The sequence below is a fragment of the Microbacterium sp. T3-8 genome (assembly GCF_055398145.1).
In genome coordinates, this window is the sequence record NZ_AP027918.1 from 3,367,652 (window position 1) to 3,478,017 (window position 110,366).

A 110,366-nucleotide genomic window follows, 5' to 3' on the forward strand; every position below is an offset into this window, starting at 1 on the left:
GCGACGATCGACAGCTCGCCGACCTCGGCCGCGGTCAGCTCGGGCAGGCGCTGCACGAGTTCGAGGAAGCGCTCGATCTCGGCGGACTCGAGCACGGGCTCGGCCAGCAGCCGGAACTTGGCGATGTAGTTCTCGCGGGCGAAGGGGCGGGCGCCGAGCGGGTGCGCGTCGGCCACGGCGATCTCATCGACGACGGTCGAGCCGTCGGTCAGACGGAACTCGACACGACCGCCGAACGCCTTCACGTCCGGGTCCTCGGAGTGGTAGCGACGGGTCCACTCGGCATCCTCGGCCGTGGTGATCTTGTGCCACAGCGCGACGGTGTCTTCCCGACCCGCGCGCGACGGAGCGTAGGAGTCGACGTGGTGCCAGCCGCCGTCCTGCAGCGCGACCGCGAAGATGTACGGGATGGAGTGGTCGAGCGTCTCGCGCGACGCCGTCGGGTCGTACTTCTGCGGGTCGTTCGCTCCCGAGCCGATCACGTAGTGCGTGTGGTGGCTGGTGTGCAGCACGATCGCCTCGATGTTCGCCGGGTCGCGGAGGGCCGGGTTCTCGGTGCCGAGCTTGCGGGCCAGATCGATCCACGCCTGTGCCTGGTACTCGGCCGAGTGCTCCTTCGTGTACGAGTCGAGGACCGCGCGCTTCGCCTCACCGGCGGCGGGCAGAGGCACCTCGTACGCGGCATCCTTGCCGTCGAGCATCCATGCGATCACGCCGTCCTCCCCCTCGTAGATCGGGGCGGGGCTGGTCTGACCGCGCATCGCCCGGTCGACCGCCTCGACGGCCATCTTGCCGGCGAAGGCCGGGGCGTGCGCCTTCCACGTCGAGATCTCGCCCTTGCGGCTCTGGCGGGTGGCGGTGGTGGTGTGCAGCCCCTGGCCGACGGCCTGGTAGATCGTCTCGACGTCGAGCCCGAGGAGCGTGCCGATGCCGGCGGCGGCCGACGGGCCGAGGTGGGCGACGTGGTCGATCTTGTGCTTGTGCAGGCAGATCGCGCGCACGAGGTCCATCTGGATCTCGTAACCGGTCGCGATGCCGCGCACGAGCGCCCGACCATCGGCGCCGGTGTGCTGCGCGACCGCGAGGATCGGCGGGATGTTGTCGCCGGGGTGCGAGTACTCGGCGGCGAGGAAGGTGTCGTGGTAGTCGAGCTCGCGCACGGCCACGCCGTTCGCCCAGGCCGCCCACTCGGGGCTGGTGCGGTGGTCGAGGGCCGGGCCGAAGAGGTTGGCGCCGACGCCGCCGGTCGAGACCGGGTGGCTGAACGCCTGCGCACGGGCGGCGTTGATCGGGGCGCGGGTGAGGGAGGCCGCCGCCACCGAAGCGTTGTCGATGATGCGGTTGATGATCATGTCGACGACCGGCTGCTCGACCTCGACCGGGTCGGCGGCGACCTCGGCGATCTTCCAGGCGAGCTGGTCTTCGCGGGCGAGGTTCTCGTCGCTGCGGTGGACGCGGACGTGGTGGGTGACGGTCATGGTCTTCCTTCGGTCGCGGGGGCTGTCGCCGGATCGGCGGGGAGGGAGTCGAGGATGCCGGTGAGCGCGTTGTGCAGGTGCACGTGCGTGGCGTGGGCGGCGAGGTCGCCGTCGCGGGCGGCAAGCGCCCGGGCGATCGTGCGGTGCTCCGAGGCGGATGCCGCGAGCCGGTCGGGCTTGTCGCGGGCCATGCGCCGCACGCGCACGAGGTGCGTGCGCACGGTGCGCAGCGCGGCGGCGATGTAGTCGTTGGAGACGGCCGCATCGAGGGCCGCGTCGAAGCGGCCGATCAGGGCGTAGTAGGCGTCGCGGCCTTCGCTCGCTACGAGATCGACGTGCGCGAACTCCTCGGCGAGTGCGGCGAAGACGGCGGCGTCTCCGCGGGTGGCGGCGAGGCGGGCCGAGGTCTCTTCGAGCGCGCGGCGGATCTCGAAGAGCTCGCGGATGTCATCCGCATCGAGGTCGGCCACGACCGTGACGCGCGGCGACTGCTGCACGACGAGTCCGTCGGCGGCCAGACGACGCAGGGCTTCGCGGAGCGGTGTGCGGCTGACGCCGAGCCGCGCGGCCTGCTCGACCTCTCCGAGGACCGAGCCCGCGGGGAGAGCCCCGGACTGGATGCCGTCGAGCAGCGCCGCGTAGGCGCGATCGCCGGCGGTGGTGCGCTCGGCGGAGAGTGTCATGACTTTAGTGTATACACAAAGGCGTCCGTGCGGCGCTCTTCGACTGCGAGCAAGCACCTGACGTATACACTCCGCGGCTGCTCACGCCTTCTGGCGCGAGTAAGGATGCCAGTGGGCCGTGAGCGCTGCGATCATCGCGCCGCCGGCCGGCGTCTGCTCGGGCACGGGCTCGAGCACGATCCCCTCGGCTGCGAGATCGGCGAGCACTGCTGTGCGGAGCGCGACGATGCGCGCGCTGTCTTCGACGCCCAGCTCTTCGGATGCGTTGGCCTGGATCTCCGCTGCGCGTGCATCGAGTTCGGGTTGCATGCGCTCGACGGCGACGTTGATCACCGTGTCGATCTCGAGCCTCTCCTCGGGGCGCAGCATCCGCACGAGCAGCACGAGCAGCATTCCGCCCACGCCGATCACTCCCCCGGCGATCACCAGCGGCAGCACCCACATCTCCGGACGGGAGAGCTGGAAGGCGACGGCGGCGCCGAGGGCGATCGCGAGGCCGATCTGCATCCGCACGGCGGCCCAGTTCCACGGACGCCAGCCGGTGGCGGCGAGGACCATGAGGTCCGCCAGCGCGGAGAATCCGACGAGCACCGCGAGCAGTACCTCCGTCTGCGCGGGGTCGCTGCGGAACCCGCTGGCAACGGCGGCGGACACCGCTCCCGCGAGGAGGGCGGCGAACAGCACGAAGATCGCCCATCCACCATGCGGACTCCGGGCGCCGTACTCCCGTCGCATCCGCCGTCGGCACTCGCGCCAGGCCTCGACGGCCGCCGCGTGCGCCTCTTCCCAGACCCGCAAAGCGAGGTCGGGGTGTCCGACCACGCCGAACGCCGTGCGCTCGACCTCTTTCGCATCGATATGCGCACGGTTCGTCGGCAGGTTCGAACAGGTGCGGGCGACCTGCTCGGCGAGGCCCTCAGGCATCGGATGCGCGGAGAACTTCAGGTATCCACGTATCCAAGAGGACTGCGATGATCACACCACCTGCCGGCGCGCTCGCATCTACCGGCCCCCCGGCAGGAACCGGTCCTCGGGACCCGACGATGCTCGCCTGTTCCGACGCAGTCAGTTGCGCGGCGAGGTCGGCCCGCATCCGCTGTTCAGTAGCCGCCACTTCGGGGCGCATGCGATCAAGCGCCACATTGATGGCCGTGTCGATCTCTTCCGCGCCCTCCGGGTCGGCGGCGCGTACCACGAAGTAGGTGATGAGTGCACCGATGCCGATCACCGCGGCGCCGATCACGACGGGCGCGGTCGGCAGGCCGCGCGACACCTGGAACGCAGCAGCGAGGACGAGGGCAATCGTGACGATCACCTGAGATCGAAGCGTGCCCTGACTCATCGGACGGAAGCGACTCGAAAGGACCACGAGAAGATCGCCGATCGCAGCTATCGCCGCAAGTGCGGCGGCGATCGTCCCTGTTTCCGCAGGGTTGAATCGGAATCCGCTGGTGAGCACCGCTGCGACGGCCGCGCAGAGCGCGGCCCCGAGCAGGGTGAAGGAAGCCCAACCCCATCGCGGGTACCGTGCACCATATCGAGCCCGCAACCCTGCCCAACAGTCGCGCCGCGCCTTGTCTGCAGCCTCCCGGGCTGCGTGCCAGGTCTCGAGAGCGAGGTCCTTGCGACCCACCCGCTCGAAAGCGTTCACCTCCGCCGTCGCAGCATCCAAGAGTTCGCGCTGTGCGGGCCGTGTCGATGTGCGCTCAGTCGACATTCTCATCTCCTTCTACGTCGAACGTCGCCACCACCTGCTCGGCGAGCCCCTGAACCGCGGCTGCCGCGAGAGGCGTCAAAGACGACAGCGCGGCCACGACGCAGCGCCCGCGAACGTCCGCCACGTAGACGGTCGACACGGTCTGCGGCAGTGCGACCTCTGTGTCGCCGACAGCGCCCTGCTCATCGAAGAGGGTGACTCGCCACCCCGCGACGCCGCCGAAGTCGAGCGGCAGCGCCTCGCCCGGCCAGGGACTGGGCACGAGCGCCTCGGCGATGCCGACCGCACCCTGGCCCGTCGCGGGCGCGGGCACGCCGTCGAGCGCCGCGATCCCGAGCATCGCGTACAGCTCTGCGGACGGATCGCACAGCAAAAGCACGGCGCTCAGCGCCGTGTCCACGCGCGCTCCCATCGCCAGAGCGGATGCCGTGGCCACAGCTTCGCGCGCGTTCTCCGGCGCGGACGCGACCTGCCGCTCGTACCAGGCGGCGGCCTCGTCGACTCCGGGAACGGTCTGCCAGATCTCGGGATCGGCCTGCATCGTCAGCTCAGCCACGTCGCCACCGCACGCTGGCCACGATGCTGTCGCAGAGGAGCGAAATCGCGTTCATCGCTTCATCGGGCAGCTGCGCGCCGTCGGCGCCACGCAGGATCTGCGAGCGGAACATCAGCCCGACCGTCGGGTGTCCGGGAACCGGGATCAGATATCCCGAACCGGCGATATCGACCTCACCTCCCTCGACCTCACTGCGCTGATCCGCATCCCACCGGAGGATCGTACCCGCGGGATCGAGCGGGGCCGCACCTCGGTTCGCGATCAGGCCGCTCCCGACGTCCTGCAGCGAACCCCCGCCGGGTGCGCGCAGCCACGACGCGACGAGACTCACCGGCACGAAATTCTTCGGGTCGGCGCCTGCCGGCGCGAAGACGCGCACGATCTCGGCGCGAGAGGCATCCGCACGCGCCGTCGCCATCATCTCCTCGACCCGCGCACGCATGACCGCCCGGTTCGCGACCGGGAACTGATCGAGAACCGCGTCGAGCCGGGGGCGCATCGAAGTGAAAGAAGCATCAGTGGCCTCCCACCCTGGGGGCAGCAGGACGGCGAACGCGGGCATGCCCGCGGATCCACCGACGAGTTCGGCGCGCAACGACATCGGGAGCCTCCCTGGTATCGACCGGCGTCGAATGCCGGTATCGAGCCTACTGGCTCTAGCTCAGCGCACTGTTGAGGCCGGTGAGGGTACCGAGGATTCTCACATACACATCCGTCGCCCCGCCGATCGCCTGCGCGGCGTTGGTCGGGTTGCCGGCAAGCGCCTGCCAACCCGCACGCCACCCTCCGACCAGTTCGTTGCCCTGAGTGAGGAACCTCGGGGTGTAGAGCATTCGCATGAGGTTCTGCGAGTTGAGCCCGTGAGCCCCCTCGAAGAGGTCGGGAATCCGCGTCTTCAGGAAGTCGTCGAGTTTGCCGGCGTACTGCGCGAAATCATCGCCACCGATACGGAAGATGGCGGCGATCGTCGGGAACTTACCGGGATTGATGAAGGTCGCGAACTTCGCGAGCTTGCCGAACGGGATGATGCCGATCGCCGCGAGAGCCACACTCTGCCAATCGCCACGGCCGGCGTTGAGCTTGGCGATCTCGCCCAGCAGGCTGAGCACGCCAGCCACGGCGGCGAGCACGCCCGCCAGGAGGGCGAGAGGACCCGTGACGACGAACGCGACGATGATGAGAAGGATGCCGACGACGAGCAGCACCGCGAGCATGGCCTCGACGAACGGCATCGAGTTGTCCCAGAAGCTGTCGGAGACACCGTCCTCGTTGACCTGCTCGAGACTCGAGCAGGAGGTCTCGTAGGCGTTCTCCCACGTCTCGGTCGGGGCGTCGAAGCCCGACCAGTAGTACTCCCAATCCTCGACGGCGGAGTCGAAGGCGGCCTGCTCCGAAGCATCCGTGGGCGCCGTGCCAGTCTGCTCGACGTCGTTGCGCTCGTTGCGCTCCCACTCGAGTCGGTCGGCGGTGGCGCCGCCGAGCGCAGTCGACGCGGCCCTGACCTCCTGCCAGGTGCGCTCCGCTCCACTCACCCGCCAGCCGGTCTCGCCCTGCGCGGTCGAGAGGCTGCGCCCGTAGGCGGCGAGCGCCTCTCCGCTCGGCCGGTACCGCGACGCCGCGGTCGACAGGTCGGCGTGGACCTTCTTCGCCTGCTCGCGGATCGCCTCGAACGACTCCCCCTTGCCGACCGTCCCGTCGGCGAAGAGTTCGAGGGTGCGTGCGGCGCGGGCCATCTTCTCGCCGAGGGCCTCGATGTCGGCGGCGTGCGCGGCGATCGCGCCGGGGTCACCGTCGATCGTGCGCACCTCGCGTCGGCCGGGGGTGTGCGGCATCTCGGCCTGCGAGTAGATGTAGGAGTTCTCGGTCATTCCTGCGTCTCCATGCTCCGGGCGAGTTCGTTGTCGGCTTCGATCCACCCGTCGCGGGCATCGTCGATGCGGGTCTTCATCTCTTCGAGCTCCCGGCGCAGCGTCTCGCGCTTGTCGTCCCAGGCGGACTCGAACTCGTCGGCGGCACGGGAGAGCCGCGTGTCGCCCATCGGCTCGTCGATCGCCTCGAGCAACCGTCCGGTCCGGGCACCAGCGCCCGCTTCGCCGAACTCCGCCATGATCGCCCCGAGAGCCGTGCTCAGCTCCCGCATCGACTCCAGCGGGATCTCCACCCCATCAGCCATATCGCCCCTCCGATTCCGAGCACCAGCATAAAGGCGAGGGTCGCGGGGTCGCGATGGGGAGAAGGACCCATCCCCTTCCGATCGATGAGGTTTCAGCGCCCCTCCGGCACCGGCTCGACGAATTCCGCGGGCGGCGCGGGCTCGCCGAGCTTCACCACGACGACGCCCGCGAGCACGAGCGCTCCGCCCAGTGCCTGCAGCAGATCGGGCAGTTGCCCCAGCAGCAGCCAGCCGAACAGCAGCGCGGCGACGACCTCGGCGAGCGCGACGAACGAGGCCAGCCTCGATCCGAGCATCCGCGTCGAGGCGATCCCCAAGAGATAGGCGAGGGCCGTCGCGAGCACGCCCATCGCGAGCACGGGCACGAACCACGGCACGGTGCCGAAGCGGTAGGCGATGTCGTCGGTGCTCCAGGCGATCGGGAGGATGCCGACGGCCCCGGCGATCGTGAGCCCGACCGCGCCGAGCAGCAGTCCGCTGCCGGCGAGCGCGAGCGGCGGGAGTCCGGTGTCGGCCTTGGCCGACAGCACGAAGTAGGTGGCCGCGCCGACCATCGCGCCGAGCGCCCAGAGGATGCCGGCGACGTTGACGTCGGCACCGGCGACGATGTCGAGCATGAGCACGAGGCCGACGAAGGCGATCGCGGCGCCCAGGATGCTGCGGCGGCTGGGCTTCTCGCCCCGGCGGATCCAGAGCCAGAGGATGACGGCGACCGGCGCCGTGTACTCGATGAGCAGGGCGAGCCCGACGTCCATGACGGCGACGGCCTGGAAGTAGAACAGCTGCGTCGCGGTGACGGCGAGCAGTCCGTAGGCGGCGATGATCCCGGCGTTGCGGCGCAGCAGGTGCCAGCGCCCGCGCAGGGTGAGGATCGTCGGGATGAGGAGCGCGAGGGCGGCGACCCAGATGCGCGCGGTGACGGCGGCGCCGGGCGTCCACCCGGCGTCGATCAGACCGCGCGCCCACCCACCCGACATGCCGAACGCGAAGGCGGCGCCGATCGCCAGCGGGAGACCCAGCTTGACGCCGCGCGCCGTCCGCACGTCATCGGTCACAGTGCTCATGGCAGGTGACGCTACTCGCGGCGAATGTAAGATGTCAATATGATCTTCACCGATGACACGACGGATGCCCTGCAGGCATCCGTCTGGCTCGTGAACTCCGCCGAGCACCCCGACACGCTCGAGACCCTCGCCGACGAGGAGACGTTCCTCGAGGAGTTCCCCTACACCGGCCGACTCGACCGGGACGAGGCCGAACTCGCCGATCTGCGCAGCATCCGTCCGCGCCTGCGCACCCTGCTGCTCGCGCCGCGCGACGAGATGGCCGAACGCGTGAACGACGTGCTCACCGACACCCCCGTCGCGCCGCAGCTCGTGCGCCACGGCGACACCGACTGGCACCTGCACGCCGTCGGCGACGAACGGCCTCTCGCCGAACGCGTGCTGATCGAGACCGCGATGGCCCTGGTCGACGTGATCCGGCAGGACGAGGGCTCCCGCCTCTCGATCTGCGACGACGAGACCTGCGAGGCGATCGCCCTCGACCTCAGCCGCAACCGGTCCAAGCGCTACTGCTCCCCCACCTGCGCGAACCGCAACGCGGTGGCCGCGTACCGCGCCCGGCAGGCGGAGGGATAGCTGCGCACCTGCGCAGCAGACCACGCGCAGATGGATGTAGACGCCAACCTGTAGTAACAGGTATGCTCACCTGTAATGACAGGTTGTGGCGCGATGCCCGACCAGCAATGACGCTGCGCGACGAGGAGCACCGATGCCCACCTTCCACACCCCGCCGATCCAGCCGATGGCGATCGCCTTCGACGCCGAGAAGCTGACCCTCTCGCCCGAGGGCCCCACTCTCACCCGGCGGATGTCGGACCTCGAGGGACTCTTCCTCGACCACGACGCCTGGAAGGCCGCAGCCGAGGGCGACAACCCGGTCGTCTACACCGTCGTCAGCTCGCCCGTGCCCGAGACCGATCGCGAGCTGCCCCAGTCGATCACCACGATCATGCCCGGCGACACCTCCGGCGAGCTCTGGATGACCAAGGGCCACCAGCACCCGAACCACCAGGGCGAGATCTACCTCGCGCTCAAGGGTCGCGGCGGGCTGCTCATGTTCGACGGCGAGCGCACCGAATGGCTCGACATGCTGCCCGGCACCATCGGGTACATCCCGCCGGGTTGGGCCCACCGCTCGATCAACACCGGCGACGAGCCCTACGCGTTCCTCGCGGTGTACCCCGGCGGCGCCGGTCACGACTACGGCTGGGTGCTCGAACACGGCATGGGATCCCGCGCCTACCGCGGCACCGACGGCTCGGCCGACCTGCGCCCGTACACGACCGCGAGCTGAGCCGGCCATGCTGATCGCCCACGACCTCGGCACCACGGGGAACAAGGCTTCGCTGCACCACGACGACGGGCGCCTGGTCTCATCGGTCACGGTGCCCTACCCCGCGCACTTCGCCGCGGGCGGTGTCGCCGAGCAGAACCCGCTCGACTGGTGGAACGCGGTCGTCGAGGCGACCCGCACCCTGCTCGCGAAGACCGGCACCCTCCCCACCGAGGTCGCGGGTCTCGTCGTGGGCGGTCAGATGATGGGCGCCGTGCTGCTCGACGCCGACGGCGAGCCCGCCCGCCCGGCGATCATCTGGGCCGACACCCGCTCGGGCGCGCAGCAGCGCGAGCTCGAGCAGGCGCTCGGCGCCGAGCACGCCTACGGCATCCTGGGCCACCGGCTGAACCCCACCTACTCGGTCGAGAAGATCATGTGGGTGCGCGACAACGAGCCCGACGTCTGGGCGCGTGTGCGCCGGTTCTGCATCGCGAAGGACTTCATCGTGCTGCGCCTCACCGGTCGCCTCGCGACCGACCGCTCCGACGCCTCGGGCACCAACGCCTACGACCAGCGCACCGGCACGTGGTCGAGCGAGGTGCTGCAGGCGGCACGTCTCGACCCCGCGCTGTTCCCCGAGATCCTCGACTCCACCGCGATCGCGGGCCCGCTGACGGATGCCGCGGCCGAGGCCCTCGGCCTGCACACGGGCGTGCGCGTGGTGATGGGTGGCGGCGACGGCCCGCTCGCCGCGGTCGGCTCGGGCGTGGTCGCGCCGGAGGACGGCGCCTACGTGTGCCTGGGCACCTCGTCGTGGATCTCGTTCGCCGCGGATGCGCCGCTGCACGACCCGGCGATGCGCACCTTCACGTTCGACAACGTCGTGCCGGGGTCTTTCGTGCCCACCGCCACGATGCAGGCGGGCGGAGCATCCGTCCAGTGGATCGCCGAGGCGCTCTCGGCCGACCCGGCGCACCCCGACACGGGGCGGCTCACCGCCGAGGCATCCGCCGACGTCGACACCGACGAGCTCTATTTCCTGCCCTACCTGCTCGGCGAGCGCTCCCCCCTGTGGGATCCGGACGCCCGCGGCGCCTTCGTGGGTCTCGCCCGTCACCACACCCGTGCGCACCTCGTGCGCTCGGTGCTCGAGGGCACCGCGTTCAACCTGCTCACCTGCATCCAGGCGTTCCGCGCCTCGGGCGCCACGATCGACCGCATCGACGCGGTCGGCGGCGGCGCGCAGAGCGATGTGTACCTCTCGGTGCTCGCCGATGTGTGGGGCGTGCCGGTGCGCCGTCGCACCATCGTCGAAGAGGCGAACAGCCTCGGCGCCGCGGTCACGGGCGCCGTCGGCCTCGGCCTCGCCGACTTCTCGGCCGCCCGCGCGCTCAGCGAGGTCACCGCCGAGTTCACGCCCGACCCTGCCCGCCACGCGGTCTACGCCCAGCGCCACGCGCGCTTCACCGAGGCGTACACGGCCCTCGCCCCCTGGTTCGCCGGGCGACCGAGCGTCGAAACGACGAACTGATGGGCGTCATCCTCGTCACCAGCCGTTCGTTCTCCGACGGCGACCTCGACCTGGTCGAGCGGGCGGCGGTCGCCGGGCACCGCATCCTCCGCGGCCCCGCGCACCACGACCTCGACGAGCTGCGCGTGCTGCTGCACGGGGCGGATGCCTGGATCGCCGGCACCGGCCCCGTCACCGGCGCGCATCTCGCCGCGGCGCCGAAGCTCAAGATCATCGCGCGCTACGGCGTCGGCACCGAGGCGGTCGATCTGGCCGCGGCCCGGAGCCGCGGCATCCCGGTGTCGAACACTCCCGGCGCGAATGCGGATGCCGTCGCCGATCACGCGGTCGGCCTGATGCTCGCCGCCCTGCGGTTCGTGCCCGACGGCGATCGCCGGGTGCGGGCGGGCGACTGGGGAGTGCGCCGCGGCCGTGAGCTGGGAGCGGCGACCGTGGGGATCGTGGGCTTCGGCCGCATCGGCCAGGGGGTCGCGAAGCGGTTGAGCGGATTCGGATGCCGCATCCTCGCCGCCGACCCGTTCCTCCCCGCCGAGGTCGTGCGCGCCGCGGGCGCCGCGCCCACGGCGCTCGACGAGCTGTTCGAGACGGCCGATCTGATCTCGCTGCATGCGCCGGGCGGCCAGCTGCTCGTCGATGCCGGCCGACTCGCCCGCATGCGTCGCGGCAGCGTCATCGTCAACACCGCCCGCGGCGACCTGATCGACGAGGCCGCGGTCGCCGACGCCCTGCACGACGGCATCCTCGCCGGCTACGCGGCCGACACCCTCGACGGCGACACGGCTGCGAAGAACAGCCCCCTGCTCGCCGATGCCCTCGCCGATCGGGTGATCGTCACCCCGCACCTCGGCGCCCAGACGACCCAGGCCGTCGACAACATGGGCTCCCTCTCGCTCGACGACGTGATCGCCGTGCTGAAGGGCTCCGACCCCCGCTTCCCCGTGACCGCCCCGTAGGAGAACCCGATGACCACCTCCCTTCCCGCTTCCCTCCCCGTCGACGCGGATACCGGCGCCGGGTACATGGGCTTCGTCGGCGTGAGCACCGGATCGTCGTCGATCATGCAGGTGTTCCCCCGCTGGGCCGATGTGCTGGGCCTCCCGACCCGCGAGCTGGTCGGGCACGACCTCCCGATGGACGCCACGCCCGCGCAGTACGTCGCGATGGTCGAGCAGATCCGCGACGACCCGAACCACCGGGGAGCGCTCGTCACGACCCACAAGATGAACGTGTACGCCGCGGCATCCGATCTCTTCGACGAACTCGACCCGTTCGCGGTCTCGTGCAGCGAGATCTCGAGCATCTCGAAGCGCGGCGACCGCCTCATCGGCCGCGCGAAGGACCCGATCACCGTCGACCTCGCCCTGAACGACTTCCTGCCCGCCGACCACTTCGCCCGCACGGGAGCCGAGGTCGTCATCCTCGGTGCGGGCGGATCGGGCACGGCGCTCAGCTGGGCCCTCGCCGAACGAGCGGATGCCCCGACCCGGGTGACCGTGACGGCGCGCAGCGACGAGGCGCTGGAGCACCTGCGCGCCGTCCACGCGCAGCACGGCACGGCGGAGGGACTGATCCGTTACGTGCGCACCGACTCGCCCGCGGAGGCCGCGGCCCTGGTGGCGGCGGCACCGGCGGGCTCCGTGATCGTGAACGCCACCGGCCTCGGCAAGGACCGCCCCGGCTCTCCCCTGCCCGACGACGTCGTCTTCCCCGAGAACGCGTACGTGTGGGAGTTCAACTACCGCGGATCGCTCGAGTTCCTGCACCAGGCCCGCGCTCAGGAGCAGGCGCGGTCGCTCGTCGTCGTCGACGGGTGGCGCTACTTCATCCACGGCTGGTCGCAGGTGGTCGCCGACGTGTTCGAACTCGATCTGACTCCCGAGATCGTCAAGCAGCTCGCCGAGGCGGCGGAGTTCGCGCGCCGATGATCCGCACGGTCCTCGGCGACATCGACCCGGCGCTGCTCGGGGCGACGAACTATCACGAGCACCTGTTCCAGGTGAGTCCGCTGCTGCCCGGCGACGAGCTCGACGACGAGGCGCTCTCGGGCGCCGAGGCCGAGGGTCTGCGCGACAGCGGGTTCGCCGCGATGGTCGACGCGACCCCGTTCGGGATCGGACGCGACCCCGAGGCCGTCGCACGCATCAGCGCCGCGACCGGACTGCACATCGTCGCCACGACCGGGCGTCACCGAGAGGCGCACTACGCGACGGAGCATCCCACCCGCACCTGGGGCGTCGACGCCCTGACCGCGCTGTTCGTGCGCGACATCGTGGAGGGGATGCCGGTCGACGACGCCGAGGTTCTCACCTCGCCGACCCCGCGCACCGCGCACGCTCCCGACGGAGCCCCGGTGCGCGCCGGAATCCTCAAGGGCGGGATCGACTACTGGCGCATCAGCGACTTCGAGCGCACGACCCTCGACGCCCTCGCGGCCGCGCATCGCGAGACCGGGGCGCCGATCATGGTGCACCTCGAGTTCTGCACGGCGGCCCACGAGGTGCTCGATCTGCTCGCGGCGGCGGGCGCGGCATCCGATCGGATCGTCCTCGCGCACGCCGACCGCGACCCCGACCCGGGCCTGCACGCCTCGCTCGCCGAGCGTGGCGCCTACCTCGGTTACGACGGCATGGCCCGGCCGCGCACCCGATCGGATGCCGAGCTGCTCGCCCTCACCGCCGCGGTCGTCGAACGCGGCGCCGGCGACCGGGTGCTGCTCGGCGGCGACGTCGCGCGCCGCACCCGCTACCTCGCCTACGGCGGGATGCCCGGGCTCGCCTACCTCGGCGAACGCTACGTGCCGCGCCTGCGCGCCCTCATCGGAGACGAGGCCGTGGATCGGATGCTCGTCGCCAACCCCGCCCGCCTGCTCGCACTCTCGCGCTGAACCGACCGACCTCTGGAGACACCGTTGTCCGACGCATCCGCATCTGAATCCGAACCCACCATCCTGCACGCCACCTTCACCGCCCGCCCCGGCGAGGGCGATCGCGTCGCCGAACTTCTGCGCGAGTTTTCCGTGGAAGTACAAGCAGAAACAGGTAACGTGGTCTTCGATGCCACGCGACTCGTCGACGATCCCGATCGCTTCTTCGTGTACGAGGTCTATCGCGATCACGCAGCGTTCCAGGCGCACATCTCGGCCCCGGCCGGTGTGCCGTTCAATGCGGCGCTGCAGGAACTGATCGTGGAACCCTCTTCGCAGCTCACATTCCTCCGCCGTCTCTGACGGCGGATGCAACCGGAGGATCCCCCCCTCTCTCCGGTTGGGAAAGGCCCGGTGTGTCCCCCTCGGATACCGGGCCTTTCCGGCGTCCGGGGCCCTCTCGTGGCGGGGCCCTTCGACAGGCGCAGGGACCCAGAATCTCCGTGCATCGCTCCGAAACTGGGTCGCTGAGCCTGTCGAAGCGTCCCGTACGCGCAACAACGGAGGAGAACTCGCCTTCCGCAGGAAGCATCCGCTCCTCCGGTCCTCCCGAACGCGAGATCTCCTCCCGAACGGATGCCGCAGACATCACCCGGGACGCGAAGAGGCCCCCCACCCGAAGGCGAGGGGCCTCTCGATCCGGAGATCAGATCACTGGTAGAGAACCGCAGCGATCTTGTCGTCCTCGAGGTTCGTCTTGTCGTACCAGTACGAACCCGTGTCGTAGAACTCGTCGACCGTCTCGCCGTTGGCGGCGTCGTACGCGGCCTGCACGACCTGCGCACCGATGCCGATCGGGTCCTGCGTGATGGCGCCGGCCATCGTGCCGTCCTTGATCGCGTTGATCTGGGCCGCACCGGAGTCGAATCCGACGATGGTGAGCTTGCCCTTCTCGAGGCCGAGCTCGTTGACCGCGTTCACGACGCCGATGGCGGAGCCCTCGTTGGTGCCGTAGATGCCCTTGAGGTCGGGGTGCGCGGCGATCATTGCCTTGGCGATGTCGGCCGACTTCAGGTGGTCGCCGTCGCCGTACTGGATGTCGACGATCTCGATGTCGGGGTAGTCCGACTCGATCTTCTCGACGAAGCCGTCACGACGCTCGACACCGGTCGAGTTGATCTGCGAGTGGCCGACGATGGCGACCTCGCCCTCACCGCCGATGAGCTCGGCCATGTGCTCGGCAGCCAGGGCTCCGGCGACCTTGCTGTCGGTCGCGGCGAGGCTCAGGCCCACGTCGCCGTCGCACGGTGCGTCGAAGTACACGACGGGGATGTCGGCGGCCTTGGCCTTGTCGAGGTAGGGCACGCAGGCCTCGGGGTCGAGCGCGGCGTACGCGATCGCCGCCGGCTTCTTGTCGATGGCGGTCTGCAGCATCTGCAGCTGCGCGTCGACCTCGGTCTCGGCGGCGGGGCCCTCGAAGGTGATGGTGACGCCGAGCTCGGCGGCCTTCTCCTCCGCGCCCTTCTTGACGGCCTGCCAGAACTGGTGCTGGAAGCCCTTCGAGACGAGGGCGATGTACATCTCGTCACCACTGCCGGCGTCGCCACCGGCGTCGCCGCCGCCCGCGTTGCTCGAGCAGCCTGCCACGACGATCGCCGCCGAGGCGATCAGAGCCGCGAACGCGGCCTTCTTTCCGAACTTCATGGAAACTCCGTTGTTTGTGTGTGTGCCGGCCCGGGAGCCGGAGTGGGACATTCGTGGTGCGGTGTGCCGGTGCGGATCGCTCCGCGGTGTCGGCCGGGTCGCCGATCGGAGGCGGCGGGCACAGCGCCGCCTCCGGGGTCAGGTGCGTGCGCGGTTGCGCAGGGAGTCGAAGAACACCGCGATCAGGATCACGACGCCGACGACGATGTTCTGCCACTCGGACTGGATCGACATGATCCGGAGGCCGTTGACGAGCACGCTCATGATGAGCGCACCGATCACGGTGCCGAGGATCGAGCCGCGTCCGCCGAGCAGCGAGGTGCCGCCGATGATGACGGCCGCGATCGCCTGCAGCTCGTAGCCCGTACCGATCTGCGGCTGGGCCGAGTCGAGGCGCGAGGCGATGATGACGCCGGCGATGCCGGTGAACGCTCCGGCGAACATGTAGACGAAGATCGTCCAGCGGCGCGTGTTGACGCCCGAGAGGCGGGTGGCCTCTTCGTTCGACCCGATCGCGAAGGTGTAGCGGCCGAGCAGCGTCTTCGACAGCACGAGGTACGCGATGACCGCGAGCACGAGCGTGATGAGCACGGCGTTCGGGAGGCCCGGGATGAGGGTGCCCAGGGCGATCTGCTTGAAGTCCGGAGCGGACGACGAGAAGTAGATCGGCGCGACGCCCGAGATCACGAGGGCGAGGCCACCGGCGATCATCATCATCGCGAGGGTCGCGATGAACGGGGGCAGCCGCAGGAACGTGATGTTCACGCCGTTGACGAGGCCCATCAGCACACCGGTGGCGATACCGCCGATGACGCCGACGAACACCGGCAGCCCCATGTTGGTGATGAAGACACCGGTCATGACCGAGCAGAGCGCCATGCCGGTGCCGAGCGACAGGTCGATGCCGCCGGTGATGATCACGAACGTGGTGCCGAGGGCGAGGATGCCGATGACCGCGGTCGAGAGCAGGATGCCGGAGACGTTGCTCCACGTGAGGAAGTTCGGGCTGGCGACCGAGAAGAAGATGAACAGCACGACGAGCGTGCCGAACGCCAGCGACTGCTGAACCTGGCGTCGGAGGAAGCCGCCGATGTCGCGCTTGTCGGTGTTCTCGTTGACGGCGGTCTGGATGATCGTCGTCGTCGACGACCCGTTCTGCGGGGTGCTCATCAGTCTTCCTCCCCATGGGCTGCGAGTTGCATGATCTTCTCCTGGCTGGCTTCCTCGTTGCGGAGCGTCCCGGTGATCCGGCCGTTCGCGAACACGGCGATGCGGTTCGCGACGCGGAGGATCTCGGGCAGTTCCGACGAGATGACGATGATGGACTTTCCCTGGTCAGCGAGCTGCTGCATCAGGCGGTAGATCTCTTCCTTCGCTCCGACGTCGATGCCGCGGGTCGGCTCGTCGAAGATGAGGATGTCGCAGTCGCGCATCAGCCACCGGGCGATGACGACCTTCTGCTGGTTGCCGCCCGAGAGCAGCTTGACGACCTGGTTGACGGAGGGCGTCTTGACCCGCAGTTGCTGGACGTACTCCTTGGTGCGGTTCTTCGCCTTGCCGTCGCCCATCCAGCCGATCCCGTTGGCGTAGGAGCCGAGCGAGGCGAGCACGGTGTTGAAGGTGACGTCCTGTTCGAGCATGAGCCCGAGGAGCTTGCGGTCCTCCGAGAGGTAGCCGACGCCGTGCTTGACGGCATCCGCGGGCTGCCCGATCTTCGCCGGCCGACCCGAGATGGTCACCGTGCCGCCGTCGCTGGGGTCGGCACCGATGATCGCGCGAGCGGTCTCGGTGCGCCCCGCGCCCATGAGACCGGCGAACCCGAGGATCTCGCCCTTGTGCAGCTGGAACGAGATGTCCTTGAGCAGGCTCTTGGTCGACAGGTCCTGCACCTCGAGCACGACCGGGTCGTTGATGTGATCGCGGGCGGTGGGGCGGGTGCCCTCGTCGATCGCACGTCCGACCATCATCTCGATGATCTTCGGGATGCTGACCTCGGCCTTGTCGAGTGATCCGATGTATGCACCGTCGCGCAGCACGCTGACGCGGTCGGCGAGGCGGCGCAGCTCGTCCATGCGGTGCGAGATGTAGACAATGCCGGTGCCGGATGCCTTGAGCTGCTCGATCAGCACGAACAGCGTCTCGACCTCGGAGTCGGTGAGCGCCGAGGTGGGCTCGTCCATGATGAGCACCTTGGCGTTGAACGAGAGGGCCTTGGCGATCTCGACCATCTGCTGCTCGGCCACGGTCAGGTCGCCGACGCGGGCCTTGGGGTCGAGGTGGATGTTGAGCCGCTGGAGCAGCTCGGCCGTCTGCTGGTTGAGCTTGCGCTCCGACAGGAACGGACCGGTGCGCGGCTCGCGCCCGACGAAGATGTTCTGCGCGACCGTGAGGTCGGGCATCATGTTGAGCTCCTGGTGGATGATCGTGATGCCGAGCTCCTGCGCCTGGAGCGGGCTCGTGAGCTCGACCTCCCTGCCCTCGAACACGATCGTTCCCTCGTCCTTGGCGTAGATCCCGGAGAGGATCTTCATGAGGGTCGACTTGCCGGCGCCGTTCTCTCCGACGAGGACGAGAACCTCCCCGGCGCGCACCTCGAGATGCACGTCCTTGAGCGCCTGGACACCGGGGAATCCCTTGCTGATGCCCTCCACTTTGAGGATGGGATCACTCACGTGCCTCACCTGCTTCCTTGAAGGTTCTTGTTCACTGCTGCTTCGTTGCTGCGTTCACCCGATGGGGTTAAACATCGGATCAATTCTGACGCTCCGCGGTCTCCCGCGCAAGTTGTACCTAAATGTATCTAATGAAGTCCGGGAGGGGAAGACCTGTAATAACAACTTGGTCACAGCTTTCCCCGCCCGACCGATCCGGCTAGTGCAGACGGATCGAGTCGACCGCGATGAGCTTGTCGCGGATGAACGCGTTCGCGTGCGCGCCCAGCTCGACGTTGTCGGTCCACAGATTGCGCCAGATCCCCAGCATCCGGCTCAGATCGGGCGCGACGACCGCCGACGAGAACGACTCGAACACGATCGGGCCGTCGTAACCGATGCGCCCCAGCGCTTTGAAGAACGTGTCGAAGTCGACCGATCCGGTGCCGAGGTAGCCGCGATGGCTCTCGCCGATGTGCACGTACTGCAGCTGCGGAGCCGCGTCGAGCACCGGCGCGAACATATCGGATTCCTCGATGTTCATGTGGTACGTGTCGAGGTGGATGCCGAGGTTCGGTCGGTCGATCCGGCCGACGAAGTCGATCGCCTGACGCGCGGTGTTCAGTACGTTCGTCTCGTAGCGGTTGACGACCTCGAGGGCGACCGAGACGCCCCGCTCGGCGGCGTGGTCGGAAACCTTCGCGATCGCGCGGCGGCTGCTCTCGAGCCCCTCGGGGGCGACCGGCTCCATGTACTTCTTCATGGCGCTGTAGATGACGCCGCAGAAGTGGGTGCCGCCGAGGTCGGCGAGCACGTCGACGGCGCGGAGCAGCAGGGCCTCGCCCGCGGCGACGATCGCCGGGTCGGAGCTCGTCACATCGGTCGCCTCCGACAGGCCGAGCGAAGCGCTGACGGCGAGATCGTGCTCTTCCAGAGCGTCTTTCGCGGCGGCGACGTCGAACGAGAACGGATCCATGAGGGGGAACTCGATCAGGTCGAAGCCGGCCTCCTTGGTCTTCTCGACCGACAGACGGATGCCGTCGGCATCGAAGTTCCCGGTCCAGACGAGCCCGTGACAGCCGATGTTCATGCGATCCCTCGGAGGCGGGTGTGCGGCACCGTCGCCTCCATCGATTGGCACGTGCCAAAGCGATGTGCAGGTCACGCTATGCGCCGCGCCCGATCGATGTCAAGAACTTTCTTGTAACGTGCCAATAACGTCGGTTACGCTGATGCCACCCATCGGCGCACGGTGCGCCGCACGGTGATCACGGAGGATCGATGCCCGCGAGCGTCAAAGACGTCGCCGCCCTCGCCGGCGTCTCGTCGTCGACGGTGTCGAACTACCTCAACCACCCGCACGTGCTCCGCGCCTCCAGCCGCGAGAAGGTGCGGGCGGCCATCGAGGAGCTCGGCTACGTGCCCAACGAGTCGGCCCGCCAACTGCGTGCGGGGTCGAGCACCGCGCTCGCCCTGATCCTGCTCGACGCGTGGCTCCCCTACTTCCACGAGCTGTCCCGCGGCGTCGAAGACATCACCCGCGAGGCCGGCTGGTCGCTGTTCTTCAGCAACAGCAACCGCGACGGCGCGCAGGAGAGCCGCAACCTCGACATGTTCGAGGCGCACCGCGTGCAGGGCATCATCATCTACCCCTTCGGCGATGTCGTGCCGCGCCTCGAGACACTCGCCGATCGCGGCATCCGCTCGGTCGTCGTCGGCCCCATCCCGCCCTCCACGAAGGTCGCCTCGGTGCTCTTCGACGATGTCGGCGGCGGCCGCCTCGCGGGCGAGCACCTGCTCTCGATCGGACGCCGACGGGTGATGTTCCTCGGCAGCCCGACCGTCAGCCAGTCGAACGACCGCCTCGCCGGACTCCGCCAGGCGGTCGAGGCGACGGATGCTGCGATCGAGGTGATCGACGTCGATCACCTCACCACCGATGACGGCATGACCGCGGGGGCGCGCATCGCGGCCCTCCCCTCCGCCGAGCTGCCCGACGCGATCTTCGCCGCGAACGACATGGTCGCGCTCGGGGTGCTCACGCAGCTCGTGCGCCACGGCATCCGCGTGCCCGACGACGTCGCGATCATCGGCTTCGACGATGTCGCCCAGGCGCATCAGGGCGTGGTGCCGCTCACGAGCGTGCGGCAGCCCGGCTACGACATCGGTCGCGCTGCGGGGGCGGTGCTGCTGCAGCAGCTCGCCGACCCCGCCGCTCCGCCACCCGCTATGACACCGTTCGCCGCCGAGCTCGTGGTGCGCGAGTCGACCGTCGGGCGCTTGTCAGCTGCCGGGCGTACCTAACTCAGGAAAAACTGCCCGGAACCCCCGCTTGCGGGGCGATTCGGCCCGCTTCGGCCCGTTCGTCCTGAGTTGGGTACGCCTTGCCGCGCGCAGAGATCCGGAGAAGTGCGTCCGGGTGCCACCGGATCGACCCATTCCGGGCTCCCCCTCCCCGAATCTCCGGAGTTATGAACCGCGAGCGCCCGAGGTCTCAGGCCGACGCGTGCCCGACGACGCCCTTGCGCAGCAGCGCGTTGCCGTATTTGCGCATCTCGCCCGTGCGCACCATCAGATACGCGGATGCCGCGACCTCGTAGTACGCGAAGCGCTCGACGAACCGCGTGGTCTCGCGCTCGGTACCCGCGGCGACCATCAGCTCGCGCTGTACCTCGAGCACCTCACCATCGGCCGACGTCATCAGGTCGAGGCCGGGGGCGTCGTCGAGCGGCAGCACGGTGCGGATCGCCGCGACGACCTCGGGCGTGGTCGTTCCGGGCAGGTCGATCACCCGTGCGCCGAGCCCCCAGGCGGGGAAGTGCGCGTCGGCGATCACGACCGAATCGGAGTGCCCCATCCGATCGAGGTGCAGCAACAGTTCACCGGTGAGCAGGGGATGGATGCCTTCGAGCACGGGGTTCCTTCGATCGGGGTGGTGCGTGACCGCGCGGTTCGGGTCCGCGCGGCCACGGGTCTTTACGGCCACGGGGCAGCGGCGGTCAGCGCGCCGGGATGAGCCCCTCGGCGGCCAGGTTCTGCCAGAGCTCGGCGGGGATCGCCAGCGCGGCGTACTCGGCGTTCTGCTCGAGCTGCGCGGGGCGGCTGCCGCCGACGACGACCGAGCGCACCTCGGCCGCCTGCAGCGGGAACTGGATCGCGGCGGCCGGCAGCGGCACACCGTGGTCGGCGCAGACCGCGGCGATGCGCACGAGGCGATCCCACAGGTCGTCGGGCAGCTGACCGTACTCGTACCGACCGTCGCGGCGCGGTTCGCTCGCCGCGAGCAGTCCGGAGTTGAAGACGGATGCCGCGACGATCCCCGTTCCGGTCTCCTGGCACGCCGGCAGCACGTCGGCGGCGGCGGGCTGCTCGAGCAGCGTGTAGCGCCCCGCGACCATGATGAGGTCGAGGTCGGCGGAGCGCACGGCGGCCGCCAGGGCATCCGACACCATCGATCCGATGCCGATCGCCGCCACCTCTCCGTCGGCGCGCAGCTTCTCCATGGCGGGCAGGGCCTCGGCGAGCGCGAGGTCGAGGTCGTGCCGCTCGGGGTCGTGCAGATAGAGCAGGTCGATGCGCTCGATGCCGAGGCGCTCGCGCGACTCGTCGAGGCTCCGACGGATGCCGTCGGCCGAGAAGTCCCACACCCGCTGCAGGTCGTCGGGCACGTGGAAGTCGTTGGCGGTGTCGAGGCCGCCCGTGTGCTCGGGGTTCGGGCGCAGGAGTCGTCCGACCTTGGTCGACAGTACGAACTCGTCGCGGCGCTTCGTCTGCAGGAAGGCGCCGAGGCGCCGCTCCGACAGGCCGAGGCCGTAGTGCGGGGCGGTGTCGTAGTAGCGGATGCCGCTCTCCCACGCGGCATCCAGCACCGCCCAGGCGTCGTCGTCGCTCAGCGCGCGGAAGAGGTTGCCGACGTTCGCCGCACCGTAGCCGAGGGCGGGGATGTCGAGCACGCGATCAGGCGACGACATGCGCGCCGGTCCACGTGTAGGTGCGGATGCTGTCGGCCTTCATCTCCATGCCCGACCCGGGTGCGGTGGGGGCCATGTACGACCCGCCCTGGATGTCGGTGGGCACGACGAAGTGCTCGTGCAGATGGTCGACGAACTCGATCATCCGGCCTTCGCGGGTGCCGGTGACGGCGACGAAGTCGAACATCGACAGGTGCTGCACGGCCTCGCAGAGCCCCACTCCGCCGGCGTGCGGGCAGACGGGGACCCCGAACTTGGCGGCGAGCAGCAGGTTGGCGATGTTCTCGTTGACGCCGGCGACGCGTACGGCGTCGATCTGCATCACCGAGATCGCGTCGGCCTGCAGCAGCTGCTTGAAGATCATACGGTTCTGCGCGTGCTCGCCGGTGGCGACCCGGATCGGGGCGACGCCGCGGGCGATCTCGGCGTGGCCGAGGATGTCGTCGGGGCTGGTGGGCTCCTCGATCCAGGCGGGGTGGAACTCGGCGAGCGCGTTCACCCACTCGATCGCCTCCGACACCTCCCAGCGCTGGTTCGCGTCGATCGCGATGGGGAAGTCGGGGCCGCACACCTCGCGGGCCTTGCGGAAGCGGCGGATGTCGTCGTCGAGGTCGGCGCCGACCTTGAGCTTGATCTGGGTGAAGCCGTCGGCCATGGCCTCGCGGGCGAGACGCTCGAGCTTCTCGTCCGAGTAGCCGAGCCAGCCGGGGCTGGTCGTGTATCCCGGGTAGCCGGTGGCGAGCAGCTCGCGCTCGCGCTCGATGCGGCCCGGCTCGGCGGCACGGAGGATCTCGAGGGCCTCGTCGCGGGTCAGGGCGTTGGTGAGGTAGCGGAAGTCGACGAGGTCGACGAGCTCCTCGGGCGTCATCCGCGCGAGCAGCTGCCAGAGGGGCATCCCCGCACGCTTGGCCTTGATGTCCCACAGCGCGTTGATCGCGGCGCCGATGGCCATGTGCATGACGCCCTTCTCGGGGCCGAGCCAGCGCAGCTGCGAGTCGCCGATGATCTCGCGGAAGGTTCCGCCCATGTCGTCGAGCAGCGGTTCGATCTCGCGTCCGACGAGATGCCCCGCGAGCGCGTCGATCGCCGCGACCTGCACGTCGTTGCCGCGGCCGATGGTGAACACGAACGCGTGGCCCTCGATGCCGTCCTCGGCATCGGTGCGCACGACCACGTACGCGGCCGAGTAGTCGGGGTCGGGGTTCATCGCGTCGGAGCCGTCGAGGCTGAGCGATGTGGGGAAGCGGATGTCGGTGGTGTCGAGTGCGACGATACGGCTCACGGGTACGGTTCCTCTCGGGGCATGGAGAAATCCCATGCAATCCCTTGGAGTGTAAACATCCGATGTCTATACTGTCAACGACGACGGCCGTCACTGGGCGGCCACCCGAAGGATCAGGAGAATCATGAAGTTCGCGCGGCTCGGCACCCCAGGTACAGAGATCCCCGTCCTCGTCGAGGGTGATCGCTACCTCGACCTCCGCTCGGTGACATCCGATGTGAACGGCGATTTCCTCGAGAGCGACTTCGTCTCCCGCGTCGCCGCCGCCCGCGACGCCGGTGAGCTCCCCGAGCTCGAGGATGCCGCGGCCCTCCGCATCGGAGCGCCCATCGCGCGTCCGAGCGCGGTGATCTGCATCGGCATGAACTACGCCGCGCACGCCGCCGAATCCGGCTCCGAACCGCCGACCATCCCGATCCTGTTCCTGAAGACCCCGAACACCGTGGTCGGCCCGAACGACACCGTCACGATCCCCCGCGGCAGCAGCAAGACCGACTGGGAGGTCGAGCTCGGCATCGTCATCGGCACCCGCGCCGCGTACCTCGACTCCCCGGAGGAGTCGATGGCCCACGTCGCCGGCTTCGTACTCGCGAACGACGTCTCGGAGCGCGACTTCCAGATGGCCGTCTCGGGCGGCCAGTGGTCGAAGGGCAAGATCGCGGCGGGCTTCAACCCGACCGGCCCGTGGCTCGTCACCCCCGACGAGGTCGACCACCACGCGCTCGGCCTGCGCAGCTTCGTCAACGGCGAGCCGCGTCAAGACTCGAACACGAGCGACATGATCTTCTCGGTCGAGCACATCGTGCACCACCTGTCGCAGTACGTGACCCTCGAGCCGGGCGACCTCATCCTCACCGGCACCCCGCAGGGCGTCGCGCTCTCGGGCAACTTCCCCTACATCGCCCCGGGCGACGTGGTCGAGGTCGAGATCGACGGCCTGGGCCACCAGCGCCAGGAGTTCGTGGCCTGGGAGGCGACGAAGTGAGCGGCGCGCTCGACGGCCTGGTCGCGATCGTCACCGGCGGCGCCTCGGGCATCGGCGCGGCGATCGCCGCGCGGCTGCACGAGGACGGCGCGCAGGTCGCGATCCTGGACCGCGACACCTCGGGAGCGGACGCCCGTTTCGCCGCGTTCACGGCCGACATCTCCGACCGAGCGAGCGTCGATGCGGCGATCGCCGCCGTCGGCGAGAAGTTCGGCCGCCTCGACATCGTCGTCAACAACGCCGGGATCGGCGCGACCGGCGACATCACCGCCAATGACGACGACGAGTGGGCCCGCGTGCTCTCGATCAACGTCACCGGCATCGCCCGCGTGACCTCGGCCGCTCTGCCCTGGCTGCGCGAGTCGCCGGCCGCGGCGGTCTGCAACACGGCATCCATCGCCTCCACCACCGGACTCCCCCAGCGCGCGCTGTACACCGCATCGAAGGGCGCCGTCTCGGCCCTCACCCGCGCGATGGCGGCGGATCACCTGCGTGAAGGCATCCGCGTGAACGCCGTCAACCCGGGCACCGCCGACACCCCTTGGGTCGGGCGACTGCTGGGCGCGGCATCCGATCCCGACGCCGAGCGCGCGGCCCTCGAGGCCCGCCAGCCGCACGGCCGACTCGTGAGCCCGGCCGAGGTCGCGGCAGCCGTCGCCTACCTCGTCTCGCCGGCGGCCGGTTCGACGACCGGCACGTTCATCGAGGTCGACGGCGGCATGGCCCAGCTGCGCCTGCGGTCGGAGTAGACGCGGGGCGCACGTCGCCCGTCGCACGTCACGGAGGAGATCTCGCGTTGCGCAGGAGCAGATGGTTCGGATGCTCCTGCGGAAGGCGAGATCTCCTTCGTTGTGTGTGCGGTGTCAGGGCCCGGAGTCGTCCGGTTCGTCGCTCGGCCACTCCTCCAGGGGAAGCAGTCGCTTCCGACCAAGAGATATATCGGCTCGCCCTCGATCGGGTACGAGAATGCGAGCCCGAACCCATCGCCGGTCCTCAGTCGGTCCGTCCGCGACTCCCGAGTGGATCACCCGTACGCCGCCTTGATCAGCCCCCGAACAACCGCCCGAAGAACCCCCGACGGTGAGCATCCGCCGACTCCACCCGCGGGTCGTCCAATCGATAGAACCGCCGCCCGTTCGCCCACAGGATCGCGTCGACGTCGTGTCCGCGCGTCTCGGCCCACTCGACCACGGTGTCGAGCCAGCGCTGCCGCGCGTGCGGCTGGTACGTCGCCGAGCCGTCGGCCGGCGCGTGCGGGTCGCCCTCCTCGGCCGGGCCGATCGACGACACCGGCCAGTCGCTCCCCCACATCAGGCGCTCGACGCCGAAGGCATCCGCGGCGGCGTCGAGGAACGGCACGAGCTGCTCGGCGCTCCACACGCCCCCGGATTCGGCGGGCAGACCCGAGAGCTTGCAGAACGCCTCCGGATGCTTCGCCACCTCCTCGATGTCGCGCACCCATTCCGCCGACGGGGCGAGCGGGGCATCCGCCGTGCCGACGGCCGGCTTGCCGAGGTGGTCGAGCACCATCCGCAGCTCCGGCACGGCGCCGGCGAGGCGGGCGATGTCGGGCAGCTGCGCGGCCCGCACGCACACGTCGAACGTCCACCCGCGGGCGGCGACCTCGCGCGCTCCGGTCACGAAGGCGCTCGACACGGCGAGGCCGTCGGGATCGTTCTGCAGGTTGTGGCGCACACCGACGACGAGCGGATGCGTCGCCAACTCCTCGAGATGCGTCACCGTGTCGATGCCGCGATGCAGCTGAGCTCCGGCGACGATCCCGGCGATCCCGAGGCGCCCGGCGAGGGACTGCACCCACCGCACCTCTCCGATGTAATCGCCCTCGGTCGTCTCGGCCTGGACGAACACCGCCTCCTCGCGCTCGACGTCGAGGCGATCGTGCTCGACCTCCGTCTCGGCGAAGCGGTAGGCGTAGGGACCCTCCAGCCAGGTGTAGGTGAGGACTTCTTCGTCCCACATGTGCAGGTGCGTATCGAGGACTCGCATACGCCCATCCTGCCTCAGACATCGGATCACTGGCTAGGATGACGGCCATGGCAGTCACCGATGAGGCGATCGAGAAGATCAAAGCGATGATCGTGTCGGGCGAGCTGTCGCCCGGCGATCGGCTCCCCCCCGAGAAGGAACTGTCGGAGCGTCTCGGCCTGTCGCGCAACTCGATGCGCGAGGCGGTGAAGGCCCTTGAGGTCATCCGGGTGCTCGACGTGCGCCGCGGTGACGGCACCTACGTGACGAGCCTCGAACCGCACCTGCTGCTCGAGGCGATCTCGTTCGTGGTCGACATGCACGACGACGACTCGATGCTCGAGATCTTCGCCGTACGGCGGATGCTGGAGTCGCAGGCCACCGGCCTCGCCGCGACCCTCGGCGACGACGAGCAGGTCGCAGCCCTCGCCGACGAGGTCGAGCGCGTCGACGCCTCGGTGACGATCGAGGAACTCGTCGAGCACGACATCCGCTTCCACCGCGAGATCGTCGGCATGGCCGGCAACGCGTACCTCGCGAGCCTGATCGAGCACCTCAGCAGTCAGACCGTGCGCGCCCGCGTGTGGCGCGGGCTCACCGAGGGCGGCGCGGTCGAGCGCACCCTGTCGGAGCACCGAGCGATCGCCGATGCCATCGCCCGCCACGACCCGGCGCTCGCGACCTCGCTCGCCACGGCCCACATCGCGGGCGTGGAGCGGTGGCTGCGCCAGGCCGCCTCGGCCTAGGCATCCGCCCCTCCCGCTCACCGCAGCGCCGAGAACCGCTACGCGCCGAGGCGCACCATCGCGGCGTCGAACTCGGCCGCCGAGCTGTCGCTGACCTCGTGGAACAGCGCCTGTTCGATCACGTCGGGCGCGGCGGTGAAGTAGGGCACACCCGCAAGGCGCAGCCCGACGATGTCGTCGGCCGTGCGCAGCGACGCCGCGAGCACGTTCGATCCGCTGCCCTCGCAGACCTCCTGCATGCGGGCGATCACGGTGTCGCCGTCGATACCGGCGTCGCGCATGCGCCCGAGGTAGGGCGCGATGTACTGGGCACCGATGCTCGCACACGCGAGCGCCTGGGCGACGGAGTAGACGGCCGTCACGAGCACAGTGGCGCCGTCGGCGACGAGGGCGGATGCCGAGGCGAACCCGGCGGCGGTCGCCGGCACCTTCACGGCGACGCGCGGTCCGAGTTCGCGGATGCGCTCGGCGTTGCGCAGGAGCGACGCGGTGTCGCCGCCCCACGTCTGGAAGAAGATCTCGGCGGCGCCCTCGGACTCCCACCGGGCATAGAGCTCCGGGATCTCGCCGGCGGTGCGCCCGCCGCGTTCGAGGATCGTGGGGTTCGTGGTGACACCGTGCACGACGCCCGCGGCGAGGAGCCGGGACACCCGGTCGACGTCGGCGCTGTCGACGTACAGGCGGGGGGCGATCACGGTCATCGGGACTCCTCGGGGACAACCTGTCGTTACAGGTTCGCTTTCGGCTAATGTAATGACAGGCGCGGGGCGATGTCAAAGCTCCGGCCGACGTACATCGCCGTCGAAGACGACCAGGAGCGACATGGCCCCCGCACACCCCGAAGACCGTTCCGGCGTCGTGATCGTCGGCAGCGTCACCGCCGATGTGACCACCTTCTCGCAGCGCCTCCCCGCGCGCGGCGAGACGATCCTGGGCGATCAGTTCACCCTGATGCTGGGCGGCAAGGGCGCCAACCAGGCCGTCGCCGCCGGCCGTTCCGGCGCCCGCACGAGCTTCGTCGGATGTGTGGGCGACGACCTCTTCCACGACCTCGTCGTCGACGGCCTGAGCGAGGCCGGGGTCGACCTGGCGCATCTGCGCACCGTGCCCGGCCCGACCGGCATCGCGCACATCCGTGTCGACGCCTCGGCGCAGAACGACATCGTGATGGTCCCGCTCGCCAACGCCTCCCTCAACACCGACCAGATCGACGAGGCGCTCGCCGCCCTCGCCCCGACCACCTCGGTGCTGCTCACCCAGCTCGAGACGCCCTCGGCCCTCACGGCGCACATCACCGGCCGCGGCCGCGAACACGGCATGACCGTGATCCTCGACCCCGCACCGGCCGCGACGCTGCCCGTCGAGGTGTGGGCGAACATCGACATCGTCACGCCGAACGAGACCGAGGCGACGCTCATCAGCGGCATCGAGGTGACGGACGCCGAATCCGCCGAGCGCGCCGGACGCTGGTTCCTCGACCAGGGCGTCGGCGCCGCGGTCATCACCCTCGCCGGACAGGGGTCGTGCGTGGTCACGTCGGACGGGGCATCCGTCATCCCGCCGTTCCCCGTCACCGCCGTCGACACCACCGCCGCCGGCGACGCCTACGCCGGGTATCTCGGCGCCGCGCTCGCGAACGGCAGCAGCCTCGCCGACGCCGTGCGTCTGGCGACGGCCGCGGGCGCCCTGACCGTCACGAAGCAGGGCGCGTCGCCGAGCCTGCCCCTGCGCGCCGACGTCGACGCGTTCCTCGCGGAGCGCGAAGCGGCGCCCGTGAACTGACCCCACCGCCACCCGACCACAGAGACCGGAGCCGCCATGCGCAAGACCGCGACCACGATCAACCCCGCGCTGTCGCGGGTCATCAGCGAGACCGGGCACACCGACCTGCTCGTCGTGACCGACGCGGGTCTGCCGATCCCCCCGGGGTCCGAGCGCATCGATCTCGCCTATCGCCCGGGGGCGCCCGCCTTCTTCGACGTGCTCGACACCGTGCTCGCCGAGCTCGTCGTCGAGGGCGCCACGGTCTCGGCCGAGGTCGCCGAGAAGAGCCCCGAAGTGCTCGAGGCGCTGCGCGAGCGATTCGCCGGCATGGACTTCGAGATCGAGCTCGTGCCGCACGTCGACTTCAAGAAGCTCACCCACGGGGCGCGGGCGTTCGTGCGCTCCGGCGAGTTCACCCCGTACGCGAATGTGATCCTGCACGCGGGCGTGGCGTACTAACATGTCCGCCGTGCTTCCCGACGCGATCGACCGCCACTCCGCCGCACCCATGTACGACCAGTTGCGGCAGCTGATCGTCGACGGCATCGCGCGCGACGGGTTGCAGCCGGGCGATCCCCTCCCGGGTGAGCACGGACTCTGCGAGCGCTACGGCGTCTCGCGCACCGTCGTGCGCCAGGCGCTCGCTCAGCTCGAGCACGAGGGTCTCGTCGAGCGCGTCAAGGGCAAGGGCACCTTCGTCTCGCGCCCGCGCACGGCGGAGAGCCTGGTGCACACGCTCGTGGGTCTGTACGACGACGTCGAGCGTCGCGGCGGCCACGTGCACAGCGACGTGCTGCGCCACGAATTCGCCGTCGCCGACGACGAGATCGCGGCGGCTCTCGAGATCCCGGTCGGGTCGCGGGTCGTGGTGCTCGAGCGGCTGCGCCACGTCGACGACGAGCCCTGGTCGCTGTCGACCACGTGGATGCCGGATGCCGTCGGCGCGGCCACCCTGGGCGTCGACCTGTCGGACTCCTCTCTGTACCGGGTGCTCGCCGAGCACGGCATCGTCGCCACCCGCGGTGTGCGATCGGCCGAGGCGACGGTCGCGACGCACGAGCAGGCCGGTCACCTCGGTGTCAGCGCCGGATCCGCCCTGCTGCGTCTGCGCAGCGTGAGCCGCACCGATGACGACACCCCGATCGAGTACTTCATCGCCTACCACCGCGGCGACCGCTCGCGCTTCGAGTTCCAGCTGCAGCAGGAGCAGTCGCAGGCCTCCCTCCTGCATGTCGACGGCCGCGGCGGTATGACACTCGCCGGCAGCACGCGGGTCCAGCCATGACGGGCGACGAGCGGACGCCCGACCCCGCAGCGGGAGCGGATGCCGACGCGGTCGTCCCGCCGGAGGCGCCCACGCCCGCCTCTCCCCCGCCGCCCGCGCAACCGCCGTTGGCTCCGCCGGTGGGATCGGATGCCGCAGCCCCCACTCTCCCGGCCGGCGCCCCGCTGCCGCCCGGTCGCCGCCCCGCGTACCAGCCGCCCGCGTACCAGCCACCCGTGTCCCAGCCACCCGCGAGCTACCGGCCGACTCCGGCGTACCGTCCGGCGCCCGCGTATGAGGCGCCGCCCGCGCATCCCGGGGCTCCGACGTATCAGCCGGCCGCCGCCGCCGCTCCGCCCGCAGCTCCGACTGCGGCTCCGACCTCGGCATCCGCTCAGTCTCCCGAATCCGTTTCGACTCCGACTCCGGCATCCGCCCCGGCCCATCCGCCGCAGACGTATCCGCCGCAGCAGACGTACCCGGCCCAGCCTCCCGCGGGGGCCTCACCACCGGTGGGCGGCTACCCGCCGGCGAACGGTTACCCGGTCGGCCCTGCCTACGGAGCGGCCGCGGCCGCTCCGTCGACTCCCCGGCGCGGCACGCTCGTCGTGGTCCTCATCGCGATCGCGGTCATCGGCGCCCTGGTGGCCCTGGCCATCGGTATCATCCCCCGGGGCCTGGGCGACCGCGGCGAATCGGCACCGGCATCCGATTCCGACGACTCCGGTCAGACCGCCCCCGATCCCGGCGACACCGAGGCCGAACCCGCAGAGCCCGACGACGCGCCCTCTCTGCCCGACACCGGAAGCTCGGCCGAGGCCACCCTGCAGAACAAGATCGATGAGTACAAGGCCGCGCGCACCGACGGGTCGCTGTGGGAGAGGATCCCCGACACCGAGTTCAACCGCACGGCCGTCAGCGCCTACCTCTACCTCATGACCGACATGAAGCTCGCCGCGTCGTTCGGGGCCGACACCTCGGAGTACCTGCAGCGTGCCGCGAAGCTCGAGGAGCTGCTGCTCTCGGAGCAACCTCTCGGCTCCGACATCGAGATCGTCCTGTCGGACCGCACGTTCACCTACGACGGCGACACCGGCGAAGGCGGCTACACCGACAACTGAGCCCGGGTACGCTCGAACGGTGGATTCCTGGACCAGCAACGCGATCGCTCTGCTGGAGGCCGACGCCAACCGCAGTGCCGACACCCACTTGCACGTCTTCCCGCTGCCCGCCGAGTGGGGCATCGACCTGTACCTGAAGGACGAGTCGGTGCATCCGACCGGGTCGCTCAAGCACCGCCTGGCGCGGTCGCTGATCCTCTACGGCCTCGTCAACGGACTCATCCGGGGCGACACGACCCTCGTCGAATCGTCGAGCGGTTCGACTGCCGTCTCCGAGGCGTACTTCGCCCGGATGCTCGGGCTCCCGTTCGTGACCGTCGTGCCGCGCTCGACCGTGCAGGAGAAGATCGACCTCATCGAGTTCTACGGCGGCACCTGCCACTTCGTCGACCGCGCCGAGGACATGTCGCCCGAGGCCCGCCGCCTCGCCGCCGACTGCCACGGCCACTACCTCGACCAGTTCACCTACGCCGAGCGCGCGACCGACTGGCGCGGCAACAACAACATCGCCGAGAGCGTGTTCAGCCAGCTGTCGCAGGAGCGGCACCCGATCCCCCGCTGGATCGTGGTCGGCGCCGGGACCGGCGGCACGAGCGCCACGTTCGGCCGGTACGTGCGCTACCGGCGGCACACGACCGAGATCGCGGTCGTCGATCCCGAGGGTTCGGCGTTCTACGACGGCTGGGCGGGAACTCCGGATGCTCCGGCCGGGCACCCGAGCCGCATCGAGGGCATCGGTCGACCGCGCGTGGAGCCGTCGTTCGTTCCGAGCGTGATCGACGAGATGATCCGCGTGCCCGACGCCGGCTCGATCGCGGCGATCCGTCTGCTGCGCGAGCGCACCCTGCACTGGGCGGGCGGGTCGACCGGCACGAACCTGTACGGCGCCTTCCAGCTGATCGCGCGCATGCGTGCCGCGGGTGAGACCGGGAGCGTCGTGACCCTGATCTGCGACAGCGGAGTCCGCTACGCCGGCACCTACTACTCCGACGAGTGGGTCGCGGCGCAGGGTTGGGACCTCGCCCCGCACCGCGCCCGCCTCGACGGCTTCCTCGACACCGGCCTCTGGGCCGAGCTCGCCGACTGAGCGCCCTTCGTCTCGTCGCTGCGCTCCTCGCTCAGGGGCCGTTGCCCAGACCCGGTTCCTGAGCGAGCGCAGCGCGACGAAGGGCCCCAGAGACTGGGTCCCTGAGCCTGTCGAAGGGTCCCACCCCGAGACGCCCCGTACCCAACTCAGGAACATCGTGTCGAAATCGGCTGATTCGGGCCGTTTCACGCGCCCCGGCATCCGTTCTTCCTGAGTTAGGCCCGGGCCGCTCGCGCCCCACGGACTACGCTGACCCCATGACTACTCTGATCCTCACCGTCGCGGGTGCAGACCGTCCGGGCCTCGTCGCCGCCGTCGCCGATGCCGTCGATGCCCACGGGGGCAACTGGGAGAACAGCCGCCTCGCTGAGCTCGCGGGCACCTTCGCCGGGGTGATCGAGGTCTCGGTGGCCGCCGATCGGGTCGCCGAACTGCAGGCCGCGCTGCGCGCCCTGACCGGACTGCTCACGGTGACGATCCACACCGGATCGGATGCCGCGGTCCACCGCGACGCGAGTTCGATCTCGCTCTCGGTGCTGGGCAACGACCGCGCGGGGATCGTCCACGAGATCTCCGGCGTTCTGACCTCCCACGCCCTCAGCATCACGAGCATGGACACCGAGACGCGCGACGCCGCGATGGCCGGTGGGCGCCTGTTCGAGTCGACGGTCACGGCGACGGTTCCGGCATCCGCAGATCTCGATGCGCTCCGCACCGACCTCGAGAAGCTGGCGGCGGAGATCCAGGTCGACATCACACTCGCCTGACGGGTTCGCGCGCCGCGCGCCTCTCGCCCGCGCCGCCCGGATGACCGGCAGGAGCAGACAACAGAATGTGGAAAGCCCCGCGATGACAGCCTTCCCCGCTCCCGTGGCGCTGCGGTCGTTCGCGCGGGCACGCGACGCGTGGCCCCTCGATCCCGCGATCGTGCACCTCAATCACGGATCGTTCGGCGCTCCGCCGACCGCCGTGATCGAGCATCAGGATGCTCTGCGCCGCCAGGGCGACCTCAATCCCGTCGCGTGGTTTCCGACTCTTGGCGAGCGCACGCGCGAGGCCCGCGTGCGCACGGCACCCTTCGTGGGTGCGCGCGCCGATGACGTCGCCTTCGTGCCGAACGCCTCGGCCGCGGCGACCGTGGTCTACAACGCGATGCACCTCGAACCGGGAGACGAGATCATCGTCACCGATCACGGATACGGCGCGGTGACGATGGGCGCGGAGCGGTTGGCGCGCCGCACGGGTGCGACCGTCCGCACGGTGGCGATCCCGCTGCTCGCCTCCGACGACGAGGTCGTCGACCGATTCGCCGCCGAAATCGGGGATCGTGCGCGTCTCGTCGTGGTCGATCAGATCACGTCGCCGACGGCACGACTGATGCCGACGCGACGCATTGCCGACATCGCCGCGCACCACGGCGCGCGCACGCTGATCGATGGTGCGCACGCGCCGGGGCTCCTCCCGGATGCCGCGTCGGCGGCGGGCGGCACGTGGTGGTTCGGCAATCTGCACAAGTGGGCGTGCGCGCCGCGCGGATCTGCGCTGCTGGTGACGACCGCCGCGGATCGCGACGACCTCTGGCCGCTGATCGACTCGTGGAACGCGCACGATCCCTTCCCCTCGCGCTTCGACTACCAGGGCACGATCGACGCGACCGGGTATCTCGCGACGCCGACCGCGATCGAGTTCGTCGAGCGCGAGATCGGGTGGGAGCGCACGCGCACGGTCATGACCGAGATGGCGGATGCCGGGGCCGAGGCGATCGCGGCGACGTTCCGTCGCTTCGCCGATGCGGAACCGCTCACGCCGGTCCCCTCGCCGGTCCCGTCGATGCGACTGATCCGCCTGCCGCCCGGGCTGGGGGCGACCCGGGAAGAGGCGGATGCGCTGCGCGCCGAGATCCTCCCCGCGACCGGCATCGAGACCGCATTCACGAGCTTCGGAGGCGCCGGGTACGTGCGGCTCTCGGTGCACCTCTACACCGAGGCATCCGACATCGAGCGGTTCGTCGATGTCGCAGTGCCGTGGCTCGTGGCGCGCGCCGGCATCCGCTGACCGTCCGCAACACCGTCGCCGCGCCGGCGGGCGCCGAGACCCATCGCCCCCGGCTTCAATCCCCGACGCCCCTCCCACACGACGAGGCCCCCTGCCGCGGTGTGCGACAGGGGGCCTCGTACGTGTGCGTCAGACGCGGATGCTCAGACCAGGCGGGTCTTCGGCGAGGTCGAGTAGGTGTGCTCGGCGTCGCGGTTGACGGTGTCGCCGAGGGCGGTGTCGATCGCCGCCATCGTGTCGGCGTCGAGCTTCACTCCCGATGCCTTGACGGTGTCGGCGAGCTGCTCGGGGCGCGATGCTCCGACCAGGGCTGCCGCGATGTTCGGATTCTGCAGCACCCAGGCGATCGCGAGCTGCGGCATCGTGAGACCCGCCTGCTCGGCGATCGGCTTGAGGCGCTGGACCGCGGTGAGGATGTCGTCCTGCAGGAAGTTCTTGATGAAGTCGGCACCGCTGTGCGGGTCGGTCGCGCGCGAACCCTCGGGCACGGGCTGACCGGGCAGGTACTTGCCGCTGAGCACGCCCTGCGCCATCGGCGACCAGACGATCTGCGAGATGCCGAGCTCTTCGGAGGCCGGAACGACCTTGCCCTCGATGACGCGCCACAGCATCGAGTACTGGGGCTGGTTCGAGATGAGCTGGATGCCGAGCTGCTGGGCGAGCGCGTGGCCCTCGCGCAGCTGCTCGGCCGTCCACTCCGAGACACCGATGTAGAGCGCCTTGCCCTGGCGGACGACATCGGCGAAAGCCTGGAACGTCTCCTCGAGCGGGGTCTCGTAGTCGAAGCGGTGCGCCTGGTAGAGATCGACGTAGTCGGTGCCGAGACGGGTCAGCGAGCCGTTGATCGACTCCGTGATGTGCTTGCGGCTGAGGCCGGTATCGTTCGGGCCCTTTGGACCGGTCGGGAAGTAGACCTTGGTGAAGATCTCGAGGCCTTCGCGCCGCTGCCCCTCGAGGGCCTTGCCGAGCACGACCTCGGCCGCGGTGTTGGCGTAGGTGTCGGCGGTGTCGAACGTGGTGATGCCGGCGTCGAGCGCCGCGTGCACCGTCTTGACGGCGGCGTCGTCGCCGACCTGAGAGGCGTGGGTGACCCAGTTGCCGTAGGTGATCTCAGAGACCTTGAGACCACTGTTGCCGAGATAGCGATAGTTGACCATGTTCTAACGCTAGCGCCGGTCGCCGACACTGCGGGTCGGTTTCCGTGACCGGTCTCAGAAGTTCATGTCCGGCGCGCGCGGTGACGCATCTCGCGAACCGCGAGGACGAGCAGGGCGCCGAGTGCCACCAGACTCGCGGCGTAGAGCGGACGCGCCCACGGCGAGTAGTCGGCACCGCCGATCCCGTAGGTGTCGGCGAGTCCCATGCCCGCCCCGAACGATGCGGCGAAGTACCCGAGGGTCCCGAGAACCACGAGGCCCAGGAAGACCATCGCGGTGATCGCCGCCGGCATCCGCCCGACGATCGCGACGATCGCGACGACGACGGACACCACGACTCCGATACCGAGGATGCCGAGCACCGACATCGGACTCAGGCTCTCGCCCGCTTCTCCCATGTCGACCCGGATCTGATCGAGCGTACGGCCCGGAGCCGCGGCGAGCGGGTTGAGCACCATGATCTGCAGCGCGGCGACGGCGGCGTAGACGGCGACCGCGACGACGCCGACCAGCGACACCCACACGGTCGCACGACGAGATGAAGCCATGGCCATCACCGTAGAGACCGAGTCTGAGAACCCGCCGCCATCGCGAGGAGTCAAGACACGCCGCTCACTCGGCATCCGTTGCGGCGCGTCTTGACCCCTCACCGAGGGATGAAACCCCTCAGCTCGTGCGCGCCGTCGTCTCGGTCACCGCGGCCGACTGCGTCTGCACGATCGAGGCGCGATCGGCGAAGCCCTCGGCAGTGACCTTGTCGAGCGCGACCTGCTTGCGGATCGCCGCAGCCTTCTCGTAGAGGCTCGGGTCGCCGTACGAGGTGAGCACCTTCACCAGCACGGGCAGCAGCTCGATCATGAAGAACAGCGCGGCGATGAGGATGTGCGCCCAGAGGATCGTGGGCTCCTTCTCGCTCAGGCGGTTCAGCCCGCTGATCTGGCTGAGGAGTCCGGTCGCTCCGGCGTTGCCCTGCGCCACGGCATCCGCTCGGGCGTTGTAGGCCGCGAGCGCCTGGTCGTAGGTGTCGCGTGCGGCGGGCAGCTGGTCCTGCGCGGTCTGGCGGTTCGTCGCCTCGGAGGTCGAGGTGTTCTCCTTCGCGGCGGTGCCGGCCGTGGCGAGCTCCTCGTTCGCGACGCGCAGCTGCTCGGCGAGGCCGTCGTAGGTCTGCTGGGCCTGGGCGAGCTGGGCCTGGGCGGCGTCGGAACTCGCGCCCTCGCCGTTCACCCCGGTGCAGCCCGGAACGGTGCCCGCGCCCTCGCCGGTGAGCTCGCACTGGTAGAGCGCGCGGGCCTGGTCGATGACGGTCTGCTGATCCGCGAGCTTGGTCGTGAGGTCGTCGACGGTCGCCTGGGCGGCGGATTCGGATGCCGACGACGAATCGGTTCCCGCCACGATGCCCGTCGCCGCCTGATTCTCGAGCTCGGCGACCTTGGCGGTCGCGGCGTCGAGGGCGATCTTCTCGGGGCCGGACTCGAGGGCCTCCTGGTCGGTCTGCGACTGCGTGATGTTGGTCGAGGCGACCTCGCGGGCGATGTCGTTGTGGAACACCTGCAGCACGAGCGGCTCGGCGACCACGAATCCGATGATCGCGGCCATGATCACTCGGGGGATCGCGAGGCCGATGAGGCGCCACACGTTGCGCGTCGACGCCATGGTCGAGGTGAGGAACCGATCGAGGTTGAAGATGATGAGCGCCCAGACGAGCGCGAGCGGAACGGCCAGCCAGATCGCGGCCCCCACGCCGGTCGTGAGCGCGAACAGCATCGAGATCGCCGAGACCAGGGCGGTGCCGGCGAGCACGAAGAACATCTGCACGAAGCGCGGCGTCTCGCCGGGGACGCGGTCGAGGATCTCGCCTTCGGCCCCGCCGAGGATCGCGAGCTGCCGCAGGCGCGAGCCCGGGGTGCGGGGCGCGCGGGGCCTGCGCTCGCGCGGCGGGCGCGGCGCGCGAGCGGGCTTCGACGGCGCGGATGCCGCGGCATCCGCTTCTGCCGAGTCGGCGGCGGTCTCCGGGCGCGGGGTCTCGCGCGTGGCGGAGTCCGTGATGAACGGCTCGTCGGCGGAACCTGTGGGCTCGTACTCGCGCAGGAAGTCGAGGTCATCCGTCGGGGCGTTCGGGTCGCCGTCGATGATGATCCGACCCTGCGAGTCGAAGCGACCCGGTCGGTGGGCGGAATAGGGCATCCCGACAATCTACGAAAGGTCGCCTGTGCGCACGGTGGAAGAAGGCTTTGACGGCTCCCAGGTTCGGCAGGGGCGCGCTCCGGATCACACCCCGGCGGGCAGCAGCCTGCCGAGAAGAGCCTCGTAGGAGGCGAGGGCGTCGTCGAGACCGAAGTGCCCGGCGGCGGCGAGAGTGCCGAGGCCGTGGATGAGGCCCCAGAGCGCGACGACGTCGGTGGGTCGGTCGAGTCCGGTGGCGGCGGCCGCTGCGGCGAGCGCTCCTTCGAGCGCATCGATCAGCGGGGCCATCGTCGCGGTGGGCGAGCCCGGCACGCAGACCGTGGGGTCGTAGACGGCGTCGAAGGCGTGCGGATGCTCGACGGCGAAGCGGATGTAGGCCTCGCCACCCGCGGCGAGCGCCGCCCGCGGGGTCGCGGCATCCGTCGTCGCGTTCTGCACCTGGGCGAGCAGATCGGCCATGCTGCGCTCGGCGATCGCCTTGAGCAGACCGAGACGATCGGAGAAGTGGTGGTACGGCGCGTTGTGGCTGACGTCGGCGGCGCGAGCGACCTCGCGCAGGCTGATGTCGGCGGCCGGCATCCGCTCGAGCAAGTGCATCGCGGCGTCTTCGAGGGCGCGCGCGAGATCGCCGTGGTGGTACCCCGTCTTCGAACTTGACATGAGCAACATTGTCTCCTATCTTGACACTGTCCACCTGCTTGACACTGTCCAGATTGGAACCGACGCATGACCGCTCTCGTGATCGACGGCCACCCGTACGCCGAATCCCTCACCGCTTCGCTCGCGCAGCGCTACGCCACAGGTCACGGTGATGCCCGCGTGCTCGCCCTGCGCGACCTCGACTTCGACCCGCACCTGCGCTTCGGATACCGGCAGCGCATGACCCTCGAAGCCGACCTGCTGGACGCCAAGCGGGCCCTCGCCGAGGCGCAGACGATCGTCATCGCGACACCGCTGTGGTGGGGGTCGGTGCCGGCGCTGCTCAAGGGCTTCTTCGATCGCGCCCTGCTGCCGCAGCAGGAGTACCGCTACTCGCCGCAGGGGCTGCCGATCGGTCTGCTCACCGCACCGCACGGACGCCTGCTGCTGCTCGCCGACACCCCCTGGTACGCGGCACCCTTCACGGGACTGCCGGCGCAGCGCCAGGTGGTGCGCAACTCGATGCGGTTCTGCGGCATCCGATCGGTGCGCGCGCACCGGATGCTCGGCGTCAAGAACGCCTCACCCGAGAGGATCGGGCGCTGGCTCGAGGATGCCGAACGGCTCGGCGCCGCGGACGGGCGCCGAGATGCGCGGCGCGGTCAGGCCATCGCGGCCGAGGCCGCTTCGTCCTCCGTCGTCGCGACGAGCTGACCGCAGGCGCCGTCGATCTCCTTGCCGCGGGTGTCGCGGAGGGTCGTCGGGATGCCGGCGTCGTTGAGGCGGCGCACGAACTCGGCCGTGACGTCCTTCTCCGAGGAGGTCCAGATCGACCCCGGCGTCGGGTTCAGCGGGATGGGGTTCACGTGCACCCATCCGCGACCGCGCTGGTTGAGCTTCTCGGCGAGGAGGTCGGCGCGCCAGGCGTGGTCGTTCATGTCCTTGATGAGCGCGTACTCGATCGAGACGCGGCGACCGGTCTTCTCGTAGTAGTTGTAGGCGGCGTCGAGGGCCTCGTCGACCTTCCAGCGGGAGTTCACCGGGATGAGCTCGTCGCGCAGGTGGTCGTCGGGCGCGTGCAGCGACAGTGCGAAGGTGACCGGGATGCCCTCGTCGGCGAGCTTCCTGATCGCGGGCACGAGGCCGACGGTCGAGACGGTGATGCCGCGGGCGCTCATGCCGAGCCCCTCGGGCTGCGGGGCGACCATGATGCGCACGGCATCCATCACCCGCTTGTAGTTGGCGAGCGGCTCGCCCATGCCCATGAAGACGATGTTGGAGACGCGCTCCATGCTGTGGTCGTCGGACTTCTTACCGCCCAGGCCGCCCTCGGCGATCAGGCGGTTGGCGCGCACGATCTGCTCGACGATCTCGGCCGTCGACATGTTGCGCGTGAGGCCCGCCTGGCCGGTCGCGCAGAACGGGCAGTTCATGCCGCAGCCGGCCTGGCTCGACACGCAGAGCGTGATGCGGCCGGGGTAGCGCATGAGCACCGACTCGACGAGGGCGCCGTCGTGCAGGCGCCAGAGGAACTTGATCGTGTCGCCGCGATCGGTCTCGAGACGGCGCACCTCGGTCATGAGCGGGGGCAGCATGCCGGCGACCAGCTCGTCGCGGATGCCGGCCGGGAGGTCGGTCATGTGCGCGGGGTCGGACCTGTAGTGCCGGAAGTAGTGGGTCGCGAGCTGCTTGGCGCGGAAGCCGGGCAGGCCGAGCTCCTTCACCTTCTCGACGCGCTCCTCGGGCGTGAGGTCGGCGAGGTGCACGGGCGGCTTGCCGCGCTTGGGGCTGGCGAACTGCAGCAGCGGGCGCCCCTCGGCGTCCTTCTGCTGGGTCCAGCCCTCGGTCGCCGGGCGCACCTGGGTGGGGCCCGTGGTGCGCACCTTGCCCTGGGCGGGTCGACCCTCGGGGGCGGACGCGGATGCTGCGGGGCGCGTCTCGCGCGTGCGGGGGTTCTCGGTCATACCTTCCAGGGTACCGGCGAGCGGGTGGGAGACGGCTGGACTGTCGGGGCCCCTGCCTAGACTGACCGGCATGGACTTCGTGTGGATCATCGGGATCATCGTCGGCGCGATCATCGTGATCGCCATCGTGGCCGCAGCCCTGCGGGGCATGCGGCCGAAGGTGCCCGAGGTCACCCCGGGCGTTCCGGTGCCGATCGCGCCCGAAGTGGTCGCGAAGATCGACGATCTGGTGCGCGCCGACAGCAGGATCGTCGCGATCAAGACCCTGCGCGAGCACACCGGCGAGAGCCTGCAGTCCGCGAAGCGCCGCATCGACCACTGGCGGGTCGGCGCCGCCCCCGCGACGACCGCGATCCCGATCCAGCCGCCCGTCTTCCACGACGTCGGGTCGCTGCGCGCCTCACTGCCGTCCGAGGCGGTGGCCGAGATCGACCGACTCGTCGCCGCCGAGCAGCAGATCGCCGCGATCAAGCTGCTGCGTGAGGAGGCCGGCCTCGGCCTCAAGGAGTCGAAGGACCTGATCGACGCCTGGCGTGCCTGAGCGGGCCCGGACGCGCCCGTTGTAATGACAAGTTGGCGTCGGCGAGAATAGAACGACCCCCACCACAAGGAGCATGATGTCCGACCGCCTCACCCGTGCCCGCGCCACCGGAGTCCTCGCCGTGCTCCGCGCCTCGACCCCCGAGCTCGCCCTCGAGGCGTCCGAGGCCATCATCCGGGGCGGAGTGACCGGTATCGAGGTCACGTTCTCGACCCCCGATGCGCCCGCCGTCATCCGCGAGCTCATCGCCCGGCACGGCGACGCCGCCTACGTCGGCGCCGGCACCGTCACCACCGCCGAGCAGGCCGCCCTCGCCGCCGATGCGGGCGCCGAGTTCCTCGTGAGCCCGGGCACGCTCCCCCACCTCACGCGCAGCATGCTCGACACCGGCCGCGTCGTGATGACCGGCGCCATGACCCCCACCGAGGTCATGGGCGCGCTCGAACTCGGCGTCGACGTCGTCAAGATCTTCCCCGCGTCGCTCGGCGGCCCCTCGTACCTGGGCGCCCTGCGCGGCCCGTTCCCCGAGGCTCCCCTCATGCCCACCGGTGGCGTGAACCCCGACAACCTCGCCGACTGGTTCGCTGCCGGCGCCGTGGCCGTCGGAGCCGGAGGCGACCTCGCCAACGGCGCCTCGCTCAAGGCCCAGGACTGGGCCGACATCGAGCAGCGCTCCGCTCGCTTCGCCGCCGCCCTCGCGGCCGTCCGCGCCTGACGCCTCGGTGATCGCCCTCGACCCGTGGGCGTGGGCCGCGCTGGCCCTCGCCGCGGTGACGATCGGCATCTCGAAGACGGCGCTTCCGGGCGGCAGCATCCTCGCGATCGCCCTGTTCGCGGCCGTGCTGCCGGCGCGCACCTCGACCGCGGCCATGCTGCTGCTGCTGATGGTCGGCGATGTGTTCGCGCTCATCGCCTACCGTCGGCACGCGCACTGGCCGACGCTACTGCGCCTCGCCCCGGCCGTCGTGCTGGGACTCCTGGCCGGCTTCGCGTTCCTCGCGCTCACCGGTGACGGCGTCGTGCGGCGCGCGATCGGCGTCATCCTGCTGGTCATGATCGCGGTGACGCTCTGGCGACGGTGGCGGCAGAACAGGGCGGATGCCGTGGCCCCCGCCCGCGGCGGCATTCTGCTCGCCGGCACCTACGGCACGCTCGGCGGGTTCACGACGATGGTCGCGAACGCCGGCGGCCCGGTGATGTCGATGTACTTCCTCGCGACGCGCACCCCGGTGCAGGTGTTCCTCGGCACCTCGGCGTGGTTCTTCGCGATCATCAACCTCATCAAGGTGCCGTTCCTCGCGGGACTCGGACTGTTCGAGGGGCAGGTGCTGCTGATGGATGCCGCGCTCGCCCCGCTCGTCGTCATCGGCGCGCTCATCGGGCTCGCCGTCGCGAAGCGACTCGATCAGCGGCTCTTCGACCGCATCGTCATCGTGCTCACGGTGCTCGGCGCGGTGTACCTGCTCTTCTGAGCGTCACGGGGCGGCCCGGGTCAGTCGAGGAAGATGTCGGGGAACAGCGCCGCGTCAGGGGTCCCCGGGATCGCGGCGTAGCCCGAGAAGTCGGTCATCCCTGCAGCCTCGAGCACGTCCTCGACGATGAGCGTCTGCCCCGTATACGACCCGGCGGGCTGCAGGAGCACCTGGTACGCGGCATCCGCGTAGATGTCGGGCGTGCGGCTCGCGGCCATGACCTTGTCGCCGCCGAGCAGGTTCTGCACCGCCGCGGTCGCGATGGTCGTACGCGGCCAGAGCGTGTTCGCGGCGATGCCGTCGCGCGCGAACTCCGCCGCGAGACCCAGCGTCGCCATCGTCATCCCGAACTTCGCGAGCGTGTAACCGGTGTGCGCACCGAGCCACTTCGGCGTGGGGTTGAGCGGCGGGGAGAGCGACAGGATGTGCGGGTTCTCGGCATCCTTCAGCATCGGCACGGCCGCGCGCGACAGCATGAACGTGCCGCGCACGTTGACGTCCTGCATCAGGTCGTACTTCTTGGGATCGAGGTCGAGCGACCGCGAGAGGTCGATGACGCTGGCGTTGTTGACGACGATGTCGATGCCGCCGAACTCGCCCTGCGTCTTCATCACGGCCTCGGTGATGTCGGAGTCGTCGCGCACGTCGCCGACGATCGCGAGCGCCTGCCCGCCGGCCGCGCGGATCTGCTCGGCCGCCGTGTGGATCGTCCCCTCGAGCTTGGGATGCGGGGTGTCGGTCTTCGCGAGCATGGCGATGTTCGCACCGTCGGCTGCAGCGCGCAGCGCGATCGCGAGTCCGATCCCGCGGCTGCCGCCGGACATCAGGATGGTCTTTCCTGCGAGTGACATGGGTCTCCTTCTGGGTCGGATGCCGGTGCGGGCGGGTTACTTCGGCGCCATGCGGATCGCGCCGTCGAGGCGGATCGTCTCGCCGTTGAGGTAGTCGTTCTCGACGATGTGCTGCACGAGGGCGGCGTACTCGTCGGGGCGGCCGAGCCGTGAGGGGTGCGGCACCTGCTGGCCGAGGGAGTCCTGCGCGGCCTGCGGCAGGCCCATGAGCATGGGGGTCTCCATGATTCCGGGGGCGATGGTGACCACGCGGATGCCGTAGCGGGCGAGCTCGCGGGCGACCGGCAGGGTCATCGCGTGCACACCGCCCTTCGACGCGGCGTACGCGGGCTGGCCGATCTGGCCGTCGAAGGCGGCGACGCTGGCGGTGTTGACGATGACGCCACGAGTGTCGGTGTCGCTGTCCACGGGGTTCTTCACGATGACGGCGGATGCCTGCGACAGCACGTTGAACGTGCCGACGAGGTTGATGCGCACGATGCGCTCGAAGTCGGCGAGCACGGCCGGGTTGCCGTCTCGGTCGAGCACCTTCGCGGGCGGCGCGATGCCGGCGCAGTTGACCACGACGCGCAGCGGGGCGACGGCCTGCGCCTGGGCGACGGCATCCTGCACCTCGTCGACGCTGGTGACGTCGGCGGGCACGAAGAGTCCCCCGAGTTCGTCGGCGAGCTCGGCGCCCTTCGACGTCGAGAGGTCGATGATCGTGACGTGGGCGCCGTCGGCGGCGAGCCGACGTGCGGTGGCGAGGCCCAGACCCGAGGCGCCTCCGGTGATGAGCGCGCCCTGTCCACTGATCTGCATGGTGTTCTCCTTCGAACGTCGTCGTGCGACTGAGTTTCAGCCTACGTGGTTCTTGGTGTCACCACGATCCCCGGGGAAGGCTGTGTCAGCGAGCCTACGGGGTCGGCACGGCAGACTGGAGGGATGAGCATCCCCGACCCCCACATCGAGATCCCCGCGCGCGTACGCGACCTCGCCGGTCGCGCCGCCGTCACCCCGGTCTGGCGCAACGGCATCGGGGGCCTCACGTTCCGCACCGACGACGGGCGTTACATCAAGTGGGGTCCGCTCGATGACGAGGCCAACATGCACGACGAGGCCGAGCGGATGCGCTGGGCCCGCCGCTGGATCGCGGTGCCCGAGGTGCTCGCCCAGGGCGAGGACGACGCGCACGAGTGGCTCGTCACCCGCGCGATCGACGCGTTCAGCGCCGTCGATCCGCGCTGGGATGGCAAGGCTGAGATCGCAGTACCCGCCGTCGGTCGCGCCCTGCGGATGCTGCACGACACCCTCCCCGTCGCCGACTGCCCGTGGGAGTGGAGCGTGCACTGGCGCGTCTCGAACGCCGCCGAGCGCGGGGTCGTCGTGCCGCCCGAACTGCACGAGGCCCCGCCGATCGACCGCCTGGTCGTGTGCCACGGCGACCCCTGCATGCCCAACACGCTCCTCGACGCCGCGGGTGAGCCCGCCGCCCACGTCGATCTCGCCGCCCTCGGTCTCGCCGACCGGTGGGCCGACCTCGCCGCCGCGGCCATGAGCACCGGGTGGAACTTCGGCCCCGGCTGGGAGGACCCGCTGCTCGAGGCGTACGGCGTCGAACGCGACGACGCACGGCTCGAGTTCTACATGCGGCTCTGGAACGAGACCTGAGCGACGGCTAGGAGCTCGGCCCGAGGATGAAGTTCCACGCGCCGGTCGCGATCGCGGCGGCCACGGCCACCCCGGAGATCGTGAGACCGACCGCGAGCAGCATCCATTCGGCCGCCCCGAACCGCGACTCGCGCGCCCACGTGCGCCGACCGGGGGCTCCGAAGCCGCGGGCCTCCATGGCGGTGGCGAGCTTCGCGCCCCTGCGGATCGAGAGTACGAGCAGGGCGAACGCCATACCGAAGAACCGGCGGATGCGTCCGCGATCGGCGACTCCACGTGCCCGGCGCGCGAGTTCGAGCGCCCGCCAGTCGTCGAGGAACAGCCCGATCATGCGCAACCCGGCGAGCGCGCCCAGCACGAACCGGGCGGGCAGCTTCAGCACCTGAGCGAGTCCGTCGGCGAGGTCGGTGGGGTCGACCGTGATGAACAGCACCACCGACGGCAGCGCGATCGCGAGCACGCGCAGGAAGGTCGCGAGAGCGAGCGCGAGCGACCCGTCGCTGATGCGCAGCACGAACCACTCGACGTAGATCGTGCCGCTCGTCTCGCCGTAGAGAGCGATCGTGACGGCGGTGAGGGGCGCCGCGAGCCAGACCGGCCAGGTGCGCAGCCAGAACTCGCGCCAGCCGATGCCGGCGAAGAAGAACAGCACGCACTCGAGCACGAGGGCGACGGATGCCGACACCGGATCGAGCGTGAGGATCAGCGGGATCGCGATCAGCGCGCTCACCCCGAGCTTGGCGACGGGGTTGATGCCGGCGATGCGTCCGGTGCGGGCGGTGGTGTCGAGCACGGTCATCGGCTGCCGCCCAGCTCGTAGCGTTCGGCGTGGAGCGCGCGGGCGACGTCGAGGTCGTGCGTGATCGTCACGATCGCGGTGCCCTCGTCGCGCAGGGCGGCGAGCATCGCGACGAGTTCGGCCCAGGTACGGGCGTCCTGTCCGAAGGTCGGCTCGTCGAGCACGAGCACCCGGGGCCGGGTCGCGAGGGCGGCGGCGACCGTCAGCCGACGCTTCTCGCCGCCCGACAGCGTGTAGGGGTTGGCGCGCGCGAGCCGGTCGAGGCGCAGCCGGTGCAGCAGTTCCTCGCTGCGTGCGGCGATCTCGTCTTCGGGCATGCCGAGCGCGCGCGGGCCGACCGCGAGCTCCTCCTGCACGGTTTTCGCCAGCAACTGATGCTCGGGCTCCTGGAAGACCATCCCGATACGGGTGAGCAGATCGCGCGAGGCCCAGTCGATCGGCGTCGATCCGATACCGGCGGCCAGGGCCGCGGATGCCGCGACCGCACCGCCCGCAGGCGGCAGGAGTCCCGCGAGCGTGAGCCCGAGGGTCGACTTGCCGGCACCGTTCGGCCCGGTGATCGCGAGCGCCTGTCCTGCCCGCACGTCGAGGTCGATGCCGGTCGCCACGGGCTTCCCCTTCACGCGGGCGACGGCGAGATCGCGGGCCGAGATCAGCACCTCGCCGGGCGCCGACAGCGGAGCGGGCGGAGCATCCGGAGCGAACCCCGGCACCCACACCCCGTCGGCCGCGAGCCGGGCGCCCTCGACGCCGAGTACGTGCGCGGGCGGTCCGTCGGCCACGACCCCGCCCTGCCCGACCACGATCACCCGCGTGATCAGCGGCAGCCATACGTCGAGGCGGTGCTCGACGACGATCAGCGTCGCGGGGTGCGCCTGCAGCATCCGCTCGACCGCGTCGCGCACCTCGACCACGCCCTCGGGATCGAGGTTGGCCGTCGGCTCGTCGAGCAGCACGAGCCCCGGCCGCATCGCGAGGATGCCGGCGAGCGCGAGCCGCTGCTTCTGCCCGCCCGACAGCGCCTTGGTCGGGCGATCGAGCGGCACGTCGAGGCCGACCGCGTCGAGCGCCTGCGTCACGCGCGGCCAGATCTCGGCGCGCGGGATGCCGAGGTTCTCGCACCCGAAGGCGACGTCGTCACCGACCCGGGCGAGGATCACCTGCGAGTCGGGGTCCTGGAGCACCAGCCCCGTGCGCCCGCGCGTGGACGCTGCGGGGATGCCGTCGACGAGGAGCGAGCCCTGGGCTTCGCCCTCCTCGTCGCCGCCGAGCACCCCGGCGAGTCCCTGCAGCAGCGTCGACTTGCCGGCACCGGACGCGCCGAGCACCAGCACGCGCTCCCCCGGTTCGATCCGGAACGAGACGTCCTGCAGCGCCCAGGCCAGACGGCTGGCATGACGCCAGCCCCACGCGGTCGCCTCGACCGTCGCGGGGCCGGCCTGATCGATCGTCATCAGACGCGGACGCGCGCCTCACGGCCCGAGCCGAAGCGATCGAGCGCTCCCGTGGCCGCGATGCCGCGCGCCAGCACCCACGACAGGGCCCCGGCGATCACCGCGCCCGACACGACCGTGCTGATCAGATAGATCACCGTGAACTCGGTGCCCGACCCCGCGTACCAGAGGATGAGGTTGTTGATGCCGCCGGCGAGGGCCGCGCCCGCTCCGGCGAGGATCGCGACGGGCAGCGACCAGCGACGGTAGAAGAACAGCAGGAAGATCAGTTCAGCGCCGAGGCCCTGCACGAGACCGGCCTCGAGCGTCAGGAACCCGCCCCACTGGTTGCCGATCAGGGCCGAGACGACCGCGGCGAGCAGCTCGACGTAGATCGCGGCGCCCGCCTTGCGGATGATGAGGCCGCCGAGCACACCGGCGAACAGCCACGGTCCGTCGAGCAGCCCCTGCAGGCCCGGGAGCAGCGGCTCGAGGAGCGCCTTCGGGCCGAGGTAGCCGACGTTCCACGCGAGGAAGATCAGCCCGGCGGCGACGCCGAGCACGCTGGCGACCACGATGTCGACGACGCGCCAGCGCCAGATCGTGGCGGGTGCGCTCTTCGCGGATGCCTGCTTCGCGGCGGATGCCGGGTTGGATCCGGATGCCGGGTTGGATGCCGTTTCGCCGGTGTTCTTCGCGGCGGATTCGGGCGTGGACGTACTCATCTGAACTCCTCCCTGCGCTGGCATGACCCAGATCAGGTTCGACGGTCGAAGCGCGATTCGCTCCCTCTCAGCCCGGCTCGCCGGACTCCCGTGGTTGTGCTGACCAGCATACCCGCGCGCCGACACCCGCGCCCGCCCGTGACGCATCGCCGCAGATCAGCCCGGGGATTGGGTACCGTAATCGAGTGACCGCCGCTCATCCCACCGACGCCGCCACCGCCGCCGTGCCCGATTCCGGCGCGGCTGCGACCGACGCCCCGGGCGAACTCGAGCCGCCTGCGACGGCATCCGTGCCCGCCGTGGCGGATCCGGACGAGGCGAAGGCTGCCGGCGTCGAGGAGGCTGGTCCTGAAGGTACTGATGTCGAGGCTGCCGGTGTCGAGACCGCCGGTGTCGAGGGGGCCGGTGTCGAGGCATCCGCCGCTCCGGAGGCGAGCGAGAGCGAGACCCCCGAGGCCGCATGGGCAGATGAGAAGCGCCCGGCCACGGCCCTGACCTGGATCGACACCGCCGCCGTCGCCGCAGGTTCCGCGGCGCGCACCTACGACGAGCCGTACGTCGAGGATCCCGCCGTCGCGATCATGCGCGGAGCCCGATTGCGCCCGGCGATCGCGAGCGCCCGTGTGCTCGTGCCGATCGGCATGGTTCTCGGTCTCGTCGGCGCATACGCCGGCACGACCATCCTCTGGCCGCTGCACGAGGTCGCCCCGACCGTTCATTCTGTCGAGTTCACCACCGTCGCCGCTCCCGCGGCCGCCGTGGCGTGGCCCGGCGTCGGCAGTGCAGCCGTCGGCGTGGGCGGCATCGGCTCGACGGCATCCTCGGTGGATCCGGCGAGCATCGCGAGCATCACCAAGGTGGTCAGTTCACTCATGGTGCTCGACCGGATGCCCCTGGCCCTCGGCGAGCAGGGTCCCGAGTTCTCGTTCACCCGTGCCGACAGCCAGTCGTACTGGTCGTATCGGATGTCGGATCAGTCGTCGCTCGATGTGCCGGTCGGCGGAGTGCTCACCGAGTACCAGATGCTGCAGGGCACGCTGCTCGGGTCGGCGAACAACTACATCGACCGCCTCGCGCGGGAGATCTGGGGATCGAACAGCGAGTTCGCGGCCGCCGCGGAGATCTGGCTGAGCGAGCGCGGCCTCAGCGACATCACGGTCGTCACACCGTCGGGCTTCGACATCGGCAACGTCGCGACACCCGACGCCCTGGTGCGCCTAGGCGAGCTCGCGATGAAGAACCCGGTGTTCGCGGAGATCGTCGGCACCCCGGCCGTCGAGCTGCCCGGTGCGGGCCTCGTGACCAACACGAACGGCATGCTGGCCGACCCCGGTGTCGTCGGCATCAAGACCGGCACGCTGGTCGGGTGGAACCTGCTCACGGCGAAGAACGTGACCGTGGGCGACAGCACCGTGCAGCTCTACGCGGCGGTGCTGAATCAGGACGACGATGCCCAGCGGCTCGCGGCCACGCGCTCGCTGTTCGCCGAGGTCGAAGCGGCGCTCCTCGCCCAGGAACCCGCCGTTCCAGCCGGCACGGTCGTCGGTCAGGTGCGCACCGAGTGGGGCGCGGAGGTCGACATCGTGACGGATGCCGACGCCGACGTGCTGCTCTGGAACGGTGCCGCGGCGACGACCTCGACGAGCTTCTCGCTCGGGGATGCGCGGGAGGACGGCGACGCCGTGGGCTCGCTGAGCACCGCCGGCCCGATCGACACGACCACGACGGAACTCGTTCTCGACGACGACGTCGAGGGCCCCAGCATCTGGTGGCGCCTCACGCATCCGATGAACCTGTTCGGCCTCGACTCGGAATAGAGCCGGGTTCCTGACTCCGTGAGGGGTCAAGACTCGCCGTGTTCGTATCGGCCCGTGAGGCGTGTTGTGACCCCTCACGTTCAGATTGCCTCCTCGCACGCCTGTCGCCCTCTGCCGCCCGCTCATCCGCAGGGAAGAACGACACGTGCAGGGAGAATCCCGCCGAACCTCCCTGCAGATGTCTTTTCTCCCTGCACGTGGTGCCGCGCCATCACGCCTGCACGGACGGATCACGTCCGCACGGCGAGACCCCCGGGATCGCCGTGCAGACGTGCGCGCTCCGTGCAGATGAGCGGGATCGGGCGGATGCCGCGGCGGCGGGTTCTCGGGGCGACGGTGCCGCACGCGAAGCGCCCTGGCCTGCGGATGCGGGTCGGGGCGCTTCGGGTGGGCGTGAGCCCGGGTGTCTGCGGCGGGTCAGCCGTGACGGGTCAGCTGCGGCGGGTGTCCCCCTCGGGAGACGGGTGCTCGATCACGGCCTGCGCCGCGGCAGCTTCGGCGGCGGGCTGCTGGGCTCCGACCGATGCGCCGGTGACGGCATCCGCTGCTGCGGCCTCGGCGGCATCCGCGTCGTCGGCGTCACCCGTGATGACGGTCGGCGTCGAGCCGGTGAGTGCCTCCTCGGCGTCGATGTCGGTCGCCGCCTGCTCGAACTGCGACTGGTACAGGCGCCAGTAGGCGCCCTGGGCGGCGATGAGTTCGTCGTGCGTGCCCTTCTCGACGATGTCGCCGTGCTCCATCACGAGGATGAGGTCGGCATCGCGGATCGTCGACAGGCGGTGAGCGATCACGAACGACGTGCGCCCCTCGCGGAGCGCCGCCATCGCGTTCTGCAGGAGCAGCTCGGTGCGGGTGTCGACGGCCGACGTGGCCTCATCGAGGATCAGGATCGACGGCTGGGCGACGAACGCCCGGGCGATCGTGATCAGCTGCCGCTCACCCGCCGAGACATTCGACGCGTCCTCGTCGAGCACGGTGTCGTACCCCTCGGGCAACGCGTGCACGAAGCGATCGACGTACGTCGCCTTCGCGGCCTCGAGCACCTCGTCATCGGTCGCGGTGGAACGTCCGTATCGGATGTTCTCGCGGATGCTGCCCGCGAACAGCCAGGGGTCCTGCAGCACCATGCCGGTGCGGGAACGCAGCTCGTCGCGCGTGACCTCCGAGATGTCCTGACCGTCGAGCAGGATGCGCCCGCCGTTCAGCTCGTAGAACCGCATGATCAGGTTGACGAGCGTGGTCTTACCCGCGCCGGTCGGTCCGACGATCGCCACCGTCTGCCCCGGTTCGACCCGGAAGGAGAGATCCGTGATGAGCGGACGCTCGGGCGTGTACGAGAAGGCGACGTTCTCGAACTCGACGACGCCCTTGCCCTCGTCGAGCGCGGGAGCGTCGACGTCATCGGCCTCCTGCTCCTCGGTGTCGAGCAGCTCGAACACGCGCTCGGCCGAGGCGGTTCCCGATTGCACGACCGCCGCCATTCCGCCCAGCTCCGACAGCGGCTGCGTGAACTGCTGCGAGTACTGGATGAACGCCTGCACGTCGCCGAGACGCAGCTGGCCGTTCGCGACCATGAGGCCGCCGAGCACTGCGATACCCACGTAGGTGAGGCTGCCGACGAAGGTCATCGCCGGCATGATGATGCCCGACAGGAACTGCGCCTTGAACGCGGCCTGGAAGAGCTCCTCGTTCTCGTCCTTGAACTTGTCGAGGGCGTCCTGCTCGCGGCCGAAGACCTTGACCAGCGCGTGGCCCGAGAAGGCCTCCTCGACGCGGGCGTTCAGCCGTCCGACCTTGCGCCACTGCGTGCCGAAGGCCTTCTGCGAACGCGGACCGATGACGCCGAAGATCACTCCCATGAGCGGAAGCGCCACCAGCGCGACGAGCGCCAGCTGCCACGAGATCGAGAACATGAGCACGAGCACGCCCACGACCGTGAGCACCGCGGTGATCGCGCCCGACAGCGACTGCTGCATGGTCTGCGTGATGTTGTCGATGTCATTGGTGACGCGGGAGATCAGGTCACCGCGCTGCACCTTGTCGAAGTACGACAGCGGCAGTCGGTTGATCTTCGCCTCGACCGATTCGCGCAGACGCCACATGGTGCGCACCATGATGACGTTGATGACGTAGCCCTGGATCCAGCTCAGGAACGCCGCGACCACGTAGATCGCGAGGACGGCGGCGATGACCCACCGGAGCGCGTCGAAGTCGACGCCGTCACCCACCTGGAAGTCACCGAGCGCGGCGACCTGGTTGGCGAAGTCGGTCTGGCCGCCCTGCCGCAACGCGTCGACGACGTCGTCCTGCGAGGTACCCGCGGGGAATCCGGGGAAGTCGCCGTTCGCCTGCCCGAGCTGCACCGAGATGAAGCCCTTGTAGATGAGGTTGGTCGCCTCGCCGAGCACCTTCGGAGCCGCCACCGTGAGCACGACGCCGATGGCGCCGAGGATCGACACGATCACGAACCAGACCGCCGAGGGCTTGAGCAGGCCGATCATGCGGCTGAAGCTCTTGCCGAAGTTGTCGGCCTTGCCGGGCGCGACGCTGTCCCAGCCGCCGCCGTCCTGACGCGCCTTCTCGGCCAGCTCGGCCTCGTACTTCTCCTCGTCGGTCAGTTCGGGCTCGACGACGGCCGCGGTGCCCGCGGTCGCGCTCTTGGCTCCGCGACCGCGACGGGTACGTGAGGAGTTCTGCTCGCTCATGCGTCCACCCCCAGCTGCGACTCGACGATCTCTCGGTACGTCGTGCTCGTCTCGAGGAGTTCTTCGTGCGTTCCGACGCCGACCATGGTCCCGCCCTCGAGCACGACGATGCGGTCGGCATCGGTGATCGACGAGACGCGCTGCGCGACGACGACCTTGGTCACGTGGGGAAGCTCCCTCCACAGCGCCTGTCGCAGACGGGCGTCGGTGGTGAGGTCGAGCGCCGAGAACGAATCGTCGAAGACGAGGATCTGCGGCTGACGCACGATCGCGCGGGCGATCGCCAGGCGCTGGCGCTGACCGCCCGAGACGTTGGTTCCACCCTGGGTGATCCGCGACTCGAGCCCCTGCGGCATCTCCTCGACGAAATCACGGCCCTGCGCGATCTCGAGCGCGTGCCAGAGCTCGTCGTCGGTGGCGTCTTCACGGCCGTAGCGGAGGTTCGACGCGACCGTGCCGGTGAAGAGGAACGGGCGCTGGGGAACGAGTCCGATCGTCGCCCAGAGCGATTCGACGTCGGCGGTGCGGACGTCGGCTCCTCCGACGAAGACGGCTCCGCCCGAGACGTCGAAGAGGCGCGGGATCAACGAGACCAGCGTGGTCTTGCCGGCACCGGTCGATCCGACGATCGCGACGGTCTCACCGGGCTCGGCGGCGAAGCTGATGCCGGAGAGCACGGGGGCGTCGGCTCCGGGGTAGGTGAACTCGACGTCGTCGAACGCCACGGAACCCGGAGTCGGGAACGAGGTGACGCCGTTCGCCGGACGCTCCATGCTCGACGTCGTGTCGAGCACCTCGCCGATGCGCTCGGCCGAGACCGCGGCGCGCGGGATCATGATCGCCATGAAGCTGGCCATGATGACGCCGCCCATGATCTGTCCGATGTACTGCATGAACGCGAAGATCGTGCCGACCTGCACCGTGCCGCTGTTGACCTCGACGCCACCGAACCAGACGACCGCGACGACCGTGACGTTGAGGATGAGCATGAAGAGCGGGAACAGCAGCACGAACAGCGAACCCACCTTGCGCCCGACGACCATGATGTCGGTGTTCGCGCCGCGGAAGCGCTCCTCCTCGATGCGCTCGCGCACGAACGCCCGCACGACGCGCACGCCGGTGAGCTGCTCGCGCATGACGCGGTTCACGGTGTCGAGCTTGCCCTGGTAGCTGCGGAACAGGGGGACCATGCGGCTGACGACGAGTCCGGCGACGATCAGCAGGAGGGGGACGGAGACGGCGATGAGCCAGCTCAGCCCGATGTTGGTCTGCACCGCGAAGATGATGCCGCCGATCGCCAGCAGCGGTGCGGTGACGAGCATGGTGGCGCCCATCATCGCCAGCATCTGCACCTGCTGAACGTCGTTGGTGTTGCGCGTGATGAGCGAGCCGGCGCCGAACTGCGACACCTCTCGCTCGGAGAATCCGCTCACCTTGCTGAACACATCGGCGCGGATGTCGCGGCCGGCGCCCATCGACGCGCGGGCGGCGAAGTACGTGGCGATGATCGACGCGATGATCTGACCGAGCGAGACCGCCAGCATGAGCAGACCGGTGCGCCAGATGTAGGCGGTGTCGGACTGTGCGACGCCTCTGTTGATGATGTCTTCGTTGAGACGCGGGAGATAGAGGGTGGCGATCGCGCTCGCGAACTGGAAGACCAGGACGGCGACGAGCAACCACTTGTAGCGGGACAGATACCGAACGAGAATTTTACCCAGCACAGGCGGACTTTCTGAGAGGTGAAGCTGTGGACTCAGGCGTGGGGGAAGGTGCCGACCGGGATCGGCCACAACAAAGCGTGACACGAAGCTCCGACATTCGTACCGCCGAGTTCGGAACCTTCGCTCACAGCGAACCCATCGACAGCCGGGCTGGCACTCAGAACAGCGGCGTCTCCGGCACGTACGCACGGGCATCCGCCCCGGCATCCGTCCCCAGCTCGGCGAGCGAGGCGGGCTGCCACTTCGGGTTGCGGTCCTTGTCGACCAGCTGAGCGCGGATGCCCTCGACGAGATCGGGATGCTCGTGCACGAACCACAGCACCCGCCGGTACTCGCCCTCGAGCGCCTCGCGCAGCCCGGAGGCCGCCCGCGCCTCGCGCACGGCGTCGAGCGTCACGACCAACCCCGTCGGCGCGAGCCCCTCGAGCAGGTCGGCCGTGGCCGTGGCATCCGTCGTGCCCTGCGCCTGCAACCGCTCGACGATCTCGACGACCGTGTCGGCGGAGAAGGCCTCGTCGATCCACTCCGGCGACGGCGACAGCTCCGAGGGCTCCGGCGTCTCGTCGAACAGCAGCACGATCTCGCTCGGCCCCGTCGGGTCGGCGCGGAACGCGAGGGCCTCGCGCAGGGCGTCGAGATTGGCGGAGGGCACGTAGTAGTCCGCGAAACCGAGGGCGATGGCATCCGCCCCGTTCATCGAACCGCCGGTCAGAGCGAGGTACTCGCCGAGGCGACCCGGCGCACGGCCGAGCAGCCAGGTGCCGCCGACGTCGGGAGTGAAGCCGATGCGCGTCTCGGGCATCGCGAGCTTCGAGCGCTCGGTCACGATGCGGATCGCCGCGTGCCCCGCGAGCCCGATGCCGCCGCCCATCGTGATGCCGTCGGCGAAGGCGACGATCGGCTTCGGATACTCGGCGATCATGACGTTGAGCGCGTACTCCGCGCGGAAGAACTCGGCGGTGGACTCGGGATGCCCCGACACGATCTGCGCGTGCAGGGCGCGCACGTCTCCCCCGGCGCAGAAGCCGCGGTCGCCCGCACCGTCGAGCAGCACGATCTGCACGTCGGTGTCGGTGCGCCAGGCGTCGAGCGCCGCGGTGAGCGCCTGCACCATGCCCAGGTCGAGAGCGTTGATCGCCTCGGGACGCTGCAGCGTGAGCCGCCCGAGAGCGCCTTCCGTGCGGACGAGGACGCGGTCGGAGGCAGAGGTCTCGGTCACGGGAGCCAGGCTACCCCGGTCGCCGCGAGGGCTCGCAATCCACAGGAAATACGCGATCCGGACGGTTTTCCGGCAGGATAGGGGGAATTGACCAAGCAAGGAGAGGTCGCGCATGACCGACGGACAGGTTCTCGAATTCACGGGCGTGACGAAGCGCTTCAATGAGGTGACCGCCGTTTCCGACTTCTCTGCTCGGATCGAGCCGGGTGCGGTCACCGCGTTCCTCGGCCCCAACGGGGCCGGCAAGACGACGACGCTGCGGATGCTGCTGGGCCAGGTGCGCCCGACATCCGGCACCGCGACGATCGGCGGCCAGTCGTACGCCGAGCTCCGTCAGCCGCTGCGGGTGATCGGTTCGGTGCTCGAGGAGACCGTCTACCGTCCGCGCCGCACCGCGAACCGTCAGCTCACGATCGCGGCCAAGGCCAACGACATCCCGCTCGGTCGCGTCGCCGAGGTGCTCTCCCTGGTCGGGCTCGAGAACGAGGGCGACGCCCGCATCGGCGGATTCTCGCTCGGCATGCGTCAGCGTCTGAGCGTCGCGCACGCTCTGCTCGGCGACCCCGGGGCTCTCGTCTTCGACGAGCCGGCCAACGGGCTCGACCCCGAAGGCATCCGCTGGATGCGCCTGCTCATGCGCCGTCTCGCCGACGAGGGCCGCACCGTGCTGGTCTCGTCGCACGTGCTCAGCGAGGTCGAGCAGGTCGCCGACAACGTGCTCGTGCTCTCGAAGGGCCGGCTCGTGCTCGCGAGCGGCATCGAGGAACTCGCCGACCCCTCGGCCGGTGCCGTCATCGTCGACGCGGCCGATCGTGCCGCGCTCACCGCCGCCCTCGCCGCCGCCGGGTTCGACATCGAGATCCTCCGCTCCGGGCTCACGGTGCGCGGCACCGACGCGCGCCGGGTCGGTGCGGTCGCCGCGGATGCCGGGATCGCCCTCACCACTCTCGTGCAGCGCGGTCCGACGCTCGAAGACGTCTTCATCCAGCTCACCCGTGGCGGCCGGCTCGAGCCGCACGCCGGCCTCCTCGCGACGCAGCTCGTCGCTCCCGCCGCCGCGCCGGCGGCTCCCGTCGAGGAGCCCGCGCACGCGACCGCTCCGGCCGACGCCGAGGATCAGGTCACGACGGACGACACGGCGGCGATGACCGCCTCCGCGATCGCCGCCGACGCCGCCGCGGCGGTACCCGGCGGTCCCGTCGCGGCGGCAGTGGTCGCCTCCGGAGCAGGAGCCGCGATCGTGAACGATGGCGACGTCGTCGCGGACGAAGCGGACGCCGAGGGAGCGGTCGACGTCTCCGTCGACGGCGCCGCAGCATCCGACGACGAGACGCCTGCGGACGAGACGCCTGCAGACGGTACGGCCACCGATGCGGATGCCGCGCAGGTCGCACCGGGCCCGGTGTCGGCCGCAGGGCTCCCCTCGTTCGACGACATCCTCTTCGGAAACGGCGACGCCGCCGAGGAGGAGGCCACCTCGTTCCCGGGTGCCGAAGCTCCCGCCCACGCCGTCGACGGTGAAGCCGCGGGTGTTCCGATCGGCGAGGAGGCCGGGGTCGAGGTGTTCGACGACCTGGGCCCGACCGACGGCGCATCCGACGCATCGTCGGTTGGATCCTCCGACAGCGACGAGGCGGCCGCCGACGAGGATGCCGACCCGCGCTCGGCCGCGGTGAGCTCGATGCTCGCCGACGCCGCCCGCGCCTACTTCGAGGACGAGCCGAAGGACTACCCCCTCGGCGAGGTGCCCTCCGAGCCGGACGGCAGCGAGACGGACGATGCCGCGCACTCCGAGCACGAAGCCGACACGCAGGCCGAAGCCGACACGGCGACCGACGAGACCCCGACCGACGAAGCACCCGACGACGAAGCATCCGACGACGCTCCCGCCGACGGCGCCCCCCGCACGACCGTGATCGAGATCATCCCGGAGATGCCGCTCACGGCGACCGACGACGAGCTCGCCAACGCCGACCACTACGACCAGAGCGGCGACGGCGACCAGCACCACGAGCACGGCGAGTACCGCCCCCGCGACTGATCGATCCGCACAGCGAGACGCCCTCCCGACCCGATGGTCGCGGAGGGCGTTTCGCTGTGGTCTGCGAGCGCGGTGGCTCAGGCGGGCCGCGGCCGGATCACCGGGCGCCGGGGTTGCTTGGTCGTGGGGATCGAGCCGGTCGAGACGATCTCCTCGACGTCTGCCGGCTCTTCGGAGACCTCGAGCCGCAGGGCCTGCGTCAGGGCGAGGCCGTGCCGGGTGGTCAGGATGAGACGGCGGTACTGCTCGTCGCCCGTGAGATCGATCACGACGCTCGGCCGGCGCTTGCGGATGAGCACGAAGTCGGTGCTGCCCGCGGCCTTCCACGTGCCGGCGGCGAGGATGCCGGGAATGTGGGTGCCGGGATTGGGCACGCCGCGCAGCCAGGTCCAGGCGTCATCGGTGAGCTGCACCTTGGTGATCGTCTCGCGCACGATGCGGAGGTTGTCGCGGTGGAAGCTCGCGGCGCGTTCCAGCGGCGAGAGCACGATCTCGAGTTGCGTCTGATCCAACAGCAACGTCACCATGACACCCAGTCTGCCAGCGGCATCCTCCCAGTTGTCTGGATCTTGCTCACAGGAACACAACGATCCGTTGTGGGAATGCGCTCACTCAGGGACGAGCGGATGCCGCGGCGGCGGCCGCGAGGGGCAGCGCCGCCTCGATGCGCAGCAGTTCTTCGTCGCCGTGGGCGGCCGTGAGGAACCACGCCTCGAACACGCTCGGCGGCAGGGCGACCCCCTGCTCCCGCAGCGAGTGGAAGAACGGCGCGTAGCGGAACGTCTCCTGCGCCTGGGCCTCGGCGTAATCGCGCGGGGCGGAGGGGCGGAACGAGGCGTTGAAGAGGTTTCCCGCCTTCGCCACCGCGTGCTCGACACCGGCATCCGTGAGCGCCGCGTCGAGCGCACGCGCGAGCCGGTCGGCCGCCGCGTCGATGGTCGCGTAGACCTCGGGCGTCGCGAGGCGCAGCGTGGCGAGGCCCGCGGCGACCGAGAGTGGGTTCCCGGAGAGCGTGCCCGCCTGGTAGACCGGCCCCAGCGGCGCCAGGAGGTCCATCACATCGGCCCGTCCACCGAGGGCGGCCAGCGGCATCCCCCCGCCGACGACCTTGCCGAAGGTGACGATGTCGGGAAGGTAGTCCTCGCCCTCCGCGGCCTGCAGGCCCCAGAACCCGGCCGGGTGCACCCGGAACCCGGTGAGCACCTCGTCGAGGATCATCAGCGCACCGTGCGCGTGGGCCGTGTCGGCGATGAGGCGGTTGAACCCGGGGAGCGGGGCGACGACGCCCATGTTCGCCGCGGATGCCTCGACGATGACCGCCGCGATGCGCGGGCCGCGCTCGGCGAACACCGCCGCCAGCGCCTCGGGGTCGTTGTAGTCGATCACGAGCGTCTGCGCGGCGATCGGCGCGGGCACGCCCGCGGAACCCGGCAGCGCGAGCGTCGCGACGCCCGAGCCCGCCGCGGCGAGCAGCCCGTCGGAGTGGCCGTGGTAGTGACCGGCGAACTTCACGAGCAAGTCGCGACCGGTCGCGCCGCGGGCCAGGCGGATCGCCGTCATGGTCGCTTCGGTGCCCGTCGACACCAGGCGCACGCGCTCGATCGGACGGATCTCGCCGAACCGCACGCGGTCGGCGATCAGTGCCGCGAGCTCGACCTCGCCCTCGGTGGGCGCGCCGAACGACAGGCCGCGGGTCGCGGCCTCCTGCACCGCCTGGACGACCTCCGGATGCGCGTGACCGAGCAGCGCCGGGCCCCACGAGGCCACGAGGTCGATGTACGTCGTGCCCGCGGCATCCGTCACCGTCGCACCCTGCGCGGAGGCGAGGAAGCGCGGCGTGCCCCCGACCGACCCGTAGGCGCGGACGGGAGAGTTCACGCCGCCGGGGATCACCGCGCGGGCGGCGGAGAAGAGATCATCGTTGCGATCGGACATGGTGCTTCCTCTCGAAGTGCGGCGGCGACCGATCAGTCGCGTAGCCAGCGGGCGGCCTCGGTCGCCCAGTACGTCAGAACCGCGTCGGCACCGGCGCGCCGGATCGACAGCAGCGACTCGAGGATCGCCGCACGGCGGTCGATCCATCCGTTCGCGGCGGCGGCCTCGATCATCGCGTACTCGCCGGACACCTGGTATGCCCACACCGGAATATGCACGGTGTCTCGCACCTCGCGCAGTACGTCGAGGAAGGCCATCGCCGGCTTGACCATGACGATGTCGGCGCCCTCCTGCTCGTCGACCACGGCCTCGCGCACGCCCTCGCGACGGTTGCCGGGGTCGAGCTGGTAGGTGCGGCGGTCACCGGTGAGCTGCGAGTCGACCGCCTCGCGGAAGGGACCGTAGAACGCGCTCGCGTACTTCGCCGCGTACGACATCAGGATCGTGCGCGTGAACCCCTCGGCGTCGAGCGCCCGGCGGATGGCGGCGACCTGGCCGTCCATCATGCCCGAGAGCCCGAGCAGCTGCGAACCGGCCCGCGCCTGGGCGAGAGCCATCGAGGTGTAGCGCTCGAGGGTCGCGTCGTTGTCGACGGAACCGTCGGCGGCCAGCACGCCGCAGTGTCCGTGATCGGTGAACTCGTCGAGGCACAGGTCGGTCTGCACCACGAGGGCGTCGCCCACCTCGGCTGCCAGCGCCTCGGTCGCGAGATTGAGGATGCCGTGGGGAGCGTCTGCGCCGGAGCCGCGGGCATCGCGCACCGCAGGAACGCCGAAGAGCATGACGCCGCCGACGCCGGCCTCGGCCGCCTCGACCGCCGCGGCGCGAAGCGAGTCCATCGAGTGCTGGACGACACCGGGCATCGATCCGATCGGCGCGGGGTCGGTGAGCCCTTCGCGCACGAACATCGGCAGCACGAGCTGCTGCGGCTGGAGGCTGGTCTCGCGCACGAGCTGGCGGACGGCCGGCGACTGGCGCAGTCGACGCAGGCGCACCTCGGGGAAGCTCACGGCGTGAACTCGTCGGCCGAGTGCGGGAGGGTGAAGTGCGAGACCGCGTCGATGAGCGCGTCGACCGTCTGGCGATCCGCGACCACCGAGACCGACAGTCCGGCGTTGCGGGCATCGCGCGCCGTGCGCGGACCGATCGCCGCGAGCAACGTGTCATCGGGGATCTCGGGGAACTGCTCGCGCACCTGCTCGGCGACCGAACCGCTCGTGATGAGGATCGCGTTGATGCGGCCGTTCTCGACGTCGCGCTTGATGCGATCCGTCACCGGCACGCCGACCGTGCGGTACGCCACCACGCTGTCGACGTCGTGACCCGCCTCGGTGAGCAGCACGCTCAGCACCGGCTTCGCGATCTCGCTGCGGAGAGCGAGGATGCGGCGCGGTGCGGTCTCGAGCGAGATCATCTGCTGCGCCATGCCCTCGGCGGAGTTGTCCTGCGTGGGCACCAGCGCGACCTCGTACCCGACGGCCTGCAGCGCCGCCGCGGTGGTCTCGCCGACCGCCGCGATGCGCGTCGTGGTCGGCACGACCGCACGGTGCGCGAAGAGCACGTCGACCGTGGTCGCGCTCGTCACCGTGAGCCAGTCGTAGGCGCCGGCGGCGAGCTGCTCCAGGGCGACGTCGAGGGCTGCCTGGTCGGTCGTGGGGGCGAAGTTGATGAGGGGCGCGACGACGGGGACCGCTCCCTGCAGGCGCAGGCTCGCGGCGACGCCGTCGCCCCACGGGCCTCCGCGGGGGACGAGGATCCGCCAGCCGTCTAGAGGCTTGTCGTGCTTCGATTCGGGTGTCGTGGTCATCAGGATTGCTCTCGGGGGACGAGTTCGGCCGCCCCTTGTTCGAGCAGCCGACGGGCGACAGCCAATCCCAGCGATCGAACGGCCTGGATCGGATCTGCACCATCGGCAGCATCCGCATCATTGCCACTGCCGTTCCGTTGAATATACCCCTCGTTCAGGGGTTCGGTGACGTCGAGCCCGATCCGGCGACCGCCATCGGCCGCGTACACGACCGTCCTGACGCGGATCTCGTCGCCTTCGACGACCGCGTGCGCGGCCATGGGGGCTTGACATCCGGCGTCCAGACCCTCGAGGATCGCGCGCTCCAGCGTGATCGCGAGGCGGGTGGGCGCATCGTCGAGGACGGCGAGCGCCTCACGCAGCTCGGCCGGGGCATCCGTCGTCGTCTCCACCGCCAGGGCTCCCTGGCCGGGCGCGGTCGGCCACGCGCTCAGCCCCAGCTCCTCCCGGTGCAGCGGCGAGTCGGTGCCGAGCCGCGAGAGCCCCGCGGCCGCGAGGATGACGGCATCCAGCTCGCCGGATGCGACGCGCGCGAGACGCGAGTCGACGTTGCCGCGCAGGTCGACGACCGTCGAGTGCGGGGCCCGGCGACGCACCTGGGCGATGCGGCGGGGCGACCCCGTGCCGACCGTGCTGCCGGCGCGCAGCTCGTGCAGCGGAGTACCGCCGCGGGTGATGGCGACATCGCGCGCATCCTCGCGGACGGGCGTCGCCGCGATGACGAGGCCCTCGGGGACCGCGGTGGGGAGGTCCTTGAGCGAGTGCACCAGGAAGTCGCACTCCCCCGCGAGCAGCGCCTCGCGCAGACGCGTGGCGAAGATGCCCTGCCCGCCGATCTCCGACAACGAGGCGCGATTGGTGTCGCCCTCGGACGTGATCGGGACGAGCACGACGGGGCGTCCGACGACCTTCTCGAGGGCGGCGGCGACGTGACCGGACTGGGCCTGCGCGAGAGCGCTGCGGCGAGTACCGAGGCGGATCGGGGAGCTCACGGCGGGCCTACTGCAGCACGTCCGCGATCTCGTCGAAGCGGAGCCTGCGCCCCGTGTAGAAGGGCACCTCCTCCTTCACGAACAGACGCGCCTCGGTGTAGCGGAGGTCGCGCATCATGTCGACGAGATCGGTGATGTCGTCGGCCTCCATCGGGAGGATCCACTCGTAGTCGCCGAGGGCGAACGCGGCGACGGTGTTCGCGACGACGCCGGTGAACGCGGCGCCCTTGCGGCCGTGGTCGGCGAGCATCGCGCGACGGTCGGCCTCGGGTGCCAGGTACCACTCGGGCGTGCGCACGAACGGGTAGAGGCAGAGCCAGTCCTTGGGCTCGACCCCCCGGAGGAAGCCGGGCACGTGCGAGCGATTGAACTCGGCGTCGCGGTGCACGCCCATCACGTTCCAGACGGGCAGGAGCGAGCGCAGCAGCTCGGTGCGGCGCAGACGACGCAGCGCCTTCTGCAGTTCTTCGGCGGTGTCGCCGTGCAGCCACACCATGAGGTCGGCGTCGGCCTTGAGGCCCGAGACGTCGTAGAAGCCGCGGACCGTGACCCCGGAGTCCTCGACGTACGAGACGATCGTCTCGAGTTCGGTCGAGTCGGACTCGGTGACGGGCACATCGGGATTGCGTCGCCACACGGCCCAGAGGGTGAAGCCGGACGGGTTCTCTGCGCTCTCATCGGACATGGTCCCAGTCTGCCCCTTTTGTCGGACGGCTGCGAATGCGGCCGAGCGTGCAAAAACGCGACGCCCCGGAAGCGGAGTTCCGGGGCGTCGCGAAAAGAAGTGGTCAGCGCGAGATCGCCCGGGCGATCACCCAGACGGCGCTGCCGACGACGGCCGCCGCACCCACGGCGATCGCGATCGCGCCCGCGGGGTTGCGCTCGGAGAACAGTCGCAGACGCACGGCCGCGCGCTTCGAGGCCTTGTCGAGACGACGCGGCACGTTGCCCTTGATCTCGATCGCGGCGAGCGCCGCCTTGAGCTCTGCCCGCGCCGAGGCGACGGGGTCGACGATGCCGCCGGGGACGGCGGTGATCGGCAGGTCAGAATTCGTCATTGTCGCCGGCCTCCTTCACGATGCGAACGTCTGTGGCGACGGCCTGCGCGGGGTTCTCCCGGCGCAGCACCTTGCGGAACTTGAGAAGACCGAGCAGCGCGAAGAACAGCACGGCCAGGATCAGGATGCCGAAAACCGCCAGCGCCGAGAGCCACACGGGCCACCACGAGGCGATGCCCGCGATGGCGAAGACCAGCAGCACCGGGATCGCCCAGAACAGGAAGAACAGGGCGACGACGAACCAGACGGCGCCGACGCCCGCGTCCTTCGCGGTGCGCGAGACCCACGCCTTGGCGGCGTTGATCTCGGCTTTGACGAGGTTCGAGACGAGTTCGGGGAGGTCGCCGATCAGCGACAGGAAGCTGTCATCGGCGCGGTCGCGATAGCCGCGGGGCATGGTCAGTTCCCGGTCTTCTTCGCGGCGGGCTTGCGCGTCGCCGGCTTCTTGGCGGCGGGCTTGCGAGCGGCTCCGGTCGAGGCCGACGAGTTCGCGGAGGACGTCTTCGACGAAGAGGTCTTCGACGTCGACGACGTCTTGGCCTCCTCGACGCGGTCCTTCACCTCTTCGGCGGCATCCTCGAGGTCTTCGGCGACGTCCTTGCCCGCGGCGATCACCGAGTCGAGCTTCTGCCCGGGCGTGCCGTCGCTGCCGACCGACTTGACGACCTTGACGGCGCCGTTCCAGAGGGCGCCCGGAACCGCGGCGGCCTTCTGGCCCACGAAGTCCTTGACCTGCTCGACGCGCTCCTGCACGGGGTCGAGATGCCAGACCTTGAGCCACTGCGTCTTGATCTGCTCGTAGCGCTCGCGTCCGGCGCGCGTTCCGAGGACGTATCCCACGCCGATTCCGACGACGAGTCCGATCTTCCCCTTCATGGGGTCTCCTCACGTTGTTCCGGTCGAGCCGCAGGCGTTCGATCCCCGTCGGCCAGGTACCCAGCGTAACCCCATATGCCGATTTCGGCATTGAGAGGGCAGGGGGTTGACAGGCGCGAGGCGCTCACTCCCAGATCAGGGTGCGGCGCAGGCGGTCCGTTTCCTCGGTCGCATCGGGGATCACCTGCGCGAGACCCGTACCCGCGAGCCAGGCACCGACCGCCGCGAGGCCAGGAACGGCCTGCACGGCGGAGCGTGCCGCCGCACGACGTTCCGCCGATCCGATCACCGATGCCGGCTGCGCCTGCACGTAGCGCGCACGGTGCGCGGCCACCAGCGCGGACGGTGCCAGATCGACGCCCAGAAGAGCGGATGCCTCGCGCAGCGCGAGGTCCGACGCAGTCCCGTCGTCGAGCCCTGCGGTGGCCGCCGGCTCGCCCTGCGCACCGAACGACACCCGCACGACGTGACGACCACCGGCCGCCCGGCGCACCCACTCCCACTTCGCGGTGGAGTGCGTGAGCGCCTTGGCGACATGGCTGCCGGGCACCGTCAGCACGCCCGTACCGCGCGGCGACGGGTCGAGCGCCGGAGCGTCGAGGAGCAGGGTGACGATCTCGATCTCGGGTGCCGGTACGTCGTCGGTCGGCACGAGTGCAGGCACGGCGTCGGCGAGCAGCGCACGAGCGGTGCGCTCGTCGACGGCGACGACGACGGCATCCGCCTGCCACTCCTCCGCGACCGCGACGACCTCGTCATCGGAGTCCGCGGCGTCTTCGGATGCCGGATCGACGGGCGCATCGGCGACGACGATCCAGCCGTCTCCGTCGCGGGCGATCGCGCGGACTGGCGATGCCGTGCGCACCTCGACACGGAAGTTCTCGAGATCGGCGAGCAGGGCATCGACGAGGACGGTCATCCCGCCGTCGAGTCCCTCGACCGCGGCGCCCGGCTTCTTCGCGGCGGCGCGGGCCGCACCCTCGTCGCGCAGCGCGGCCACTGCACCCGACAACGAACCGGTGCGCGTGAGCGCGGCGTTGAGCCCCGGTGCGGCGATCTCGACGTCGATATCGGAGGGTGAAGCGGAATACACCCCCGTGGTCACGGGAGCGACGAGGCGGTCGCGCACCTTGTCGCCCATGCGCGTCGAGACGAGCTTGCCGAGGCTGTGCTCGTGGCCGATGGTCAGCGGCGGACGCACCCGATCGAGGTACGCCCTCCAGGCGCCCGACCAGCCGATGATGCGGCGCACGTCGTCCTGGAACGGGTTGGCGGGGATGCCGAGCAGCCCGCCGACGGGGAGCGGTGCGGCGCCGATGCCCGGGACCCCGGCGAGCCAGGCTCCTCCGGGAGCGGGTGCGACGACGCGGTCGTCGATGCCGAGTTCGGCGAGGAGCGCACGCACGTGTCCCCCGCGGGTCGCGAAGCTCTCGGCCCCCGCGTCGAGGGCCACCCCGTCGAGCTCGGCCCGACGGATCGCGCCGCCCACGGCATCCGACGCCTCGAGCACCGTCACGCGCATGCCGACCTTGGCGCACTCACGGGCGGCGATGAGACCGCCGATCCCACCGCCGATCACGACGACGTGCTTCTCGGCGGCGCGGGCGGCGAGTTCGGAGGGCTCGGTCATGCCTTCCATCCTCGCATCGCCCCGCTCAGGCCTCGGCCGGGGATAACCCCTCGTCGGCGCCCCCGCGCTTGCGGATCTCGCGCAGAACGATCTGCTCGGGGCACACCGTCGACAGGAAGTCGCCGACCGAGAGGGCGAGGCGCTCACCGACCAGCGAGTACAGGATGCGGTTGGCGTCGCGACGCTCGGTCACGAGCCCGGCCTGCCGCAGCACCGCGAGATGCCGGGAGATCGTCGGACCGCTCGATGAGAACTTCGCGGCGATCTCGCCGGCCGCCAGCTCACCCTCTTTCAGGTCCTGCAGGATCTGCCGCCGGGTGGGGTGCGCCAGCGCGGCGAAGATGTCGGTCGCGCTATCTGTCATGTTTGCAATATAGCACCCTTGCTAGATAGCATTTAGCCGTAAAGCTAATGAGCGAAGGAGCAGTCATGAGAGTGGCCATCACCGGAGGCACCGGATTCGTCGGGCGGCACCTCGCCGAGCGCCTCGGCCCCGAAGCATCCGTCGTCGTGTCCCGACGCACCGGCGTCGCGCTCGACGATGTCGACGCGCTCACCGCAGCCTTCGCCGGATGCGATGCGGTCGCGCACTGCGCCGGCATCAACCGCGAGATCGGCGACCAGACGTTCCAGGGCGTGCACGTCCAGGGCACACGCGCCGTCGTCGAAGCCGCTCGTCGCGCCGGTGTGAAGCGCATCGTGATGGTGAGTTTCCTGCGCGCCCGGCCCGACTGCGGTTCGGGTTACCACGAGTCCAAGTGGGAGGCCGAAGAGATCATCCGCTCCTCCGGCATCGACCACACCATTCTCAAGTCCGGCATGATCTACGGTCGCGGCGACCACATGGTCGACCACGTGTCGCGCGCCGTGCGCACGCTGCCCTTCTTCTGGACCGTCGGGTTCCGCGAGCGCCGCGCCCGCCCCGTGCCCGTCGACGACGCGGTCGACCTGCTCGTCGCCGCTCTCGAAGGGCGCATCGCCGAGCCCACGATCGCGGTCATGGGTGCCGACGAGGTCACGCTCGGCGAGGCACTGCGCCGCATCGCTCGGGTCGACGAGCGCAGCCCGCTCTTCTTCCCCGTGCCGCTGTGGACGATCCGCATGCTCGCCCAACTGACCGAGTGGACGATGGTCACCCCTCTGGTGGCGAAGGCGCAGGCTCGGATGCTGGCCGAAGGCGTGACCGAGCCGGCCCCCTACGCGCCCGAGGCGCCTGAGGAGTTCCGACCGCGGCGCGCGTTCAGCGACGAGCGCATCCGCGCCGCGCTCCCGGACGGTCCGTTCACGCTCGACGATCTGCGGGCGGTGCGCTGGCTGCGGGCGCGGCGGGGCGCCTGAGCGGGTGAGGGGTCACAACACGCCGCACGCGGGACCGCCGACGCGGCGGGTCTTGACCCTTCACGGCATCCGTCAGTCGCGCTGCGCGTGCACCAGCTCGACGATGCGCGTGAGCTGATCGGGGTCGGTCTCGGGCGGCACGCCGTGGCCGAGGTTGACGATGTGCGCCCGAGCGGTGCGGCCCCTCCGCAGCACGTCGAGCACGTGCGCCTCGAGCACCGGCCACGGGGCCGACAGCAGCGCGGGATCGATGTTGCCCTGCACCGTCGTGTCAGGGCCGAGGATCGCGGCCGCCTCGTCGAGCGGCTGCCGCCAGTCGACGCCCACACCATCGGCCGCACCGTCGAGACGCATGTCGGCGAGGAAGGGTCCGGTGCCGACGCCGAAGTGGATGGTCGGCAACCCGATGCCCTCGAGCGCGGTCTTCGAGTGCGGGCGCACGAAGGTGCGGTAGTCGGCGGGGCTCAGACCGCCCGCCCACGAGTCGAAGAGCTGCACGACGGATGCCCCGGCGTCGCGCTGCGCCGAGAGGAAGACCCGCGACACCTGCGCCAGCCATCCGGCGAGGCGGTTCCACGAGTCGGGGTCGGCGTGCATCATGGCCCGCGCGCGCAGGTGCTCCTTCGACGGGCCGCCCTCGACGAGGTAGGCCGCGAGGGTGAAGGGCGCTCCGGCGAAGCCGATCAGCGGGGTGTCGCCGAGTTCGGCGACGGTGAGGCGCACAGCCTCGGAGATCGCGGTCGAGTCGAGCGAGGCGGGATCGATCGCCGTGATGCGGTTGACGTCGGATGCCGTGCGCACCGGGTTCGCGAACACCGGGCCGCGGCCAGGCTCGATCTCGACCTCGACTCCTGCCAGGCGCAGCGGGATGACGATGTCGCTGAAGAAAACGGCCGCGTCCACCCCGTGTCGGCGAACCGGCTGCAGCGTGATCTCGGCGGCGAGGTCGGGGGTGAGGCAGGCGTCGAGCATCCGCGTGCCCACCCGCAGCTCCCGGTACTCGGGCAGCGACCTGCCGGCCTGGCGCATGAACCACACCGGGGTCTGAGCGGGGCGTTCGCCCGCGAGGGCGCGCAGGAGCGGAGCGTCGGAGAGGGCCATGCCTCCATCCTCGCATCCGCCCCCGATGCGGATGCTGTGGGCCCGGCGACCTCGGCGTCGGGAGCCTCCGGTACAATCGAAGGGTGCTGCTGTGTGTCACGGCGAGTCACAAGACCGCCAGCTTCGATCTGCTCGAACGCCTGAGCCGCACCCCCGACGACGTCGCCCCCACTCTCGTGGGCATGACGCCGTGCGTGCAGGGTGCGGTCGTTCTCGCGACGTGCAATCGCTTCGAGGCGTACGTGGAAATGGACGAACCCGTCACTGCAGCCGGCGCGATCGGCGTCGAAGCCGTGCTCGAAGCGGTCGAGGCCGCGACCGGCGTTCCCGCCGATGAACTCGACGGCGCCTACACCGTGCACTCGGGCCGCCGCGTCGCCGAGCACCTCTTCTCCGTGGCCTCCGGTCTCGAATCCGTCGTCTCCGGCGAGGGCGAGATCGCCGGCCAGGTGCGCCGCGCACTCAAGTCCGCCCGCAAGGAGGGCACGACCTCCCCCGAGCTCGAGCGCCTGTTCCAGCGCGCCAGCCAGGCGCAGCGCAAGGTCAAGAACGTCACGGCCCTCGGCCGCGCCGGCCGCTCGCTGGTGCGCCTCGCCCTCGAGCTCGCCGACTCCCGCATCGCCGACTGGTCGGCCGAGCGCGTACTGCTCGTCGGCACCGGCGCCTACGCCGCCGTCACGCTCGCCACGCTCCGCGAGCGCGGCGCCGTCGACATCTCCGTCTACTCGCCGTCGGGTCGCGCCGAGATCTTCGCCGCGAAGCACGGCATCCGCCCCGTCGCCGAAGCCGACTACGCGCGCACCGCCGCCCGGTCGAGCCTGCTGATCACGTGCACCACCGCCACCGAGCCGGTGCTCGGGCCGCAGCATCTGCAGGCGCCCGCCGGGCTCGCCGCGGCCGCTGCCGGCTGCCCGGTCGCCCCTTCGACAGGCTCAGGGACCCAGCGTGGACAGCTGGTCGTCGACCTCGGCATGCCCCGCAACGTCGACCCGGCCGTCGCCACCCTCGAGGGTGTCGCGCTGCTCGACCTCGAGACCATCCGCCTGCACGCTCCGCTCGAAGAGCTGCAGGCCACGGATGCCGCGCGCACCGTCGTTCGCGAGGCCGCGGACACCTTCCATGTCGTGGGCGCCCGCCAGAGCGTGACTCCGTCGGTGATCGCCCTGCGCTCGCACATCTTCTCGCTGCTCGACTCGGAGATCGCCCGCGCCCGCGCGCGCGGCGACGAGGACGGCAAGATCGAGCAGGCACTGCGCCACCTCGCCGGCGTGCTGCTGCACGAGCCGACGACCCGTGCGCACGAGCTCGCCGCCGCCGGCCGCGCCGACGACTTCGCCGCGGCCCTCGCGACGCTCTACGGCCTCTCGCCCGAGCAGCCCGCCGTCTCGGCCATCGACCCGCTCGACGACGCCGCCTCCGCCTGACGCCGGGGGCGAGTGCCCATCGCCCAGCGCCCCACAGGAAACCGCCCGATGCGAGAATGAACGCATGGCCCTTCACATCACCGGAGACACCGCCGCCGACGCTCTCCTGACCGACAACCCGCTCGCCCTCCTGGTCGGAATGCTGCTGGATCAGCAGGTACCGATGGAGACCGCGTTCGCGGGTCCGTTGAAGATCGAGCAGCGCACGGGCGCGACGGATGCCTCGGCGATCGCGAGCATGGATCCCGAGGAGTTCCTCGAGGCGTTCAAGACGACGCCCGCGGTGCACCGCTTCCCGGGGTCGATGGCGACGCGCGTGCAGACGCTGTGCCAGACGATCGTCGACGACTGGGGCGGAGACGCCGCCGCCCTCTGGACGCAGGGCGAGCCGAACGGCGCCGAGGTGCTCAAGCGCCTGAAGGCGCTGCCGGGCTTCGGCGAGCAGAAGGCGAAGATCTTCCTGGCGCTGCTGGGCAAGCAGTACGGATTCACCGGCGCCGGTTGGCGCGAGGCGGCGGGCGACTACGGCGTCGACGGCTCGTTCCGCAGCGTCGCCGACATCGTCTCGCCCGAATCCCTGACGAAGGTGCGCGAGCACAAGAAGGCGATGAAGGCCGCCGCGAAGGCCGAGAAGTAGGCCGACCGTGCCCGCCGCACTCCGCATCGAGCTCTTCCCGAGAGACCTCGACCGGGCGCTCGCGTTCTACGTCGATGTTCTGGGATTCGAGCTCGTGCAGGACGACCGGGGCCTCGCGAACCCGTATGCGGCGGTGCGCCGCGATGGGGTGCGGATCGGTCTGCTCGCCTCTCCGAACGCGATCGGCGACCGCCGCCCTCCGCTGGGCGTCGAGATCGTCATCGAGGTCGATGACGTCGCCGCGGAGCGCGAGCGGGTCGCGGCATCCGGAGTCGGACTGGTCGACGACCTGCAGCGTCGGGCGTGGGGGCTGACCGACTTCCGCCTGCTCGACCCCGACGGGCACTTCCTGCGAATCACGGATCGCGCTGCGGCGCACGAATCCGCAGCCTCTGAAGGAGAGCCATCGTGAAGTCCACCGGCCGCGACGTCGCGGGCCTGATCGCCCGGTCCTCACCCGCCAAGCGCCGGAGGGATGCCGAGACGCTGACCGCCCTCATGCAGGAGATCACCGGCCGGGAGCCCGCGACCTGGGGCACGATCATCGGGTTCGGGTCGTGCCACTACCGGTATCCGACCGGCACCGAGGGCGACTCCGGGCTGCTGGCCTTCGCGCCGCGCAAGGCGGCGACGACGATCTACCTGCTCGACGGCGTCGCCGCGCACGAGGAGGCCCTGGCCGCACTCGGCCCCCACACCACGGGCGCCGGATGCCTCTACATCACCGACCTCGAGGAGATCGACCTCGACGTGCTCCGGGGCGTGCTCGAACGCTCGCTCGCCTGGGTGGGGGCGGGCGGCACCCCCGAGATGCAGCTCACCGTCACGGGCTGACGCCGCGGCATCCGCTCGTTCCGGTGCGGCGCGGCGCTCAGCGGAGCACTTCGACCAGCGCCACCCACGACACGACGATCGCCGACACGATCGCGAGCAGGCATCCGGCGGCGGCGAGGTACAGCCCCGACGGATGTCCCACCCCCACCAGCACGCCGGCGACGAGATACGCGGCCAGGGGCAGGAAGCCGATCAGATACTTGAGCGGCCGCGCGCGGTCGGCCGGGTTCGGGTCGCCCGCGATGAGACGCGTCACGTTCACCTGGAACACCGACATCAGCAGTGTCGCCACGACGATGAGCACGCCGTACCAGGTGAGGTCGAGGCCGGGAACGAGCCCGATCGCCGACACGGCGAGCGCGAGCACGAGCGCCGCGATGCCCGCGAGAAGACGTGCGGTGAGCGTGCGCGACTTCACGATCTCGGCGATGTTGACGCTCGCGGCGACGATCACGAGGCCGGCGAGGGCCGCGGTCGCGCCCGCCATCGCGACGTTGAACTCGCTCCACTCCCCGATCATGCGGTCAGCATAGCCCCGCGCCGAGCCACCCCTCTAGAGACGAAACACCCCTCTGCGAACGGTGCGCAGAGGGGTGTGTCGGGCGAAGAGGGGTGGCTCGGCATCCGCCCGGGATCAGGAAGAACGGATGCCGCGGCTCACGCGCCCTTCAGGCGCTCGGCCAGGTACTGGTGTAGCTCGTCGATCGAGACGCGCTCCTGCGCCATGGTGTCGCGGTCGCGCACGGTGACGGCGCGGTCGTCGAGCGAGTCGAAGTCGACCGTGACGCAGAACGGGGTGCCGATCTCATCCTGGCGACGGTAGCGGCGTCCGATCGCGCCGGCGTCGTCGAAGTCGACCGCCCACGAGCTGCGCAGCGTGTCGGCGACCTCGCGGGCGAGCGGCGAGAGGCGCTCGTTGCGCGACAGCGGCAGCACCGCGGCCTTGACCGGCGCGAGGCGCGGGTCGAGCTTGAGCACGGTGCGCACGTCGGTGCCGCCCTTGGCGTTGGGCACCTCTTCTTCGCGGTACGCGTCGACGAGGAACGCCATCATGGCGCGCGTCAGACCGAACGACGGCTCGATCACGAACGGCGTGTAGCGCTCACCGGTCGCCTGGTCGAAGTAGGTCAGGCTCTGGCCCGAGGCCTCGCTGTGGCTCGACAGGTCGTAGTCGGTGCGATTGGCGACACCCATGAGCTCGCCCCACTCCTTGCCCGCGAACCCGAACTTGTACTCGACGTCGATCGTGCCGGCCGAGTAGTGCGCACGGTCGTCTTCGGGCACGTCGAACTGGCGCATGTTCTCGGGATCGATGCCGAGGTCGATGAACCAGTTCCAGCAGGCTTCGACCCAGTGCTCGAACCACTCCTGCGCATCCGCCGGCGGCGTGAAGAACTCGATCTCCATCTGCTCGAACTCACGGGTGCGGAAGATGAAGTTGCCGGGGGTGATCTCGTTGCGGAACGCCTTGCCGACCTGACCGATGCCGAACGGCGGCTTCTTGCGACTGGCGGTGAGCACGTTCGAGAAGTTCACGAAGATTCCCTGCGCGGTCTCGGGGCGCAGGTAGTAGAGACCCGACTCGTCGTCGACGACGCCGAGGTAGGTCTTCACGAGACCCGAGAACGACTTGGGCTCGGTGTACTGACCCTTGGTGCCGCAGTTCGGGCAGGGGATGTCGGTGAGACCGTTCTCGGCCTTGCGGCCCTTGCGCGCCTCGAAGTCCTCGATGAGGGTGTCGGCACGGAAGCGCTTGTGACAGTGGAGGCACTCGACCAGCGGGTCGGTGAAGGTGGCGACGTGGCCGGATGCCTCCCACACGCGCTTGGGCAGGATGATGCTCGAGTCCAGGCCGACCATGTCGCCGCGACCGCGCACGAACGTCTGCCACCACTGGCGGCGGATGTTCTCCTTGAGCTCCGTGCCGAGGGGGCCGTAGTCCCAGGCCGAGCGCGAACCGCCGTAGATCTCACCCGCTTGGAACACGAACCCGCGGTGGCGGGCGAGGGCGATGACCTTGTCGAGGCGGGACTGTTCGGCCATGGTGGCTCCAATGGTCGGATGCGAGTGGGATGCGGCACGCGGATGCCGCGGCATCCCCATTCTATCTGCGGGTCTGCGCGAGGTCGGAGCCTTCTGCCCCTCGTGCGCACAGGCCTCGAGGACTACCGTCTAACCATGAGTTCGACCGCCCAGACCCGCCCGCCCCGCGACGAGAACACCCGCTTCTTCGGGCAACCGTGGGCGCTCGTGCACGTGTTCGGCGTGGAGATGTGGGAGCGGTTCAGCTTCTACGGCATGCAGGGCATCCTGCTCATCTACCTGTACTACTCCGTGACCGAGGGCGGCCTCGGCATCCCGCAGGCGGTCGCCGGCGGAATCGTCGGCGCGTACGGCGGCTCGGTATACCTGTCGACCATCCTCGGCGCCTGGCTCGCTGATCGTCTCTTCGGCTCGGAGCGCGTGCTCTTCGTCAGCGCGATGGTCATCGTCGCCGGGCACCTCGCCCTCGCCCTGTTGCCGGGGCTGCTCGGCGTCGGGGTCGGCCTGATCCTGGTGGCGCTCGGCTCGGGCGGGCTCAAGGCCAACGCGACCTCGGTGGTCGGCACCCTCTACTCCCCGGAGGATGTGCGCCGGGATGCCGGCTTCTCGCTCTTCTACCTCGGCATCAACCTGGGCGCGTTCCTGGGGCCCATCCTCACCGGCATCCTGCAGTCGACCCTCGGGTTCCACTACGGATTCGGGTTGGCGGCGATCGGCATGACGCTGGGTCTCGTGCAGTACGCGTTCGGCCGCCGCGCCCTGCCCGACGAGGCGCGGCGCGTGCCGAACCCGCTGCCCGCGGCGCGCTATCCGATGGTCGCCGTCGTCGGCCTCGCCGCCGTCGCCGTCATCGTCGTGCTGGTGCTGCTCGGCGTCATCCGCGCCGACAACCTCGCGCCGATCGTGATCGGTGTGACCGTCGCCGCCGCGATCGCGTACTTCGCGGTGATCCTCTCGAGCCGCCGCATCGACGCCACCGAGCGCTCGCGCGTGTGGGGCTTCCTGCCGTTGTTCGTCACGAGCGTCGCCTTCTGGTCGCTCTACCAGCAGCAGTTCACGGTGCTCACGGTCTACTCCGACGAGCGTCTGAACCGCGACCTCTTCGGCTGGGAGATGCCGGTCTCGTGGGTGCAGTCCATCAACCCGGTCTTCATCATCATCCTGTCGGGCGTCTTCGCCGCGATCTGGACCCGCCTCGGCAAGCGCCAGCCGTCGACGCCGGCGAAGTTCGGCCTCAGCGCGATCATCATGGGAGTCGCTTTCCTGCTGTTCCTCCCGTTCGCGGGCGGCGGGCCGAACTCCACGCCGCTGCTGGCCATCGTCGGCATCCTGTTCGTGTTCACCGTCGCGGAGCTGCTGCTGTCGCCCGTCGGTCTGTCGGTGACGACGAAGCTCGCCCCGAAGGTCTTCCACACGCAGATGGTGGCGCTGTTCTTCCTCTCTGTCGCGCTCGGCACGGCGATCTCGGGCTGGCTCGTCGGGTTCTACAACCCCGACGACGAGGTTCCGTACTTCTCGATCCTGGGCGGCATCGCGATCCTCGTCGGCATCGGACTGCTGCTGTCGATCAAGCCGGTGCTGAAGCTCATGAAGGACGTGCGCTGACGCGCGGGCTTCCGGATGCCGGTCGCAGACGCCGTTCCGGATGTCGGATGCCGGTGACAGACTCGCCCGCATGGAACAACGCGTCAGCTTCATCACTCTCGCCGTGTCCGACCTCGCGCGCACCCGCGCCTTCTACGTCGACGGGCTCGGATGGGAACCGATGTTCGCGGGCGACGATGTGCTGATGCTCCCGATCGGCGAGCGGCTCATGCTGTCGCTGTGGTCGATCGAGGGCTTCACCGCCGAGATCGGCGAGGCCCCGGCATCCGGCGTCGCCCCGATCACGCTCGCCCACAACCTCGCCACCCCGGCCGAGGTCGACGCGGTGCTCGCCGAGGTCGCGCTGCTGGGTGTGCCGGTGAGCGCGGGGCGCGAACGCGCGTGGGGCGGGTACTCCGGGTATTTCTCCGACCCCGACGGCTTCCGCTGGGAGGTCGCGGTCAACCCGGGCGAGACGGGTGATTTCGTGCTGCCGCCGCGATAAGCGGCTCCCGACGACCCTCGCCCCTCTCAGACGCCGATAGCCTGAGTCGGTGGGAGCGAACGACGACAAGGCCAGACGACGACTCTCACGGAACACCCCGCGGTGGGCGATCGTCGCAGTGCTCGCGTTCGCGGGCCTGTGCTCGTCGTTCATGTTCACCCTCGTGGTGCCGCTGCAGGCCGAGCTTCCGGCGCTGCTGAACTCCTCGCGTGAAGACACCACCTGGGTCGTCACGATCACGCTGCTCGTCGCCGCCGTCGCAACGCCGATCTCGGGCCGCCTCGGCGACATGTACGGCAAGCGCCGCGTGGCGATCGTTCTGCTCGCCCTGCTGATCGTCGGGTCGCTGATCGCCGCCCTGTCGGGCTCGATCATCGGCGTGATCATCGGGCGCGGACTGCAGGGTGCGGTCACGGGTGTGGTGCCGCTGGGCATCGCGATCATGCGCGACGTGCTCCCTCCCGAGCGCCTCGGCACCGCGGTCGCCCTCATGAGCGCGACGATGGGCGTGGGCGGCGCGCTCGGCATGCCGATCGCCGCGTACCTCGCGGTGAACGCCGACTGGCACGCCCTGTTCTGGCTCGCCGCCGCCCTCGGCGCGGTGGGGCTGCTGCTCATCTTCTTCGTCGTCCCCGAAGACGTGCTCCGCTCCCCCGGTCGTCTCGACGTACTCGGTGCGATCGGCCTCGCGATCGGCCTGACCGGCATCCTGCTCTTCGTATCGCGCGGGGCGGAGTGGGGCTGGACATCGCTCCCGACCCTCACCTGCATCATCGGCGGACTCGTCGTGCTGCTGGTCTGGGGCTGGTATCAGCTGCGCACGACCGATCCCCTGCTCGACCTGCGCGTCGCCGCACGCCCCGCCGTGCTCTTCACGAACATCGCCGCGATCGGCATGGGGTTCGCGCTCTTCGCCTCGAACGTGACCTTCCCGCAGATGCTCGAGATGCCCGCCGGCACCGGCGCCGGCTTCGGCCTCGACATGATCTCGGCCTCGCTCGCGGTCATGCCGGCCGGTCTCGTGATGATGGTGATCTCGCCGCTGTCGGGCTGGCTCGAACGCACCGTCGGTCCGCGCCCGCTCTTCACGGTGGGCGCCGCGGCCATCGTGCTCGCCTACGTGTTCGTGCTGCTGCTGTCGAGCGAGGTGTGGCACATCCTCGTCGGCAACCTGCTCATCGGCGTCGGCATCGGATTCACCTTCGCCGCGATGCCGATGATCATCATGCGCTCGGTTCCGGCGAACGAGACCGGCGCCTCCAACGGCCTCAACGCGCTCTTCCGCTCGGTGGGCACGTCGAGCGCCTCGGCCGTCATGGGCGGGGTGCTCGCGGCGATGAGCATCGACGTCGACGGCGTCGCGGTGCCGACGCACGATGCGTTCCAGGTGTGCTTCTGGTTGGCGATCGCCGCCGGCATCGTGGCCCTGGTGCTGTCGCTCTTCATCCCGAAGCAGCGCGCCGCCGAACAGCATCCGTCGCTGCCCTGAGCGGGCTTCCCTCCCGGAGAGCGGGTCAGAGGGTGCGCGGATCGGGGTCGTCGGCGCGGGGCGGGCGCAGGCGGCTCGGGATCGGCCACGGCAGCTCGAACCGCTCGGTCGGCGGACGGGTGACGTCACCGAAGTCGTCGACCTTTACCACGATGCGCCCCGGCACGCCGTCTCGATCGGGGGTCACTTCGACGATGCGCACCCGCAGCGGGCGATCGGCTTCGGCGTCGAGCATCCACGGATCGGCGAGCCAGGCGATGCCCCGCTCTTCGAGGGCAGCCTCGGCGTCGAGCCAGTCGGTGGGAGCGGACGCCGGGCGCCCGAGCACATCGACGGCCAGCCAGTCGTCGCCCGCCGGGTGGATCCAGCCGAGCAGCTCGCCGTCGTCACGACGGTGCGGGGTCCAGTCGGGTCGCGTCATCCGACGAGCCTAGCGAGGGGCCCTTCTCGGGGTCAGTGCGTGTACTCCATGAGTTCGACTCCGAGCACGCGGAACGCGTCGTGGGCGCGCAGCCGGTGGGTGATCGAGAGGTCGTCGAAGCAGACGATGAGCGAGTAGGCCACCCCCGCGCGCGGGCCGGCGAGCACGCCCGCCTCGGCGCGCACGCCGCGGTCGCGCCCGGTCTTGTTGACGAAGAGGAGGCCGTGCGCGTCGTGGTCGTGCGCGAACGGATCGAGACCGGTGGATGCCGCAACCAGGCTCAGATCCTGGTTGAGGCTGAGCCACTCCGACACGCGGGCGCTGACCGCTGCGTCGACGACGGCGGAGTTGACGAGGGCCGAGAAGAGACCCGCGAGCTCGCGGGTGGAGCCGACGGCCACCTGGGGGGCATCATCGGGCCCGCGCTTGTCGCGGAACCGGTCGAGCACGGCCGTGCGTCGCAGCCCGAGCGCTTCGATGCGTCCGCGCACCCGGTCGTGGCCGACCTTGCGGAGCAGGGCGTTGACGGCGATCGGGTCTCCGGCGGTGGCGGCGAGTACGGCGAGGTCTTCGAGCGGCAGCGCCGGAGCGTGCAGGTGCCGCCACAGCCCCGAGGTCGAGACCTCGTCGACGCTCGATCGGTCGATGATCTCGAGCGGGTCGAGAGCGCCGCTCTCGAATCCCGCCGCTACCTCGATCAGGAGCGGCACGACACCGAGTCCGGCCACCGGCATGGTGACGTGGTCGTCGCCCGCGAGCACGTGCACGTGGCTGTCGAGATCGACGACGTGCACCGAGACCTGGGCTCCGGAATCGACCAGATTCTCGAGGGCGCCGAGCGTCGCGGTGAAGGAGCGTCGGCCGACGGCTGCGCGCCGGGGGCTGCGCCTGCTGGGGCGCTGCGAGCGACGCAGCACCGCGTTCGAGCCGTCGACAGGCTCGGGAATCGAGGGTTGGGGGGAGCCCACGCGTGATCCTTACCGGGGGGATGGATGGCGGGATGCCGAGGGGCTCGTCCCCCGCGGCAGGGCTATCGTAACCCCGCCGCGTGGGACGGCCTCACAGACTCCGGTGATTGGTCACCAGATCGTCACGCGTGCGTCTTCTGCAAGCCACAGAGCATCGCCGGAGGTCACGTCGAACGCCTCGTAGAACGCGTCGATGTTGCGCACGATCTGGTTGCAACGGAACTCGTTGGGCGAGTGCGGGTCGATCGTGAGCAGACGCAGCGTCTCGGCATCGCGGCTCTTCTGCTGCCACACCTGCGCCCAGGAGAGCAGCAGGCGCTGCACACCCGTGAGCCCGTCGATCACGGGCGCCTCGGCCCCGTTCAGCGAGAGCTCGTAGGCCTTCAGCGCGATGCCGAGACCGCCGAGGTCGCCGATGTTCTCACCGATCGTGAGAGCGCCGTTGACGTGGTGCTCGGCATCGAGCCCCTCGGGCACCAGCGCGTCGTACTGCGCGATGAGGGCCTTGGTGCGCTCCTCGAACGCCGAGCGGTCGGCATCCGTCCACCAGTCCTCGAGGCGACCGTCGCCGTCGTAACGGCTGCCCTGGTCGTCGAAGCCGTGCCCGATCTCGTGACCGATCACGGCGCCGATCCCGCCGTAGTTGGCGGCCGCGTCGCGGGACGCGTCGAAGAAGGGGTACTGCAGGATCGCGGCCGGGAACACGATCTCGTTCATCGAGGGGTTGTAGTAGGCGTTGACCATCTGCGGCGGCATGTGCCACTCGGTGCGGTCGATGGGCTTGCCGACCTTGTCGATGTTGCGGTCGTGCTCGAAGGTCGAGGCCCGGCGCACGTTGCCGAAGAGGTCGTCGCGGTCGATCTCGAGGGTCGAGTAGTCGCGCCACACCTCGGGGTGCCCGATCTTCGGGGTGAAGGAGTCGAGCTTCGCGAGCGCGCGCTCGCGCGTCTCAGCTGTCATCCACTCGAGCTCGGTGATGCTCTGCCGGTAGGCCTCGATGAGGTTCGCGACCAGCTCGTCCATCGCGGCCTTGGCCGTCGCCGGGTAGTGCCGCTCGACGTAGACCTTGCCGATCGCCTCGCCGAGAGCACCCTCGGTGAGCGAGACGCCGCGCTTCCACCGCTCACGGAGGGTGGGCACGCCGGTGAGCTGGGTGCCGTAGAAGGAGAAGTTCTCCTCGACCAGGTCGTCGGTGAGGTACGCCGCGGCGGCGTGCACGACCTTGGCGCGCAGCCACGCCTTCCAGTCGTCGAGGCGCTCGGCGACGAGCAGCGTGCCGAGGCCCTCGAAGAAGCTCGGCTGCGAGACGACGACCTCGTCGAAGGCACTCGGGTTCGACGGGGTGACCGCCTCGCGCCACGGCGTCAGATCGACCCCGGCGAGCTCCTGCAGCTCATTCCAGGTCTTGAGGTTGTAGGTGGCGACCGCGTCGCGGCTGCGCACGTTGTCCCAGTGGTGGCCGGCGAGCTCGGTCTCGAGCGCGATCGCACGATCGGCGTTCGCCGCGGCATCCGTGATTCCCGCCAGCGCCAGCAGGCGCTCGAGGTGCGCGCGATACGCCGCACGCGTCTCGGCGAAGGTGTCGAGACGGAAGTAGCTCTCGTCGGGGAGCGAGAGCCCGGCCTGCACCAGCACCGGCACGTAGCGCTCGGGGTTGCCGGGATCGCCGTCGACGTAGAGCCCGATCACGGCGGCGCGGCCGTCGCGGTCGTAGGCGCCGACGGTGCGCAGGAAGGAGGCGACATCGTCGATCGCGTCGATCTCGGCCAGGGTCTCGGCGAGGGGCGCCGTGCCGGCGGCGGCGATGCGCTCGGTGTCCATGAAGCTCGCGAAGAGGTCGCCGATCTTGCGCGCGAGGGTGCCGGGCTCGGCATCCTGCGACTCCTCGATGATGGCTCGAACGTCTTTCTCCGCCTGCTCGGCGAGCAGGTGGAACGATCCCCAGCGAGCCTTGTCGCCGGGGATCTCGGTGCGGTCGAGCCATGCGCCGTTGACGTGGCGATAGAGGTCGTCCTGCGGGCGGATGTCGGAGCTGAACTCGTCGAGGGCAAGGCCCGAAGGAAGCGCATCAGTCATACGCTCCACCCTAGGACGCACCCCCGACATCGTGTCCAGGGCCGGTGCGATTCCGTCACACCGCGTCAGCGTCTGCGCAGTCCGAATCGCCGTCGCCTCGGGGTCTCTGAGGCGTTCGCCGCCGCGGCCGCCGCCCGCTCGGCACGGCGTCGCGCCCACGCCTCGACCTCGACCTCCACGTCGCGTGGCTCGGTGACGACGGGCGGTCCGCCCTGGAGCTGCCGACGCGCCTCGCGCACGCGACGGTTGAAGTCCTCGAGCACGGAGCGCACGTCGGCTTCGCGCCCGAGCAGATCGAGCTCGGCATCCAAGCCCCGATCCTCCGTGCGCAGCAGCAGCGCGGGCGGTCCGAGACCGGTGAGGTTCTCGGTCTCGATCTTCCGGCGGATCCACCAATCGGGATCGTGATGGTCGCCGAGCCCCTCGAGCGGCTTGCCGGCGCCCGGCAGATCGTCGAAGTCGCCGCGTCGGATGGCGACCTGGATCGCCGTCTCGATGAAGGCGGCGCGATCGGCGGCCGCGGCGATGCCCGGCGCCGCGCCCTCCTCGTCGCCGATCTCATGACCGTGGCGACGCGCCTGCTGCCGCGCCCGATAGCGTGCGGCCTCCTCACGGGGATCCGTCATGACGCTCCGATCTGCTGCATCCGATCTCTCCCAGCCTACGACCGGCATCCGCCCGGGTCGCGGGATCGTCGCGACCGCACGTTCGGGAGGAGATCTCCTGCAACGCAGGATGCTTCCGCGATAACGATCCTCCGTTCCGTGAGTTCTCCTCCGTCACTCGCGCGGATCGCCCCCGACCGGGCGTCACCATGCCGGCAGCGGCCAATAGGCTCGGAGGATGACAGCGCGCCGCTCCCTCAACCGAGAGATCCTGCGGCTCGCCGTCCCCGCGCTCGGTGCGCTGATCGCCGAGCCGGCGTTCCTCATCGTCGACGCCGCTCTCATCGGCCACCTCGGCACGACGCCCCTCGCCGGCCTCGGCATCGCCGGCGCCGTGCTGCAGACGATCGTCGGCCTGATGGTGTTCCTCGCCTACTCCACGACGCCCGCCGTCGCCCGCCGTTTCGGGGCCGGACAGCCGGGAGAGGCCGTCAGCGTCGGCATCAACGGCATGTGGCTCGCGCTCGGACTCGGTGCGGTGCTCGCGGTGGTCGGCGCCGTGTCCTCCCCCTGGCTGGTGTCGCTCTTCGGCGCGAGCGAGGCGGTCTCCGCGCAGGCCAACGACTACCTCGTGATCTCGATGTGGGGCCTGCCGGCCATGCTCATCGTGTTCGCGGCCACGGGCCTGTTGCGCGGCCTCCAGAACACGATGACGCCGCTCTGGATCGCGGGCCTCGGCTTCGGCGCGAACGCGCTGCTCAACGTGCTCTTCATCTACGGGCTCGGGTGGGGCATCGCCGGGTCCGCCGCGGGCACGGTCACGGCCCAGTGGGGCATGGTCGGCGCTTACGTACTGGTCGTGCGGCGGCTCGCCGCGAAGCACGACGCCTCGCTGCGGGCGCAGCGCGACGGTCTCACGAGCACCGCGAAGTCGGGCGGATGGCTGTTCCTGCGCACCGTGAGCCTGCGTGTCGCACTGCTCGCCACGGTCGCCGTCGCGACCGCGGTCGGCACCGACGAGCTGGCCGGTTGGCAGATCGTCTTCACGATCTTCTCGGCCGCCGCCTTCGCACTCGACGCGCTCGCCATCGCCGCACAGGCTCTGATCGGCAAGGAGCTCGGCGCCGGTGACGAGCGGCAGGTGCAACGCGTGCTCGGGAGGACGGTGGCGTGGGGTGCCTGGTTCGGGGTGATCGTGGGCGGTGCGATCGCCGCGCTCTCGGGCGTGCTGGGGATCGTCTTCACGGGGGATGCCGAGATCGCCGCCCTCGTGCAGCCCGCGCTGCTCGTGCTCGCGGTCGCGCAGCCGATCGCCGGCGTCGTGTTCGTGCTCGACGGGGTGCTCATGGGCGCGAACGACGCCCGGTACCTGGCGCTCGCGGGAGGGCTCACCCTGGTGCCGTTCCTGCCGACGCTGTGGATCATCTCGGTACTCGGCGTCGATGGATCCGCAGGACTCATCTGGCTGTCCGTCGCCTTCTTCGGCGTCTATCTGCTCGCACGACTCGCCACGCTCGGCTGGCGCGTGCGCTCCGGACGATGGATGACGGCCGGCGTCTGAGCGTGACACTCTGAGGCTTCCCGAACGACGAGGAGAAAGGCGGGGGCGTGAACGATCTGCACGAGTGGCCGGGCGACTCCACCACGGTGGAGCAGTGGATGCGGGATTCCCTGCGCCCCGATCCCTCCGAGTTCGAGATCCACGGGATCGATGACGTGCGCATATCGAGCAGCGTCGACGGCGACGACCTCGAACGGCTCGTCGTCGACGGCACCGGGGTCGCACTCCGGTTGCGGGTACCGAAGCACGACTCCGCGCCCGGGGCATCCGCCCCGCCCGCGGCATCCGCCCCGTCCGCGACTCCCGACATCGTCGAACGACGTCGGGGCACGGCCCGCACCGTGCGGATGCTCGCGCGCCCCGTCGAGATCGAGGGCATCCCGCTCACGATCGATGTGCAGCTCGACGATGCGCCGATCGAATGGCAGGTCTCGGCGTCGCCCGTCGTCGCGCGCCGACCGGAGAGCCGCTACGCCATCGTTCTCGCCGACGACGGCGAGGGCATGCGCGGATCGTTCCTCGCCTCGATGGCCGCCGACGACCTCACGCCGCTCCTCACGGCGATCCTCCGCCCGGCGCTGAAGGCCGGGGGCGCGCGCTTGCGTCATCTCGCGGTCACCGCCGCGCAGGACGGCACCGACGGCATCCGCATCGATGCCGCCGCCGGCGTGCGCTGGCGTCTGATCGGGGCGTCCGCCCGGGGCCGCGCGCGCATCGGTGTCGAGCCCGACGGCGTGGTCACCGTGCGTGATCTGCGGGTCGGGAGCAGGAACCCGTTCGTCGCCCTCGCGCTGCGCGCCGCGCGCAAGAGGATCCGCGCCGAGATCGGGCGACGACACGACCTGAACGAGAGCCTGACCGCCGACGGCATGCGGCTTCGCCTGCACGACCTGCGCGTGACGGTCGGAGACGAGATCCGCGTCAGCGCTCGACTGGGGTGATCAGTCCGCGTACCGGCGGCACCACTCGTACATGATCACGGCCGCCGCGGCGCTCGCGTTGATCGAACGCGTCGACCCGTACTGGGTGATCTCGATGTGGGCGGATGCCGCGGCGAGCGCCTCCGCCGACAACCCCGGACCTTCCTGACCGAAGAGCAGCACGCAGCGTTCGGTCAGTTCGGCCTTGTCGACCGGCACCGAACCCTCGACGTTGTCGACGGCGACGATCGGCATGCCCTCGGCTGCCGCCCACGCCGCGAACGTCTCGATGTCTTCGTGGCGCACGACGTGCTGATAGCGGTCGGTGACCATGGCGCCGCGCTTGTTCCACCGGCGGCGTCCGATGATGTGCACGGTGTCGGCGAGGAACGCATTGGCGCTGCGCACGATCGACCCGATGTTCATGTCGTGCTGCCAGTTCTCGATGGCGACGTGGAACGGATGCCGATGCGTGTCGAGTTCGGCGACGATCGCCTCCATCCGCCAGTACCGGTAGCGGTCGATGACGTTGCGGGTGTCGCCGTGCTCGAGGAGCTCGGGGTCGTACTCCTCACCGGTCGGCCACTCAGAAGCCCCTCCGGGCCAGGGCCCGACGCCGTGGGTGGTGCGCTCCGGCGTCTGCTCGTCCATCCCGCCAGGCTATCCCTCGCGGCACCCGGAAGATATTTCGGTGTGCCTAAATATCCGCTAGGGTTTCGGTGTGCCTAAAAATTCCTCGCTGATCGACGCCCCGGCCACCCGCACCGCGCCACCGCGCAGCCTCTGGTTGCTCGGCCCCGCGCTCGTCGCCGGTGTCGCCTATCTCGACCCGGGCAACGTTGCCAGCAACATGACCGCGGGCGCCCAGTACGGCTACCTGCTCGTCTGGGTCGTGGTCGCGGGAAACGTGATGGCCTGGCTGATCCAGTACCTGTCGGCCAAGCTCGGCGTCGTGACCGGCCAGAGCCTGCCCGAGGTGCTCGGGTCCCGCCTGCGCAACCGCTGGGCCCGGCGCTCCTACTGGTTACAGGCCGAGCTCGTCGCGATGGCGACCGACCTCGCCGAGATCATCGGCGGCGCGGTCGCCCTCAACCTCCTCTTCAACGTGCCGCTGCTGCTCGGCGGGTTCATCACCGGCGCGGTCTCGATGATCCTGCTCACGGTGCAGAACCGCCGGGGCGCACGTCCCTTCGAGTTCGTGATCATCGCGCTCATGGCGATCATCACGATCGGCTTCGTCGCGGGTGTCTTCGTCGCACCGCCGGACCCGGCGGGTGTCGTCGGCGGCCTCGTCCCCCGCTTCGAGGGAACCGGATCGGTGCTGCTCGCGGCATCCATCCTGGGCGCCACGATCATGCCGCACGCCATCTACGCGCACTCCGCCCTGAGTCGCGACCGGTTCGGCGCCAATCCCCGTCTGGCACCCGCGGATGCCGCGACCGAGGCCGCGCGCACCGAGCCCTCGCGCATCCGCCGCCTGCTCACCGCCACCCGCTGGGACGTCACGATCGCGATGATCATCGCGGGCTCGGTGAACCTCGGCATCCTGCTGCTGGCGGCGGCGAACCTCGCGGGCGTTCCGGGCACCGACTCGCTCGAGGGTGCGCACGCCGCCCTGGCCGCGGGACTCGGTCCGGTGGTCGCCACATTCTTCGCCGTGGGGCTGCTCGCCTCCGGTCTCGCCTCGACGTCCGTCGGTGCGTACGCCGGAGCGGAGATCATGCACGGCCTGCTGCACGTGCGCATCCCGCTGCTCGCGCGCCGACTGATCACGCTGATCCCCGCTCTCGTGATCCTGGGGCTCAACGTCGATCCGACGCTCGCGCTGGTGCTCAGCCAGGTGGTGCTGTCGTTCGGCATCCCGTTCGCCCTCATCCCCCTGGTGGCGCTCACGGCGCAGAAGCGCACGCTGGGAGTGTGGGCGAACCGCGCCTGGACGACCGTCGCCGGGGTCGTCGCCTCGGTGCTGCTGATCGCGCTGAACGCCGCCCTGCTCTGGCTGGTGCTCACGGGGGCCTGAACCGCAGGCGCCCGGGGCGCGGATAGGCTCGATGTCATGTCTGCCGACACCGCCCGCCGCAACGTCCGCCTCCTCAGTTGGATCGGACTCGCGACCGGACTGCTCGGGGGCGTGCTGGTCGCCTTCCCGACCGTCATCGGCCTGGCCAGCCCGTGGGTGCAGCTCGCGCTCGGCATCGCGACGCTGGTGCTGGCGTTCCGCGCCCGCAAGATCGGCATCGCCGAGGTTCCCGACTACGACGGGCGCCTGTCGCTCGCCGGGGCGATCCTCGGATTCCTCGTGATCTTCTTCGCCGGTCAGGCCGCGTTCGGCATCCTGGTCGCCGTCGCGAACTGACCCCGGCCCGGGTCGCTGGGTGGCCTCACCTAAACTGGTGCGGTGGCATCCCCGGCAGCAGACGACTACCTGAAGACGGTGTACGCGCACACCGAGTGGCAGGACGCCCCGATCACCCCGTCGGTGCTCGCCGGCAAGCTCGGCATCGCCCCCTCGTCGGTCACCGAGATGGTGAAGAAGCTGGCCGCGGCCGGCCTCGTCTCGCACGTGCCCTACGGCGCGGTGCGCCTGACGGATGCCGGAACCCGCCGCGCCCTCGCGATGGTGCGCCGCCACCGGCTGATCGAGACGTGGCTCGTGCAGGAGTTCGGCTACGGCTGGCACGAGGTGCACGACGAGGCCGAGGTGCTGGAGCACACCATCAGCGACCGGCTGCTCGAGGGCATCGATGCCCGCCTCGGGCGCCCGCGTTTCGACCCGCACGGCGATGCGATCCCGGACGCCGACGGCCACGTCGAGCGCGTGCCGTTCGTGCTGCTGGCGGATGCCCCGACCGGTCACACCGGCACGGTGCTGCGCGTCGACGACCGCGACCCGGAGCTGCTGCGCGCCCTCGAATCACTCGGCCTCGACGTGTCGTCGACCGTGCGGGTGACGGCATCCGGCGTCGAGATCGACGGCGCCGAAGTGGAGCTGCCCGACGGTGCGGCCGAGGTGGTCTGGCTCGCGGCCTAGGGCGCGTACGTAGTTTCCACATACTTTCGTTCAGGGAGCGAAACAACCTTTCGACGCTTGTACGATTCGAGCAAACCGGGGGGTTAGTTCTTTGACACAGGATTTCAGCGTCACGCAGTTCGTGCTGTCGACTCAGCGCACGGAACTCGAGGTGTCGGCGCGAGAGCTCGACAACAAGATGGTGGCAGCACACTCATCGGAGACGGGCGTTCGGACGCCCCTCGGCCGTACGACTCTTCGCGAGCTGTTAGAGGGGGCCGTTGGTGAAACACGCGCCCTCGTGCAGCTCGGACAAGACGACATCATGAGCATCGCAGGCCGGATCATGACGCTCGAGACGCAGACGGCCGATCTCGATCTTCGACTCGGTGCAGGCTGGGAGGATCTCCCGCTGTGACCGCGTCACCCAAGGGCTACCCGTTCGAGAGCATCGACTACGACGTGGGCCAGATGAACACCCTTCACGGCCACCTCGAAGACGCGATCGACGAGGTCGAGAGCATGCAGCTCGTGCTGCGAAACCTGACCGACAATCTCGAAGGTCACGGCCAGGCGCTCGACAGGGTGAAGAGCATGGCGAGCGATGTCGCCGCGCAGTTCACTCCCCCGACCGCACGCATCCGACGGATTAAGGGAGTCGTACTCAGGTACGGCCAGGCCGTCGAAGCTCACGGCGGGAAGGCGAATCAACTGATGGTCGACGTCACGGCGGCGCAGACCGCGCTCGATTCCGCGCATACCGAGGTCGTTCTCGCTGAGACCGAGTTGAGTACCTGGACTCGCAGCGACGACTACCGTTCATGGAGCGCGGGCGAAGAGACCGCGACGTCGTCTTCCACTCTGCTCTCGCGCGACGACCGCTTTCGCGAAGCCGTCACGACGGCCCAGGGTACGCGCGATCGCGCTGCCGAGGACCTCGCGGATGCCTGGACGGCGTGGGAGAAGGAATTCGAGGCCTGGGACGATGCGTATGCGCGTGCCGTCGCCTCACTCGCTCGCGTGGATGGCGGGTACGTCAGCACCGCAGATGCCCCCTCGTTGGCTGCGCTCGCGGATGCCGACAGCCCGGAAGAGGTCGCGGCCATCTGGGACTCGATGAGCGAGGCGGAGCGCGCACGCATCGCGGCGTCCTACCCGGAGTTCATCGGGAACCTGGATGGGATTCCGTACGAGTACCGGATCGCCGCCAACGTCGCGGTGCTCGAAGAGGCAAGCAAGACGTCCTGGGGCGAGCCTCGGGATGGGGAGATCGCAGCGTTGCTCTCCGAACTCAAAGACCACGGTGGCGTGCCGATCTCCCTTAACCTCTTCGACAAGAATCAGGGAACTGCGGCGATGCTGTATGTCGACGGATTTTCCTACGATCGCAGTCAGTTCATTGATCCGTTGACAGGGATCACGAACGTGAATGTGCTTCTTGGCGGAATGCTGACGGAACTCGGCCAGTTTGGAAACTGGGGAGACTCGGCTCGCGACTTCAACGATGCCATCAGAGACCAGGGCGGAAGGAGCGCAACGATCGTGTGGTTCGGTTACGACACGCCGAACTATGAAACGGTGGGACTCATGGATCAAGCGATCACCGGGGCCGAATCGCTCACCACGTTCTTGCGCGGCCTCGACCACGCAGCACCACGAGACGCGGTCACCACCGTGGTCGGGCATTCGTATGGCAGCACGACAGCGTTCCTCGCCGTCGGCAGCGCCATCGACAATCTCGGGGTCGACAACCTGATCGCCGTAGGCTCGGCCGGAGTGACGGATCGGCCTTTGGGCGACGACCCTGATGCTCATGTCGACTACTCGGGGACGAATATCTACGCCTCGACGTCTCCGGAAGACATGTGGGCGAAGAAGGGGCGCTGGATCTCGGATGCTGCCGGCCCGTTGCCGGGAGGCTCCCACGCCATCGATCCAGGCAGCATCGACGGTGCCGTCTCCTTTGACTCGAACGGGGGCTACGGTCCGAACCTCGATGGCTCGGAGCCGACACCCGAGCATCACGACGGCATCCCCCTATTGCAGACGCCGGGGCACGGCACACACAGTGAAGGCGACGCGCCGATCGGGTTCACGGGCTTCCCCGGCGGCTACCTGGAGGAAGGATCGGAGTCGTTCGCAAACATTGCGAACATCATGGCGAGCGGTCAACCTCTCACAGAGTCCGGCGGATACGGCAGCGACGACTGGTGGCTGTGGTGACCCACATGACTTCACCACTTCGAAGGATTACGGCGGGCGCACTGCTCGCGGTGACGGGAATGATGACGATGACCGGATGCGGCAGCGAACCGATACCTACTGGCGATGCGTTGTACGCGGAGGCCGAGCAGACCTATTTCGACTATCGAGGCCTGGTGAACGAGCTTCAGCTCGCTCTTCACGACGGCACGTGGGAGGTCGGCCAACTGGGCTCGTACGGCATGCAGCCGCTGCGTTGCGACAACGGAAACGGCTATTACTTCAGTCTGCACCGCAACGTGGTCTTGGACGGAGACAAACGTCAGGACTACGCCGACCTCGCGGAACAGTTCCTCGCCGAACAAGGCTTCTCCCCCGCCCGTGGAACGCTAGGGGCAGACGACCACGACGGCCAACTGATCCAGGTCGTTGTCCGCGATGAGGGCGACTTCGCGATGCTACTCGTCGAGTTCCGCAAGAACGGCAACATCGGAATCAGCGCCGACACCCGCTGTCGCCCGGGCGACTCGTACGAACTCTCAGACCTCCTCTTCGGCGGCGTGTATCTCAGCGAGGGCTATCTACCGATCGATACCGAATCCCCGTCCGACCCCCTGTTCTTCGGCATCACCCCCGGCGACCCTCAGTTCGTACGTAACCCCTCCCCCGCACCAACGCCGTGAACGCCGGTCGACGGACTCGCGGCGGGCCCCTGCCCATGGCAGGAATCCAGGCCCTCACCGGCATCCTCCTCTTGACCTCGTGCACTTCTCCCACGCCCGCCCCGACCGGTGATGATCTGTTCGCGGATGCGGAGAAGACGTACATCGAGTACCGAACGCTCGTCAACGGCGTCCAGTCCGTGCTCTCGTCGGGCCCGTGGATCGTGGGGCAGCTTGGCGAGTACGGCATGCAGCCCAGTCGCTGCGACAACGACACCGGCTACCAGTTCAGCCTCGGTCGCCTCCTGCGCCTCGATGTCGCCGACCGCGACAGCAACGCCGACGCTATCGAGCAGCAGCTCCTTGACATCGGCATGACACCCGGACGCCGCACGCTGGGCGAGGGGGCAAAGTCCCTCATCCAGATCGAAGCACGCGACGAACAAGGGCTCGAACAACTCCTCATCGAGTTCGGCTCCAACGGCACCGCCGTCGTCTCCGCCACCACCGCCTGCCGCCCCGGCGACGCGTGGGAGCTAGGCGATCTCCTCTTCGGTGACGAAAACCTCGGCCTGGGATACCTCCCGATCGATACCGAATCCCCGACCGACCCCCTGTTCTTCGGCATCACCCCCGGCGACCCCCAGTTCGCCCGTAAGCCATCCCCCACTCCGACCCCCTGAGCGCTCGAGACGCCGGCGCAACATGCTCAGGCGCGCGCAACCCGCTGGCTCTAGGCTGAGCACATGGGACAACACCGCGACGACATCGAATGCTGGCTGACCGACATGGACGGCGTTCTCGTGCACGAGAACACGGCCATCCCCGGCGCGTCCGAGATGCTCGCCGGGTGGGAGCAGAACGAGATCCCCTACCTCGTGCTCACGAACAACTCGATCTTCACCGCGCGTGACCTCTCTGCCCGTCTGCGCGCGAGCGGCCTGGTGGTTCCCGAGGAGCGCATCTGGACCTCGGCGCTCGCGACGGCCGACTTCCTCGCCCAGCAGCTGCCCGGCGGTTCGGCGTTCGTGATCGGCGAGGCCGGCATCCTCACCGCCCTGCACGAGGCCGGGTTCATCATGACCGAGACCAACCCCGACTTCGTCGTCGTCGGCGAGACCCGCAACTACTCGTTCGAGGCGATCACCAAGGCGATCCGCCACATCATCAACGGCTCGCGCTTCATCGTCACCAACCCCGACGCGACCGGCCCCAGCGCCGACGGCGTGCTTCCGGCGACCGGGGCGATCGCGGCGCTGATCACGAAGGCCACCGGCAAGGAGCCCTACGTGGTCGGCAAGCCGAACCCGATGATGTTCCGCTCGGCGCTCAACAAGATCGGCGCGCACTCGAAGAAGACCGGCATGATCGGCGACCGCATGGACACCGACATCGTCGCCGGCATCGAGGCGGGCCTGCACACCGTGCTCGTGCTCACCGGCATCAGCGACCAGGCCGAGATCGAGAAGTACCCGTTCCGTCCCGACGAGATCGTCGACTCGGTCGCCGACCTGCTGCCCACGGTCACCTCGTCGATCCCGACGCTCGACGAGGACTGACATGGGCGTTCTCGACGACGGCGAGCGCCTCACCGCGGCGGATGCTGCGGCCTGGCGCTCGTGGCTCGACGAGAACCACGAACGAACCGCCGGCGTGTGGCTGCTGAGCGTGCGCGGGGGCTCCGGCGACGGCCTCGGCTACGAAGACGCCGTGCGGCACGCGCTCTGCTTCGGCTGGATCGACGGGCCGGTGCGCACCTTCGACGGCGTCAACGCGCAGTGGTTCTCCCCGCGCCGCCCGGGCAGCGGCTGGGCGGCGACCAACAAGGCCCGGATCGCGGAGCTCGAAGCGGCAGGTCTGCTCGCGCCCGCCGGCATCCGCGTACTCGACGCCGCCAAGGCGAACGGATCGTGGACGATGCTCGACGGCCCCGAGGCCGGGATCGAGCCGCCCGAGCTGACCACCGCGCTCGATGCCGTGCCGGCCGCGCGCGCGAACTGGGATGCGTTCCCCAAGTCGGTGAAGAAGTTCGGGCTCACGCACATCGCGATGGCCAAGCGCGCCGAGACGCGCGATGCGCGCATCGCCAAGATCGTGGCGGATGCCGCGGAGGGGAAGCGACCGTGAATCAGAGCGACATGCTCTTCCTGGTGCTGATCGTGATCGGGCTCAGCTCACTCACCCTGGTCATCGTGCAGTTCGTGCGATCACGGCGACGCGGGGGCGACTCCGACGGGCGCGGCGGCAACTGGTGGGAAGGTCCCTGGGACGAAGACCAGCGGCGCTAGAGCCCTGCACTAGCCCGTTGTCAGCGTCAGGCTCGTCACCGCGTCGACCGGCTCCGGCATCCGCAGCGGCCCCTCGCCCGGCGTGATCGTGCCGAGGATGCGCGGCGCCCGGGCCCCCGTGCCACCCGGCACGATCGCGGCGACGCCGTGCATCGTGCACCAGCCGATCAGCGCGAAGAGGATCGCCTCCTTGCTGTCGACCGAGGCTCCCAGCTCGTCGGCGAGCACCACGTCGACGCCGGGCAGGGCGGAGCGCAGGCCGTCGAGGATCACCGGGTTGTGGCATCCGCCGCCCGACACGGCGAGGAAGCGGATGCCGGCGGCCGCGACGTCCTGCGCGACGGTGCGCACGGTGAGTTCGGTGAGCGTGCGCACGAGGTCGGCATCGCTGATCTCGCGCTCGGCGACGTGCGCCCGCACGTAGTCGAGGTGGAAGTGCTCCTTGCCGGTGCTCTTCGGCGCCGACAGCGCGTAGTACGGCTCGGCGAGGAGGTCGGCGAGCAGCGCCTCGTCGATCGTGCCGGCGCGGGCGATCGCGGCATCCTCGTCGTAGCCCTTGTCGTTGAGGCCCCGGTCGACCACGACCGCATCGACGAGCGCGTTGGCGGGGCCGATGTCGTAGGCCGAGACACGGCCGTCGGCGACGACCGTCATGTTCGCGATGCCGCCGAGGTTGAGGGCCGCGGCGACCTCACCCCGGCCGCGCAGCAGCAACTCGTCGAGGAACGACACGAGCGGAGCACCGTGCCCGCCCGCGGTGATGTCGCGGATGCGCACGTCCGACACGACCGGCGCACCGACGGCCTCGGCGATCCAGGCCGGCTGGCCGATCTGCAGGGTGCCACGGGCGTGATCGCCCTCGACCCAGTGGTAGACGGTCTGGCCATGGGTGCAGACGGCATCCACTCCCCCGACGGATGCCGCAGCCGAGGCGGCGACGTCGGCGAAGGCCTGGCCGATGAGGGTGTCGAGCTCGCACACCTCGGCGAGCGTCGTCTGGGCCGGAGGGAGCGCGGCGACGAGGCGGGCGCGGAGGTCGGGAGCGTACGGCACGCTGTCCTCGTGGAGCACGGTGCCACGCAGGGCGCCGTCGTGCTCGGCGAAGTCGACCACCACCACGTCGATCCCGTCGTGGGAAGTACCCGAGAGCAGTCCGAGTACGCGCATGCGTGCCCCTTTCGTCGTCTTGCTACGAGGGTACGCGGAATTTGTTAGGAGTGCGTACGGATGCCCCTCGCGCGTCGAGACACCATCTCTTTCGCGAGACATCACGGCGCACGCGGTGTCTCACGACGAATGTGGTGTCTCGGGTGGGCGCGCGTACGAATGCCCCGGTCGCTGACCGGCCCGGAAGCTAGCGCAGCACGAGCGCCGCGGCGCCGATCAGCGGGCCTTCGTCGCCCAGTCCCGAGCGCACGACGCGCGCGCGACGGGAGTACTCGTGCACGGCGCTCGCGGTGAGCGCCTCCTGCACCAGCTCGATGTAATCGTCGGAGACGCGCGAGAAGCCGCCGCCGATCGCGACCGTGTCGAGGTCGACGAGGGTCGCGGCATCCGCCAGTGCCTCACCGACGGCCTTCGCCGAGCGCTCGATCGCGGCGCGCGCGATCGCGTCTCCGGCGGCCGAGTCGCGCGCGAGATCCTCGCCGGTCGACCCGACCCATCCCTGCTGCTGCGCCCAGGTGACGCTCGCGGGGCCCGACGCGATCTCCTCGAGCGTCAGCCCGCCCTCGCGGCGGATCTGCCCGAGGTGCCCGGCATTGCCCGAGGCTCCCGGGATGTACGCGCCGTTCACCACGAAGCCTCCGCCGACACCGGTCGAGACGACGATCGAGAGCGAGGCCCGGGCATCCTGCGTCGCGCCGCGCCACGATTCGGCGAGCGCGAGCGCGCCGCCGTCGTGACCGAGCACGGTCGGCAGGTCGCGGCCGAGCACGGCCGATGCTTCGCGCCGAACCGCGGCGGCGAGACCGTAGCCGCGCGCCGAGGGCATGTTCACGGGCACGATCGTGCCGCTCGGGCGGTCGACGGGGCCGGCACTTCCCGCACCCGCGCCGACGAGCTCGGCATCGGCGGGGAGAGCGGCGAGGGCGTGCTGCACGATCGCGGCCACCGCGGCGTCGAACGATTCCGGCGTCGCCTCGCGTCCGGTCGCCTGGCGGCTGCGGGAGCCGTCGACGAGCGTGCCGTCCTCGGAGACGAGGGCGGCCTCCATCTTCGTGCCGCCGACGTCGACGGCGAGGGCGTAGCGGGTCACTGGGGGTCGAGCCCGAGGTCGTCGAGGTCGAAGGCTGCGCGCCATTCGAGACCCTCGGCCTCGATGGCGGCCTGGGCTCCGGTCTTGCGGTCGACGATCACGGCGACGGCGACGACCTCGGCGCCCTCCTTGCGGAGCGCTTCGACCGCCTTGAGCGCCGACTGGCCGGTGGTCGAGGTGTCTTCGAGCACGACGACGCGCTTGCCCGCGACATCCGCTCCCTCGATCTGGCGACCGCGACCGTGGTCCTTGGGCTCCTTGCGCACGACGAACGCGTCGACAGGACGCTCGGCCGCGACGGAGGCGTGCAGCACCGAGTTCGCGATCGGGTCGGCGCCGAGCGTGAGCCCGCCGACGGCGACCACGTCGAGATCGGCGATCAGGTCGAGCATGATGCGGCCGATGGCGGGGGCGGCGCGATGATCGAGCGTGAGCTTGCGCATGTCGACGTAGTACGTCGCCTTCTTGCCACTGGAGAGGGTGAAGTCGCCGTGGAACACCGCCTCGTCCGTGATGAGGGCGAGGAGGTTCTGGCGGTCTGCGTCGAGTGCGGTCACGGCATCCAGTGTAGGAGAGTCGCGCTCTGACTGCGCTGTCAGATGTCGTCGGGGCGTCATCTGCGTGTCGCGGGCCGCAGATCGCGTGTCCGAGGCCGCAACTAGGCTGGACGCATGCGCTTGGCCACCTGGAACGTCAACTCCATCCGTACCCGTGTCGCCCGCACCGTCGAATTCGCCGTTCGCGAAGACATCGACGTGCTCGCGATGCAGGAGATCAAGTGCAAACCCGAGCAGTTCCCCTACGGGCCGTTCGAAGAGGCCGGCTACCAGGTCGAGGTGCACGGCCTCAACCAGTGGAACGGCGTCGCGATCGCGAGCCGCCTGCCGATGAGCGACGTGCGCACCGGGTTCGACGGCATGCCCGGCTTCGCGAAGGGTCACGAGGGTCCGGATGCCCCGCTCGAGGCGCGCGCGCTGGGCGTGATGGTCGACGGCGTACGGGTGTGGAGTCTCTACGTGCCCAACGGTCGCTCGCTCGACGACCCGCACTACGCCTACAAGCTGCACTGGCTCGAGGCGCTGAAGAACTCGACCGCGGCCGAGCTCGCGGCGAACCCCGCCCTGCCGCTCGCGCTGGTCGGTGACTTCAACATCATCCCGTTCGACACCGACAACGGAGACCCCGACATCGTCGAGGGCGTATCCACCCACGTCTCCCCCGCCGAGCGCGCCGCGTTCTTCGCGATGGCGGATGCCGGGCTCACCGACGTCGTGCGCCCGATCCTCCCCGAGGGCTACACCTACTGGGACTACCAGCGCCTCAAGTTCCCCCGCAACGAGGGCATCCGCATCGACTTCATCCTCGGCTCCCGCACGCTCGCCGACGCGGTCACGGGTGCCTCGATCCACCGCGACGAGCGCAAGGGCGAGCAGCCCAGCGACCATGTGCCGGTCGTCGCCGACATCGACCTCGGGGGCGCGGACGACGACGACGATCTGCCGATGATCTTCTCGTGACGCTCCACCCATGACGCTCCGGCTGATCGCCACCGATCTCGACGGCACCCTGCTCGACTCGACCTCGTCGGTCACGCCCCGCACGCGGGCGGCGCTCGACGCGGCGCGGGCCCGCGGCATCCACGTCGTTCCGGTCACGGCGCGCCAGCCGATCGGCCTGCGTGCGATCGCCGGCGACGCCGACTTCCGCGAGTGGGCGCTCTGCAGCAACGGCGCCTACGCCACGCACCTGACCGACGGGCGGATGCTGTTCGCCGAAGAGCTGCCGGCCGAGACCATCCGCACGCTGGCCGAGGCGCTGCGCGCGAGCGTGCCCGGGCTGCTGTTCGCGAGTGTGCGCGAGGGCGGCGAGACCTTCGTCGCCCAGGAGGGGTACGCGGCGATCGCCGACCTCTCCGACCACAAGCGCGACCCGAAGACCATGGGCGGGGTGCCGCTCGATCAGGTGCTCGACGCCCCGAGTCTCAAGTTCGTGATCCGGCATCCGGAGCTCGCGCCGTCGGTCCTGTTCGACGCGCTGACCTCGCTGGGCCTCACCGGGTTCGAGGCGACGCTGTCGGGTGCACCGTTCGTCGAGGTGATGGCCGAGGGCGTCACCAAGGCCACCGGCCTCGCCCGTCTCTGCGCCCACCTCGGCGTCGACCGCGCCGACGTGATGGCTTTCGGCGATGCGCTCAACGACGTCGAGATGCTGCGCTGGGCCGGGCACGGCGTCGCGATGGCCGACGCGGATGCCGTCGTGCAGGATGCCGCCGACGAGATCGGCGCCTCGAACGATGACGACGGGGTTGCGCGGGTGGTGGAGCGGGTGCTGGCAGCAGGTTAGTCAGCCAGACTCGTCGCCATCGCGTTCGCCCGGAAGGATGACCTGCGTACGCACACTGAAGCCGAACTGCATCCCGTCGCAACCGTAGAGGAAGAAGTCACCCCAACCGATGCTGCCGAACAGGCCCGAGTCCGCATAGATACTGAAGGACCCCTCGGCGGAAGAGATCTGTAGTTCCCCTTCGCTGAGGAACTCCCAGTCGGCCCACCCAGTGAGCGATTCCCCTTCGAAGTCGATACAGCCAGGTTCTGACTCTCCATCCCAGGCGCCCGAGGGAAAGTCCTCCAACATCGCCGTGCCGTCCTCGTGCACCGTCAGCCGAGCCGACTGAAATGGGGCCATGTCGGGAGCGTTCGAAGCCGACCACACGATCGGGAAGACGAACTTACCCTCGAACGGACTCTGCTCGGTGCATCCAGATAGAGCAAGAGTGGCCGCGACACCGATTCCGATTGCAGCCGCTACTCGTGTTCTCCTTCGAATGCTCATTCGAACCCGCCTCTAGACAGGTGATTGACGTTCGACTTCCCCAGCATGCTGATGAAAAGAAAGATGAACGAGCCGAGCGCGAGGAGTGGGCCGCCGAACCCGAGGATCAGAGTCACCGCGCTCCCCTCCTGCGGACCCGGGAAGTCGAGCTCGCTATAGACACCACTGAGCCACAGGGCGATGCCGCAGACGCTTCCGAATGCGCCGCAGGTGAGCCACAGGCGGGTCGCCCAGAGCGAAGACAGGGTGGCGTGTCCGCGCGTCAGCAGCGCGAGACCGAAGCAGAATGTGCAGCCCAGGATGGCGAAACCCAGGGCGTTGGGCAGAGTCGAAAGGTTGCCGGGCGGGATCTCATTCCAGCGCGGCGCTCCCCGGAGGAGCATCTCGATACCTACCGGCACCGCGAACCCAGCGATGCCGAGGAGCCACCATCCGGCCATCTCTCGAAGAGTCACCCTCCGCGCCCGCTCACTTGCTTCTGAGGCATTGTCGCCGCCGCATCGCCACCGTCACCGCCTTGCCAATCGTCAGAGGGAACGTCAGACGATGATGTCGATCAGATTGAACACGCCCAAACCTATCGCGACGACCCCGACAAAGATGCTCCACCTCGGAGCAGTACGGGGATATACAGACATGTCCGCAACCGCGCCGCCATAGAACTTCTCGAGAAGCGCGTGGATCGCGCGATACGCGCGCTTGCGATACGCAATCAAAGCAACGCCAAACAACACCAATATCGTGCCAACGACAGCATCGAGCATCATCTGTCAAGCTCCTTCAAGCGGGTGCCCTTTCACCTGGAATCTCGATAGAACACGACAGTTTGAATCTCGATAGAACACGACAGTCGTCGTCGAGTCGACCAAGTCTGGGACTTCGAGGTAGAAGTTAAGGGCGAGCCGACCGTCGCCTTCGATGAACAGGGACGCTGAGGGGCTATATCCAGAACACACTTCCGACGGGAAGAAAATGGTCATCGACGCTCCACTACCCTCGTGAAGCACCCACCGCCCTTCCAGCGAAACGGTGTCGTCCCACGACACATCGGCGGCTGACTTCGCTTGCGGGACGCCGCATGCGAGGTTGAGAGGCCATTGCTCCGCGCGGTACGTGCCATCGGCAAGAACGACCAGTTCAAAGCCAGCAGGGGCATCTCCGGCTCGCCAACTTCCCACCACGTCGGCATCCGTGACTTCAGTCGCCGGTTTCGCTCCTGAAGTGCAGCCGGCAAGGCCCACCGTGAGGAGAATCGACAGCGCCCAGGGCATCGAATGCACAAGTCTCAGCATGCCCGAAATATCAGCGGCGCGAAGTTTGAAGCACATACCAGTTTGGAGAACCGTCGCAAACGGGCTGAGCCAGAGAGCTCCAGTCGTATCCATCGAACCGACCAGGGTACGGAACGAGGAGGGTGTCGCCCTGAGAAGTTTCTCGCGCGGGGTGCTTCGACAGGCTCAGCAACCCAGTTTGCGTGGCTCGGCAACCGCCGCTGGGTCCCTGACCCTGCCAAAGGAGGACGCCATCCCGAGACGCCCCCCGGCATCCGCCGCACGGGGGATGCCGCCGCCCCGCGCCGCGCCCTACGGTGGAGGGATGCCCGCCGAGTTCCACCGCACACCGACCGCGCGCGAGCGGCGCAGCGATCTGCTGCTCGCCGCCGTGCTGTTCGTGGGCGCGATCCTCAGCGCCGCGCTCTCGTCGATCTCGCAGATCTACGGCGACGAGCAGGCCGAGCTGTGGACCGCCCTCGTCTACGCCGTGATCATCACCGCTCCGCTGGCGTTCCGGCGGCGCTACCCGGCCGCGGTCGCGATCGTCGTCTCCGCCGCGTACTTCGCCGCCGTCACCATCCGGGTGCCGGAGATCTACGTCGGCAACATCGCAATGTTCATCGGCATCTACACCGCGGGCGCCTGGATGAACAACCGCCGTGCGGCGATGCTCGTGCGCATCGGCATCATCGTCGGAATGTTCGCGTGGCTGCTGATCACGATGTACCGCGACGCGATCAGCCAGGCCGACGAAGCCGAGGTCATCGCGGGCGCCATGTCGCCTTACGTCGCCTTCATGATGCTGCAGATCCTACTCAACCTCCTCTACTTCGGCGGGGCCTATTACTTCGGCGAGCGCTCGTGGATCTCGGCATCCGAGCGTGCGGTGCTCGAGCAGCGCACCGCCGAACTCGAGCGCGAGCGCGAGGTGACTGCCGCGCAGGCCGTCGCGCTCGACCGCGTGCGCATCGCCCGCGAACTGCACGACGTCGTCGCCCACCACGTGTCGGTCATGGGCGTGCAGGCGGGGGCTGCACGGCTCGTGATCGACCAGGATGCCGAACGCGCGAAGGAGCTCCTCGCCGGAGTGGAGGGATCGGCGCGCGATGCGATCGGTGAGCTGCGCCAGCTGCTCGAGACCCTGCGCGCCCCGGGCGGCGAGAGCTCCGACCCCGCCTCGACGGTCGGACTCGACGACATCCGCGAACTCGTCGAAGCGTCGACCGAGGCGGGGCTGCCGACGGATTACACCGTGATCGGCGAACCGGTCGACGTGCCCTCCCTCGTCGCGGTGAATCTCTACCGCATCACCCAGGAGTCGCTCACCAACGCCCGTCGTCACGCCGGCGTCGGCGCCACCGCCGACGTGCGCGTGCGCTACGACGACGCGGGCGTCGAGGTCGAGGTCGTCAACACCGGCCGCATGGTCGGCCAGTTGCGACCGGGCCTCGGGCAGTTGGGCATGCGCGAGCGCGCGATCGCCTCGGGCGGCACGATCGAGGTGACGCCGCGCCCCCTCGGCGGACTCCGCGTGCGGGCGCGGGTGCCGCTGAAGGTCGCACCCGCCGTCGCATCTCGCCCGACCGCGAAGGCCGTGAGGATCCCCGAATGACCGACTCCCCGATCCGCGTGCTCCTCGTCGACGACCACGCGATGCTGCGCGCGGGATTCCGCACGATCCTCGGCACCCAGCCCGACATCGAGATCGTGGGCGAGGCCGCGACCGGAGCGGATGCCGTCGCCCAGGCCGCCGCGCTGCACCCCGACGTCATCACGATGGACGTGCAGATGCCCGACATGGACGGCATCGAGGCGACCCGCCGCATCGTCGCCGACCCCGACATCACCGCGGCCATCGCGATCGTGACCACCTTCGACCGCGACGACTACCTCTATCAGGCGCTGGATGCCGGAGCGAGCGGGTTCCTGCTCAAGAACGCCGGCCCCGAAGACCTCATCGCCGCCGTGCGCGCGCTGGCAGTGGGCGACGGGATGCTGGCACCCGAGGTGACCCGTCGCGTGCTCGCCCGATTCGCCGGATCGGCGCCCGCCACGGCGCCGGTCGCGATGGCCGAGCCGTCGCCCCCGCGCACCGCCCCCGCGCCCGTCGCGCTGGCCGAGCCGTTCACCGAGCGGGAGGCCGAGGTGCTGACCCTCCTCGCCGACGCACGCAGCAACGCCGAGATCGCCGCCGCCCTGTTCATCGGCGAAGCGACCGTGAAGACCCACGTGTCGCGCATCCTGCAGAAGCTCGGTGCCCGCGATCGCGTGCAGGCCGTGGTGCTCGCGCACCGCCTCGGGCTCGCCTGAAACGCTCCATCCTGACGACAGCGGGTGGCGGCGTCGGGCGATAGCCTCGGATCCATGTCCGCCGACGCGTCCGCCGCATCCGCCGCGCCCCCTGCCCCGCTCTCGCGACCGATCCTCGCGGGCATCGTCACGGCGCTCGTCGGCTTCACCAGCTCGTTCGCGGTCGTGCTCACCGGGCTCTCGGCGGTGGGAGCATCCGCCGCCCAGGCCGCCAGCGGCCTGCTGGCCGCCAGCCTCACCATGGGACTCGCGTGCATCGTGCTCGCCTGGCGCTATCGGATGCCGATCACCGTCGCGTGGTCGACGCCCGGCGCCGCTCTGCTCGCCGCGACCGGCACCACGGCCGGCGCCATCGAGGGCGGCTGGCCCGTCGCCGTCGGCGCGTTCCTCGTCACGGCGGCGCTCATCCTGCTCACCGCGCTGTGGCCGGCCCTCGGCGGATTCATCGCGCGCATCCCGGCGTCGATCGCGCAGGCGATGCTCGCGGGCGTGCTGCTGCCACTCTGCCTCGCCCCCATCACCGGGATCGTCGAGAACCCCTGGGGTGTGGTGCCGGTCGTGGTGACCTGGCTGATCGTCGCCCGGCTCGCGCCGCGCTGGGCGGTTCCGGTCGCGTTCCTCGCCGCGGCGGTGGTGGTGGCCGTCGAGCTCGTGCGTCAGGGCACGGCGATCGATCCGGGCATCCTGCTCCCCCGCGTCGAACTCACCGCCCCCACCTTCACGGTCGGCGCGATCGTGGGCCTGGCGCTGCCCCTCTTCATCGTCACGATGGCGTCGCAGAACGTTCCGGGCGTCGCGATCATGCGCAGCTTCGGCTACGAGGTGCCGTGGCGGCCGGCGATGCTCGTCACCGGACTCGGCACGGCGATCGGCGCTCCCGCGGGCGGGCACGCGATCAACCTCGCCGCGATCAGCGCCGCCCTCGCCGCCTCTCCCGACGCAGACCCCGACCCGAAGCGCCGCTGGGTCGCCGGCGTCTCGACCGGGGCCTCGTATCTCGTGCTCGGCGCCGCCTCCGCCGCGTTCGCGGCCCTCGTACTGCTCGCGCCCGCCGCCGTCATCCCCGCCGTCGCGGGGCTCGCCCTCTTCGCAGCCTTCGGCTCGGCCGTGCAGCAGGCCATCGACGATCCGGGCGAGCGACTGCCGGCCGTGGTCACCTTCCTCGTCGCGGCATCCGGCATCTCCGTGCTCGGCGTCAGCGCCGCGTTCTGGGCGCTGGTGGCCGGACTCGTCGTGCGCACGGTTCTGCACAGCGCGCGGCGGTAGCGCGGGCCGATCATCCGCGCGGTGGATGCCCGACAATCCCCCACAGGGGGGATGCCGTGGCATCGGCCCCGTCCCTAACGTGGAGGCATGACCTCAGGAAAGCTCGAACTCCACGGCATCACCAAGAGCTACGGCTCGCGGCGCGTGCTCGACGACGTCTCGTTCGACGTCGCCCCCGGCCGGCTCACCGGCTTCGTGGGCGGCAACGGTGCGGGCAAGACCACGACCATGCGCATCGTGCTCGGACTCCTCTCGTCGGACTCCGGCACCGTCACCCTCGACGGCACGGCCGTCACCGGCGACGACCGCCGCAACTTCGGGTACATGCCCGAGGAGCGCGGGCTCTACCCCAAGATGAAGGTGCTTGAGCAGATCGTCTACCTCGCCCGGCTGCACGGATTCAGCAAGACGGATGCCGCCACCCGCGCCACCGCGATCCTCACCGACCTCGGCCTCGGGGAGCGCCTGAACGACACGATCGAGTCGCTGTCGCTCGGAAACCAGCAGCGTGCGCAGATCGCCGCGGCCCTCGTGCACGACCCGAAGGTGCTCATCCTCGACGAGCCGTTCTCGGGTCTCGACCCGCTCGCGGTCGACGTCGTCGCCTCGACGCTGCAGGCCACCGCCGCCCAGGGCGCATCCATCCTGTTCTCCTCGCACCAGCTCGACGTCGTCGAGCGCCTCTGCGACGACCTCGTCATCCTCGCCGGGGGCACGATCCGCGCCGCCGGTTCCCGCGACGGGCTCCGCGCCCAGCACGCCGGCAGCCGCTACGAGCTGGTCTCGGCGGGTGACGCCGGATGGCTGCGCACCGAACCGGGCGTCACCGTCGTCGACTTCGAGGGCGGCTACGCCCTATTCGACACCGACGGCGCGGAGACCGCGCAGCGCGTGCTGCGCACCGCCGTCGCCCACGGCGACGTCGCGAGCTTCGCCCCCAAGCATCCGTCCCTCGCCCAGATCTTCAAGGAGGTCATCCAGTGACCACGTCGACTCCCGGGGGAGGCTCCCCCATCCGCAGCTCCAGCGGGATCTGGCTCGTCGCCGAGCGCGAGATCGGTTCGAAGCTGCGCAGCAAGGCGTTCGTCATCTCGACCGTCATCCTCATGCTCATCGCTCTCGCCGGCGTGCTGATCGGCGGGTTCGCCAGCAACAACAGCGGCACCGACAAGACCCCGGTCGCCGCGACCTCCGAGACGGCATCCGCGGTGTCGGCACTGCCCGACGTCGAGGTGACCGAGGTCGCCGACGACGCGGCCGCCGAGCAGCTCGTGCGCGAGGAGAAGGTCGACGCGGCGGTCGTCTCGAGCGGCGGGCCCACCGGGTACACCGTCATCGCGCTCAAGGACGCCCCGAGCTCCCTTGTCAGCGGCCTCTCGCAGACGCCCGAGGTGCAGATCCTCGAACCTGCGACCACCAACCCGCTGCTGCGGTACTTCATCGCGCTCGCCTTCGGCATCGTCTTCCTCATGGCGGCGTCGACCTTCGGCGGCACGATCGCGCAGAGCGTCGTCGAAGAGAAGCAGACCCGCGTGGTCGAGCTGCTGCTGTCGGCGATCCCCGCCCGCACCCTCCTCGCCGGGAAGGTCATCGGCAACACGATCCTCGCGATGGCGCAGATCGTCGGCCTCGCCGCGATCGCCACCGTCGGACTCATCGTCACCGGGCAGAGAGACGTGCTGACGCTGCTCGGCGGCCCGATCCTGTGGTTCGCGGTGTTCTTCCTCTTCGGCTTCGTGCTGCTGGCCTCGCTGTTCGCCGCGGCGGCCTCGATGGTGTCACGCCAGGAGGACATCGGCGCCACCACGACCCCGATCACGATGCTCATCATGGCGCCGTACATCCTCGTCATCGTCTTCAACGACAACGCGCTGGTGCTGACGATCATGTCGTACGTACCGTTCTCGGCCCCGGTCGGGATGCCGATGCGCCTGTTCGTCGGCGAGGCGCAGTGGTGGGAGCCGATCCTGTCGCTGGCGATCCTGCTGGTGAGCTGCATCGCCGCGATCGCGATCGGCGCGAAGATCTACGAGAACTCGCTGCTGCGCATGGGCTCGCGGGTCAAGCTCACCGAGGCGCTGCGCGGCTGAGGCGCGCTGGGCGAGAGGGACGGATGCCGGGGCAACGGCATCCGTCCCTCTTTCGCGTCACACGACGAAACCCGCACATCCACAGGAATATCCATGCGGGCACATGCGTTCAGACACGCGTAGGCGGACGACGGAGTCCGATCGGCACCCCGTCTGAAAGGCATCACCGTGAGCATTCCCACCCTCGTCCGCACCGCACCCACCGAGCACCCCGTCCTCGAGGTGCTCGCCGAGCGCTGGAGCCCCCGCGCCTTCGACGCCGAGAACGCGATCGACGAGGCCAAGCTGGCCGCCTCCCTCGAAGCCGCCCGCTGGACGCCCTCGGCCAACAACTCGCAGCCGTGGCGCTTCATCGTCGCCCGCCGCGGAACGGCTCTGCACGCACAGGTCGTCGACGCGCTCGTCGGCTTCAACCAGGCCTGGGCCGTGAACGCCGCCGTCCTCGTCGTCGCCGTCGCCGAGACCGCCACCGAAGACGGCACGCCGATCACCCACGCCCTCTACGACCTCGGCCAGGCTGTCGCGCACTTCTCGGTGCAGGCTCACCACGAGGGACTCCTCGTGCACCAGATGAGCGGATTCGACCCGGAGGCCGTGCGCGAGTTCGCCGACCTCGAGCCCCGTTTCTCGGCCGTCACGGTCTTCGCCGTCGGCGAGTTCGGCGACGTGACCGCCCTCCCCGAGGTGCTGCAGCAGCGCGAGACCGCACCGCGCGTGCGCCGCCCGATCGCCGAGACGGTCATCCTCAGCGCCTGATCCCACCCTTCCGTTCCGGCATCCGCTCGGAATCCTTCGCTCCCGTCGCACTTCCTGTCGGTCTGACCCGGTCATTCCGACAGCAAGTGCGACGGGAGCCTTCTGTTTCGTAAGGGGTGCAGCGCGACGACCGCGACCTACAATCGTCGGCATGGCGATTCAGCGCAGAGTGAAGTCGGTCGAGCAGTCGATGGCGGAGACGCACGACGAGAAACGCTCCCTCAAACGCTCGCTCGGCGTCTGGGACCTCGCGGTCATGGGCGTCGCCGTCGCGGTCGGCGCCGGCATCTTCTCGGTCGGAGCCGAGGCATCCGCTCGCCATGCCGGCCCGGCCGTCATCATCTCGTTCATCATCGCCGCCGCCGTGTGCGGCCTCGCGATCCTCTGCTACGCCGAGTTCGCGTCGTCGATCCCGGTCGCCGGCTCCGCGTACACGTTCACGTACTCGACGCTCGGCGAGTTCCTCGCCTGGATCATCGGCTGGGACCTCATCCTCGAGATGCTCATGGCCTCTGCCGTCATCGCGAAGTACTGGGGCGTGTACCTCGGCGACACCGTCTCGCTGTTCGACCTCGACATCCCGATGTCGGTGCAGCTCGGCGGCGTCAGCTTCGACTGGGGTCCCGTCGTCATCGTCGCGATCTTCACCCTGCTGCTCGCACTCGGCACGCGCCTGTCGAGCCGCGTCAACAGCGTCTTCACGGTCATCAAGGTCGCGATCGTGCTGTTCGTGATCGTCGTCGGACTCTTCTTCGTGAACGGTGCGAACTACTCGCCGTTCGTTCCCCCGGCGCAGGAGGGCGTGGCGTCGGAGAGCGCCTGGACCCAGTCGCTGTTCTCGTTCATGACCGGCTCCGACCCGACGATGTACGGCGTGTTCGGCATCCTCTCGGGCGCCGCACTGGTGTTCTTCGCGTTCATCGGTTTCGACGTCGTCGCCACCAGCGCCGAGGAGACCAAGGACCCGAAGCGCACGGTTCCCCGCGGCATCATCCTGGGCCTCATCATCGTGACCGTGCTCTACGTGCTCGTCGCGATCGTCATCACCGGAATGGTCTCGTACACCGAGCTCGCGAAGCTCGACGAACCGTCGCTGTCGAGCGCCTTCGAACTCGTCGGCGCGACCTGGGCGGCGCAGGTCATCGCGATCGGCAGTCTGGTCGGCCTGACCACGGTCGTGATGGTGCTGCTCATGGGCCTCGCGCGCGTGGTGTTCGCGATGAGCCGCGACGGCCTGCTGCCCCGCGCCCTCAGCGTCACCGACAAGAAGCGCGGCACCCCGATCCGTATCCAGCTGATCGTCGGGGTGATCATCGCGATCATCGCCGGGTTCTTCGACGTGCAGGTGCTCGGCGACATGATCAACATCGGCACCCTGTCGGCGTTCGTGCTCGTGAGCATCGGGGTGCCGATCCTGCGCAAGACCCGCCCCGACCTCGAGCGGCCGTTCATGGTTCCGCTCTCGCCGTGGCTGCCGTGGATCTCGGCGCTCGCCTGCTTCTGGCTGATGCTCAACCTCAGCACCGAGACCTGGGTGCGATTCGCGATCTGGCTCGCGATCGGCATGATCATCTACTTCGCCTACTCGCGACGGCACTCGATCATCGGGCAGGGGCTCGAGAAGGACGCTCTGGGCGGGATCCGCAGCGAGCGGCTGAAGTAGCGCGGGCAGGCCCTTCCACAGGCTCAGGGACCCAGTGCTTGATACGGAACCCAGTGGTTGGGTCGCTGAGCCTGTCGAAGCGTCGCAGCCACCGCCGCTCAGTCGTCGAGGAGCTCGGCCTCGATCACGTCGTCATCGTCGTCGGGAACGGATGCCGGCGCCTCGGCCGTGAGCACGAGACCCGTGCCGTCGGCCGCGACGTCGACGCGCACCGTGTCGCCGTCGCGCACGCCGCCCGAGAGCAGCGCGGTCGCCAGCTTGTTCTGCACCTCGCTCTGGATGAGGCGGCGCAGCGGGCGCGCACCGAACACCGGGTCGTACCCGCGCTCGGCGAGCCACGATCGCGCGTCGGGCGTGACCGCGAGGGTGAGCCGGCGATCGTGCAACCGCGTGTGCAGCTGATCGATCGACAGCTCCACGATCTGCGCGAGGTCGTCTTCGCTGAGCGCCTGGAACATCACGATGTCGTCGAGACGGTTGAGGAACTCGGGCCGGAACGCCTGCTGCACGAGCGCCATCACCTGCTCGCGCTTCTGCTCGACCGAGAGGACCGGGTCGATGAGGATCGGCGAGCCGATGTTCGACGTGAGGATCAGGATCACGTTCGAGAAGTCGACCGTGCGGCCCTGCCCGTCGGTGAGGCGGCCGTCGTCGAGCACCTGCAGCAGCACGTCGAACACCTCGGGGTGCGCCTTCTCGACCTCGTCGAGCAGGATCACGCTGTACGGGCGACGACGCACGGCCTCGGTCAGCTGACCGCCCTGCTCGTAGCCGACGTACCCGGGAGGGGCTCCGACGAGACGCGAGACGGAGTGCTTCTCGCCGTACTCCGACATGTCGATGCGCACCATGGCGTGCTCGTCGTCGAAGAGGAACTGGGCGAGCGCCTTCGCGAGTTCGGTCTTTCCGACACCGGTCGGCCCGAGGAACAGGAACGAACCGGTGGGGCGACCGGGATCGCTGATGCCCGCGCGCGAGCGGCGCACGGCATCCGACACGGCCTTGACGGCATCCTTCTGTCCGATCAGGCGCTTGCCCAGCTCGGACTCGAGGTGCAGCAGCTTCTCGGTCTCGCCCTGCAGCAGGCGACCGACGGGGATGCCGGTCCACGCCGCGATGACGCCGGCGATGTCTTCATCGGTGACCTGCTCGTTGACCATGCGCCGCTCGCCGTCGGAGTCGACGGACTCCGACCGCTCGGCCTCCATGACCTCGCGCTCGAGCGCCGGGATCTCGGCGTAGAGCAGCCGGGAGGCGCGCTCGAGGTTGCCCTCGCGCTGCGCGCGCTCGGCGTCGCTGCGGGCGGCATCCAGGCGCGTCTTCAGGTCGCCGACGCGGTTGAGCGATGCGCGTTCGCGCTCCCACCGGGCCTGCAGCTCGCCGAGCTTGGCCTGCTCGGTGGCGAGGTCGGCGCGGAGAGTCGCGAGGCGCTCCTTCGATGCCGGGTCCTTCTCCTTCTTGAGCGCGAGCTCTTCGAGCTTGAGACGGTCGACGTGGCGGCGCAGCTCGTCGATCTCGACCGGGGCCGAGTCGATCTCCATGCGCAGCCGCGAGGCGGCCTCGTCGATCAGGTCGATCGCCTTGTCGGGCAGCTGCCGCGCGGGCAGGTACCGGTTCGACAGGGATGCCGCCGCCACGAGCGCACCATCGGAGATGGCGACCTTGTGGTGCGCCTCGTAGCGCTCCTTGAGCCCACGGAGGATGGCGATCGTGTCTTCGACGGTCGGCTCACCGACGTAGACCTGCTGGAAGCGGCGCTCGAGCGCGGCATCCTTCTCGATGAACTCGCGGTACTCGTTGAGCGTGGTGGCGCCGATGAGGCGCAGCTCTCCCCGGGCGAGCATCGGCTTGAGCATGTTGGATGCCGCGACCGAGCCCTCCCCGCCGCCCGCGCCCATGAGCACGTGCAGCTCGTCGATGAACGTGATGATCTGCCCGTCGGACTCGGTGATCTCCTTGAGGACCTGCTTCAACCGCTCCTCGAACTGCCCGCGGTACATCGCGCCGGCGACGAGCGCCGAGATGTCGAGAGTGATCAGCTCCTTGTCCTTGAGGGACTCGGCGACGTCACCCGCGACGATGCGCTGGGCGAGGCCCTCAACGACGGCGGTCTTGCCGACGCCGGGCTCGCCGATGAGAACCGGATTGTTCTTGGTGCGGCGGGTGAGCACCTGGCTCACGCGGCGGATCTCACTGTCGCGGCCGATCACGGGGTCGAGCTTGCCCTGACGGGCGCGGTCGGTGAGGTTGATCCCGAACTGCTCGAGTGCGGACTGCTGGTCGTTCTGGGAACCGGTCTGCGGGGTGGTCATCTGTCCCTCCTGGGAGACTCCTTCTGGTCGATGAGTACTCAAAAGTTGAGTTGTATAGACTCAAGTTTAGCAGGGCGGCACCTCATCGACAATGCCCTCATCAGCGCAGCGTCCGCACCGCATCCCAGATCGCGCCCGCGACCTCGCGCTTGGTCCCGGATGCCTCGGCCACGACCGCCCCGCCCTCACCGATGATCTCGACCGCGTTGTCGGTGCGCTCGAAGCCGTTCTCGGCATCCGCGAGGTTCACTGCCAGCAGGTCGACGCCCTTGCGCTCTCGCTTGCGGCGAGCGCGCTCACGGCGCTGCTCGGCATCCGTCAGCGTCTCGGCGGCGAACGCCACGATCGTCTGCCCCGTCGGCGCACGCCCCTCGGCGCGGAGAGTGGCGAGCGCGGCCACGACGTCCTCGTTCTCGACGAGGTCGACGCGATCGAGCACGCCCTCCTCCTTCGTGAGCTTGTGGTCGGCGGCGCGCGCGGGTCGGTAGTCGGCGACCGCGGCGGCCATGATCACGACGTCCGCCGATGCCGCGGCATCCTTCATCGCCTCCCCGAGTTCGGCCGCCGTTCCGACGCGAACGATCGCGACCGACGGATGCCGCGCCGACGCCAGGATCGCGGCATCGATGTGCGCGGCGACGAGGGTGACCTCGGCACCGCGGGCGGCGGCCTCCGCGGCGAGCGCGGTGCCCTGACGTCCGCTCGAACGGTTGCCGAGGAAGCGCACGGGGTCGATCGGCTCCCGGGTGCCGCCCGCCGAGACGGCGACACGAAGGCCCGCGAGGTCGCCGGGAGCGAGCAGCGCCAGGGCCGCGGCGAAGATCTCCTCCGGCTCCGACATCCGCCCCGGCCCGCTGTCTCCGCCGGCCAACTCGCCGTCGGCGGGACCCACCAGGTGCACTCCTCGCTCGCGGAGGGTCGCGATGTTCGACTGCGTCGCCGGATGCCGCCACATCTCGGCGTGCATGGCGGGCGCGATCAGCACGGGAGCCTCGGTGGCGAGCAGCGTCGTGCCGAGCAGGTCGCTCGCCAGCCCGGCCGTCATCGACGCGATCGTGTTCGCGGTGGCCGGCGCGACGATCACGAGCCCGGCGGCCTGCCCCAGAGCGACGTGACGTACGCGGGCGACGTCGTCGTGCACGCTCGTCGTGACGGGATGCCGGCTGATCGCCTCCCACGTGGGGGTGCCGACGAAGCGCAGCGCGTCTTCGGTGGGCACGACGGTCACGTCATGACCGGCCTTGATGAGGAGGCGCACGAGGTGCACCGTCTTGTACGCGGCGATGCCGCCCGTGACTCCGACGACGATGTTCACGCTTTCGATTCTGCCGCAGCATCCGGGGGTGCGGGGCGCCAGCGGAGGAGAACACACCTTCCGCAGGAAGCATCCGCCCTTCCGATCCTGCGGAGCGAGAGTTCTCCTCCCCAACGGGCGGAGAACTCCGCGTCGGGCGGATGCCTCGCCCCGAAAAGTCCGCCCAACGACGAGAACTCCCCCGGACGCCTTCGTCTCGTCGCTGCGCTCCTCGCTCAGGAGCCGAGACTCTGGTCGTGAGCGAGCGGCGCCCCTGAGCGAGCGGAGCGAGACGAAGGGCCCGCAGCGGAGGAGAACACGCCTTCCGCAGGAGGCATCCGCCCTCCCGATCCTGCGAAGCGAGAGTTCTCCTCCCCAACGGGCGGAGAACTCCGCGTGGGGCGGATGCTTCGCCCCGAAAAGTCCGCCCAACGGGGAGAACTCCGCCCACGGGCGCGCATAGGATCGAGAGTGTGTGCACGGTCGTGATTGATGTCGAGGATGCCGCGTCGGTGAGACTGCTGGCGGTGCGTGACGAAGACCCGCAGCGCGAGTGGGACGCCCTGGGCCCGTGGTGGCCCGAGCAGTACCCGGGCGTGATCGGCATCCGCGACCGTCGTGCGGGCGGCGCCTGGCTCGCGGTCGACCCGCAGCGCCGACGCCTCGCCGTGCTGCTCAACCGCGCCGACGTGCAGGAGCTGCCCGATGACCGCGCCATCTCGCGCGGATCGCTCGCCCTCGAGTCGGTCGCGGGCCGCTCACCCGAGGGCCCTCTGCCGATGCACGGCTTCAACCTGCTCGAGGTCGGACCCGAGGGAGCGCGGGTGCTCTCGTGGGACGGCGCCGAGCTGCGCACCACGCCCGTCGCCGCCGGCACCCACATGATCGCCCACGACGATCTCGACGACGCGGTCACCCCGCGCATCCGTACCTGGCTGCCGCGGTTCCGCGCGCTCGCTCCGGCCGCCGAGAGCGCGGACTGGGTGGCCGAGTGGACCGCCCTCCTCGCCGAGAGTGCTGAACTCTCCCCCGAAGACGACCGCGCGATCATCCGCGACAACCGCCCGCACGGCTATCCCACGCAGTCGCTGCTGTACGCCACGGCATCCGTCGCGCCGTCGGGCGTGGACGTGCGCGATCACACCCTGCCCTCGCCCGCGCATTGGCACGCCTGACCGGCGTTCGGCGACATTCCGGGCCGCGTTCGCGCGACGCGGGAGGGGGCCGCACCGAGGGTTGCGTAGTCATCCTCGCCCCGCGCCGTCTAGCATGGGAGTCCCGGCACGCCCAGAGGAGATCCCATGCCGCCGAAGTCCCGCGGTGTCACGAGCATCGATGTCGCCAAAGCGGCCGGAGTCTCGCAGACCACGGTCTCGCGCATCGTCAACGGGCGCGAAGGGGTGTCCGACGACATCCGCGCCAAGGTCGAGGCGGCGATCGAGAAGCTCGGCTACCGCCCCAACCTCAG

The 110,366-nt window shown here is 69.8% G+C and carries 114 protein-coding genes and 1 riboswitch (2 of these 115 running past the window's edge); of the genes, 55 read left to right on the forward strand and 59 right to left on the reverse strand.

Features of this window, described 5'->3' with window-relative positions; translation table 11 throughout:
- The 9 genes from ACZ5Y9_RS16165 to ACZ5Y9_RS16205 form a co-directional block, all read right to left on the reverse strand.
- Window positions 1–1,478, reverse strand: partial view of an MmgE/PrpD family protein gene (locus ACZ5Y9_RS16165; RefSeq protein ID WP_464471833.1) — the 5' portion only. 49 nt of this gene lie to the left of the window's left edge; only the first 1,478 of its 1,527 coding nucleotides appear in the window; the start codon lies at window positions 1,476–1,478; its stop codon lies off the left edge, out of view.
- Window positions 1,475–2,161: a GntR family transcriptional regulator gene (locus ACZ5Y9_RS16170; protein WP_464471834.1), complete on the reverse strand. Its 687-nt coding sequence runs from the start codon at window positions 2,159–2,161 to the stop codon at window positions 1,475–1,477. Before ACZ5Y9_RS16170 ends, ACZ5Y9_RS16165 begins: the two co-directional genes overlap by 4 nt.
- Window positions 2,162–2,242: 81 nt before the next feature.
- On the reverse strand, window positions 2,243–3,085 hold the full coding sequence (locus tag ACZ5Y9_RS16175; RefSeq protein WP_464471835.1) for a hypothetical protein: 843 nt from the start codon (window positions 3,083–3,085) through the stop codon (window positions 2,243–2,245).
- On the reverse strand, window positions 3,078–3,878 hold the full coding sequence (locus tag ACZ5Y9_RS16180; protein ID WP_464471836.1) for a hypothetical protein: 801 nt from the start codon (window positions 3,876–3,878) through the stop codon (window positions 3,078–3,080). Before ACZ5Y9_RS16180 ends, ACZ5Y9_RS16175 begins: the two co-directional genes overlap by 8 nt.
- Window positions 3,868–4,434: a hypothetical protein gene (locus ACZ5Y9_RS16185; protein ID WP_464471837.1), complete on the reverse strand. Its 567-nt coding sequence runs from the start codon at window positions 4,432–4,434 to the stop codon at window positions 3,868–3,870. The genes ACZ5Y9_RS16180 and ACZ5Y9_RS16185 overlap by 11 nt, the downstream gene beginning before the upstream one ends.
- Entirely contained in the window at window positions 4,427–5,035 is a 609-nt protein-coding gene (locus tag ACZ5Y9_RS16190; RefSeq protein WP_464471838.1) for a hypothetical protein, read from the reverse strand. Before ACZ5Y9_RS16190 ends, ACZ5Y9_RS16185 begins: the two co-directional genes overlap by 8 nt.
- Window positions 5,036–5,090: 55 nt before the next feature.
- Entirely contained in the window at window positions 5,091–6,302 is a 1,212-nt protein-coding gene (locus tag ACZ5Y9_RS16195; protein WP_464471839.1) for a hypothetical protein, read from the reverse strand.
- Window positions 6,299–6,607: a hypothetical protein gene (locus tag ACZ5Y9_RS16200; protein ID WP_247624463.1), complete on the reverse strand. Its 309-nt coding sequence runs from the start codon at window positions 6,605–6,607 to the stop codon at window positions 6,299–6,301. Before ACZ5Y9_RS16200 ends, ACZ5Y9_RS16195 begins: the two co-directional genes overlap by 4 nt.
- A 92-nt stretch (window positions 6,608–6,699) precedes the next feature.
- Entirely contained in the window at window positions 6,700–7,671 is a 972-nt protein-coding gene (locus ACZ5Y9_RS16205; RefSeq protein WP_464471840.1) for an EamA family transporter, read from the reverse strand.
- 39 nt (window positions 7,672–7,710) lie between these two features.
- Between ACZ5Y9_RS16205 and ACZ5Y9_RS16210 the strand changes: the two genes are divergently transcribed.
- The 7 genes from ACZ5Y9_RS16210 (at window position 7,711) to ACZ5Y9_RS16240 (ending at window position 13,704) form a co-directional block, all read left to right on the forward strand.
- Window positions 7,711–8,247: a CGNR zinc finger domain-containing protein gene (locus ACZ5Y9_RS16210; RefSeq protein ID WP_464471841.1), complete on the forward strand. Its 537-nt coding sequence runs from the start codon at window positions 7,711–7,713 to the stop codon at window positions 8,245–8,247.
- A 133-nt stretch (window positions 8,248–8,380) separates the two neighbouring features.
- On the forward strand, window positions 8,381–8,965 hold the full coding sequence (locus ACZ5Y9_RS16215; RefSeq protein WP_247624460.1) for a glucose-6-phosphate isomerase family protein: 585 nt from the start codon (window positions 8,381–8,383) through the stop codon (window positions 8,963–8,965).
- Window positions 8,966–8,972: 7 nt separating this feature from the next.
- Complete coding sequence (gene xylB, locus ACZ5Y9_RS16220) at window positions 8,973–10,478, forward strand: xylulokinase (RefSeq protein WP_464471842.1); 1,506 nt, start codon at window positions 8,973–8,975, stop codon at window positions 10,476–10,478.
- Window positions 10,478–11,431: a phosphoglycerate dehydrogenase gene (locus tag ACZ5Y9_RS16225; protein WP_464471843.1), complete on the forward strand. Its 954-nt coding sequence runs from the start codon at window positions 10,478–10,480 to the stop codon at window positions 11,429–11,431. Before xylB ends, ACZ5Y9_RS16225 begins: the two co-directional genes overlap by 1 nt.
- A 9-nt stretch (window positions 11,432–11,440) precedes the next feature.
- Window positions 11,441–12,403, forward strand: a complete 963-nt coding sequence (locus ACZ5Y9_RS16230) for a shikimate dehydrogenase family protein (RefSeq protein WP_464471844.1) — start codon at window positions 11,441–11,443, stop codon at window positions 12,401–12,403.
- Window positions 12,400–13,362 (forward strand): phosphotriesterase family protein, encoded by a 963-nt coding sequence (locus tag ACZ5Y9_RS16235; protein ID WP_464471845.1) that lies wholly within the window; start codon window positions 12,400–12,402, stop codon window positions 13,360–13,362. Before ACZ5Y9_RS16230 ends, ACZ5Y9_RS16235 begins: the two co-directional genes overlap by 4 nt.
- 24 nt (window positions 13,363–13,386) lie before the next feature.
- Window positions 13,387–13,704, forward strand: coding sequence for a putative quinol monooxygenase (locus tag ACZ5Y9_RS16240; RefSeq protein ID WP_247624455.1), 318 nt, complete (start codon window positions 13,387–13,389; stop codon window positions 13,702–13,704).
- A gap of 348 nt (window positions 13,705–14,052) precedes the next feature.
- On the opposite strand, the gene ACZ5Y9_RS16245 is transcribed toward ACZ5Y9_RS16240, so the two are convergent.
- The 4 genes from ACZ5Y9_RS16245 to ACZ5Y9_RS16260 all read right to left on the reverse strand — a co-directional run bounded on the left by ACZ5Y9_RS16245 (window position 14,053) and on the right by ACZ5Y9_RS16260 (window position 18,786).
- Entirely contained in the window at window positions 14,053–15,045 is a 993-nt protein-coding gene (locus ACZ5Y9_RS16245) for an ABC transporter substrate-binding protein (RefSeq protein ID WP_247624454.1), read from the reverse strand.
- A 138-nt stretch (window positions 15,046–15,183) separates the two neighbouring features.
- Window positions 15,184–16,215, reverse strand: a complete 1,032-nt coding sequence (locus tag ACZ5Y9_RS16250) for an ABC transporter permease (protein WP_247624453.1) — start codon at window positions 16,213–16,215, stop codon at window positions 15,184–15,186.
- Window positions 16,215–17,717: a sugar ABC transporter ATP-binding protein gene (locus ACZ5Y9_RS16255; protein WP_247624452.1), complete on the reverse strand. Its 1,503-nt coding sequence runs from the start codon at window positions 17,715–17,717 to the stop codon at window positions 16,215–16,217. Before ACZ5Y9_RS16255 ends, ACZ5Y9_RS16250 begins: the two co-directional genes overlap by 1 nt.
- 199 nt (window positions 17,718–17,916) lie before the next feature.
- Entirely contained in the window at window positions 17,917–18,786 is an 870-nt protein-coding gene (locus ACZ5Y9_RS16260; RefSeq protein ID WP_464471846.1) for a sugar phosphate isomerase/epimerase family protein, read from the reverse strand.
- 191 nt (window positions 18,787–18,977) lie between these two features.
- Between ACZ5Y9_RS16260 and ACZ5Y9_RS16265 the strand changes: the two genes are divergently transcribed.
- Entirely contained in the window at window positions 18,978–20,000 is a 1,023-nt protein-coding gene (locus ACZ5Y9_RS16265) for a LacI family DNA-binding transcriptional regulator (protein ID WP_464471847.1), read from the forward strand.
- A 190-nt stretch (window positions 20,001–20,190) separates the two neighbouring features.
- Here the strand turns inward: ACZ5Y9_RS16265 and ACZ5Y9_RS16270 are convergent, their stop codons facing one another.
- The 3 genes from ACZ5Y9_RS16270 to ACZ5Y9_RS16280 all read right to left on the reverse strand — a co-directional run bounded on the left by ACZ5Y9_RS16270 (window position 20,191) and on the right by ACZ5Y9_RS16280 (window position 22,949).
- Window positions 20,191–20,610, reverse strand: a complete 420-nt coding sequence (locus ACZ5Y9_RS16270) for an RbsD/FucU family protein (protein ID WP_464471848.1) — start codon at window positions 20,608–20,610, stop codon at window positions 20,191–20,193.
- Window positions 20,611–20,695: 85 nt separating this feature from the next.
- Window positions 20,696–21,667, reverse strand: a complete 972-nt coding sequence (locus tag ACZ5Y9_RS16275) for an aldo/keto reductase (protein WP_464471849.1) — start codon at window positions 21,665–21,667, stop codon at window positions 20,696–20,698.
- Window positions 21,654–22,949, reverse strand: coding sequence for an L-fuconate dehydratase (locus ACZ5Y9_RS16280; protein ID WP_247624447.1), 1,296 nt, complete (start codon window positions 22,947–22,949; stop codon window positions 21,654–21,656). The genes ACZ5Y9_RS16275 and ACZ5Y9_RS16280 overlap by 14 nt, the downstream gene beginning before the upstream one ends.
- Before the next feature lie 124 nt (window positions 22,950–23,073).
- Here ACZ5Y9_RS16280 and ACZ5Y9_RS16285 point away from each other — a divergent pair, with 124 nt between their 5' ends.
- Both ACZ5Y9_RS16285 and ACZ5Y9_RS16290 read left to right on the forward strand, forming a co-directional pair.
- Window positions 23,074–23,934: a fumarylacetoacetate hydrolase family protein gene (locus ACZ5Y9_RS16285; RefSeq protein WP_464471850.1), complete on the forward strand. Its 861-nt coding sequence runs from the start codon at window positions 23,074–23,076 to the stop codon at window positions 23,932–23,934.
- Window positions 23,931–24,683, forward strand: coding sequence for an SDR family NAD(P)-dependent oxidoreductase (locus tag ACZ5Y9_RS16290; RefSeq protein ID WP_247956972.1), 753 nt, complete (start codon window positions 23,931–23,933; stop codon window positions 24,681–24,683). Before ACZ5Y9_RS16285 ends, ACZ5Y9_RS16290 begins: the two co-directional genes overlap by 4 nt.
- A gap of 295 nt (window positions 24,684–24,978) precedes the next feature.
- On the opposite strand, the gene ACZ5Y9_RS16295 is transcribed toward ACZ5Y9_RS16290, so the two are convergent.
- Complete coding sequence (locus ACZ5Y9_RS16295) at window positions 24,979–25,941, reverse strand: amidohydrolase family protein (RefSeq protein ID WP_464471851.1); 963 nt, start codon at window positions 25,939–25,941, stop codon at window positions 24,979–24,981.
- Window positions 25,942–25,988: 47 nt separating this feature from the next.
- Between ACZ5Y9_RS16295 and ACZ5Y9_RS16300 the strand changes: the two genes are divergently transcribed.
- Entirely contained in the window at window positions 25,989–26,666 is a 678-nt protein-coding gene (locus tag ACZ5Y9_RS16300) for a FadR/GntR family transcriptional regulator (protein WP_464471852.1), read from the forward strand.
- 38 nt (window positions 26,667–26,704) lie between these two features.
- Here the strand turns inward: ACZ5Y9_RS16300 and ACZ5Y9_RS16305 are convergent, their stop codons facing one another.
- On the reverse strand, window positions 26,705–27,367 hold the full coding sequence (locus ACZ5Y9_RS16305) for a transaldolase family protein (protein ID WP_464471853.1): 663 nt from the start codon (window positions 27,365–27,367) through the stop codon (window positions 26,705–26,707).
- A gap of 121 nt (window positions 27,368–27,488) precedes the next feature.
- Between ACZ5Y9_RS16305 and ACZ5Y9_RS16310 the strand changes: the two genes are divergently transcribed.
- The 7 genes from ACZ5Y9_RS16310 (at window position 27,489) to ACZ5Y9_RS16340 (ending at window position 33,957) form a co-directional block, all read left to right on the forward strand.
- The gene (locus ACZ5Y9_RS16310; RefSeq protein WP_464471854.1) at window positions 27,489–28,448 is read left to right on the forward strand and encodes a ribokinase; all 960 of its coding nucleotides are present in this window, start codon (window positions 27,489–27,491) and stop codon (window positions 28,446–28,448) included.
- Window positions 28,449–28,484: 36 nt separating this feature from the next.
- Complete coding sequence (gene rbsD / locus ACZ5Y9_RS16315) at window positions 28,485–28,889, forward strand: D-ribose pyranase (protein WP_247624440.1); 405 nt, start codon at window positions 28,485–28,487, stop codon at window positions 28,887–28,889.
- 1 nt (window position 28,890) lies between these two features.
- Window positions 28,891–29,715, forward strand: coding sequence for a GntR family transcriptional regulator (locus ACZ5Y9_RS16320; RefSeq protein WP_464471855.1), 825 nt, complete (start codon window positions 28,891–28,893; stop codon window positions 29,713–29,715).
- Window positions 29,712–30,815, forward strand: a complete 1,104-nt coding sequence (locus ACZ5Y9_RS16325) for a hypothetical protein (protein ID WP_464471856.1) — start codon at window positions 29,712–29,714, stop codon at window positions 30,813–30,815. The genes ACZ5Y9_RS16320 and ACZ5Y9_RS16325 overlap by 4 nt, the downstream gene beginning before the upstream one ends.
- Window positions 30,816–30,834: 19 nt before the next feature.
- Window positions 30,835–31,902, forward strand: a complete 1,068-nt coding sequence (locus ACZ5Y9_RS16330) for a PLP-dependent cysteine synthase family protein (RefSeq protein ID WP_464471857.1) — start codon at window positions 30,835–30,837, stop codon at window positions 31,900–31,902.
- Between the two features lie 257 nt (window positions 31,903–32,159).
- Window positions 32,160–32,669, forward strand: a complete 510-nt coding sequence (locus ACZ5Y9_RS16335) for a glycine cleavage system transcriptional repressor (RefSeq protein ID WP_464471858.1) — start codon at window positions 32,160–32,162, stop codon at window positions 32,667–32,669.
- A gap of 82 nt (window positions 32,670–32,751) precedes the next feature.
- Window positions 32,752–33,957, forward strand: a complete 1,206-nt coding sequence (locus tag ACZ5Y9_RS16340) for an aminotransferase class V-fold PLP-dependent enzyme (RefSeq protein WP_464471859.1) — start codon at window positions 32,752–32,754, stop codon at window positions 33,955–33,957.
- Between the two features lie 143 nt (window positions 33,958–34,100).
- Here ACZ5Y9_RS16340 and ACZ5Y9_RS16345 read toward each other — a convergent pair whose 3' ends face one another.
- The 4 genes from ACZ5Y9_RS16345 to ACZ5Y9_RS16360 form a co-directional block, all read right to left on the reverse strand.
- Window positions 34,101–35,114 carry an aldo/keto reductase family protein gene (locus tag ACZ5Y9_RS16345; protein WP_464471860.1) on the reverse strand — a complete coding sequence of 338 codons (1,014 nt, stop codon included), beginning with the start codon at window positions 35,112–35,114 and terminating at the stop codon, window positions 34,101–34,103.
- Between the two features lie 62 nt (window positions 35,115–35,176).
- Window positions 35,177–35,662: a hypothetical protein gene (locus ACZ5Y9_RS16350; RefSeq protein ID WP_464471861.1), complete on the reverse strand. Its 486-nt coding sequence runs from the start codon at window positions 35,660–35,662 to the stop codon at window positions 35,177–35,179.
- Between the two features lie 118 nt (window positions 35,663–35,780).
- Window positions 35,781–37,298 carry a DUF4407 domain-containing protein gene (locus ACZ5Y9_RS16355; RefSeq protein ID WP_464471862.1) on the reverse strand — a complete coding sequence of 506 codons (1,518 nt, stop codon included), beginning with the start codon at window positions 37,296–37,298 and terminating at the stop codon, window positions 35,781–35,783.
- A gap of 84 nt (window positions 37,299–37,382) precedes the next feature.
- Window positions 37,383–37,958: a TetR/AcrR family transcriptional regulator gene (locus tag ACZ5Y9_RS16360; protein WP_464471863.1), complete on the reverse strand. Its 576-nt coding sequence runs from the start codon at window positions 37,956–37,958 to the stop codon at window positions 37,383–37,385.
- Window positions 37,959–38,024: 66 nt separating this feature from the next.
- Here ACZ5Y9_RS16360 and ACZ5Y9_RS16365 point away from each other — a divergent pair, with 66 nt between their 5' ends.
- Complete coding sequence (locus ACZ5Y9_RS16365) at window positions 38,025–38,651, forward strand: NAD(P)H-dependent oxidoreductase (protein ID WP_464471864.1); 627 nt, start codon at window positions 38,025–38,027, stop codon at window positions 38,649–38,651.
- On the opposite strand, the gene rlmN is transcribed toward ACZ5Y9_RS16365, so the two are convergent.
- A complete protein-coding gene (rlmN, locus tag ACZ5Y9_RS16370; protein ID WP_464471865.1) occupies window positions 38,600–39,901 on the reverse strand; it encodes a dual-specificity RNA methyltransferase RlmN in 1,302 nt (433 codons plus the stop codon). The genes ACZ5Y9_RS16365 and rlmN overlap by 52 nt on opposite strands.
- 70 nt (window positions 39,902–39,971) lie before the next feature.
- On the opposite strand from rlmN, the gene ACZ5Y9_RS16375 reads away from it, so the two are divergent.
- The 3 genes from ACZ5Y9_RS16375 (at window position 39,972) to ACZ5Y9_RS16385 (ending at window position 41,914) form a co-directional block, all read left to right on the forward strand.
- Window positions 39,972–40,442 (forward strand): hypothetical protein, encoded by a 471-nt coding sequence (locus ACZ5Y9_RS16375; protein WP_464471866.1) that lies wholly within the window; start codon window positions 39,972–39,974, stop codon window positions 40,440–40,442.
- 73 nt (window positions 40,443–40,515) lie between these two features.
- The gene (locus ACZ5Y9_RS16380) at window positions 40,516–41,157 is read left to right on the forward strand and encodes a bifunctional 4-hydroxy-2-oxoglutarate aldolase/2-dehydro-3-deoxy-phosphogluconate aldolase (RefSeq protein ID WP_464471867.1); all 642 of its coding nucleotides are present in this window, start codon (window positions 40,516–40,518) and stop codon (window positions 41,155–41,157) included.
- Window positions 41,158–41,164: 7 nt separating this feature from the next.
- Window positions 41,165–41,914: a sulfite exporter TauE/SafE family protein gene (locus ACZ5Y9_RS16385; protein ID WP_440747747.1), complete on the forward strand. Its 750-nt coding sequence runs from the start codon at window positions 41,165–41,167 to the stop codon at window positions 41,912–41,914.
- Window positions 41,915–41,934: 20 nt separating this feature from the next.
- On the opposite strand, the gene ACZ5Y9_RS16390 is transcribed toward ACZ5Y9_RS16385, so the two are convergent.
- Together ACZ5Y9_RS16390 and ACZ5Y9_RS16395 are read right to left on the reverse strand one after the other, a co-directional pair.
- Window positions 41,935–42,765, reverse strand: a complete 831-nt coding sequence (locus tag ACZ5Y9_RS16390; RefSeq protein WP_247633743.1) for an SDR family oxidoreductase — start codon at window positions 42,763–42,765, stop codon at window positions 41,935–41,937.
- A gap of 36 nt (window positions 42,766–42,801) precedes the next feature.
- Entirely contained in the window at window positions 42,802–43,566 is a 765-nt protein-coding gene (locus ACZ5Y9_RS16395) for an SDR family NAD(P)-dependent oxidoreductase (protein ID WP_247956993.1), read from the reverse strand.
- Window positions 43,567–43,689: 123 nt separating this feature from the next.
- Here ACZ5Y9_RS16395 and ACZ5Y9_RS16400 point away from each other — a divergent pair, with 123 nt between their 5' ends.
- Window positions 43,690–44,415 (forward strand): phosphotransferase, encoded by a 726-nt coding sequence (locus tag ACZ5Y9_RS16400; RefSeq protein WP_464471868.1) that lies wholly within the window; start codon window positions 43,690–43,692, stop codon window positions 44,413–44,415.
- 7 nt (window positions 44,416–44,422) lie between these two features.
- Here the strand turns inward: ACZ5Y9_RS16400 and ACZ5Y9_RS16405 are convergent, their stop codons facing one another.
- From ACZ5Y9_RS16405 to ACZ5Y9_RS16415, 3 genes are all read right to left on the reverse strand, one after another.
- On the reverse strand, window positions 44,423–45,214 hold the full coding sequence (locus ACZ5Y9_RS16405; RefSeq protein WP_336641645.1) for an energy-coupling factor transporter transmembrane component T family protein: 792 nt from the start codon (window positions 45,212–45,214) through the stop codon (window positions 44,423–44,425).
- A complete protein-coding gene (locus ACZ5Y9_RS16410) occupies window positions 45,211–46,668 on the reverse strand; it encodes an ABC transporter ATP-binding protein (RefSeq protein ID WP_464471869.1) in 1,458 nt (485 codons plus the stop codon). Before ACZ5Y9_RS16410 ends, ACZ5Y9_RS16405 begins: the two co-directional genes overlap by 4 nt.
- Entirely contained in the window at window positions 46,668–47,372 is a 705-nt protein-coding gene (locus tag ACZ5Y9_RS16415; RefSeq protein WP_464471870.1) for an ECF transporter S component, read from the reverse strand. The genes ACZ5Y9_RS16410 and ACZ5Y9_RS16415 overlap by 1 nt, the downstream gene beginning before the upstream one ends.
- Window positions 47,363–47,474, reverse strand: a riboswitch (TPP riboswitch). It overlaps the preceding gene by 10 nt.
- Window positions 47,475–47,557: 83 nt before the next feature.
- Between ACZ5Y9_RS16415 and ACZ5Y9_RS16420 the strand changes: the two genes are divergently transcribed.
- On the forward strand, window positions 47,558–49,189 hold the full coding sequence (locus tag ACZ5Y9_RS16420; protein ID WP_464471871.1) for a D-alanyl-D-alanine carboxypeptidase family protein: 1,632 nt from the start codon (window positions 47,558–47,560) through the stop codon (window positions 49,187–49,189).
- A gap of 431 nt (window positions 49,190–49,620) precedes the next feature.
- Here the strand turns inward: ACZ5Y9_RS16420 and ACZ5Y9_RS16425 are convergent, their stop codons facing one another.
- From ACZ5Y9_RS16425 to ACZ5Y9_RS16435, 3 genes are all read right to left on the reverse strand, one after another.
- Complete coding sequence (locus ACZ5Y9_RS16425) at window positions 49,621–51,894, reverse strand: ABC transporter ATP-binding protein (protein ID WP_247956999.1); 2,274 nt, start codon at window positions 51,892–51,894, stop codon at window positions 49,621–49,623.
- Window positions 51,891–53,618: an ABC transporter ATP-binding protein gene (locus ACZ5Y9_RS16430; protein ID WP_247624419.1), complete on the reverse strand. Its 1,728-nt coding sequence runs from the start codon at window positions 53,616–53,618 to the stop codon at window positions 51,891–51,893. The genes ACZ5Y9_RS16425 and ACZ5Y9_RS16430 overlap by 4 nt, the downstream gene beginning before the upstream one ends.
- 157 nt (window positions 53,619–53,775) lie before the next feature.
- A complete protein-coding gene (locus tag ACZ5Y9_RS16435) occupies window positions 53,776–54,837 on the reverse strand; it encodes an enoyl-CoA hydratase/isomerase family protein (RefSeq protein ID WP_464471872.1) in 1,062 nt (353 codons plus the stop codon).
- 112 nt (window positions 54,838–54,949) lie between these two features.
- Here ACZ5Y9_RS16435 and ACZ5Y9_RS16440 point away from each other — a divergent pair, with 112 nt between their 5' ends.
- On the forward strand, window positions 54,950–56,878 hold the full coding sequence (locus ACZ5Y9_RS16440) for an ATP-binding cassette domain-containing protein (protein ID WP_464471873.1): 1,929 nt from the start codon (window positions 54,950–54,952) through the stop codon (window positions 56,876–56,878).
- Window positions 56,879–56,955: 77 nt separating this feature from the next.
- Here the strand turns inward: ACZ5Y9_RS16440 and ACZ5Y9_RS16445 are convergent, their stop codons facing one another.
- The 11 genes from ACZ5Y9_RS16445 to ACZ5Y9_RS16495 form a co-directional block, all read right to left on the reverse strand.
- On the reverse strand, window positions 56,956–57,405 hold the full coding sequence (locus tag ACZ5Y9_RS16445) for a hypothetical protein (protein WP_247624416.1): 450 nt from the start codon (window positions 57,403–57,405) through the stop codon (window positions 56,956–56,958).
- 85 nt (window positions 57,406–57,490) lie between these two features.
- Window positions 57,491–58,813, reverse strand: a complete 1,323-nt coding sequence (gene hemL, locus ACZ5Y9_RS16450; protein ID WP_464471874.1) for a glutamate-1-semialdehyde 2,1-aminomutase — start codon at window positions 58,811–58,813, stop codon at window positions 57,491–57,493.
- A gap of 32 nt (window positions 58,814–58,845) precedes the next feature.
- Window positions 58,846–59,823: a porphobilinogen synthase gene (gene hemB / locus ACZ5Y9_RS16455; protein WP_247633731.1), complete on the reverse strand. Its 978-nt coding sequence runs from the start codon at window positions 59,821–59,823 to the stop codon at window positions 58,846–58,848.
- A complete protein-coding gene (locus tag ACZ5Y9_RS16460; RefSeq protein WP_247957004.1) occupies window positions 59,820–60,620 on the reverse strand; it encodes a uroporphyrinogen-III synthase in 801 nt (266 codons plus the stop codon). Before ACZ5Y9_RS16460 ends, hemB begins: the two co-directional genes overlap by 4 nt.
- On the reverse strand, window positions 60,620–61,612 hold the full coding sequence (gene hemC, locus ACZ5Y9_RS16465; RefSeq protein WP_464471875.1) for a hydroxymethylbilane synthase: 993 nt from the start codon (window positions 61,610–61,612) through the stop codon (window positions 60,620–60,622). The genes ACZ5Y9_RS16460 and hemC overlap by 1 nt, the downstream gene beginning before the upstream one ends.
- Before the next feature lie 7 nt (window positions 61,613–61,619).
- Window positions 61,620–62,297, reverse strand: a complete 678-nt coding sequence (hemQ, locus tag ACZ5Y9_RS16470) for a hydrogen peroxide-dependent heme synthase (RefSeq protein WP_247624411.1) — start codon at window positions 62,295–62,297, stop codon at window positions 61,620–61,622.
- 103 nt (window positions 62,298–62,400) lie between these two features.
- A complete protein-coding gene (locus ACZ5Y9_RS16475) occupies window positions 62,401–62,670 on the reverse strand; it encodes a hypothetical protein (RefSeq protein WP_247624410.1) in 270 nt (89 codons plus the stop codon).
- The gene (locus tag ACZ5Y9_RS16480) at window positions 62,657–63,067 is read right to left on the reverse strand and encodes a phage holin family protein (protein ID WP_400442942.1); all 411 of its coding nucleotides are present in this window, start codon (window positions 63,065–63,067) and stop codon (window positions 62,657–62,659) included. Before ACZ5Y9_RS16480 ends, ACZ5Y9_RS16475 begins: the two co-directional genes overlap by 14 nt.
- 2 nt (window positions 63,068–63,069) lie before the next feature.
- Window positions 63,070–63,546: a hypothetical protein gene (locus ACZ5Y9_RS16485; RefSeq protein ID WP_464471876.1), complete on the reverse strand. Its 477-nt coding sequence runs from the start codon at window positions 63,544–63,546 to the stop codon at window positions 63,070–63,072.
- A 124-nt stretch (window positions 63,547–63,670) separates the two neighbouring features.
- Window positions 63,671–65,176: a protoporphyrinogen oxidase gene (gene hemG, locus ACZ5Y9_RS16490; RefSeq protein WP_464471877.1), complete on the reverse strand. Its 1,506-nt coding sequence runs from the start codon at window positions 65,174–65,176 to the stop codon at window positions 63,671–63,673.
- A 25-nt stretch (window positions 65,177–65,201) separates the two neighbouring features.
- Window positions 65,202–65,540 carry a metalloregulator ArsR/SmtB family transcription factor gene (locus ACZ5Y9_RS16495; protein WP_247624406.1) on the reverse strand — a complete coding sequence of 113 codons (339 nt, stop codon included), beginning with the start codon at window positions 65,538–65,540 and terminating at the stop codon, window positions 65,202–65,204.
- 65 nt (window positions 65,541–65,605) lie between these two features.
- On the opposite strand from ACZ5Y9_RS16495, the gene ACZ5Y9_RS16500 reads away from it, so the two are divergent.
- Window positions 65,606–66,514: an NAD(P)H-binding protein gene (locus tag ACZ5Y9_RS16500; protein WP_464471878.1), complete on the forward strand. Its 909-nt coding sequence runs from the start codon at window positions 65,606–65,608 to the stop codon at window positions 66,512–66,514.
- Between the two features lie 72 nt (window positions 66,515–66,586).
- Here the strand turns inward: ACZ5Y9_RS16500 and hemE are convergent, their stop codons facing one another.
- Entirely contained in the window at window positions 66,587–67,615 is a 1,029-nt protein-coding gene (gene hemE / locus ACZ5Y9_RS16505; RefSeq protein ID WP_464471879.1) for a uroporphyrinogen decarboxylase, read from the reverse strand.
- Between the two features lie 83 nt (window positions 67,616–67,698).
- Here hemE and ACZ5Y9_RS16510 point away from each other — a divergent pair, with 83 nt between their 5' ends.
- From ACZ5Y9_RS16510 to ACZ5Y9_RS16525, 4 genes are all read left to right on the forward strand, one after another.
- Window positions 67,699–69,039 (forward strand): glutamyl-tRNA reductase, encoded by a 1,341-nt coding sequence (locus ACZ5Y9_RS16510; RefSeq protein WP_247624403.1) that lies wholly within the window; start codon window positions 67,699–67,701, stop codon window positions 69,037–69,039.
- 64 nt (window positions 69,040–69,103) lie between these two features.
- Window positions 69,104–69,676, forward strand: coding sequence for an HhH-GPD-type base excision DNA repair protein (locus ACZ5Y9_RS16515; RefSeq protein ID WP_247624402.1), 573 nt, complete (start codon window positions 69,104–69,106; stop codon window positions 69,674–69,676).
- Between the two features lie 7 nt (window positions 69,677–69,683).
- Window positions 69,684–70,088, forward strand: coding sequence for a VOC family protein (locus ACZ5Y9_RS16520; RefSeq protein WP_464471880.1), 405 nt, complete (start codon window positions 69,684–69,686; stop codon window positions 70,086–70,088).
- A complete protein-coding gene (locus ACZ5Y9_RS16525; RefSeq protein WP_464471881.1) occupies window positions 70,085–70,510 on the forward strand; it encodes a DUF1801 domain-containing protein in 426 nt (141 codons plus the stop codon). The genes ACZ5Y9_RS16520 and ACZ5Y9_RS16525 overlap by 4 nt, the downstream gene beginning before the upstream one ends.
- Before the next feature lie 37 nt (window positions 70,511–70,547).
- On the opposite strand, the gene ACZ5Y9_RS16530 is transcribed toward ACZ5Y9_RS16525, so the two are convergent.
- Together ACZ5Y9_RS16530 and ACZ5Y9_RS16535 are read right to left on the reverse strand one after the other, a co-directional pair.
- Window positions 70,548–71,030: a hypothetical protein gene (locus tag ACZ5Y9_RS16530; protein WP_464471882.1), complete on the reverse strand. Its 483-nt coding sequence runs from the start codon at window positions 71,028–71,030 to the stop codon at window positions 70,548–70,550.
- 137 nt (window positions 71,031–71,167) lie between these two features.
- Window positions 71,168–72,553, reverse strand: coding sequence for a glycine--tRNA ligase (locus tag ACZ5Y9_RS16535; protein ID WP_464471883.1), 1,386 nt, complete (start codon window positions 72,551–72,553; stop codon window positions 71,168–71,170).
- Window positions 72,554–72,688: 135 nt separating this feature from the next.
- Between ACZ5Y9_RS16535 and ACZ5Y9_RS16540 the strand changes: the two genes are divergently transcribed.
- The 3 genes from ACZ5Y9_RS16540 (at window position 72,689) to ACZ5Y9_RS16550 (ending at window position 76,131) form a co-directional block, all read left to right on the forward strand.
- Window positions 72,689–74,158, forward strand: coding sequence for a peptide MFS transporter (locus ACZ5Y9_RS16540; RefSeq protein ID WP_464471884.1), 1,470 nt, complete (start codon window positions 72,689–72,691; stop codon window positions 74,156–74,158).
- Window positions 74,159–74,228: 70 nt separating this feature from the next.
- Complete coding sequence (locus ACZ5Y9_RS16545; RefSeq protein WP_464471885.1) at window positions 74,229–74,642, forward strand: VOC family protein; 414 nt, start codon at window positions 74,229–74,231, stop codon at window positions 74,640–74,642.
- Window positions 74,643–74,793: 151 nt separating this feature from the next.
- Window positions 74,794–76,131, forward strand: coding sequence for an MFS transporter (locus ACZ5Y9_RS16550; protein WP_464472754.1), 1,338 nt, complete (start codon window positions 74,794–74,796; stop codon window positions 76,129–76,131).
- 25 nt (window positions 76,132–76,156) lie between these two features.
- Here the strand turns inward: ACZ5Y9_RS16550 and ACZ5Y9_RS16555 are convergent, their stop codons facing one another.
- From ACZ5Y9_RS16555 to ACZ5Y9_RS16570, 4 genes are all read right to left on the reverse strand, one after another.
- Window positions 76,157–76,552 carry a hypothetical protein gene (locus ACZ5Y9_RS16555; protein WP_464471886.1) on the reverse strand — a complete coding sequence of 132 codons (396 nt, stop codon included), beginning with the start codon at window positions 76,550–76,552 and terminating at the stop codon, window positions 76,157–76,159.
- A gap of 32 nt (window positions 76,553–76,584) precedes the next feature.
- A complete protein-coding gene (locus ACZ5Y9_RS16560) occupies window positions 76,585–77,520 on the reverse strand; it encodes a serine hydrolase (RefSeq protein WP_247633718.1) in 936 nt (311 codons plus the stop codon).
- 111 nt (window positions 77,521–77,631) lie between these two features.
- On the reverse strand, window positions 77,632–79,596 hold the full coding sequence (locus ACZ5Y9_RS16565) for a M13 family metallopeptidase (protein WP_464471887.1): 1,965 nt from the start codon (window positions 79,594–79,596) through the stop codon (window positions 77,632–77,634).
- A 65-nt stretch (window positions 79,597–79,661) separates the two neighbouring features.
- On the reverse strand, window positions 79,662–80,222 hold the full coding sequence (locus ACZ5Y9_RS16570; protein ID WP_464471888.1) for a DnaJ family domain-containing protein: 561 nt from the start codon (window positions 80,220–80,222) through the stop codon (window positions 79,662–79,664).
- A gap of 217 nt (window positions 80,223–80,439) precedes the next feature.
- Here ACZ5Y9_RS16570 and ACZ5Y9_RS16575 point away from each other — a divergent pair, with 217 nt between their 5' ends.
- Both ACZ5Y9_RS16575 and ACZ5Y9_RS16580 read left to right on the forward strand, forming a co-directional pair.
- Window positions 80,440–81,762 carry an MATE family efflux transporter gene (locus ACZ5Y9_RS16575; RefSeq protein ID WP_464471889.1) on the forward strand — a complete coding sequence of 441 codons (1,323 nt, stop codon included), beginning with the start codon at window positions 80,440–80,442 and terminating at the stop codon, window positions 81,760–81,762.
- Window positions 81,763–81,809: 47 nt separating this feature from the next.
- A complete protein-coding gene (locus ACZ5Y9_RS16580) occupies window positions 81,810–82,703 on the forward strand; it encodes a hypothetical protein (RefSeq protein ID WP_464471890.1) in 894 nt (297 codons plus the stop codon).
- Here the strand turns inward: ACZ5Y9_RS16580 and ACZ5Y9_RS16585 are convergent, their stop codons facing one another.
- Entirely contained in the window at window positions 82,704–83,333 is a 630-nt protein-coding gene (locus ACZ5Y9_RS16585; RefSeq protein ID WP_464471891.1) for a TrmH family RNA methyltransferase, read from the reverse strand.
- A gap of 70 nt (window positions 83,334–83,403) precedes the next feature.
- On the opposite strand from ACZ5Y9_RS16585, the gene ACZ5Y9_RS16590 reads away from it, so the two are divergent.
- From ACZ5Y9_RS16590 to ACZ5Y9_RS16630, 9 genes are all read left to right on the forward strand, one after another.
- The gene (locus tag ACZ5Y9_RS16590; protein ID WP_247624387.1) at window positions 83,404–84,702 is read left to right on the forward strand and encodes an Nramp family divalent metal transporter; all 1,299 of its coding nucleotides are present in this window, start codon (window positions 83,404–83,406) and stop codon (window positions 84,700–84,702) included.
- Window positions 84,703–84,738: 36 nt separating this feature from the next.
- Complete coding sequence (locus ACZ5Y9_RS16595; protein WP_247624386.1) at window positions 84,739–85,038, forward strand: hypothetical protein; 300 nt, start codon at window positions 84,739–84,741, stop codon at window positions 85,036–85,038.
- 42 nt (window positions 85,039–85,080) lie between these two features.
- Window positions 85,081–85,713, forward strand: a complete 633-nt coding sequence (locus ACZ5Y9_RS16600) for a metal-dependent transcriptional regulator (protein WP_247624385.1) — start codon at window positions 85,081–85,083, stop codon at window positions 85,711–85,713.
- Between the two features lie 393 nt (window positions 85,714–86,106).
- The gene (locus tag ACZ5Y9_RS16605; RefSeq protein ID WP_247624383.1) at window positions 86,107–87,915 is read left to right on the forward strand and encodes an alpha/beta hydrolase; all 1,809 of its coding nucleotides are present in this window, start codon (window positions 86,107–86,109) and stop codon (window positions 87,913–87,915) included.
- Window positions 87,903–88,577 carry a hypothetical protein gene (locus ACZ5Y9_RS16610; protein WP_464471892.1) on the forward strand — a complete coding sequence of 225 codons (675 nt, stop codon included), beginning with the start codon at window positions 87,903–87,905 and terminating at the stop codon, window positions 88,575–88,577. The genes ACZ5Y9_RS16605 and ACZ5Y9_RS16610 overlap by 13 nt, the downstream gene beginning before the upstream one ends.
- 35 nt (window positions 88,578–88,612) lie before the next feature.
- Complete coding sequence (locus ACZ5Y9_RS16615) at window positions 88,613–89,239, forward strand: hypothetical protein (protein ID WP_464471893.1); 627 nt, start codon at window positions 88,613–88,615, stop codon at window positions 89,237–89,239.
- Window positions 89,240–89,302: 63 nt separating this feature from the next.
- Window positions 89,303–90,115, forward strand: a complete 813-nt coding sequence (locus tag ACZ5Y9_RS16620) for an HAD-IIA family hydrolase (protein WP_247624381.1) — start codon at window positions 89,303–89,305, stop codon at window positions 90,113–90,115.
- A gap of 1 nt (window position 90,116) precedes the next feature.
- The gene (locus ACZ5Y9_RS16625; RefSeq protein ID WP_464471894.1) at window positions 90,117–90,683 is read left to right on the forward strand and encodes a YdeI/OmpD-associated family protein; all 567 of its coding nucleotides are present in this window, start codon (window positions 90,117–90,119) and stop codon (window positions 90,681–90,683) included.
- The gene (locus ACZ5Y9_RS16630) at window positions 90,680–90,844 is read left to right on the forward strand and encodes a hypothetical protein (protein WP_247633707.1); all 165 of its coding nucleotides are present in this window, start codon (window positions 90,680–90,682) and stop codon (window positions 90,842–90,844) included. Before ACZ5Y9_RS16625 ends, ACZ5Y9_RS16630 begins: the two co-directional genes overlap by 4 nt.
- A 9-nt stretch (window positions 90,845–90,853) precedes the next feature.
- On the opposite strand, the gene ACZ5Y9_RS16635 is transcribed toward ACZ5Y9_RS16630, so the two are convergent.
- The 3 genes from ACZ5Y9_RS16635 to pyrE form a co-directional block, all read right to left on the reverse strand.
- Window positions 90,854–92,011, reverse strand: a complete 1,158-nt coding sequence (locus ACZ5Y9_RS16635) for an anhydro-N-acetylmuramic acid kinase (protein ID WP_464471895.1) — start codon at window positions 92,009–92,011, stop codon at window positions 90,854–90,856.
- A gap of 187 nt (window positions 92,012–92,198) precedes the next feature.
- Window positions 92,199–93,101: an ROK family protein gene (locus tag ACZ5Y9_RS16640; RefSeq protein ID WP_464471896.1), complete on the reverse strand. Its 903-nt coding sequence runs from the start codon at window positions 93,099–93,101 to the stop codon at window positions 92,199–92,201.
- Complete coding sequence (pyrE, locus tag ACZ5Y9_RS16645) at window positions 93,098–93,658, reverse strand: orotate phosphoribosyltransferase (RefSeq protein WP_247624376.1); 561 nt, start codon at window positions 93,656–93,658, stop codon at window positions 93,098–93,100. The genes ACZ5Y9_RS16640 and pyrE overlap by 4 nt, the downstream gene beginning before the upstream one ends.
- Before the next feature lie 114 nt (window positions 93,659–93,772).
- Between pyrE and ACZ5Y9_RS16650 the strand changes: the two genes are divergently transcribed.
- Both ACZ5Y9_RS16650 and ACZ5Y9_RS16655 read left to right on the forward strand, forming a co-directional pair.
- On the forward strand, window positions 93,773–94,618 hold the full coding sequence (locus ACZ5Y9_RS16650; protein ID WP_247633704.1) for an exodeoxyribonuclease III: 846 nt from the start codon (window positions 93,773–93,775) through the stop codon (window positions 94,616–94,618).
- A 10-nt stretch (window positions 94,619–94,628) separates the two neighbouring features.
- Complete coding sequence (locus tag ACZ5Y9_RS16655; RefSeq protein WP_247624374.1) at window positions 94,629–95,444, forward strand: Cof-type HAD-IIB family hydrolase; 816 nt, start codon at window positions 94,629–94,631, stop codon at window positions 95,442–95,444.
- Here the strand turns inward: ACZ5Y9_RS16655 and ACZ5Y9_RS16660 are convergent, their stop codons facing one another.
- The 4 genes from ACZ5Y9_RS16660 to ACZ5Y9_RS16675 form a co-directional block, all read right to left on the reverse strand.
- Window positions 95,445–95,933 carry a hypothetical protein gene (locus tag ACZ5Y9_RS16660; RefSeq protein ID WP_464471897.1) on the reverse strand — a complete coding sequence of 163 codons (489 nt, stop codon included), beginning with the start codon at window positions 95,931–95,933 and terminating at the stop codon, window positions 95,445–95,447.
- Window positions 95,930–96,373, reverse strand: a complete 444-nt coding sequence (locus ACZ5Y9_RS16665; protein WP_464471898.1) for a hypothetical protein — start codon at window positions 96,371–96,373, stop codon at window positions 95,930–95,932. Before ACZ5Y9_RS16665 ends, ACZ5Y9_RS16660 begins: the two co-directional genes overlap by 4 nt.
- A 99-nt stretch (window positions 96,374–96,472) precedes the next feature.
- The gene (locus ACZ5Y9_RS16670) at window positions 96,473–96,700 is read right to left on the reverse strand and encodes a hypothetical protein (protein ID WP_247624371.1); all 228 of its coding nucleotides are present in this window, start codon (window positions 96,698–96,700) and stop codon (window positions 96,473–96,475) included.
- 3 nt (window positions 96,701–96,703) lie between these two features.
- A complete protein-coding gene (locus ACZ5Y9_RS16675; protein WP_464471899.1) occupies window positions 96,704–97,318 on the reverse strand; it encodes a hypothetical protein in 615 nt (204 codons plus the stop codon).
- Window positions 97,319–97,529: 211 nt separating this feature from the next.
- On the opposite strand from ACZ5Y9_RS16675, the gene ACZ5Y9_RS16680 reads away from it, so the two are divergent.
- The 7 genes from ACZ5Y9_RS16680 to ACZ5Y9_RS16710 all read left to right on the forward strand — a co-directional run bounded on the left by ACZ5Y9_RS16680 (window position 97,530) and on the right by ACZ5Y9_RS16710 (window position 105,292).
- Window positions 97,530–98,819 (forward strand): sensor histidine kinase, encoded by a 1,290-nt coding sequence (locus ACZ5Y9_RS16680; protein WP_464471900.1) that lies wholly within the window; start codon window positions 97,530–97,532, stop codon window positions 98,817–98,819.
- Window positions 98,816–99,517 (forward strand): response regulator, encoded by a 702-nt coding sequence (locus ACZ5Y9_RS16685; RefSeq protein WP_247633692.1) that lies wholly within the window; start codon window positions 98,816–98,818, stop codon window positions 99,515–99,517. The genes ACZ5Y9_RS16680 and ACZ5Y9_RS16685 overlap by 4 nt, the downstream gene beginning before the upstream one ends.
- A 54-nt stretch (window positions 99,518–99,571) precedes the next feature.
- On the forward strand, window positions 99,572–100,783 hold the full coding sequence (locus ACZ5Y9_RS16690) for a benzoate/H(+) symporter BenE family transporter (protein WP_464471901.1): 1,212 nt from the start codon (window positions 99,572–99,574) through the stop codon (window positions 100,781–100,783).
- An 87-nt stretch (window positions 100,784–100,870) separates the two neighbouring features.
- Complete coding sequence (locus ACZ5Y9_RS16695) at window positions 100,871–101,767, forward strand: ABC transporter ATP-binding protein (RefSeq protein WP_247624366.1); 897 nt, start codon at window positions 100,871–100,873, stop codon at window positions 101,765–101,767.
- Window positions 101,764–102,873: an ABC transporter permease gene (locus ACZ5Y9_RS16700; protein WP_247624365.1), complete on the forward strand. Its 1,110-nt coding sequence runs from the start codon at window positions 101,764–101,766 to the stop codon at window positions 102,871–102,873. Before ACZ5Y9_RS16695 ends, ACZ5Y9_RS16700 begins: the two co-directional genes overlap by 4 nt.
- A gap of 168 nt (window positions 102,874–103,041) precedes the next feature.
- Window positions 103,042–103,629 (forward strand): nitroreductase family protein, encoded by a 588-nt coding sequence (locus ACZ5Y9_RS16705; RefSeq protein ID WP_247624364.1) that lies wholly within the window; start codon window positions 103,042–103,044, stop codon window positions 103,627–103,629.
- Between the two features lie 151 nt (window positions 103,630–103,780).
- Window positions 103,781–105,292: an APC family permease gene (locus ACZ5Y9_RS16710; protein ID WP_464471902.1), complete on the forward strand. Its 1,512-nt coding sequence runs from the start codon at window positions 103,781–103,783 to the stop codon at window positions 105,290–105,292.
- Between the two features lie 98 nt (window positions 105,293–105,390).
- Here the strand turns inward: ACZ5Y9_RS16710 and ACZ5Y9_RS16715 are convergent, their stop codons facing one another.
- Window positions 105,391–107,604, reverse strand: a complete 2,214-nt coding sequence (locus ACZ5Y9_RS16715) for an ATP-dependent Clp protease ATP-binding subunit (RefSeq protein ID WP_247624362.1) — start codon at window positions 107,602–107,604, stop codon at window positions 105,391–105,393.
- A gap of 100 nt (window positions 107,605–107,704) precedes the next feature.
- Window positions 107,705–108,919 (reverse strand): bifunctional phosphopantothenoylcysteine decarboxylase/phosphopantothenate--cysteine ligase CoaBC, encoded by a 1,215-nt coding sequence (gene coaBC / locus ACZ5Y9_RS16720; protein WP_464471903.1) that lies wholly within the window; start codon window positions 108,917–108,919, stop codon window positions 107,705–107,707.
- Between the two features lie 452 nt (window positions 108,920–109,371).
- Between coaBC and ACZ5Y9_RS16725 the strand changes: the two genes are divergently transcribed.
- Window positions 109,372–110,073 (forward strand): NRDE family protein, encoded by a 702-nt coding sequence (locus tag ACZ5Y9_RS16725; protein ID WP_464471904.1) that lies wholly within the window; start codon window positions 109,372–109,374, stop codon window positions 110,071–110,073.
- A gap of 126 nt (window positions 110,074–110,199) precedes the next feature.
- Window positions 110,200–110,366 carry the 5' end (the start) of a LacI family DNA-binding transcriptional regulator gene (locus ACZ5Y9_RS16730; protein ID WP_464471905.1) on the forward strand. The gene runs 841 nt beyond the window's last position, so only the first 167 of its 1,008 coding nucleotides appear in the window; its start codon is at window positions 110,200–110,202; the stop codon falls past the right edge of the window.

Coding starts and splice junctions, on each gene's coding strand:
- ACZ5Y9_RS16170 (WP_464471834.1), bottom strand. CDS start 2,161: ATGACACTCTCCGCCGAGCGCACCACCGCCGGCGATCGCGCCTACGCG.
- ACZ5Y9_RS16175 (WP_464471835.1), bottom strand. CDS start 3,085: ATGCCTGAGGGCCTCGCCGAGCAGGTCGCCCGCACCTGTTCGAACCTG.
- ACZ5Y9_RS16180 (WP_464471836.1), bottom strand. CDS start 3,878: ATGTCGACTGAGCGCACATCGACACGGCCCGCACAGCGCGAACTCTTG.
- ACZ5Y9_RS16190 (WP_464471838.1), bottom strand. CDS start 5,035: ATGTCGTTGCGCGCCGAACTCGTCGGTGGATCCGCGGGCATGCCCGCG.
- ACZ5Y9_RS16195 (WP_464471839.1), bottom strand. CDS start 6,302: ATGACCGAGAACTCCTACATCTACTCGCAGGCCGAGATGCCGCACACC.
- ACZ5Y9_RS16200 (WP_247624463.1), bottom strand. CDS start 6,607: ATGGCTGATGGGGTGGAGATCCCGCTGGAGTCGATGCGGGAGCTGAGC.
- ACZ5Y9_RS16205 (WP_464471840.1), bottom strand. CDS start 7,671: ATGAGCACTGTGACCGATGACGTGCGGACGGCGCGCGGCGTCAAGCTG.
- ACZ5Y9_RS16210 (WP_464471841.1), top strand. CDS start 7,711: ATGATCTTCACCGATGACACGACGGATGCCCTGCAGGCATCCGTCTGG.
- ACZ5Y9_RS16215 (WP_247624460.1), top strand. CDS start 8,381: ATGCCCACCTTCCACACCCCGCCGATCCAGCCGATGGCGATCGCCTTC.
- xylB (WP_464471842.1), top strand. CDS start 8,973: ATGCTGATCGCCCACGACCTCGGCACCACGGGGAACAAGGCTTCGCTG.
- ACZ5Y9_RS16225 (WP_464471843.1), top strand. CDS start 10,478: ATGGGCGTCATCCTCGTCACCAGCCGTTCGTTCTCCGACGGCGACCTC.
- ACZ5Y9_RS16230 (WP_464471844.1), top strand. CDS start 11,441: ATGACCACCTCCCTTCCCGCTTCCCTCCCCGTCGACGCGGATACCGGC.
- ACZ5Y9_RS16235 (WP_464471845.1), top strand. CDS start 12,400: ATGATCCGCACGGTCCTCGGCGACATCGACCCGGCGCTGCTCGGGGCG.
- ACZ5Y9_RS16245 (WP_247624454.1), bottom strand. CDS start 15,045: ATGAAGTTCGGAAAGAAGGCCGCGTTCGCGGCTCTGATCGCCTCGGCG.
- ACZ5Y9_RS16250 (WP_247624453.1), bottom strand. CDS start 16,215: ATGAGCACCCCGCAGAACGGGTCGTCGACGACGACGATCATCCAGACC.
- ACZ5Y9_RS16260 (WP_464471846.1), bottom strand. CDS start 18,786: ATGAACATCGGCTGTCACGGGCTCGTCTGGACCGGGAACTTCGATGCC.
- ACZ5Y9_RS16265 (WP_464471847.1), top strand. CDS start 18,978: ATGCCCGCGAGCGTCAAAGACGTCGCCGCCCTCGCCGGCGTCTCGTCG.
- ACZ5Y9_RS16275 (WP_464471849.1), bottom strand. CDS start 21,667: ATGTCGTCGCCTGATCGCGTGCTCGACATCCCCGCCCTCGGCTACGGT.
- ACZ5Y9_RS16285 (WP_464471850.1), top strand. CDS start 23,074: ATGAAGTTCGCGCGGCTCGGCACCCCAGGTACAGAGATCCCCGTCCTC.
- ACZ5Y9_RS16295 (WP_464471851.1), bottom strand. CDS start 25,941: ATGCGAGTCCTCGATACGCACCTGCACATGTGGGACGAAGAAGTCCTC.
- ACZ5Y9_RS16300 (WP_464471852.1), top strand. CDS start 25,989: ATGGCAGTCACCGATGAGGCGATCGAGAAGATCAAAGCGATGATCGTG.
- ACZ5Y9_RS16305 (WP_464471853.1), bottom strand. CDS start 27,367: ATGACCGTGATCGCCCCCCGCCTGTACGTCGACAGCGCCGACGTCGAC.
- ACZ5Y9_RS16310 (WP_464471854.1), top strand. CDS start 27,489: ATGGCCCCCGCACACCCCGAAGACCGTTCCGGCGTCGTGATCGTCGGC.
- rbsD (WP_247624440.1), top strand. CDS start 28,485: ATGCGCAAGACCGCGACCACGATCAACCCCGCGCTGTCGCGGGTCATC.
- ACZ5Y9_RS16320 (WP_464471855.1), top strand. CDS start 28,891: ATGTCCGCCGTGCTTCCCGACGCGATCGACCGCCACTCCGCCGCACCC.
- ACZ5Y9_RS16325 (WP_464471856.1), top strand. CDS start 29,712: ATGACGGGCGACGAGCGGACGCCCGACCCCGCAGCGGGAGCGGATGCC.
- ACZ5Y9_RS16335 (WP_464471858.1), top strand. CDS start 32,160: ATGACTACTCTGATCCTCACCGTCGCGGGTGCAGACCGTCCGGGCCTC.
- ACZ5Y9_RS16340 (WP_464471859.1), top strand. CDS start 32,752: ATGACAGCCTTCCCCGCTCCCGTGGCGCTGCGGTCGTTCGCGCGGGCA.
- ACZ5Y9_RS16345 (WP_464471860.1), bottom strand. CDS start 35,114: ATGGTCAACTATCGCTATCTCGGCAACAGTGGTCTCAAGGTCTCTGAG.
- ACZ5Y9_RS16350 (WP_464471861.1), bottom strand. CDS start 35,662: ATGGCTTCATCTCGTCGTGCGACCGTGTGGGTGTCGCTGGTCGGCGTC.
- ACZ5Y9_RS16355 (WP_464471862.1), bottom strand. CDS start 37,298: ATGCCCTATTCCGCCCACCGACCGGGTCGCTTCGACTCGCAGGGTCGG.
- ACZ5Y9_RS16360 (WP_464471863.1), bottom strand. CDS start 37,958: ATGTCAAGTTCGAAGACGGGGTACCACCACGGCGATCTCGCGCGCGCC.
- ACZ5Y9_RS16365 (WP_464471864.1), top strand. CDS start 38,025: ATGACCGCTCTCGTGATCGACGGCCACCCGTACGCCGAATCCCTCACC.
- rlmN (WP_464471865.1), bottom strand. CDS start 39,901: ATGACCGAGAACCCCCGCACGCGCGAGACGCGCCCCGCAGCATCCGCG.
- ACZ5Y9_RS16375 (WP_464471866.1), top strand. CDS start 39,972: ATGGACTTCGTGTGGATCATCGGGATCATCGTCGGCGCGATCATCGTG.
- ACZ5Y9_RS16380 (WP_464471867.1), top strand. CDS start 40,516: ATGATGTCCGACCGCCTCACCCGTGCCCGCGCCACCGGAGTCCTCGCC.
- ACZ5Y9_RS16390 (WP_247633743.1), bottom strand. CDS start 42,765: ATGTCACTCGCAGGAAAGACCATCCTGATGTCCGGCGGCAGCCGCGGG.
- ACZ5Y9_RS16395 (WP_247956993.1), bottom strand. CDS start 43,566: ATGCAGATCAGTGGACAGGGCGCGCTCATCACCGGAGGCGCCTCGGGT.
- ACZ5Y9_RS16400 (WP_464471868.1), top strand. CDS start 43,690: ATGAGCATCCCCGACCCCCACATCGAGATCCCCGCGCGCGTACGCGAC.
- ACZ5Y9_RS16405 (WP_336641645.1), bottom strand. CDS start 45,214: ATGACCGTGCTCGACACCACCGCCCGCACCGGACGCATCGCCGGCATC.
- ACZ5Y9_RS16410 (WP_464471869.1), bottom strand. CDS start 46,668: ATGACGATCGATCAGGCCGGCCCCGCGACGGTCGAGGCGACCGCGTGG.
- ACZ5Y9_RS16415 (WP_464471870.1), bottom strand. CDS start 47,372: ATGAGTACGTCCACGCCCGAATCCGCCGCGAAGAACACCGGCGAAACG.
- ACZ5Y9_RS16425 (WP_247956999.1), bottom strand. CDS start 51,894: ATGAGCGAGCAGAACTCCTCACGTACCCGTCGCGGTCGCGGAGCCAAG.
- ACZ5Y9_RS16440 (WP_464471873.1), top strand. CDS start 54,950: ATGACCGACGGACAGGTTCTCGAATTCACGGGCGTGACGAAGCGCTTC.
- ACZ5Y9_RS16445 (WP_247624416.1), bottom strand. CDS start 57,405: ATGGTGACGTTGCTGTTGGATCAGACGCAACTCGAGATCGTGCTCTCG.
- hemL (WP_464471874.1), bottom strand. CDS start 58,813: ATGTCCGATCGCAACGATGATCTCTTCTCCGCCGCCCGCGCGGTGATC.
- ACZ5Y9_RS16460 (WP_247957004.1), bottom strand. CDS start 60,620: ATGACCACGACACCCGAATCGAAGCACGACAAGCCTCTAGACGGCTGG.
- hemQ (WP_247624411.1), bottom strand. CDS start 62,297: ATGTCCGATGAGAGCGCAGAGAACCCGTCCGGCTTCACCCTCTGGGCC.
- ACZ5Y9_RS16475 (WP_247624410.1), bottom strand. CDS start 62,670: ATGACGAATTCTGACCTGCCGATCACCGCCGTCCCCGGCGGCATCGTC.
- ACZ5Y9_RS16480 (WP_400442942.1), bottom strand. CDS start 63,067: ATGCCCCGCGGCTATCGCGACCGCGCCGATGACAGCTTCCTGTCGCTG.
- ACZ5Y9_RS16485 (WP_464471876.1), bottom strand. CDS start 63,546: ATGAAGGGGAAGATCGGACTCGTCGTCGGAATCGGCGTGGGATACGTC.
- hemG (WP_464471877.1), bottom strand. CDS start 65,176: ATGACCGAGCCCTCCGAACTCGCCGCCCGCGCCGCCGAGAAGCACGTC.
- ACZ5Y9_RS16495 (WP_247624406.1), bottom strand. CDS start 65,540: ATGACAGATAGCGCGACCGACATCTTCGCCGCGCTGGCGCACCCCACC.
- ACZ5Y9_RS16500 (WP_464471878.1), top strand. CDS start 65,606: ATGAGAGTGGCCATCACCGGAGGCACCGGATTCGTCGGGCGGCACCTC.
- hemE (WP_464471879.1), bottom strand. CDS start 67,615: ATGGCCCTCTCCGACGCTCCGCTCCTGCGCGCCCTCGCGGGCGAACGC.
- ACZ5Y9_RS16515 (WP_247624402.1), top strand. CDS start 69,104: ATGGCCCTTCACATCACCGGAGACACCGCCGCCGACGCTCTCCTGACC.
- ACZ5Y9_RS16530 (WP_464471882.1), bottom strand. CDS start 71,030: ATGATCGGGGAGTGGAGCGAGTTCAACGTCGCGATGGCGGGCGCGACC.
- ACZ5Y9_RS16535 (WP_464471883.1), bottom strand. CDS start 72,553: ATGGCCGAACAGTCCCGCCTCGACAAGGTCATCGCCCTCGCCCGCCAC.
- ACZ5Y9_RS16540 (WP_464471884.1), top strand. CDS start 72,689: ATGAGTTCGACCGCCCAGACCCGCCCGCCCCGCGACGAGAACACCCGC.
- ACZ5Y9_RS16545 (WP_464471885.1), top strand. CDS start 74,229: ATGGAACAACGCGTCAGCTTCATCACTCTCGCCGTGTCCGACCTCGCG.
- ACZ5Y9_RS16550 (WP_464472754.1), top strand. CDS start 74,794: ATGTTCACCCTCGTGGTGCCGCTGCAGGCCGAGCTTCCGGCGCTGCTG.
- ACZ5Y9_RS16555 (WP_464471886.1), bottom strand. CDS start 76,552: ATGACGCGACCCGACTGGACCCCGCACCGTCGTGACGACGGCGAGCTG.
- ACZ5Y9_RS16565 (WP_464471887.1), bottom strand. CDS start 79,596: ATGACTGATGCGCTTCCTTCGGGCCTTGCCCTCGACGAGTTCAGCTCC.
- ACZ5Y9_RS16570 (WP_464471888.1), bottom strand. CDS start 80,222: ATGACGGATCCCCGTGAGGAGGCCGCACGCTATCGGGCGCGGCAGCAG.
- ACZ5Y9_RS16575 (WP_464471889.1), top strand. CDS start 80,440: ATGACAGCGCGCCGCTCCCTCAACCGAGAGATCCTGCGGCTCGCCGTC.
- ACZ5Y9_RS16585 (WP_464471891.1), bottom strand. CDS start 83,333: ATGGACGAGCAGACGCCGGAGCGCACCACCCACGGCGTCGGGCCCTGG.
- ACZ5Y9_RS16595 (WP_247624386.1), top strand. CDS start 84,739: ATGTCTGCCGACACCGCCCGCCGCAACGTCCGCCTCCTCAGTTGGATC.
- ACZ5Y9_RS16615 (WP_464471893.1), top strand. CDS start 88,613: ATGGCAGGAATCCAGGCCCTCACCGGCATCCTCCTCTTGACCTCGTGC.
- ACZ5Y9_RS16620 (WP_247624381.1), top strand. CDS start 89,303: ATGGGACAACACCGCGACGACATCGAATGCTGGCTGACCGACATGGAC.
- ACZ5Y9_RS16625 (WP_464471894.1), top strand. CDS start 90,117: ATGGGCGTTCTCGACGACGGCGAGCGCCTCACCGCGGCGGATGCTGCG.
- ACZ5Y9_RS16635 (WP_464471895.1), bottom strand. CDS start 92,011: ATGCGCGTACTCGGACTGCTCTCGGGTACTTCCCACGACGGGATCGAC.
- ACZ5Y9_RS16650 (WP_247633704.1), top strand. CDS start 93,773: ATGCGCTTGGCCACCTGGAACGTCAACTCCATCCGTACCCGTGTCGCC.
- ACZ5Y9_RS16655 (WP_247624374.1), top strand. CDS start 94,629: ATGACGCTCCGGCTGATCGCCACCGATCTCGACGGCACCCTGCTCGAC.
- ACZ5Y9_RS16660 (WP_464471897.1), bottom strand. CDS start 95,933: ATGAGCATTCGAAGGAGAACACGAGTAGCGGCTGCAATCGGAATCGGT.
- ACZ5Y9_RS16665 (WP_464471898.1), bottom strand. CDS start 96,373: ATGGCCGGATGGTGGCTCCTCGGCATCGCTGGGTTCGCGGTGCCGGTA.
- ACZ5Y9_RS16670 (WP_247624371.1), bottom strand. CDS start 96,700: ATGATGCTCGATGCTGTCGTTGGCACGATATTGGTGTTGTTTGGCGTT.
- ACZ5Y9_RS16675 (WP_464471899.1), bottom strand. CDS start 97,318: ATGGATACGACTGGAGCTCTCTGGCTCAGCCCGTTTGCGACGGTTCTC.
- ACZ5Y9_RS16680 (WP_464471900.1), top strand. CDS start 97,530: ATGCCCGCCGAGTTCCACCGCACACCGACCGCGCGCGAGCGGCGCAGC.
- ACZ5Y9_RS16685 (WP_247633692.1), top strand. CDS start 98,816: ATGACCGACTCCCCGATCCGCGTGCTCCTCGTCGACGACCACGCGATG.
- ACZ5Y9_RS16690 (WP_464471901.1), top strand. CDS start 99,572: ATGTCCGCCGACGCGTCCGCCGCATCCGCCGCGCCCCCTGCCCCGCTC.
- ACZ5Y9_RS16695 (WP_247624366.1), top strand. CDS start 100,871: ATGACCTCAGGAAAGCTCGAACTCCACGGCATCACCAAGAGCTACGGC.
- ACZ5Y9_RS16710 (WP_464471902.1), top strand. CDS start 103,781: ATGGCGATTCAGCGCAGAGTGAAGTCGGTCGAGCAGTCGATGGCGGAG.
- ACZ5Y9_RS16715 (WP_247624362.1), bottom strand. CDS start 107,604: ATGACCACCCCGCAGACCGGTTCCCAGAACGACCAGCAGTCCGCACTC.